Source organism: Cytobacillus gottheilii (assembly GCF_900166665.1).
Lineage (GTDB): Bacteria > Bacillota > Bacilli > Bacillales > Cytobacillaceae > Cytobacillus > Cytobacillus gottheilii_A.
Window position 1 is genome coordinate 2,038,815 of record NZ_LT800494.1, and the last position, 115,343, is coordinate 2,154,157.

Sequence of the window (115,343 nt, forward strand, 5' to 3'; positions counted from 1 at the left end):
AAGAAACATCAGCCGATGTGAACACGGGTCTAAACGTTGGAGCGATGACGAGTGAAGACGAAGAAACAGCTGGAGTATGGGCTGATACAAAAACTGATGCTTCTGTAATGAAGAAAGACGAAGAGGAAGAAACATCAGCCGACCTAAACACGGGTCTAAACGTTGGAGCGATGACAAGTGAAGACGAAGAAACAGCTGGAGTATGGGCTGACACAAAAACTGATGCTTCTGTAATGAAGAAAGAAGAAGAGGAAGAAACATCAGCCGATGTGAACACGGGTCTAAACGTTGGAGCAATGACGAGTGAAGACGAAGAAACAGCTGGAGTATGGGCTGACACAAAAGCAGATGCTTCTGTAATGAAGAAAGACGAAGAGGAAGAAACATCAGCCGATGTGAACACGGGTCTAAACGTTGGAGCAATGACGAGTGAAGACGAAGAAACAGCTGGAGTATGGGCTGACACAAAAGCAGATGCTTCTGTGATGAAGAAAGAAGAAGAGGAAGAAACATCAGCCGATGTGAACACGGGTCTAAACGTTGGAGCGATGACAAGTGAAGACGAAGAAACAGCTGGAGTATGGGCTGACACCAATGTGAATGCAGCAATTGTAGATAGTGAAGAGAAAAACAGTTCTACTTTGGGTGTTAACACAAACTTAGGTCTTGCGTCTTTAAGTGACGAAGAAACAGCTGCTTTATGGATTGGGCTAGGTTTAAACCTTGCCAGCATGTCTGCTGAAAAGCAAGACGAAAATTTTTCTTCATTAGGCTTAGACATTGACCTTGGTCTGCATGGCGAGAGCCTTATTTAATAAATTGAATTCTATAGCTTCTCTTTTTTGCGCAAGCCGAAATTCGCGACTTCAGCAAGTGCACTTCAGAAGCTAGTCTATGTAATAGAAAAGGAGCTCTGCGACGGCAGGGCTCCTTTTCTTGCATTTAAGGAGAAGTATCATTGCAGAGCTACAATAGAAGAAAGCCTTCAGTGCTCCTTAGCCAATCGTTTATCTTTCAAGCTTGGCATTCAGCAAGTTATCTATAAGAAATCACAACAATACTGTTTGTTTTTCCTGCAATAGCAATAAAAGTGATTCAGATTCAATGGCATTTTATATCGAGACGTTACTGTTTCCTTTTTAGACTATAGGGTAAAGAAGAATGGAATAAGGAAATGAATTTGAAAGGGGACTTTTTATGGGACACTATATCAGCACAGAAAACAATGTACAGATATATGCAGAAGATATTGGAGAAGGACAGCCGGTCATTTTCCTGCATGGCTGGCCATTGAATCATGAAATGTTTGAATATCAGATGAATGAGCTCCCAAAACACGGGTTCAGGTTTATTGGAATTGATTTGCGTGGTTATGGAAAATCAGATCGACCATTTAATGGCTATGATTATGATACGATGGCAGACGATATTCATGGTGTTATTCAAAAGCTTGATTTAAATAATGCTGTTCTTGCGGGTTTTTCAATGGGCGGGCCAATTGCTCTCAGATACATGTCGCGCTATAAAAGCGAAAGAATCTCAAAACTGCTGTTACTTAGTCCAGCTGCGCCTGTTTTCACAAAACGGGATGACTACCCTTTTGGAATGGAGAAAGAGGAGGTGGACACACTGATTGATCAGCTGAAAACAGATCGTCCACACGCAATTGCATCTTTTGGGGAAAAATTCTTTGAGAAAAAGCCTTCTGAAGAATTTCAACAATGGTTCTTAAATATGGCTGTTTCTTCATCTTCATATGGTACCATACACTCAGCTATTGCATTAAGAGATGAAGACCTGCGCAATGAGCTATCAGGAATTACAGCACCAACTGCGATCCTTCATGGCAAAAAAGATCAAATTTGCCCATATGATTTTAGCCTGCAGCTGGCCGACCAGCTTCCTAATGCAAAACTTGTTCCGTTTGAGGCTAGCGGTCACGGTGTTTTTCATGATGAACCTGAAAGGTATAATGAACAAATTCTTGAGTTCCTTCAATCTTCCTCCATACAGTAAGTGCAATGAAATAAATTCTATGAGGAGGTCTGGTGTGTGCCAGGTCTCTTTTTAAGTTTAGGTATGAAAATATCTGCATCGCTGAATTTTTTCTTGATTTATTTTGCCTAATCCATCATCATATAACTAATTCATGACGAAACAGAGAGGCGTTTAAAATGGCTAAAACATTTTATCATTTTTTAATGAAGTATAGACATCCGCAACCTAAAGACGAAATTAGTCAATTTGCTAATGACGCTTTCGATGACCATAGTTTTCCGAAGACATCTGAAAACTATGAAGAAATTAGCACATATTTAGAGTTAAACGGAAGTTATTTACGTAGTATGATGGTATTTGACGAGGCATGGGAACTATATCTGCTTTCTGAAGGTTAACATTTCTTTGTTTTTAGACAATCGAATATATAACAGTAGAACACTTCATTTAGGATGGAGTGTTTTTTGCTGTAATAAATCGATCCAGGTTGATTTAATGAAGCGAATTTTAGCGTTACTGCATATACTATCGTATTCAACAGTTGCGGCGATTCACGTGAGAGGATGGAGGAAATGAATAATCGAAAAGAATCTAAATATAAAATCGGCGATACTGTCGTCATTATCATATATGGTACGGTTGGTAAAATTACAGATGTAAAATGGCTCGATGATATGTATGTATATGAAGTAAACAAGAGTGAAGGACTTTTTGTAGAATCAAGCTTGCAATTGTTGGCTGATTATAAAGGGAATATTGTCGAAAAGGAGCATATCGATATCGAATATCAATATTTTTTCGGTGATTTAGTGCAGGTGAGAGGATATGGTGCCGATATTTTCAAAATTGTTGGCTTTCGGACAGAAATATGGAGATATAAAGAGGATGCTTGGGAAGATGTCATTTATGAGCTATCTAGAATCAATGATGGTGAGTGGCTGGAAGCTTCCGAAGAAGAATTAACACTTCTCGCAGATGCAGAAAGTGCCGAGGCTTTTATACAGAAGCTGGGATTGCTCTATTTAATGAACAAGAAAGAGAAATTGCCAGAGTTAAAGGAGACCAAAACCACCTTTCGAAAGGCTGAGAAAGAGCTTTTGGCAGGAAAACAGGATAAGCAGGAATTGATTGATGGACTCCTTGATATATATAATGACTACCAGATTTTATACAGTTTGTTTCAAGATGAAGAATATAAGTATATTATGCGGGTAATCATCAGAAAATTAAAAAACCTAGCAGAGAATGATGGGAAAAGTACCGTTTAATTAGAAAAATAGTTGTACCATACAGTATCCAACAAGCGGCAATCCGATTAAAAGAAAGCTTATGAACATGCTCGGCAGCCATTTTTCAATTGTTGTGATGATTCGGCTTTGCTCATTATTTACATCTTCAATAAACATTTCTGTTAAATAAGACAATTTTTTCATGAATATACCTCCGGTTAATTAAATTGTAAAAGCTGTATATGAATCTATCTTTATGACGCTTAGACAATTAATAGAACGAAAGATTTCGCTGCGTTTTCGGGATTTGTTCAATGATAGAGTAAAAAAAGGAATTTAATAGATATGAATCGAATATGTCTTGCATGAAACAGTTTCATCTGTCATACATTTGGTACAAAGGGGGCGTTGCTATGAGGGAAATCGAGGTATTTATTGATACGGAGGAGATCGCAGAGTTTTTCTTTCATGAGCTGGCTAAAAGGGGATATGTCCCAACTGAAGGTGAATTAGATGATCTTGCTGACATTACATTTGAATACTTGCTGCAAAAATGTATCATTGACGAGCAAATTGATGACGAATAACAATGCAGGATCTAAATGATATGGATTTTAATAGAAATGGCGAATAACCTCGCCATTTTTGCATTTTCATTGAAACTTATTTGTTTTTATCACGTATACATACAGAAGGTAAAACGTTTACTTATCTAATCGGGAGGTTTTGAGATGTCATTCTTTAATAAGATGCTGGCAAGTGTAGGGATTGGCTCTGCTAAAGTAGATACAAAACTTGAAAGTGACAAAGTTATGCCAGGCGGTGAAGTGAAGGGAATTGTTGAAATCAATGGAGGAAATACGGAACAGCAAATTTCAGACATATACTTAACGTTAAATACCACCTATATCAAAGAGTCGGATGACAAGAAATATAATGTGACAGGTCAAATTGAACGATATCATATTACAGAGGCATTCACATTAAATGCAAACGAGAGAAGAGAAATTCCATTTTCTTTTATATTGCCGTTGGATACACCTCTTTCTTATGGAAAAACAAAAGTTTGGCTGGCAACAGGGTTGGATATAAAAAATGCGGTTGATCCAACAGATAAGGATTACATCACAGTAGTTCCTAATGACCTCGTTAATTCTGTTTTACATGAGGTTTCTAACCTGGGGTTTCGGATTCGCGAAGTTGAATGTGAACAGGCACCGCGCCGTGTACGAGGACGACTTCCATTTATCCAAGAATTTGAGTTCGTGCCAACTTCCGGTCCCTTCCGAGGCCGTTTAGATGAACTTGAAATTGTATTTTTCCCTGTCTCCCTAAATCAGACAGAAATCATCATGCAAGTGGACCGAAAAGCAAGAGGGTTAGGCGGCTTTTTATCAGAAGCAATGTCTATGGATGAAACGAATTTGAGGTTAACGATTCACCAAAGCGATCTGCCAAATCTGCAGCAGAAACTGCAATCAGTCATAGCACAATATTCATAAGGCCAAAAAAAAGATGGGGCAGTGTCTCATCTTTTTTTTGTCAAAAATTGTTTCAATTCTATTTTGATCCTCATACATATTGTATAAAAATGAAATAATTGCTCGCATAGGCAAAAAGGATGTCAAATTTCTTTTTTGAATCGACAAAAGTAGAATATTTTTGATGAAGGATATGACAAGCAAAATCTCTAAATGTCTAGATAAGAAAGAACGTGTGATTAGGCAGTTTAGACGTTTGGAGGGATGAAGATGTTGAAGGAATTATCAAAAACAAGAAAAAAACAATTCGATGTCACTATTTTTCAAACACCAATATTCAATCAAAAAAAAGGGTATAAACAGGTTTATCGGATCGTGGTAGAAGGCGCAGACCATGATGATTGCTTAGGGTATGTATTCAAGAAATTTAACGTACTGGATCGACTGCCTGCCGATTTTCAAGGCAGATATATCACAACAGGTGATATCCTTTATATTGATGAAGGGCGTCACGGCCAGATGTATTATCAGCTTCAGCCAGGCGGCTGGCAAGTAATTAACCGAATTCATATCAGGTAATGATGTTTCCTAAGAGAAGGAAAAGTAGTCCCCTTCTCTTAGGAAGGCTTAAACAAATCCTCTAATTACTTATGTGATCCTGGTCCGTTCTTACGGCCACCGCTAGCGGAATATTCTTTACCATGAGCCTCTTGTTCAGCAATAATTGCCTCTTCAGGAATATGATTATTTTTCTTCGGTGAATTAATTCTATTACGATGTTTTTTACCCATCTGGCATCCCCTTCCTTTTATTACAAATGTATTTTTATTAGTGAACTGTGCATATCTCACATGAATGGGAGAAGCTATCATTAGGTTGCCCAGGAAGAGGATTCTCATTCTGCCGCCTGGAGGTTTCGCCTAAGGAATGTATATGGTATATTGTGATTGTACAACCAAGTTTACATAGTTAGAAATTGGGAGGTTTTTTACAATGAGTGTACATATTGGAGCAAAAGAAGGCCAAATTGCTGAGACGGTGTTATTGCCGGGAGATCCGCTCAGAGCAAAATATATTGCTGAAACATTTTTAGAAGGTGCAGAATGCTATAACGAAGTCCGTAATATGTTCGGATATACAGGCACGTACAAAGGAAAACGTATTTCTGTGCAGGGTACGGGCATGGGAGTACCATCCATTTCAATTTATATCAATGAATTGATGAACAGCTACAATGTCCAAAACTTAATCAGAGTAGGCACATGCGGAGCGATTCAAAAGGATGTTAAGGTAAGAGACGTCATCTTGGCGATGACGGCATCCACAGATTCTCAAATGAATAGGCTTACTTTTGGCGGTGTGGACTATGCCCCTACAGCGAACTTCGATCTCTTAAAGAAAGCTTATGATTCCGGTGTAGAAAAGGGTCTGAACTTAAAGGTAGGAAATGTCTTCACGGCTGATATGTTTTATAATGATAACTCTGAGCTGGAAAAATGGGCTAAATACCAAATTCTTGCGATTGAAATGGAGACAGCTGCTCTTTATACGCTTGCAGCAAAACTGGACCGCAAGGCATTGTCTGTGTTAACAGTCAGCGATCATATTTTAACCGGAGAAGAGACAACAGCAGAAGAAAGACAAACGACCTTCAATGAAATGATTGAAGTAGCTTTAGAAGCAGCAATTAAAGAATAAGCAAAAAAGAACTGGCCGCTTGGCCGGTTTTTTCTTTTGCATTCAGATAGGTTGGATTGACTGTAGGATTAATTAATGGCTCTTTGATTTATACATTTCTTACCATTAACGACATTTTTCGCATTCAGATCATGATCGTGCTAAAATAGAGTGGAATGATTTAGACGGAAATAGGTGAGAAAATGAAAAAACAACTAATGCTCCTTGGATTGCTATGCATTCTTCTTTCGGGATGCAGTCAATTAAACGGTTACTTAGAGAACATTCCATTCATCGGAAATGGGAATAACAACGGTTCACATGACAATGTAGATCCTGTGCAAAATGACGATAAACAACAATCAGAAGAAGAAGAAAATACAGAAACGCCTCAACAGGAAGCTATTGAAGACGACGCTGCGAATGACGAATCAGCAAACCAAGAGAACAATCTTGTTTTAGAAGCCTCATTCTTTAATCATATTAAGGTTGTCGATGGAAAAAATTATATACAGAATCCAGAAAACGTTATGGCATTAGTAAATAAGGATTATTATTATGTAGAAAAATATACACCTGCTGACCTGGTTCGGCCGAATGTTGAATTCTCTTTTGGAGATCAGGATATAGAGAAAAGTTATATGCGCGAGGAAGCTGCTGGTGCTCTTGAGAAAATGTTTGCACAAGCAAAGAATGAGGGCGTTAATTTATTCGCTGTTTCTGGTTATCGTTCATATTCCAGGCAAAACGATCTTTTTAAAGCAGAGGTAGCTAAGGTTGGGGAAGAACTGGCCGCACAAACAGTTGCATATCCAGGAAGCAGTGAACATCAATCAGGTCTGGCGATGGATATTTCAAGCCATAGTGCAGATTTTCTGCTAACAGAACAATTTGCAGAGACTGCTGAAGGGAAATGGCTTGCAGATCATGCACACTTGTTTGGCTTTATTCTGCGTTATCCAAAAGGAAAAGAAGATATCACAGGATATAGCTTTGAACCTTGGCATTATCGGTATGTAGGCATAGAAGGTGCCAAAGTAATATTTGAAAAAAATCTTACTTTGGAGGAATACTTTAATCTGGTAAAAAAAATATAAACAATTAGCTTAGCCTCATCAATCAGCTCCTGATAGTGATTGAACAGGAAGCTTTTGGAATTATTAACATCACTTCATTCATGCAATAATAACGCTACAAGGATCATTCTGCCTGTAATGATTTTATTATCAAAATGTTAGATGATGGTGTATAATTTGTACAAGTTTTTATTACGTATTCTTTAGTGAATAAGTATGATTTTTTTGTTAATCACAGTGAAAAAATGGTATTCTATTCAAAAGAAGTTCGTTACCTAATGGTTATATGAAAGTGGTGAATGATTTGCAGGATGAGAATTTAAATCAAGATTCAACAGAAAAGCAATCAAGCTTTATCAAGATGAAAAAATTCCAATTTGTTATGCTTTTATTTTTAGTTGTATTTCTTTCTGCGGGGATAACAACTTTTGCTTTAGCATTTGGGGATGAAAAAGCAGTAAGTGTTGGAAATGAAACAAGCAGAAGTGAATTTGATAAATTATATACGGCTTTTGATACATTGAAAGATGGCTACTTTCAAGACGTAGAAGATCAAACGCTAATAAACGGTGCAATTAATGGAATGTTAGAGTCTTTGGATGATCCATATTCAGATTATATGGATGTGGAGGAAGCGAAAAACTTCCATGAGAGCATATCTTCCTCTTTTGAAGGAATTGGAGCAGAAATTACGGAACAGGAAGGTTCTATTGTCATTGTTTCACCTTTAAAGGGTTCTCCAGCAGAGAAGGCTGGATTAAAACCTAACGATATCGTATTATCAGTCGATGGAGAAAGTATTCAAGGAATGAGTTCAACCGAGGCAGTGCTGCTTATACGCGGTGAAAAAGGGTCGACAGTTGAGCTTTCGATCCAGCGGGCTGGCACAAACGAACCAATTACAATTCCAATTGTCCGCGATACGATTCCAATTGAAACGGTTTATGGAGAAATGATTGATGATGAAATCGCAAAAGTGCAGATTACATCGTTCTCAGAACAAACCGGTCAGGAATTAGTTGAAACATTAAACAACCTTCAAAATGAAGGAATGAAGGGACTAGTTCTGGATCTAAGACAGAATCCTGGCGGCTTATTGGATCAAGCGATCTTAATTTCAAGTTTATTTGTTCCTGAAGGGGAAATTTTATTCCAGATTGAAGATCGTGAAGGTAACCGAGAAGCAGTACAGTCGACTGCACAAGAAAATACTGATATGCCTTTAGTCGTTGTCATTGACCAAGGAAGTGCAAGTGCTTCAGAAATTTTAGCAGGTGCCGTTCAGGAATCTGCAGATATTCCGCTAGTTGGTCAAAAATCATTCGGAAAAGGCACAGTGCAGCGTGCACAAGATTTTACTGACGGATCGAATATGAAGTTTACGACTGAAAAATGGCTGACACCTGATGGCAACTGGATCCATACAAAAGGTATCCAGCCAGACTATGAAGTTGCTTTGCCGGATTATGCTTCATTGCCATATGTTAGTCCAGATCTTGAATTGAAGATATCCTCTTCTTCAACACAAGTTCAGTCTGCACAACAGATGCTGGCAGCACTAGACTTTGATCCAGGCAGAACGGACGGCTTTTTCGATGAAAAAACAGAAGCAGCCGTAAAACAATTTCAACAATCTGTTCAACTTGAAGAGACAGGCGTTCTAACTGGTCAAACGACACTGCTGCTGATGGAAGAGTTAAGAGCATTAATTGACAAAAACGATACGCAAATCTTAAAGGCAACTGAAATATTAAAAGAAAAACTAAATTCTTAATTTACTGCTCCTCACCATCAGGTGGGGAGTTTTTTTATCCAAACAGCCTTTTGAAAGTACAACATCATAAGTTGATTCTTCTTTAAATATTTTGTTTTTATCACTGGGGTTCTTATAGGTAAAAGGTTCGTTTTTAATAGATAGCGTATAGAAATCACTGTCCTGTATAACAATGGTAAAAGAAGGGTTTTATAAACGAACTTCAGAGGTGAGCTGTTATGAAAAAAAGAGTATGTCTCTTAATGATATTCACCATGGTGATTTTGTCAGGCTGCTTAAATGGCGATCATTTATCAGAAAAAGAATCAGAGCCTTTTCATTTTTCTTCAAATCATAAAAACTTTCTATTAATAGGAGTTGACAGCAGGGGAGAAGAAGAATCCCGTTCGGATGCAATCCTTGTTGCCCGCTATGAGCCGAAGGATAATACAATGAAGATTGTATCGCTCATGCGTGACAGCTATGTCAAAATTCCTGATTACCCTTTTGAATATAGTAAATTAAATCATGCTTATTATTTAGGGGGCAAAGAGTTATTAAAGGAAACCATTCAAGATAACTTTGGAATTGTTATTGATCATACTGCGGTCATTGATTTTAATGGATTTGCCAGTATGATGGATATTCTTGCTCCTGATGGTATAGAGGTTGAAGTGTCACAGCAGCTGATTGATGATATGGGGCTGGATGTGGCTCCCGGGAAACAAAAGCTTAATGGTGAACAGTTACTCTCTTATGTTCGCTTTCGCCATGATGCCAAAAGCGACTTTGGCAGGGTTGACCGTCAGAGAGAGGTGCTAGTTTCAATTAAAGACCAAGTGATGGAGCAATTTACAACTCCAGAAGGGCTTGTGAAATTTCCGGAAGTGCTCAATGAAGTCTTAAACTATGTGGATACAGATTTAAACTTTGAAGAAGCATTTTCAATTGGTGCTTCCTTTTTACTTAATCCAATTACAGAAGTTGAAACCTTAAGAGTTCCTGTAGCTGACAGTTACGAGAACAAAAGCTACAAGCATGCAGGGGCTGTACTGGAAATGAATCTGGAAGAAAACACAGAAGCTTTAAAACAATTTTTCAATGAGATTAAACAAGAAGAAATTATGAGACAAGAGCATAATGAAAAAGAAAATTGAACAATGGTGCAGGGAAGAAAACAAAAAAATGTAGGGATATCTGAATTTCGGATAGTAGAGTTCAAAAATATATGATACATCGAGTCTGGGACATAAGTATTTAACAGACCCAGAGAACCGAATGGTTAGGGAGTCACCTTTCTAATCATTCGGTTATTTATTTATGATTATAAAATACATTTTATTAACATGAGTGAAATGGAGCGGAGGACACTCGACTCCTGTGGGCAATAGAGGAAAAGGTGAGACCCCGCAGGAGCTTCCTCCCCACGGAAAGCGAGGGTCTGCAGTGCAATGGAACGGACTAGTTTAAATATCCAAAACCAAGATATATTGAATATTCTTATTTTAGAAAGAATAATTTCATTTTGTCCCAGCTTCTTTTTTATTGCTGCTAAAATTTTTTCTTCATTATAATGTCAGCTGGAATTTTCGATTTGTTATGTGCTTTTTTTATGAGATAAATTATTTGTAGGTCGCCGGCAAAACCTTTAAAATGATTATTTAGAGTCTCATAATAAAAAATGGATGTTTAGAATAATGAGGTGATTTCTTGAGGCAGATTGTTCAGCTTGATGGACACATTAGACAGGAAGTTGCTGAAATAGAATGCAAATGGGAAAAGGTTGCAAGAGAGTTTTCTGCTTACTATGATCAAAAGTTTTGCATGTTCAATGAAGAATTGATTATAGAAGTCATAAGAAACCAAAAAGGCAAACTAGCTGCACAAACAGATATTATTACGCCATATTATGAATCTTATTTAGAAATTGGTATAGAAAGTGAAGATGAATACTATCCGAACGCTTATATCCCTATTTGGAAATGCAAACAAGAGACATTTCAAAGAGTTGGTTATCTTACAAATCGTACAATAACAGAACTGGGCGAGATTCTACATGAAATGATAAAAGAAATGCTGGAAGATAGAGAGGGAAATGGAGATTACAATGAATAAAACAGAAATTTATATTCTATCAGGTTTCTTAGGGAGCGGGAAAACAACGCTGCTTAAGCAGCTGCTTCTAGAGGAAAAAGAGAAGGGAAGAAAAACAGCTGTCTTAATGAATGAGCTAGGAAAAGTATCGATTGATTCTGATGCTGTCGATACAGATGTCCCTTTAAAAGAGCTTCTTGATGGGTGTATTTGCTGCACCATCCAAGACAAGCTCGAGGCACAGCTTCAAGAACTTTTAGTTATGGAAAAACCAGAGGTCATCTATATTGAATCAACGGGTGCAGCTCATCCAATTGAAGTGCTGGATGGCATCCTGTCTCCTATTTTTGCCGATCAATTATGGGTAAAGGGCATTATCTCAGTCTTAGATGGTCAGCTTTGGTTAGAGAGAAGCAGTCTTAGCCCTCAAATCAGACAGCTGCTTGTTGAACAAGTTAAACATTCAGATTTGCTGCTTTTGAATAAAGCAGATCAGCTGACAGAAGCGCAGCAAGGTCAGCTGGTTTATGACGTGCAAGCAATAAATCCAAATGTGCTTGCCTTGTTGACCACATATTCAAAAGTACCAATGGAAAAGGTTCGAAACTTATCTGCCAGCAAAAGAGCAGAAAGTGAAACAGCTCATGTTAAGCAAGATTTAAATTTGGGCACGTTTGTTTATACGTTTAAAAGGTCTGTACACCGTGAAGGATTTATAAATTTTCTACAGAGTTTGCCTGATACAATATATAGAATAAAAGGATACATTCAATTCACCAATTCTCCGTATCCCGAGCTTTTCCAATATTCGTATGGGATGCCAATTTTTCTGCCTGAAAACATGAAGATGCCATTAAATATGGTGTTTATTGGTGAACAGATTGATTGGCAGGACATACAGTCTCAACTGGAGACTCTCTCTGCTGATTAATCTATATGAGGTTTTAATTCATATCAAAAGGGAATGACTTCAATAAAAGGAGTGGATCTCAGTATGCCGTGGAGCAAAAATGATTATCCTGATGCCATGAAAAACCTAGACCCTAAAGTAAGAAATAAAGCGATTGAAATTGCAAATGCATTGTTGGATGAAGATTATGAAGAAGGACGAGCTATTCCCATTGCCATCGATAAAGCCAAGGAATGGAAAGAAAACAGAGAATAACTAAATATATAACGAATAGTCTCTCTTATGTTTAGGGAGACTTTTAATATGAAAACAATATATAGGTTAACGTTCATACTGACAGTCATGTTGTTCTTTTTCCTGAATATCAAAATGCTGGAAGGAGTGGCATCTACTCACGGATTGGGCTATCATATTGAAATGCTTGAGTGGGACCAAGTTAATAAACAGCTCCCCAAATTCAGTAAATTTCATGTGTTGGATACAGAGTCGGGAAGAATGTTTGAAGTGCAAAGAAGAGCGGGTTCTCAACATGCAGATGTTCAACCGCTGACAGCAAAAGATACAAAAATAATGAAAGAAATTTATGATGGTCAATGGAGCTGGCGAAGAAGGTCCATTATTGTCATAACAAAAGACAGATGGATTGCAGCATCCATGCATGGCATGCCGCATGGAGCTGGTGCGTTGCCTAATAATTTTCCGGGGCATTTTTGTATTCATTTTTATGGAAGTACAACTCATCGTACGAATGAGATGGATTTATCACACAAATTAATGATCTTCAAAGCATCGGGCAGATTATATCCCTATTTAACATTTGCAGATGCCAAAGAAGTGATAAACTCTTATATAACAGGGTTAAAAGAACATGATGAACAGATTGCAGAGTTTATCTCTTTACAGAAAACAAATTGGAATAAGCTTTTTCCAAAGATTGAAAACGCTAAGGTATCCAGCGTTCAGCTTCCGGATGAAATCCACGATCAGTCAGAATTAGTACTTGAGGTACCAACGAAAATCGAATGGTATGTAAAGAATCATGGAAGGCAAGTATTTACCGGAAAGATCGTTCTTGTTCGATTTTCACCCGCTGGACCATGGAAAGTAAATTCTGTACAGTTTTTAGAAGATCATAACCATTTTAATGGAAACATAAACTAAAGAAATAAGCTTGAGAGACGATCTCTCAAGCTTATTTCTTCTCTCCAAATGCTATAAATGTTTTTTCATCTTCCACTAACCCACATGCCGCACACTGCACTTTATAATCTGGGCCTTTATACGGAATATGAAATGGTGATAGATTATTGGCTGAATATTCTTCTATTGTTTCACCAGACGCAGGATCCATTTTAACTGATTTGGAAACTTGTTCAATAATATTGAATCTGCTGCGATTTGTTTTACAGTTCGGACAACAATACGGTGCATTCATCTGATAAACCTCCTTTCTTACCCTATCTTTTTATAGAGCTCTTTTAGGATAATTTTTCTTTTTGAAAAAAAGTCTAGTTGATTGGAGCAGAAGATGCGAGACTCCTGCGAGAGGAGTGGAACAGGTGAGTCCCTACAGGAGCGTAAGCTAAGAGAATGCTCACTCCGCCCCGCGGAAAGCGGGCATCCTGGAGCGGAAATCAACTTCTACCTTTAAATCGAAATCAGCCTTTAAAAAAGATGTTGTGAGACAGCTCTCCTTATATTTTGCATTCCTTCTTTTATTTATGTGAAAATACTAAGAGGAAAGAAAAGAACGTAAAAGGGAGAATAGCGATGAATTACGAAAATTTATTGATTCAATACAGAAGTCTTTGGCAAAATCGTCAATTAACTGGAAGTGATCGTACTCCGGAAGAAGTGCTTAAGATGGCAATCCAACGCGAACTTTTAGATGAAAACGCACATCCCCGCGTACGCAAGTCAATATATGAAAAATTCTACTTTGCTATAAAGAGAATAAATGAGTCAAACTTAAAAGCAACAGACAAAGATGTGCTTATTACAATCCATATTACAATTTTGGATCAAATAAAATCTTACAACACAGATCAATAATAGTTCACAATTTACACACAAAAAAGGGTTATAGTAAATGCATATAGTTACAAAGGGGAATTGGGAGATGCCAGTAATCAAAGCCTTGTTTTTAGGTATTTCTTTGCTAGTCTTGCTAACATCGTGCAGCAATAATACATATGAGCCTATTCCAACTGATATTTCACTTGCGGCAACCGTCAATATTAAGGATATGTCTGTCACATTCATTGATGTAGATAAACGTAGCATTATAACAGAATGGCAGCTCGAAAAACCTTATACTGGAGGTCTTATTTTTCCAGATGGAGATTCTTTGTTATTGTATGGAAAAGAAGTGGAAACAGCAGATTTGTTTTCTTTAAAATCGGGTGAAAAAAAGGCGGGCTGGGAAACGGGTAAAGGAATTGTCAATGCCAGAGTTATAAATGATACGAAAGAAGTTGCTCTTGTGAATAAGAATGAAAACGTAGTGCAATTTTATACGTTTGATGGAGATAAACTGGCAGAAGCGGAAACAGATTCTTCTCCACTCTCCATTGTGGTAGGGGATGCAGACGAATTATTTGTAGTAAGTTCTAAAAATGAAACATTAACAAGAGTAAATGTACAAACGAAAAAAACAATTGGCAGTTATGCGATTCATGGTGCTGCGTCCGGTGCGCTTCTTTTAGAGCAGGAAAACCAGTTCTGGTTAGGTGGCCATGGTGAAGGGGCAACGATCGAAAAGAATATTCATGTGTATAATGCCGATGACGGAGAATTGATAAAAAAAATTGCTGCCCCTGTTATGCCGATTAATTTCCTCCAGTATGAGCAGTATGTATTTGTTCTAAGCCACGGATCGAGTCAGCTCTATAAGATGGATCTTGAGGGTAACATAATAGATACGGCTAGAGTTGGAGCAAACCCGTTTGAATTAGCTTTAACTTCAGCCGATGAACTCCTCGTTGCTGGCTATGACAGTAATGATTTGTATTTTATCGATCCTGAGAATTTAGAGGAAGAAGATATATTAGAAGTAGGAAATGGGCCATTTACTATTGTATTAAGGGTGAAGACAGAATGAGCAGCGTTAACGTATTAATCATTGATGATGAAGCCGATATGAGACATTTAACCGAAATGTATCTTGCGAATTCTGGATTTTTATGTGTGTCAGCCGGCAGCGGCAAGGAAGCCTATGAAGTAATGGAGAAACGAAAGATTGACTTAATTATTCTTGATATTATGATGCCTGGTGAGGATGGCTTTAAGGTTTGTGAGAACTTAAGAAAGAAATATGATACGCCCATTATCTTTTTATCCGCTAAAGGAGAAGAATGGGATAAAGTGAAAGCTCTGCAATTGGGCGGTGATGACTATATCGTGAAACCGCTGAGTCCAGGAGAGCTTGTTGCTAGAATGCATGCGGTTTTAAGAAGAACTGGACTTTCAAAGCAGGAATCCTCTCTGCATCAATTAGGAAAAATCAGTTTAGATAAAAAAGCCCGCAAAGTAATGGTTGATCATCGGACGGTCAATCTTACATTAAAGGAATTTGAGTTGCTTCTTTTTTTTATGGATCATCGAAATCAGGCTCTTTCAAGAGAACAGCTTCTGCAGCATGTATGGGGAATAGATTATGAAGGCAGCTTGAGAACAGTAGATACTCATGTAAAAACATTGAGGATGAAGCTGCAGGAGGGTGACTATATTGAAACAGTTTGGGGCGTAGGGTACAAGCTAGAGGTGCCTTCTGCATGAAGCACCTAACCAATACATTAGCAAAAAAACTATGGCTTACAGTTACAGCAGCCATTTTAATAACCATTCTCTATTCCTATTTTCTTTCTTATTTATTCTATGAAAAGCTTTATGTAGAAGATATTGAAAAATCCTTGCTTGATGAGGGTATGGCCCTTGCAAAAGACTATGAGGGAGGGCCATTAACGGAAGAGCTTAAGGAACAGGTTGAGTGGTATAACACGAAATCAGATTCAGAGGTTTTTATCGTCAGCAACCCTCGGGAGTTAAGTGCTTGTTTGCCTTTTGACATTGATTATGAATCCCTGATTGGTGAAGAAGAACGAGAAGAGCTTCTGCAGGGGAATCCGGTTTATAAAGAAGGATTTGAGGAACGCTTTGATCGAAACATTATGGGTGTCGTTATCCCTCTTTTGGACGATGATCGTTTAGAAGGAATTATTTATATTTATTTGCCGTTGGCCAAAATTACAGAAATTACGCAGGATTTTGCTTACCTTTGGATGATCGCTTCCTTTCTATTTTTAATTGTTGCATTAGGTTCAGGTGCATGGCTGGTCAAAAGACTAACAATGCCATTATTAGAAATTACGCAGGCTGCCGATTCAGTTTCAAAAGGGAATTATGGTGTTCATTTGAACATTCAATCGACGGATGAAATTGGTGAGCTTGCTTTTGCTTTTAATCATATGGCAGATTCAATTAGACGAGAAGATGAAAGGAAGAGAGACTTCCTCGCAAATGTATCCCATGAACTTCGGACTCCTATCTCATATGTAAAAGGCTATAGTGATGCATTAATGACAAATATGTTCACAACTGAGGAAGAGAGGATTAGATACTTAAGTCTTATCCACCGGGAATCTGGAAGGATGGAGAGACTAGTTGGTGATCTCTTAGATCTTTCGAAGCTGGAGACAGATGAATATCGATTAGAAATGATGCCTCTGCCTCTTGCTCAGTTAATTGAAGATGCTATTCAAAAATATGGGTCAACACTCAAAGAGAAAAAACTATCATTAATGAAGGATTTAGATCCGGAGGTCATTATTAATGGAGATGAAGGGCGAATCGAACAAGTAATCCAAAATATAATGGATAATGCGATCCGATATACAAATGAAGGCTGTATATCAATTTCACTATATAGTTCAAAGAATGGATGTTGTGTTGAAGTAACTGATACGGGGGCAGGAATCCCGGAAGAGGACCTTAAAAAAGTGAAGCAGCGTTTTTATCGAGTGAATAAGGCGCGAACCCGCACTGATGGTGGGACTGGTTTAGGACTGGCTATTGCAGAGAAGCTTGTGCAGTTACATGGCGGAGAACTGCAAATTACAAGCGAAGTGAATAAAGGTACAACCGTAAAAATAGCGCTTCCTTCCATTTAATAGGAAAAAGGCTTTAAGCTTGTCTTTAATCGGCAAGCTTTGTTACATAGGTGTAATAATCGTAACTCCAGATCTGGTCCTAAAAACCTGTCAATGCTCATTTCTTAGTATATAATTGGTATTCTCATACGTTCATTGCCAATTTAGTATAATAGAACCTTAGGATAATTAACCAGAAGAGTTTGAGAAAAACATAGATGGCTACTATGTTTTTCTCATTGCTTCAAATGAAAATCATCGTTTATGTTCTATCAATATACCTATTTGTTAAATCCTCCCTGAATTATTACGGAAAAACCCGTGGTATGATGATTCTGCAAGCAAGACAGCACAAAAAACTTTACAGATATCAGGGAGGAAACAATAGATGAATAAAAAAATGATTTTTTCAGTCGCAGCAGCAGCAACACTATTAATGTCAGCACCTGGGATCAATAAAGCAGATGCTGCTTCACCAGTACAAGCAAAAGTAGAAACAAAAGTGTATCACTATCAAACTAGTAACGTGAATTTTGAACAGATCAATAGCATTCTTCAAAAATATATGAAAAACTACTATAATTTAGATTTGAATGCATTGCTTCAAAAAACAGCAATTCAGCAGCAAGCTAAACAAGAAACCGTAGTAAAAACACCAGTACAAACTGAAAAGCCAAAAACAGAAGCACCGGCAAAAACACCAGTACAAACTGAAAAGCCAAAAACAGAAGCACCGGCAAAAACGCCAGTACAAACTGAAAAGCCAAAAACAGAAGCACCAGTAAAAGCACCAGTACAAACTGAAAAGCCAAAAGCAGAAACACCAGCAAAAGCACCAGTACAAACTGAAAAGCCAAAAGCAGAAACACCAGCAAAAGCACCAGTACAAACTGAAAAACCGAAAAAAGAAACAACTGCACCAGCAGCAAATACGCAAACAAAAGCTCCAGCTCAATCAAACACAACAACAGCAGCGAAATCTCAAGTATCTGCTTTCGAACAGCAAGTGCTTGATCTGACGAATGCTGAGCGTGCAAAATATGGTGTGCCTGCTCTGAAGCTTGATACTGAACTAAGCAAGGTTGCGCGTGAAAAGTCAAATGATATGAAAACTAGAGGTTACTTTGATCATAATAGCCCAACTTATGGTTCACCATTCGATATGATGAAGCAGTTTGGCATTACTTATAAAACTGCAGGTGAAAACATTGCTATGGGTCAGCGTTCTCCTCAGGAAGTAGTAACTGCATGGATGAACAGTGAGGGTCACCGTAAAAATATCTTAAACGCAAACTTTACACACCTTGGTGTAGGTCATGTTGCAGATGGCAACTACTGGACTCAAATGTTTATCGGTAAATAACAGCTAAATACTAGGCTTGGACAGTCGTATTTACCAAGACCATAGAAGAGGCTGGGACATCATATTTAACACACCAATAGAACCGAATGGTTAGGAAGTCATCTTTCTAATCATTCGGTTTTTTTATTTATGAATATAAAAATATATTTTATTAACATGAGTGAAATGGAGCGGAGGATCCTCGACTCCTGTGGGCAATAGAGGAAAGGGTCAGACCCCGCAGAAGCTTTGCTTCGAGGAAGCTCAGCTTGCTCCCCACGGAAAGCGAGGGTCCGTAGCGCAATGGAACGGACTTGTTTAAATTCCTAAAACAAAATGTTGAATATTCGTGTTTTAGAAATATTAATTTCGTTTGTCCCAGATTCCTTTTTCGTTATTTTAGAATATACCTAATTTTGGTTTTGTCTCAACCTCTATTTTCCCCTGCTTTCTGTACCCATTAAAGCTTTGTAAATTCGATCTCAGAAAACTGAGCATCAATATTTTTAGGTAATTTTATTTCAAGGATGCCATCTTGAAAGTTTGCTTTTGAACCTTTCCGTTTAACTATAGCAGGCAATGTGATGGTTGTTTTATCCTCAAAGGATGGAATGGCCTCAATTATCATTTGATTCGAAGTATGATATAACCTCATTTGATGCAGCCAGTCTTCGTCTTTAATAAAAACTTTTACATACACATCATCATGAGTCTCAAATACTGAAGTGTCCAGCTTTAATGATGCTTGCTCTTTTTTCGAACCGGCATTCTCATTACCGAAACCGCCAAAAAAATCATTAAAGTTTGGCATGCCATTTGATTGCTGGGGAAAAACATTTCCCATTATATTATGAACATATTGATTGATTTCTTCCGGTTTCATATTCTTTAAATCCTGGAAATTATTTTTCATTTCTTTATTAAAAGGAAATAAATTCCATGGAAACATTTAAATCATCCTTTCAAAGAAGCAAAAACTGTAAATCGTCTAGAGTACTTGTTTTTGCAGGCAAGTTTTCATCAAACACAGTAAAGCAATTATGATGAATTTACTTGATCTATACTTGATAATCTATGCATTTGTACCATTTTTTGTACGTCAAAACCCGTGATAATTTTTAAACTTTAACCGTTTTTGTTGCATATATAAGCTGTACTTACTAGTATAATGATAGTAGGTCTGTACAATAAAAAACAAAACGGGGTAATTATTTGTGGGAAAGAGAACAGCTTTAATTACAGGAGGAGCGACTGGAATCGGTAAGATGGCTGCAATTAAGCTCGCACAAGAAGGCATTAATCTCGTTATAAATTATCGTAACAGTCAGTACGAAGCTGAACAGCTTTGTCAGCACCTAACAACTGTATATAACACAGAGAATATTTGTATAAGGGGAGATATTGCCAACAGCAATGACTGTGAAATCCTGACCTCTCAAGCATTAAAAGAATTTAACTCAATTGATATTCTTGTTCACAATGCTGGTCCCTATATTCATGAAAGAAAAAAGATGACAGATTATTCATTAGAGGAGTGGAGATACTTAGTAGACGGCAACTTAAATGCTGTATTCTATCTATCGAAATTACTCATTCCGCAGATGAGAAACAATCAGTGGGGAAGAATAATCACCATTGGATTTGATCGTGCGGAAGCATCCTCTGGCTGGATCTATAGATCTGCTTTTGCTGCGAGTAAATCGGCTGTTGCGTCATTAACTAAAACAATAGCAATGGAAGAAGCAAAATACGGCATCACGGCAAATATGGTTTGTCCTGGAGATATAGTTGGCGATTGGAAAGAGAAAGAGATCGAAGACGCTATTTCTATAAAGGATGTGAACACGCCTGTTGGGAGACCTGGAACGGGCGAAGATATAGCAAGATGTATATGTTTTTTAGTTGAAGATAAGTCCAGCTTTATTACAGGAAGCATCATTCCAGTTACAGGCGGAAAAGATGTATTAGGGAAGATACATAGGTTATAATCGTCTATCAGCTTAATTGTTTGAAATATAGGATTTAGTAATAAAAATAAAAGTATTGGTAGTACTGATTCACATAAAAGCATAAGTCATGTTTTTCCCCTTCTTTCATATAGTATACGAATGAGTGAATGAGGGGAGAGATATAGCATGGCTTATCACGGCTCAAAAGGCTGGTATATCATGGAATTAAAAAAAAGAGGAATTCGTAAACACCCGATTGAAGCAAAGAAGCTTGAGCTATATAAAACGTTTGTGGTGCGTAAAATCTATTTAGACATGATTGCTAAATATGAAAAGAAAGATTAAATCAACAGAAAAAGCAGGCGAGTTAGGACTCAGCCTGCTTTTTTATATTTATGCTTCTAACAAATGAGAGCTATCATCAATAGCCGCAGTATTTGTTCTTAATACATGCAATGTATACAAATCTTTTGGAATTTCGTATAAATTATAAGTTGCGTCATTTGCATTTAATTGCTGTAATAATGATTTTCTTGTTTCATTTGCCTTAACAACATACGGCAGTTTTTCAGCAGCCTTCTGAGAGCGGATATTTTCCACCCGTATTCTCATATAGATCGTTTCAATGCCCAGCTCGTAAAATAATTCTTCAAAAAAGGCATCTTTCGCTAATTTATTATAGCCTTTTCCATGATACTCTTTTCCAAGCCAAGTGCCTAAAAATCCTGCATTTTCCTGAACATCAAAAAGATTGATTGTGCCAATTGGAGAACCCCACTCATCAAGAATGGTGCGTGATATAAGTTCACCGCGTTCTTCAGCTTCAATCGTTTGTTTCGTTAAAAATAAAAATTCATCATCAGAGTATGCTTTTTGGCGCACGAAAGGGAAGACATCTGGGTGCGTCATTAATTCGTACAAATCATGGCAATCTTGAAGATCGCGTTTCTTAAGCATGGGGGATCCCTCCAAACTGAGGACAGTCCTTCTCCACGTCAAATAGAGAATTCGGTCCACCCTCGAAATTTTTTGTAAAGTTGCTAAAAAATTTCGGGGTGGGAATCGAACCCACTAGAACCAGCTTAACTGGTGGCGCACCATTTGCCTTCCCTATATACTACTGCTTTTATTAAAAAACCAAAAAGTAAAATTGCTCCCTTTTAAAGATCATCGTCTCTGTATTTTCATTACTATCGTATAATACTAAAAAAAATTGAAAAAGGGAATAGGTTTTTTTCTTATTTTTTTCATCATTTTTTGGCATTTTTCAACAAATAAAATTTGTGGCTTTTTAGCAAAAAATGTTGCTTTCTAATAGGTGAGAAGGGCAAATAGTTAATGATAAATCATTTCACCGCTGATCATCGTCCAGATTGGTTTTGCAGAAAAATGAAAAGGATGGGAACTCCATAACACAAGATCTGCATCTTTTTTTGGTTCAATGCTGCCAAGCCGATGATCTATTCTTAAATTCCTGGCAGGTAAGATCGTTATTCCTTCTAAGGCTTTTTGTTCAGTTAGTCCTTCTCTGACGGCAACTGCAGCACAAACATTTAAATATTGAATTGGTGTGTAGGGATGGTCGGTTGTGATGGATACTTCAACCTGGCGATCTGCAAGCTCTTGATATGTTTTCCATGTTTTGTTTTTTAACTCAATCTTTGACCTTCTTGTTAGTGTTGGACCGACAGAAACTTTTAAACTCTGATTCTTGAGCTCATCTGCAATGAGATGTCCTTCTGTACAATGTTCAATACGCAAATCAAGATTAAATTCCTCCGCAAAACGCAACGCCGAAATAATATCATCTGCACGATGAGCATGTACCCTAACAGGTATTTCTCTTTTAAGCGCCTGAATGATTGGCCGAAGACGGATGTCTTCAGGATTGTCAGCGTAAAAAGCAGAATAAAAGGCTTCACGGAGCATTCCCATAATGCCCATTCTTGTTATAGACTCTTTATTACCATGGCTATGCATTCTTTTAGGATTTTCGCCTAATGCAACCTTTAGTCCTGCTGTTTCCTGAACAAGCATTTTTTGAATATTTTTGCCATGCGTTTTTATAACTGAGGTTGTACCTCCGATTACATTGGCACTTCCCGGCATAATATGGACGGTTGTTATCCCATATTTTATTGCATCAGAGAAGGCTGGATCTAGTGGGTAGACGCCATCCATAGCACGAATATGCGGAGTTAGAGGCTCAATGGTTTCATTTGCATCATTTCCTGCCCAGCCTGTGCCTTCATCATATAAACCTAAATGTGTGTGAACATCAATAAAACCTGGGAGCAGAGGTCGCTGTCCGCAGTCAATCACCTTACATGCTTCGGTAATAGGAATGTGAGGAGCAAGAATACTGATCGTCCCATCCTTAATATAAATATCCCCTAAAAAAGGCGGTGCTGTTATGGGATAAATAAGAGCACTCTTCAGTAATATATTTGACATTGTTTTTCATCCTTTTATACGATGGTTATGGTTCATTAACTAGTAAGGATAAGTCTAATCATTTTTATAAGAGGCTGGGACATAAGTATTTAACACAACCACAGAACCGAATGATTAAGGAGTGAACCTTTCTGATCATTCGGTTTTTTATTTGTTTAACATTTAATATTTCTAAACATGAGTGAAATGGAGCGCAGGTGGAACGGGCTTTTGTAAACACCTAAACCTTGAAAATGGACATTCGTGTTTTACAAATAGTAGTTTCGTTTTGTCCCAACCTCAAGGATATTAAAACACACCAGTGATCTGTAAGAGGACGACAATTAAACCTAATATCCAAACATATACCGCAAAGATCTTTAATGATTTTTTCTTTAGAAAATTAATCATCCATACAACAGCAAAATAGCCAAACAGAGCTGAGGATAGTGTAGCGACCAATAAACTGCCAAGAGAAACCGCTTCAATATGCCCATTGACCATATCACCAAATTTCATGACAATTCCGCCGGCAATAACAGGAATAGAAAGTAAAAAAGAAAAATAAGCTGCTGTTTCTCGATCAAGCTTTCGAAAAAGACCTGCGGCTATTGTAAGTCCGGAGCGGGATACAGCTGGGAAAATCGCTGCTGCCTGAAAGGAACCGATAAAAATGGCATCTCCATATGAAAGATCATGCATTTGTTTTGACCCTTTTTTAACAGAATCAGCCATCCATAAAATAAATCCGGTAAAGATAAACTCCCAGCCAATCGTAATGCCCGTTTTTGAGATGCTTTCGAATAAGTCATTAAAAGTGAGTCCGACAAGAACAGCAGGAATCGTACCAGTGACCAGAAGCATAGAAAGTTTCCCAAACGGTTTTTTGATAATTTGAAACAGCTCATCTTTATAGACCACAATAACAGCTAATAAAGTTCCAATATGAAGCATCGTATCTAAGAATAGCCCAGCTTCATCTAAGCCAAATAAATGTCTGCCTATATAAAGGTGTCCTGTGCTGGATATAGGGATAAATTCAGTCAGGCCCTGAATAATCCCCAATATAAAAGCTTCAATTTTTGATAGCAAATTCATCACCCTTTGTATGGTATAGGATCGTTTTTTTGAATAAGCATAGGGTATATCATCCTTATAAACATTTTATTCAGGTTGTCCTAATCAAGAACTTTAAAAAAATACAATGAAACTTTTAGAAGGCTGGTACGTAAAATAAGATAAGAGGAAAATAACGATTAAATGAATAGGAGCGTTAAAATGAATTTAGATAAAATGGGAAGTCCTTCTCAAGACGAGCGGTTAATCGCAGCCGCCATTTATGTGACGAGCTTTTTTTCAGCCTTTCTTGGACCGCTAATTATTTGGCTTTTAAAGAAGGATTCTTCTTCGTTCGTAGATCATCATGGTAGAGAGTATTTGAACTTCTTTATTTCTTACAGTGTTTATTCCATCATCAGTGTTGTATTAATGATCGTGTTAATTGGCTTTGTAACTATTTGGGTGATTGGCGTCTTAGCCTTTGTTTTCACTATTATTGCTGCCATCAAAGCCTTTGAAGGAAAAGGATACCGCATCCCACTAGTGTTTCGAATTTTATAATGCATAGCAGCCCCGGAGGGAATTCCTTCCGGGGCTTTTTCGTATTTTTAAAAGTTTTTATAGTTTGTAAAGATTTTTTGAACGATTTCTAAACTTATTCGTCTTATCTGTAAGGAATGGCTTCAGCCAATAGGAGGCACAAGCTGTTTGCCATTTTTACTGCTAAAGCTTGCTAATAAGCAAGAAAGAAAAATATAAAACTGGGAGGAACAGCATGGATGCTTTAAATGAAATCAATTGGGGGTTACTGCTGCCATTTTTTATTTTGCAAGCTATTCTTTTAATCCTTGCCCTTATTGATATTTTCAGGAATAAACAACTAAATGGCCCTAAATGGATGTGGATCCTTATTGTTCTTGTTGGCAATATTTTAGGTTCCGTTCTTTATTTTATATTTGGAAGGAGGCAAAATGGATGATCACATTGAGAGCTGAAAACTTAAAGAAGAAGTATTCAAAAAAGGAAGTCATAAAAGGAATTCAGTTTGATCTTCCGGCGAATACATGTATTGCTTTATTAGGGGCAAATGGTGCTGGAAAAACGACCGTTCTCCAAATGCTGGCTGGAATCATTCACCCAACTGAAGGGCAAATAATTGTAAAAGGATCAGCATCTATTAAAAAACGAAGAACTGCCATAGGGTATTTACCTCAAAATCCAGCCTTTTTTGATTGGATGACAGGTTTGGAATACCTCATATACAGTACTAGACTAACAGGTGCAACCAAAAAGGCTGCTTACGATAGAGCACTAAGTTTACTTGAAACTGTAGGTCTTGGTCATGCAGGCAACAACAGAATAGCTCAATATTCAGGGGGAATGCGCCAAAGGTTAGGGATCGCACAGGCGATTACGCATCAGCCGGATATATTGCTGCTCGATGAGCCGGTTTCCGCACTGGATCCGGTTGGAAGAAGAGAGGTTCTCACCCTATTTCAACAGCTAAAAAAACATACAACTGTGTTTTATTCTACACATATATTACATGATGCCGAGGAAGTCAGTGATGAAATTATCTTCCTTGATAGAGGGCAGATTGTAGAGGGAGGGTCACTGCAGTCTTTAAAGAAGAAATATAAGAAAAATAAACTATCAATTGTGTTTGAGGAAGATATTCAGAATGTTATGGCCCAATTACAATCTGCATTTCCAGACTTTAAAATGGAAAGTGAAGGACAAATGATTCATATTTTTTCAGAGGATTGTTATGCAGTACAGAAATTATTAATGAAGGAAGTATTAGCAAGAAATTGGCGGACGCTTAAATTTGAAATAAGCAGTACTAGTTTGGAAGAAATGTTTTTAAAGGTGGCTGATCAAAAGTGAAACAATGGCTACTATTTGCAGAAAAAGAATGGCTTGAAATGTGGAGGAGCTATAAATGGGTTTGGATGCCGATTGTCTTTATACTGATTGGTGTACAGCAGCCCCTATCACTCTATTTTTTGCCGGATATAATTAATTCTGCTGGAAATCTTCCTGAGGGAACAGTGATTGAAATTCCGACACCCTCTGCTGAAGAAGTGTTTGCAGCTTCTATTGGCCAGTATAATACTCTTGGCATCTTAACAGTTGTTCTGGCTTTTATGGGCATGATTTCAGCTGAACGGAAGAATGGAAGCGCAGGGATGATCCTGGTAAAACCAGTATCGAGATCAGCTTATATTTTAGCAAAATGGTTTAGTTCAGCAATGCTATTATTATGTTCAGTTTTGTGCGGTTATTTTGCCACATGGTATTATACAGGAAATTTATTTGCTTTTATTCCACTTAAGGATTTTATTGAGTCGCTCTCTTTATATAGCTTATGGCTGCTATTTATTTTATCGATCCTGTTGTTCTTTAATAGTATCTTTAAATCTCAGGGAATGATTGCGTTTATTGTCTTTGCTATTGTGATCATCATGAGTATGGTTAGCAGTGTGATGCCTGAAGGGTTATCCTGGAATCCATCCTTATTAAGCTCCTATTCAGGCTTAGTCCTGGAAAATGAACCATTTCCAAGCGGTTTTTACAGCGTTTTAACTATTACTGTTATTAGTACCTTTATTTTTATAAGTTCTTCGATATTTATCTTTTCAAAGAGAGAACTTGTATAAGCATTAGAAAAATGCCATTGTTCAAACCACAGTGAAATTTTATTTTTATATAATTTTCAGCAGATTCTATCATGAAAATAAAATGTTCATAATAGACTTACTAGAGCAGGAGATTGATAAGTCCAAAATAGTAGGTGAGTAAATTGAACATGCATATGTATTATAAACAAAAAGCGGTTATCGCATTAAATGCAGGAATAGCAGCGCTGATTCCGCCGGTATATTTTATAGTTTACGGTCTGATTGATCCGCTTCATAGATATTTCGTATGGCTTTTATGTCCATTTTTAGTGTATAGCTTTATTTGTTATCAGGTTTTTGTCATAAACAAGAAAAGATGTGAAGAAACGAAGAGTGTTATGGAAGAAGCAGCTGTGAGCCTTGAACAGGATGTTACCTCGATCGAAAAGCTCTTAATAACGTTTTTGCCTTCGCCTAATTTGCATATGCAGCTATATGATCACAACGGATATATGGCAGGGGAGCTAAGGGATATAAATCAGAAAGCGGTTCGATGGTTTATGCCATATTTTGCAGAAAGATTATTGACTAAAAAGTATGGGTTATATGATCATAGCGGCAGGTTGAACAGTACGATCCTGATTAAGAAAAATACAATTGAATTAATTGGCATGAAAGAAAATGCCGTTTTGCATTTTAAAAGCAAGCGAGGCAAAGGCTTTATTGAGTTTTTGGATTATAAACGCTCCAAAAGCTACTATCTGGAAAAATCACTGTTTCGTATGGATGCTAAAATCTTTATTAACTCATCAGCAGAATCGGCTGTTTTACAAAAAGGATATTTGCCGCTGTCATATCAATCATTTTTTAAAGACGCAAATACACCGCTATTGACATTTCATAAAGAGCTTGACCATATGGAAAAGCTAAGTGTGCTGGCAATTATCGCAGACTATTTATCTACATTAGATCATTAAGTTTTCAACAATAGCCTGCATGCTTCTTCACTTTTTTAAAATTTTGTGAAAACATATACGAGTGCTATAAACAGTGATATAATTGGCTTTGCATGAGGTGATTAGAGTGAAAAAGTTAGTGATCATTGTTATTGCAGTACTCGCTGTGATGTTCGTCATAGATGTTACGATCTTAAAAGACAAAGGGATAATCCCGATATCTTTTGGCGTAGAAAAATATGAAAAAATCGAAAATGTGAATGATTTAAAAATTGGCTTAGAAGCTGGTGATCTTGCTCCAGAAATAGAGCTGGTTGATATGGAAGGCAATGTTCAGAAACTTAGTGAGCTGCGAGGGCAAAAAGTGCTTTTAAATTTTTGGGCCAGCTGGTGCGGGCCATGTGAAATAGAGATGCCCCATATGGAAAAGCTTTATCAAAAATATAAGGATGAAGGCTTTACCGTTTTTGCGGTTAACATGAGTCAAAGTGAACGTAACGATGATGATGCTGAAAAATTTGTAAAAAAACATAAACTGACTTTCCCGATCCCTATGGATAGAGACGGAGTCGTAAGCAGGGACTATGATGTGGTTGGCTATCCGACATCCTATTTTATTGATTCAGATGGCGTAATCCGCCATATCGTTTTAGGTACCCTTGATGAAGAATATTTGGAGAATCAAATTTTAAAACTTCCTTAAAAATATCAGATGGCTATTAAGCCGGTCATGAAAAGAAGTGCCCGTCAGCAGAAAAAACAGAGGCTAAAGGGAACTAAAAAAGCAGCGGACACAGACTTGTCCGCTGCTTTTTATTTATTCCTCAATTACTTCTGTCACACTCTGCAACCGTTCCATAATCTTTCTTTTGCGGTAAAGCATCATTCCGGCTTCTGCGATATCATTAACAGCTGATCGGTTAATAAAGGCACCGAATAACAGGCCGGCAACAGGGATCATTTGAAAGAGTTTTTTCCAGCCGATTTGATCTCTATATGAAAAAACAACCTCACGCCAGCCTTGAAGCTCGGAAATAACTTCTCTATTAGCTGCAAGACTTGGGTTACTCATGTGTGTGATTTGATTTAAAATTGCTTTTTTGCCAACTATATCAGAAGAGACAAACTGAAGAATTTTTACAATAAACATTCTTTCCTGTTTGTCATTCGGATCATAACCATAGCATAGAGCAATATCCTGCAAGGTTTTTAATTGAATTCCAAGCAGAAGGGGAATATCAATTGATAGCGTGAAAATCCCGCCAAAACCAGTGCTTGCTCCTTGAACAGTGGCTATTCGTTTTCTGTTTCCTGAAAGCTTCGTTACAGGTTCATCCATTTCTGAGATGAATAAATGATCGACCTCTTCAAGTGAGGTTATCCCTTTATCAGGATAATACGATTTCAAGGACTTAATGGAGCTTAAATATTTGCCGCCGGATTGAATATAGCTCCCAAGTTCATCAAGGATCACTCCAACCTTATTTTGCAGAAATTGCGGTGTGAATTTATCAAGCAGCTTGAACGGGAGACGTCCTAATTTCTCCCAGAACCACAAATCAGACTGATCTTGTTCCCATGCTTTAATTTTTTCTAATTCCTCTTGTAAATGCTGTTTATTTTCAGTCAAATTTAGTTATTCCTCTCGTTTTTATTAACCTATATACGATTGAAAATGTAGAAAGTTTCATTTTCGTTTAGTATAAGCGGATTCGGTTATCCTATTGGCAGTTTACTCTTTTTTTGTTACAATATTAATTTGTGGCTCACCTGTTTCTGCAGGGAGAGCGGGTAGGGAGAGGGCTAATTGAATAGTTAGGTATTACAATGAACAAAGTGTTAAATAAGCTATTTGAGCTTAACAGCAATAATACTACTGTAAAAAGAGAGATTATGGCTGGATTCATTGGCTTTTTTACGATTGTGTATATTATTGCAGTCAATTCACTCATTCTTTCTGAAGCGGGAATACCGCTTGAGGCAGCCATTTTAGCAACTATTATCACTTCGGTTGTCGGATGTCTGATCATGGGTTTCTGGGCAAACGTTCCCATCTTGCTAGTTCCGGGAATGGGTATTAATGCATTGTTTTCATACACAATGGTACAGTCGATGGGACTTTCATGGCAAGAAGCACTAGCAGTGGTTTTTGTTTCTGGACTTATTTTTGCAGTGATTGCTTTTTCTCGATTTGCTTCAGCTTTAAGTTCAGCGATTCCTCAATCGCTTAAAGAAGCCATTACGGTAGGGTTAGGCTTGTTCCTCATGCTGATCGGCCTTGAAAAAGGCGGAATTGTTGTAAAAGGAACAAACTCATTGATCTCGCTTGGTCATCTGGGAGAACCCCATGTGCTGGCCACCGTTATAACCTTTTTGCTGGCATTGGTTCTTTTCATTCGCAACGTTCCGGGAAATTTCCTTATTACTGTTGTGGCAGGAACACTGATTGCTTGGTTATTTGGCACAATTGAATCTCAGGGTTCACAAAACGGCCATTTTGCTTTAAATGATTATTTCCAGGTGTTCGGAAGTATGTCCTTTGATAACATTCTTTCTATTACCTTCTGGATTGCCGTTTTTTCATTAACAATGGTTCTTGTTTTCGAAAATATCGGATTAGTGCACGGACATGTATCATTTATTAATCGAAATGATCGTTTTTCTCGTGCTTTTCAGGCGAATTCAGTTTCTGCTCTTTTATCAGGTGTATTTGGAACAAGCCCAACCGTTTCAACGGTCGAAAGTGCTGCAAGTATGGCGGCTGGCGGAAGAACTGGACTGACGACAGTGACAGCAGGCTTGCTCTTTTTAGCATCAGCATTTTTTATACCGGTTATTAAGCTCATTCCAAACAGTGCAATTGCACCAATTCTCATTATTATTGGCGGATTGATGCTGCAGAACATTCGTAATTTAGATATGAAGGATATGAGTGAAAGCTTTCCTGCATTATTCTTAATTGCTATGATTCCGTTTACGTATAGTATTGCAGATGGAATTGCAGTTGGGTTCATCTTGTATCCTATTCTAAAGATCGCGATTGGCAAAGCAAAGGAAGTATCCATTCCTCTCTATGTCATTGCTGCATTATTTCTCTTTAATTTTGTTTTTCATGTTATAGGTTCATAACAAAGATAGATATTGAATAATAAGAGAAAATGCTTGAAGCCATGTGACTTCAAGCATTTTTTTATGCATTTAATTTACTAAATGTGCGAATGTATACGAAGAAATTCCGTTTATTTAGGCAAATACCAGCATTGCAGATTGAAAAACGGAATAGGGGTACCGATACCCAATTCGGCAATATAGCTTAACTGAATACTTATGTCTCGGCTTCTTTGCATCCCCCGCTATGTCAAATATCATATGTAAATATTTCTAATTTCAAAATTCGGCAATTTTCGACAAAATTACACAATTTCTTGTAGTAAAATAATCCTAGTGCATTTGATCTGTGTTTGGTTGAGGGGGTAGTCAGATGGAGTTTTTTGTTGCAAGACAGCCGATATTAACGAGAGATGAAGAGGTTTTCGCTTATGAGCTTTTGTATAGGGGAGATCAGCTGAACGTGGAGGTTGATGGAGATCAAGCAACGGCTGACGTGGTTGTAAATGGTTTCTTGAATATTGGTATCGAAAAATTATCAGCAGGCAAGCCTTGTTTTGTTAATTTTACGGAAAAGCTCCTTGAACAAAGGCTGCCTCTGTTTTTTAACCGTAATGAACTCGTTGTTGAAATACTAGAATCAGTGCAGCCGTCAAAACAACTGATTGACACTTGTTTAGAACTAAAGCAGCTTGGCTATCGGATCGCATTGGATGACTTTGTGCTTGATGAAAGGAATAAATATAGCTTGCAGCTATTAAGAATCGTGGATATTTTAAAAATAGATATCTTGAACACATCGGAGGATGACCGTCTCAAAAGTGAGCTGGTAGCGAAAAAATTAAATATCTCTCTGCTGGCTGAAAAGGTTGAAACACGAGAAGCTTTTGAAGATGCAAAAAGTAGAGGTTATAACTATTTTCAAGGTTATTTCTTTTCTAAACCAGTTACAATTTCAACTCATGACGTACCTTCTTCCCTTCATTCTTATTATGAAATCATTCAAAGTATCTCTAAAGAAGATCCTAGTATAGACGAAGTGGCTGATTTGTTCGAAAGGGATATTTCCTTATCCTATAAGCTTCTGAAATTAATTAATTCACCTGCGTATCGACCAAAAAATCGGATCAATTCTATTAGGCAGGCAATTATGCTGTTAGGGTTAATTGAACTGGAAAAATGGGTCTATATTATGCTTGTCCGTGAAATGTCCTTTAAACCAGAAGAGATATCTAATGAAATCATTCATCTTTCGCTGGTCAGAGCTAAGATGTGTGAGGAGATACGTTTGCAGACAAAAGGATCCTTCTCCTCCTCAAGTTATTTTATTACTGGAATGTTCTCATTAATAGAATCTCTTGTTCATATTCCAATGACCGTTATTTTAAACGATCTTCCTTTAGATGAAGTAATTTGTGACGCGCTCAATGGAAAAGATAATCACTTAAAAAAGGTGCTCGATTTGGCCGAGGCTGTTGAAAGTGCGAATTGGGGTATACTCGATCAATTTTCGGTAGATTTAAACATAAATGAACATAATTTATTTAATATATATTCAGATGCTATTGAATGGTCTGAGTCGCTTTTGACGGTACATGACCCAATTTCCTCATGAAAAATAAGTTTAGTACACCTTTGCCATTGAACAAAGGTAAATTTTATGGCACTCTTTTTATAACTGCTTATTGAGGAGGATAATGTATGGAATTAAATATTATTAAGTGTCATGGCTCGGGAAATGACTTTTTTATCATAGATGAAATGGCGCATTCTTATGAATTAACAGATCAACAGCGAAGCAGCCTGGCAATCTTGCTGTGTAATCGGGAAACCGAGCTTGGTGCTGATGGGATTTTATTTGTGCAAATGAGTGAACATGCAGATGCATGCATGCGTGTGTTTAACTCTGATGGTTCAGAGGCTTCAATGTGCGGCAATGGCCTCCGTTGTGTAGCTCGCTATGTTTGTGAAAAGCTTTCTTTAAAAGAAGCAGTGATTGAAACAATGAAAGCCGATTTGCAGGTGAGTGTTCAGGATGATTTGCACGATGGGGTGCCGACTTATATGGTTGAAATTTCACCGATCTCCTTTAATGTCAAAGACCTTCCTTTACATATTGAAGAAAAAGAACTGATTCAGGGTAAGCTGCCTACCCTGTCTAAAGAACTCGCTTTTACAGCGTTAGCAGTGCCAAATCCGCATATTATTTCGGTTGTAAACAAGGAGCAGCTGCAATCTTCTATTCAAAAGAAATTAAGTGAGACTGTCAATGGTCCTAATGATTTATTCCCGGATGGAGTGAATGTGAGTTTTGTGCTCCCGTTGAGAAAGGGCGAAATTTATGTTCGTACCTTTGAACGCGGCGTTGGTTTTACTAATGCATGCGGTACGGCCATGTCTGCTTCTAGTCTTGTTACCTGCTTATTAGACTTGAACCAAAAGGAAGAAATCATACAAGTTTATAATAATGGAGGAAAGGTTAGATGTGTTGTGCATGAGGATCATATTGATTTAATCGGCAATGCATCATATGTGTTCAGCTGTTATGTAAAAGTTGATTTAGATGGCAGCGCTTTTCGGGTCACAAACAAACAGGAATATAATGAAGAAATAAATCGATATAAAGAACTGGAAAAGATAGCAGCATCTGTATTAGGAGAGTATCTGTAATATAAAATCCCAAAAGCATATTAAGCTTTTGGGATTTTCTTTTCTTCTTGTTTTAAAAAGGATCGTACGGGAGCGAAAGGCTGGGTCTCTTTCGTTTCAAAGTAAGCAGAAAAAGGATCTCCGTTTTCTTTTAGCCGTGGAATCATATTTTTAATAGTGAAATCTTCAATTTTTAATGTGTGGTTAACCTCTTTCCAATATAATGGAGCTGCAACGGTTGCCTTCTCTTTTCCCCGAGGAGAATAGGGGGCAATAATCGTTTTTCCTTCAGCATGCTGGATATAATCTACATAAAGCCGATTACCCCGATTTTTTTTCAGCCTTTCTATTGTAAAAGAATCAGGATCCTTTGTGATTAAATAATGAGCAATAAAAGAGGTGAATAGCCTTGTATCATCAAAGGTGTATTGATTGTCAGGAAGAGGGATGTAAACTTGCAATCCTTTACTGCCGGACGTCTTTATAAAACCTGTTAACGACAAGCCATCCAGCACTTCTTTAATGAGAAGTGCTGCTTTTATGGCTAGAGGAAATCCCTCAACAGAAGGCGGATCCAAATCAAATACAATTTCACTGGGTCCGGTTGAATGGATCGTCTGAAATGGGATATGAAATTCAAATGCAAGCTGATTTCCAAGCCACAGCAGACTTTGCAAATGATTGCACACGATATACTCTATATCTTCATGCTTTTTCGTTTCAATAAAAGAAGGGGCATACTCAGGAACATTTTTCTGATAAAACGGTTCTCCAAGCATCCCATGAGGATATCGAATGACGGTTAAGGTGCGATTTTGCAAAAATGGCAGCAGGTAAGGAGATATCTCTTGCAGGAAATGGATATAATCAACTTTTTTAATCGCAGGGTTTATCCATAATGGTTTATCTGGATGTGTAATGTTTATATCAGCTGTTAGATTTTTCTGCTGCTGAACAAAATCCTGATAGGTACATTGTGCCGGCTGAAGATCAAAGCGAAATCGATGAAAATGTGGTTCTCGCATTTGGTTATCATACATTTCCAAATATTTGATTTCTGTGCAAATCGCAGGTTCAACATAAATGAAATTTTGATCTTCATCTGTTTTATTATTTTTTATCGTTTGCATGAGTGCATTTTTTTCATCTGGCTTAAGTCCGAATAGAAATTGACCAATATCAATAATCTGTCCATGAAGATCATAAACACCACTATAAAAATAACCGTTCGATTTTTCGTATTTAATAATAAAACAGTTGACATACTTCCAGTTTTTATACTTCAGCCAGCCTGAGGATCTTTTGCCTGCATCATATCTTTGGTTGCTCCTTTTACTGACAATTCCCTCTCCGTCAGAAAGAACAACTTGTTCCCAAATTGCCGAGAATTTTTTCTCGAAGGGAATCATTTGGAGCAGTTTTTTACTTCTCTCATCTGGCTGTAAGGGAAGGTGACATAATTGGAAAAAATCAGTTAAAATGGCTTTGCGCTCAAGGTAAGTCTTATTTACTTGTGTTTCTCCTTTCAAGGAAAGAATATCAAAGATGAGCAGTCGGCATGGACGATTTTCTGCCTTTTCCTTAATTTTCCCTTCAGACCTCATTCGGCCTCGAATTTGAATGGCAGAAAAATCAGCTTTAAAAGAGTTTTCCAGTGACACAAGTTCTCCGTCTAGAGTAAATGGAATATATGGAAGAAATGTCTGTTCATTTTCTAATAAAAAATGGCTGATTTCCGGAAACAGGTCTTGGAGCGGCTTGTCATTTCGGCTTTTAATCTTAATTCCATCATGAGTCCATTCAAGAATCGCTCGAAATCCGTCATATTTCACTTCATGGTTCCATTCATCTCCACTAATATTTTCAAAAGTTAGTGTTGGTAGCATGGGTTTCATGTTCAAACCTCCCCTGCAGATTGGTTTTGGTTAGTATACCCTGCTCTTTCTTCTCTAATTTCCTTTATTTTTATAGTGTGAGACAACCTTTTATAACGCAACTTATTACTAAATGATCGCGGAGTCGCTAAAAAAAGGATGAAGGGAGAAAATGTCATGCACACAATGTGGAAAGGAAGCATTAGTTTTGGACTTGTGAATATTCCAATAAAGCTTCATACAGCAACAGAGGATAAAGATATTAAATTAAGAACACTTCATAAAGAATGTCATTCACCAATTAAATATGAAAAAGTTTGCCCTGTTTGTGAAAAGGAAGTAAAAAATGAGGATCTTGTTAAAGCTTACGAGTATACCAAAGGGAAATTTGTTGTTTTGGAAGCAGATGAATTAGAAAAGCTTCGAAAAGAAAATGAGGATAAAGCAGTTGAAATTATCGATTTTGTCAAAATTCAAGAGATCGATCCTATCTATTTTGACCGAACCTATTATATGTCACCAGGAGATGGCGGCAGCAAGGCATATGGACTGCTGCGAAAAGCATTAACGAATTCTGAAAAGGTCGGAATTGCCAAAATCATTATTCGATCCAAGGAACAGCTTGCTGTTGTTCGTGTGTATGAAAATACAATAGTAATGGAAACGATTCATTTTCCAGATGAAGTGAGAAAACCTGGTGATGTACCAAATGTTCCAGCAGAAGACAAAGTGACGGATAAGGAATTAGAAACAGCTATCATGCTCATTGAGCAGCTGACAACAACCTTTGAACCGAATAAGTATCAAGACGATTATCGAACGGCTCTGCTTGAATTGATTGAATCCAAACAAACAGGTAAAGAAGTTGTAGCATCTGCAGAGAAAGCTCCTGCAGCAAATGTGACTGACTTAATGGCAGCTCTCCAAGCCTCTATTGATAAGACAAAACCGGCAACAGCAGCAACGGGGACAGCCAAGAAAAAACGTGTTCGTTCAAAGGTGAAAAAAGAAGCATAAAGAAGAGGCGAGTTATGGTCCCGAACGGCCAGCAGGGATAATTTTATCTCTGCTGGCCGTTCGGGTTTTACTTTTGAATTTTTAATGGATATTTTATTATTTTGCAGACGTTGGCTAATATCGTATACTCAAGAAGCAGTAGTCGTGTTTTTACAATAGAACATTGGGTAATAGAAGAAAAAAGAAACGGAGAAAAGTATAGACGAATGATATTTAATCATATAAGAAAACAAAAGATCTTTTATTGGTTTGCCATAATTGGGTGTATTTCACTTTTCCTTTTCACGTTTATTCAACTAGTTGATGCCTTAGATGAAAGTGAGTTATTAGCGTACGAAATGATCGTGATAAATTTTGTGCAAAGCTTTCTTCGTCCCCAGCTGACAGAAATAATTATCGCATTTACTTTTCTGGGATCTGTTCCTTGGATCACGATAGGTACAATTATAGCCGTTGTGATTCTGTTATATAAGAAAAAAATGGATCTCGCAATTTTAATGGCTGCTGCTAATTTGTTTGGAGGTTTATTTAATTTATTGCTTAAATGGATATTTAAACGAGAAAGACCAGATATACAGCCCTTAATCACGGAGGCGGGATTTTCCTTTCCAAGCGGGCACTCGATGGGGTCTTTTATCTTTTACGGAACGATCGCCTACTTAATTGTTTTATTGGCAGAAAGAAAGTTATTCGTTATTATAGGTTGTTTTATGATGGGATTGATGATTCTAGGCATTGGTCTTTCAAGAATATACCTAGGAGTACACTATCCGAGCGATGTTCTTGCTGGTTTTTCTGCAGGTGCTGTTTGGCTAATTGTATGCGCTCTCTTTCTAAAACTGTATAAGTATCGTTTAAAGCGAAGGTACAGGGGAATGATGTGACCAGTCGTTTGCCTTGCCGGCTTGAGAGTCGGCAGGTTATCCGAAATAATGCCTGGAATGAGCAAAGGAGTTATCGAAATATTGTTATAAAGTAGATTCCCTTGACAGCATCACTAATATCCAGTATAATTCCAATTGTAGTATTTGAGCATTAAGAACGCCATATTCATGTGGCAGAGTAACATTGTATGAAAAGAGCGGCTCTTATATACTGAGCAAGTAATTGGTATGTCAATTAAGAAATAATTTTTGTGGACAACTATATGTTGAATTTCTTCTTATAACATCTTCTTTCATAACCGTATACTTTCTCCAAATCTAAAACAGCCGACCTCAGGCTGATCATTTTATATTTCACAAAAGAGTTGCTTTTATCAAGATACCTTGAAATCCTGATTCCCACTGGAACAGCCAAGGAGCTGTAAGGATGGAAGAGAGGAAGGGCTTTCATTGTTTTAGGTAAAAGGATCGCAGTTCTCAAATATTCAAGATGCTGGAGCACAAGTATTCAGCTTAATGATACAACCGAAAGATTAGAAAAGAACTTTTTCTAACCATTCGGTTTTTTTATTTCTTTAAATTGAATTTTTCCGAACGATTATCCTGAAAATCATTGAAATATATGTGTTTTGTGATAAAATAAAATTGGAAAATTGGATATGTTTAAAAATCGCAGTAACTGACGACAATGCGGAATGAACCGCTGGGGAGCTGCGTCTATGTATAGCCGGTCGTCTGGGCAGAGAGAAGGAATCCCCTTGTCTCTTTTCTTATTAATTGGAGGGATATACATGGAGAATACATTGATTCTTGATGGAAATGCAGTCGCTGCAAGTGTAAAAGAAAGCTTAAAAGAAAGAATTAAATTGTTAGTTCAAAATGGTGTTACACCGTGCTTAGCCACGATTCTTGTAGGGGATGATCCATCTTCTGAAACATATGTAAGAATGAAAGGCAACGCTTGTGAAAAGTTAGGGATTGTTTCTCAAAGAATTCACCTTTCAAAAGATACAACTACAGATGAGCTGCTTGAAGTCATTACTGATTTAAATAATGATCGTAATGTCCATGGGATTTTGCTTCAGCATCCTGTCCCGGAACAAATTGATGAGCGGAAAGCATTCGAGACGATAGCGATTGAGAAGGATGTGGACGGGGTCACAAGTCTAGGGTACGGACAGACTGCTTTTGGATTTGGTGTCTATCCTTCTTGTACACCTGCAGCTATTTTAGAAATAATGGATTTCTATAATATAGAAGCTTCAGGAAAACATGCTGTTGTAGTTGGAAGAAGTCCAATCCTTGGGAAGCCAGTTTCCGCACTGCTATTAAATAGAAATGCAACAGTAACTACATGTCACTCTTATACAACTGATCTTGAACAGTTTGTTAAGCAAGCAGATATCGTCATTGCGGCTGTAGGAAAACCGAATTTTATCCAAGGTGAATGGATTAAAGAGGGTGCAGTTGTTTTAGATGCTGGTTATAATAAAGGAAACATTGGGGATGCACATTATGAAAGCTGTGCCAAAAAGGCATCAGCTATTACCCCAGTTCCTGGTGGAGTAGGACCTGTCACGATTTCTATGCTGCTTAAACATACCGTTATTGCGGCCGAAAAATGCATGTATAAAAAGACAACTGCTCCTAGGCTATAATTAAATGTTAATAAAAAAAATCAAGTATATAATGGTGATGTTAGTCGGTAATTGTATCCTCAAATCGTACAATTGATTTGACATATTCGATTAAATCACTTATTATAAAGTTAACGCTGTAATGTTCGTTATATATTTTATGGATAAGTGGTCGTAACTGCAATGAAATGTAGGCGATTTTATTCCTCATTTCAAGTGGTTGCGATCTTTTTATGTTTAAGCTTATATAATCAAGACTTATAGTGAACATATTTTTGGAGGTATTATCATGAACACAGGTAAAGTAAAATGGTTTAACGCAGAAAAAGGTTTTGGTTTCATCGAAACTTCTGAAGGTCAAGACGTATTCGTTCACTTTTCAGCTATCCAATCTGAAGGTTTCAAAACTTTAGAAGAAGGTCAAGACGTAACTTTCGAAATCGTTGAAGGTAACCGTGGACCTCAAGCTGCTAACGTTACAAAAGCATAATAATTGCTAACATGAGGTGATGCATGAAAGCCATGCATCGCCTTTTTATTGCATTTTAAGAGAGTATAATTGTTTAGCGCTGGAGAGAATTCGACGCAGTTGCTAATTTGGAATAAAGTATAAGTGCAACTAAGCCTAGCTGTTCGCCTTTCAGGCTTGCCAATCGGCAAGACTCTTTATCATAAGACCTTTGACATAATATTTTGTCCTTTCTGACTCCACACAAGCCGACTTCTTTTATTCTTCAAAGGAATTCCATCCACTATTTAGCTGTGGCAGGAAACGGTCTTATCAATCCTGTCGATAAAAGTGACATTTGGTATATTATGTTTCATATTAAGCAATTAAAAGCTTTTATATATACTTACTTTTCCGTCTTAAGGTGATGTTAGCTCCTTACAAGGCAATGTCTAAGGTATACCATGGTAAACCTGGATTTTTGTGCCAATGAGCTTTCCTTCAGATCTATCTTATTAAGGAACGTTTCCTTCCTTTTTTAATGAGGTATAGAAAAAAGGAAGAAATCTTTTAAAAATAATATTTAAAACAATGATAAAAAGAAATAAAAGCTGGGAAAACTAGCATTATTGAAAAAATTAGCATGGAAAGAATTAAGGAGGAAATACATTTTGACAACTTTTTCAGATTTTGGTTTAAGCGCAGAGCTAGTAAAAGCTCTATCTAATATGGGATTCGAAGAGCCGACACCTATTCAGGCACAAGCTATTCCAATTGCAATTACAGGTCAGGACATGATTGGACAGGCGCAAACAGGTACAGGTAAAACGACTGCTTTTGGTGTGCCCTTGTTAGAGAAGATTCAATCGGATGAGGGGGTACAAGGTCTTGTGCTTGCACCAACTCGTGAGCTTGCTGTTCAGGTTGCTGAGGAATTAAACCGTATTGGTCAGGTAAAAGGCATACGTACACTTCCAATTTACGGCGGACAGGATATAAACCGTCAAATTCGCGCTTTGAAAAACAGACCGCAAATTATTGCTGCAACACCTGGGCGCTTAATCGATCATATTGAACGAAAAACAATCAGACTTGCGAATATCAAAACGGTTGTTCTTGATGAAGCAGATGAAATGCTGAACATGGGCTTTATTGAAGATATTGAAAGAATTTTAAGTGAGGTCAAAGGTGAGCGCCAAACACTATTGTTCTCAGCAACTATGCCAAAAAGAATTCAAGCTCTTGCTGAAAAGTTTATGGTTGAACCTCAAATCGTAAAAGTTAAGGCAAAAGAAATGACGGTTAAAAATATTGAACAGAGCTACATTGAAGTACATGAGAAACAAAAATTTGATGTGCTTTGCAGCTTGCTTGATATTCAGTCACCAGAACTTGCTATTGTTTTTGGACGGACAAAAAAACGTGTTGATGAAGTCGTGGAAGGCTTAATTAAGCGCGGCTACTCAGCTGAAGGAATTCACGGTGACATTCCACAAGCAAAACGTGATCAAGTAATCCGCCGTTTTAAAGAACAGACAATTGATATCATGGTTGCGACCGACGTTGCTGCACGTGGACTTGATATTTCTGGTGTTTCTCACGTTTACAACTTTGACATCCCGCAAGATCCTGAATCATATGTTCACAGAATCGGCAGAACTGGACGTGCAGGTAAAAAAGGCTTGGCTGTTACATTTGTAACTCCTAGAGAAATCGACCACTTAAAGATCATTGAAAATGTTACAAAGAGCAAAATGGCGAAACAGCCTGTTCCGTCTTTTAAAGACGTATTGGCGGGCAACCAGCAGGCAACTATTAATAAACTAATGAATGTTATTGAAAAAAATGAACATGGCGATTACAAGCGTATTGCAGAATCTTTACTTGAAGATACAGACTCTGTAACAATGTTAGCTGCAGCTCTAAAACTGCTTACGAAAGATCCTGATGTTACTCCGGTTAAGTTGACTGCAGTGGAACCGTTGCGCTCTAAAAAGCCAAAAAGCGGTACACGTGATCGTAACCGCTATTCAGACAGACCGCGTGGAAACAGAGACCGCGGCCGTGATCGCAGAGAAAGTGGAAGAGACAGAGACCGCAGAAGAAGTAGAAATCGAAATAATGAATTATAAAAACCAGATAAATTAGGCATAATGATTATAGGCAGTTATTTTCTGCTCTGATTTAAAGATATTAGGAGGAAACAAAAATGGCAACAGGAAAAGTAAAATGGTTTAATTCTGAAAAAGGTTTTGGCTTTATCGAAGTAGAGGGTGGAGAAGATGTATTTGTACATTACTCTGCAATTCAAACGGAAGGCTTTAAAACACTTGAAGAAGGCCAAGAAGTTCAATTTGATATAGAAGATGGCCAGCGTGGCCCTCAAGCCGTAAACGTAACAAAAAATTAAGTAAAAAAATAAAAAGCCGTTCTCGGCTTTTTATTTTGTCTTTACATCATTTTGTATATTGATAATAGTCCTGTACCCCATAAACTTTAAAGCCGCAGGACTCATATAGCTTAAGAGCGGTATTATTGGTGGCGACTACATCTAAATGGATGGATTCGGCACCTTTTTTATTTAGAGATACTAGACAAGAAGTCAAAGCAGCTTTGCCAATGCCCTTGCCCTGGAATGAAGGATGAATCGCAAATGCATAAATCCAATTTTCTGTACCGTCATCCTGAACGCGTATTTTTCCGACATCTTTATGAAGGTATGAAATGATGTAATTGGTCTGATCATCATTTGTAAGTGCCTTATTGTTTGTATCTAAAGCATGTTCGAGTGGAATTCCAAAGCATAAATGGTCCAGCTCACTCATTTTTTTTAAATCAGCACTCTTTGCATGTCGTAGTTTGACATTCGTGTTGTTTTGAATTAGTTCTTTTTGACTCCATTTCATCTGATGTTCGGAAAATGAATAATCATAGCCTTTAGCCTTTATAAAGGATTTTGCTGTAATTGAATTTCCCGGAGCATTGAGTAGGATCTTTTGATATGGTTCTAATATTGGCAAGGCATCAGCCAGCAAGGCAGAGAAGATGCCATTTCTCCTATAGTCAGGGTGAACCATCCCGCAGATCTCAGCTTCGTTGCCAAATCCATATACGGCAGCAAAACCTACTAATACACCGTCATGATAATGGAAAAAGTCACTTTTTTCGGCTTCCTTCCTATGATTTAGCATATCCCAATTTAACTTCAAGCTAATATCATCATGATGTTCGCAGATGATCTGCAGCAATTGTATCTGCTGTATTTCGTTCATCGTTAGCATTTTCTCATTCCCCCACTTGAGAATAGTAATAAAGGGATTATGACTGCCCTATGTGTTGATTTTAGATGCATGTAGCTGTATTCATTAATCTTACTTCATAGAGATGAAGTTTGTATAGGTCATTTATGTTTGATGAATGGGGAAATGGTTTATAATACTAAAATCAAACGATTTATGCTATGATCAATTCAGAAAGCGGGGCGAATAAATTGAAAGCATTTTCTGTTAAGTTCCATAAAGAAGATCGAGTAGATGCAATGAATGTATTTAAACTAAACGAAGAAGATTTTCAAAGAGCCACTGAAGGCGGGACAAGGCATCTCTTTGAATTAGATACAAATATAGGATTTTTTGTTTACTTTGATGGGGTAGATGAAAATGGAAAGGAATCCTACATGGTCCTTCATTATGAAGGTGAAGAAGATGAGCCAGATGCATGCTATGCTTTTGAATTGAAAGATTTTTACCAATTTGCAGCTCTTCATTTGAATGATCTGGAATTCAACGAAGAAATGGAAGAAGAAGAGGATGAGGAAGAGGAAGTGTATACTCCGATCCATCATTTAGCTCATTTAATGTACCATATTATTGAAGAAGGTAAAACAATTGAAGTTTAGGCAACTGAGCAGAAAAGCTGAACCGTGTTCACGGTTCAGCTTTTCGTCTTATGCTTATTCGGCAGTATCATTGTGTTCGCTGCAAAAACGAAGTATTTCAGCTTCTTCGTCTTCTTCCAGTGCAAAATCAAGAATTTCTCCGGTTCCTGTCTGGAAATGGTAATTCAATATTTTGCTATCCTGTTCATCTCGATAAAATAAAACACGCAGGCTAATGCCGGCTTCTGAATATAATTCATCATCTTCATCAACTTCTAAACTTAAGAAAAACTCATATCTTAAACCAGAAAGTATTCCAGTGGGATCTTTTATTTGTTCAACAGTGTAACTATCGATATTCATATTATGTTCATCCTTTCCTTCTGAACTGCTGCCTTAGCCATTATACACCTTTTCAGCACCACAATGAAAATCTGCAGGTTTTTTTGTTTCAATTTATCAGTTTTGACGGTAAAGGTAAAATGTGTTATAATAAAAAAGATAAATATTCGAATATTTTTGTTTCGACCACACTTGTTATAAAGAACCTATAACAAACGTTCTTTATATTAACGTGTGATTTTTATTTTTCTCAAGGGTTTTACTCTTTCTAGGAGGTGCCTATTCATGGCAAAGGGATTTGGAAGAAGAAACATAGAAGAAGTAAAAACGGAAGAGGTTAAGATTTGGGAGTGTACTTCCGAAACATGTAATTGCTGGGTGCGAGACAATTTTAAAAGCAGCGAGAAACCTCTTTGCCCTATTTGTAACACTGAAATGAAGGAAAACATAAAAGAATTGCAAGTTGTTAACAACAGCAGTATTTTTTCGACTAAATGAATAACTTGAAATTTGAAAGCTGGCAGAATGATTGCCAGCTTTTTGCTGTTTATGAACTCGAGGCACCATGCCGTTAAGATTGCTGCGGTTATTGGCATTATTTTAAAACGGGTTATCGCCAACAAGTTACAGATCCTATTTAGCGCTTTGGTATGAGATGCTGCAACGGCATATTCAGTCTGCTACTGCTGTCTTTTTTTCATTTTTTCTAGAACTGTGTCCAGTTCGTCTGGCCGAAGCAGCTCTATAGGAGAGTAGCCTTGTTCAAATTGAATCATATCAGCTTCTATTAGGAGCACATATTTTTGATTGATTTTGGCTAAATGGATCTGCTCACCATAATCGCTCAAAAGTCCCTTTATTGATATATGATCAAGCTTCATTTTCAGCTCTGCTTCCGGTGTAAGCTCTGTAATTTGGGCTGTGGCCTCTACTACTTGCTCTGTACTAAACCGTTCCTGCAGTTCTCTTTTGGGGCTGGTTGCCCAAACATCCATTGCGGTTTCGAATTGTTCTCTTTCCTCGCTCTCGCCTTCAAATGATTCCTCTATATGTGATTGAACCATTGTCATTACTTGAGACTTAATAATTTCTGGCATTGATTCTCCGTACTCTACATACTTTAAGAAGTCTTCAAAATATCGGGCATGGGATGCCTGGTGAATTTTAACTTCATTAGGCTCGATTATTCCTTCTTCAGGCATGTAAGGATATTGGATGGATTTCATATTCTTCGTTGTAATGGCCATTTCAACATTTCTGATTAAGGTTGCTTCATCAGATATAGATGCTACTTTCGGCTCGAAATCACACTTCATAATGAAAAGAAATGGCTCATCAAGGTACTTTCGTAGTTTTGCAGAAATAATAAGCAATACACCGCCCCGAATGGCGGCTGTATCAGCGTATGCTCCCACAATCGCTTCGTTAGCTTCTTGAAATTCTTCTTTAGTAGCTGCATTTCTTACCTTTGAAAATACATTAAAGTTTGGATTAGAGGTGAGGTCATGTCCATCTTCCGTAATAAAGCGACCGATTTTAGTAGGGGCATTTTCTGATTTTGGGTGCCTCTCTACTTTTCTTTTGTTAATCTTAGTGAGTTCTCCATCAAGAAAATCTCTTAATGGACTTTCTTCATAAGCAGCCTGATCTAATGTTTGGTAGTGTTTATTCGATTTACTTACATTTTCGCCTTCACCGTGTATATTAATTACATAAAATGATAAGAACTTAATTTCAAAATCCATTTATATGCTCACCTTTTTAAATTGTTATCATAGCATACTTGGACTATTGTCCAAATCAGCACTACAAAAGTATAGGAGAATAATCCGAATACGTCAATCATCAGCTGTTGCATATTGTGGAGTTGTTAGGAAAAAATAATTTGTATTAAAGATTCCTACTGGATGTGATTGAATGGAGAATACAATATGGTATGCCATTTTAGGAATCATCGGCTATATTATGATTAGATGCACATATAAAAAAACAGATTTACGTCAGTACATAGCATTATACATTTTCACAATGGGACTTGCCTTTTTTATGGAGTACTTTGTGCTTATCCTTTTTGATGCATATGCATATCATCCAAAAGTATTTGGGGACAACTGGTTTGATAACACAGTGGGATCGAGTATGTCACAGGCACTATTTATTCCAAGCCTGCTATTGTTAATTATTACTTTTCAATTAAAACTAAGAAGGATTCTGTTCATATTATTCGGTGTTTTTTTAATAGAGGAGTTTTTTACCTGGATTAATATCTATGAACATTACTGGTGGAAATCATGGTATACGTTTATTATTTTATTCATATCCATTTACGTCCTGAAAATGTGGAGAAACCTGCTCAAAAAACCATTTTCATTTACTAGGTTTTTAACAATGTATATGGCCATTACAACATGTATGCAAGGGCTGACCATCATCAGTCAAGCATTCTTTAGAACACATTATTATACCGTCGGCTGGTTTACTGAGTTATCTAGAGATAGTGTTGCATTTAATACTGCCTACTGGATGATTTATAGCTTGCTTTTAGCAGCTATTGTTCTTTACTGTTTTTCTTTCTTAGCATGCTCCATTCTGCTTGTTGGTGATTTATCAATTAATGTTATTTTAGAGGGTGCTGGAGTATTGCATATAAACCAATTTTGGCATCCGGCTATGTTGGGCATCTGTTTGCTGCTTGTCCTATTAATGATGAAAAGATTAGAAGCTTATTTATTTTGCAGGATTCTAAAGTAACGTATAAAACATGCAAAACAGTTTAAAATAATTCTGATCACATACAAGGGAAAAGGGGTGTCCAAGTGGAAATAAATCGCGTTAAACAAATTTTATCATCAAGTGCAGATATTCAGGTTCAATATAATGGTGCATCTGTTTGGATTGATGGAATCAATGAAGAAAAGCAAATGGCAACGGTGCATTTGCGCGGGCCTTTAGAAGAGCGGACAGAAGTAGCGATTGCAGATCTTAGAGAGATGTAGAGAGTTGCCAATAGGCATCTCTTTTTCTTTTTAGGCAGAACAGCCGAAAGCCAAGTTAATAGCGGAGTATATTTAAGCAAAAATTGAACAAGGTAAGTTAAGCACAGTGTCTATGTTGCCTTTAAATACGCTGCCAGAGTATAATACCCTTAAAAAGAGGGGGCTAGCCCATGAACATGGATGCAGCGGATCATGCAGCTTGTGATCATCAAAATGAGCGTAAAAGCCATCATTCAGAAGAGGTCAAGAAAAACCTGACTACCCGGTTAAATCGAATTGAAGGTCAAATACGGGGCATAAAAGGACTCATTGAAAAAGATACATATTGTGATGATGTCATCACTCAAATATCTGCTACACAATCTGCTTTAAACAGTGTTGCGAAACTGCTGCTGGAAGGTCATTTGAAAAGCTGTATAGTAGAGCGGATACAAGAGGGTGATGACAAAGTGTTAGATGAATTTTTAACAACTGTTCAAAAATTGATGAAGAAATGAGGAACACGTATGGAGTGTATAACTATAAAAGTGAGCGGAATGTCCTGTGGTCATTGTGTAAAAGCGGTAGAGGACAGTGTCGGCGAGCTTCCTGGTGTTGAAAAGGTGAAGGTTGAACTTGAAGGCGGGAAGGTTGAGGTTGAATATAATCCGAATTCTGTTACACTTGATAAGATCAAAGTAACAATTGGTGAACAAGGATATGATGTTTTATAGAGAATCGTAGAACGTGTATTTATTACACGTTCTATTATTTTTTTTGTGTGAAGAAAAATTTTTTTTTGCTGGAAAATCGTGCTGGACCAAGTGTTTCTAAGAGAGTAATGGGAAAAATAGAGTGTTCTAGCAAAATAAAAAAATTGAATTATATTTTCGCATATGATAGAATTACATACAATATCTAGTGTTGGTTCTGTTGATGCAAACTATATATAGATAATCTGCACAACCATCCGGACTTAAAAAGAATTCGCTAGAACGCTTACTATTGCACTTATTATCTGAAGTTGCAATATAAATAGTGAACCACTGATACGAAATATAGTTGCTATAGGCAATGTGATATGAAGGGCAACTAGGTGAAAAATGCACAAGCCAGAGAGACTGCTTGCGCGAGCAAAAGTTTCTTTCTTCGGGAAGTGTTTTTTTTTGTGAAAATTATAATCGGCGACGACCAAAAGAGATGATCCGTGTTGTAAAGGACAATAAAATCTTCTTTTGATTTCTGGTTAAATTGATGCATCATACAGCATGAACCTTTAATTTTCGTTTTGCTTGGCTCAAGTTGGTGGGTTTAAGCGTATTCTCAACTGTTTAAAAACACCTGAAATAGGACATTTACATAATGTGCATCAGGTGCATAATGTGTTTCCAAAAGAACAGCATTCCGCTGATTCTTTCATGTTGAAGGAGGAATTATCAATGACGAGTTTAACAGAAGTTGTTAACTTTCAGGAACTGCAGGAAATGTTTCCTGAACTGCAAATGGAATATTTAGAAAAGAAAGCTGCACAATTAGAAAGCTTAAATGAAAATTCTTTTTTTGATCAGCTGATTCTTGAATGTCTATCCTTTATTTCAATGGATGAACCTAATTGGACATATGTGGCAGCACATATGTATCTACAGCAATTATACCGTCATGCAGGTGAGAATCGGGGTTATCATGCAGATCAAAAATATGGCAGCTTTTATGATCTATTACATAAACTCGTCTCATTAGATATATATGAAAGTAAGCTAATAGAGAAATATGATCGAGCTGAAATCGATGAGCTTGGACGTTTTATTAACCCAGATAAAGATCAGTTATTCACTTATCTAGGGATTAAGATGCTGGCTGACCGATATTTAGCAAAAGACCGTAAGAAGAACATTTATGAATTGCCTCAAGAGCGGTTCATGGTGATCAGTATGATTCTGATGCAAAATGAAGAGCCTTCTCAAAGAGTTGAACTAGTCAAAGAAGCTTATTGGGCGTTAAGTAATTTATATATGACTGTAGCAACACCGACTATGTCAAATGCTGGTAAAAAGTGGGGCCAGCTTTCAAGCTGCTTTATAGAAACGGTAGATGACAGCTTAGATTCTATTTATGACAGCAACACAGATATTGCTGCATTATCAAAGAATGGCGGAGGAATTGGTGTCTACCTAGGGAAAATCCGCAGCAGAGGCAGTGACATTAAAGGGTTTAAAGGGGCCTCTTCAGGTGTATTGCCATGGATGAAGCAATTAAATAACACAGCTGTAAGTGTTGATCAGCTTGGTCAAAGACAGGGAGCGATCAGTGTTTATTTAGATGTATGGCACAAAGATATTTTCTCTTTCTTAGATGCAAAATTAAACAATGGGGACGAGCGTTTACGGACACATGACCTTTTCACTGGCATCTGTATTCCGGATTTATTTATGGAAGCTGTTGAGAGTCGTGGAGACTGGCATTTATTTGACCCTCATGAAGTCAGAAGAGTGATGGGCTTCTCGCTAGAGGATTACTTCGATGAAAAAGATGGAGAAGGCTCTTTCAGAGAAAAGTATCAAGAGTGTGTTGATAATGAGCAGCTAAGCCGTGAAACAATACCGGCAATTGAAATTATGAAATCTGTTCTTAGAAGCCAGCTTGAAACAGGAACTCCATTTATGTTCTATCGTGATGAAGTAAATCGTAAAAATGCAAATGGACATAAGGGAATGATCTATTGCACAAATCTTTGTACAGAGATTGTTCAAAACCAAAGTGTTACAAAAAGAATAGAGGAATACACAAAGGACGGCAAAATTGTAATTGAAAAAACGCCTGGTGACTTTGTTGTATGTAATCTTTCTTCTATCAATCTAGCACGTGCTGTCAGTGATTCTGCATTAGAGAGACTCATTAAGATTCAAGTTAGAATGCTTGATAATGTTATTGATATTAATACGATCCCTGTTATACAAGGACAATTAACAAACCAAAAGTACCGTGCAATTGGCTTAGGGACATTTGGCTGGCATCATCTGCTTGCGATCAGCAAGATTTCTTGGGAAAGCGAAAAAGCAGTACAATTTGCCGATGAGCTATATGAAAAAATTGCCTATTTAACCATTCAGAGTTCAATGGAGCTTGCTGCTGAAAAAGATTCTTACCCAGCATTCGAAGGCTCCGACTGGGATACTGGAGCATATTTTGAAAAACGCGGCTATCTGAATTCAGAAAGCAGCTTAGATTGGCAAGGGTTAATGGAATCTGTTCAAAAAAATGGGATGAGAAATGCTTACCTGCTGGCAGTAGCACCTAATGCTTCAACAGCTCTGATCGCTGGAAGCACACCAAGCATCGATCCAATTTTCAACAAGCAATATTCTGAAGAGAAAAAGGATTATCGTATTCCTGTAACAGCTCCAGACCTAAACAGTGAGACTACATGGTACTACAAATCTGCCTACTTATTGGATCAAAAATGGAGTATCCTCCAAAATGCGCAGCGTCAAAAGCATATTGATCAGGCGATTTCATTTAACTTGTATGTACCTAACTCAATCAAAGCAAAAGACCTTCTTGATCTTCATACAACAGCTTGGAAAGAAAAGTTAAAAACAACTTATTATATAAGATCAACATCATCTGAAATTGAAGACTGTGAATCTTGTTCGAGCTGATTTGAAAGGGGAAATACGCATGGCCACTATTAATAAAAGAAAAATTATGGATGAAACTGCACCGAACCGGTCAACAGCTATCATAAATGGCTCAACTTCAAATATATTAAACTGGGATGATGTCCGCTATTCTTGGGCCTATCCTAAATACAAAAAAATGCTGGCTAACTTCTGGACGCCATTCGAGATTAACATGTCTCAGGATATTAAGCAGTTCCCTGAATTAACGAAGGACGAGCAAGATTCTTTCTTGAAAATCATTGGTTTATTAGCGCTGCTTGATAGTATCCAGACAGATTACGCAGGCAAGGTTGCCGATTATCTAACAGATTCAAGTCTGTCAGCATTAATGATTATTCTTGCACAGCAAGAGGTTATTCATAATCACTCTTATTCTTATGTTCTCTCGAGTATTGTTTCAAAACAAAAGCAAGACGAAGTATTTGAATACTGGCGTACCGAGGAAACATTAGTAAAGAGAAATGAATTTGTGACAAATGGATATAAAGATTTTGCAAAGGATCCAACTGCAGAAAATCTATTAAAGTCAATTGTTTATGATGTTGTATTAGAAGGTTTATTCTTCTATTCAGGATTTGCATTTTTCTACTATCTGGCAAGAAATCAAAAAATGGTTTCCACATCCACGATGATTAACTATATTAATCGTGATGAACAAATTCATGTGGATTTATTTGTTAAGATCTTTAAAGAAATACTGGCGGAAAATCCTGAATTGAATACACCAGAACTAAAAGCGTTTGTTAAAGAAACGTTTAAAGAAGCAGCAGAGCTTGAAATTGAATGGGCTCGCACAGTAATCGGAAATAAATTAGAGGGTGTTCTCCTGAGCGATCTTGAAGCATATATTAAATTTTATGCCAATGTACGAAGCAACCAGCTTGGATTTGAACGACCATTTGAAGGCTTTAGAACAAATCCATTGCGATGGATCGTAGCTTATGAAGAAGTTGACCAGGGCAAATCAGACTTTTTTGAGCAAAAATCCCGTCAATATACAAAAGTGAATCAAGTCGACAACGGCTTTGATGAGCTTTAATGAGAAGATGAGGCTGGGACATAAGTATTTAACTTAACCATAGAACCGAATGATTAGGAAGTGAATCTTTCTAACCATTCGGTTTTTTATTTGTTTACCATTTAATATTTCTAAACATGAGTGAAATGGAGCGGAGGACCCTCTACTCCTATGGCAATAGAGGAAAAGGTAAGAGCCCGCAGTAGCTTTGCTCCGAGGAGGCTCAGCTTCCTCCCCATGGAAAGCGAGGGTCTGGAGCGCAGGTAAAACGGGCTTGTGTAAACAAGTAAACCTTGAAAATGAACATTCGTGTTTTATAAATACTAATTTCGTTTTGTCCGAGCCTCTTTTTTGGTTATTTTCTGAAAGATATGCAATTTAATTTAATTGTATATTAATTTGTCAACATTATTTCTGAGAAAAATTTTACGAATTTTTGAACATAATAATTGTATTTCGTATAAAACTAAATTATAATTATTATAAATTAGGTGATGGGGTGAGAAATTATGATTCGTGTTGCATTTTCCAGTTTCGGAGCAATTATTTTGATCGTTATTGAATCATATATTGCTATGTACCTAAAAGGATCCTCAACCATTCAATTTGGAGGCTTAAGTCCTGTGATCTCCATTTGGGCGATGAATTTTTTCTTGCTATTTACAATGTTTACTCACTATAAAATCTGGAAAGAAAATCGGGAAGTCACAAAGGAAAATACCTCTGTCTAAACGGATCATTGTGTTTGGGCCCACAGGGATTTATTTTCATGAGGGTCCTAAGGCACAAACTCATGTGGTTGTCTATATACATGCGAAAAGCCTATCCAGAAGTGGAGAGGCTTTTTTTATACTCCACAAAGGAAAATTTAGGATGTTTTTTTAAAAGACGTCCTCATTTAAAATGAAAAATTTATTTATAAAAAATTAAATATTTTAAATACGATTAAATTCATTTTTAACTATTATAATATAACTTATAGGAAACATTACCTATAAGAATTTTAAGAGAGGCTAGGTACTTTCCATGGAACTTACTAGCTATTACAATATAACACTTGTATTCATTTCTATTTTAATTGCTGTTATTGCTTCATATGCATCTTTAAATATTGTCAGCCGCCTAAGAAGATCTTCAGGCATTGTTCGTTATATTTGGCTTACTGCTGGTGCTTTTTCGTTAGGATTTGGTATTTGGTCTATGCACTTTATTGCCATGTTGGCACACCATCTTAGTATTCCTGTTATGTACGACACCTTTCTTGTGGTTTTGTCAATTGTTTTGGCAGTAATTGCATGTGCTGTTGCTTTTGCAATTGTAAGCATAGGCTTAAATCGAGGATTGTATATTTTTGTTGGTGCTGCTTTTATTTCAGCTGGGATTGCTCTCATGCATTATGTAGGAATGGCAGCCATGGTAATGGATGCTGCCATTATTTATGATCCATTTTTATTCGTTTTATCAATTATTATTGCTTTTGTTGCTTCATTAGCGGCTTTATACTTATTCTTTTATTTTGAAAAGAATGCCAATCAAAAATACACTCATCTTAAAAAGATAGCAAGTTCTTTAGTTATGGGTGCAGCCATTTCCGGCATGCATTTCACTGGAATGGCTGCAGCGTCATATCAGTCTATGGGAATCGGCCACCATCACGCACACGCTCATACTTCAGCTGCCATTAATACAACCGTAATGGGCTTTAGTATCGGAATTGGCATGTTTCTACTCCTCGCAATTAGTTTAGTAAGTACATTTCTAGATAGAAGATTTCAGCAAAAAGCTGATCAGCTTCAATTTTTAGATAATATGTATCAATCGATTATTATGACTGCGAATGATGCAATCGTTTTAGCTGACAGTGAAGGAACAATTATTGCTTGGAACAATGCAGCGGAAGCTATATTCTTCTATAAAGAAGATGAGATTATTGGTAAGAATTTAGAAAAAATCATTCCTGCTAAATATCACAAAGCACATAGTAAAGGATTGAAGGATTATGTTGCTTCTGGAAAAGAACAAATTATAGGGAAGTCGGTTGAGTTAGAAGGAATGCGAAAAAATGGAGAAGTATTCTCTATTGAATTAACTTTATCTACATTGACGAATGAAGAAAATACGTATTTCAGTGGAATCATTCGGGATATATCCGAACGGAAAGAGAATGAGAGGAAAATAACGGAGCTTGTTTATCGTGATCCATTAACAAACTTACCGAATAGAAGGTTCTTGAATAATTACCTATCCTTAAGTATAGAGCAAGCAGCTGTAAATCATCAGTCATTGGCAGTTCTTTTTATTGATTTGGATCGCTTTAAATATATTAATGATACACTCGGCCATAGTGTCGGTGATCAGCTTCTCGTTGAAGTATCTAAGCGGATGTCTAAATATATTGAGAAAAAGGACATGCTTGCCAGGCAGGGTGGAGATGAGTATATATTAATCTTCCCGCAAACAAATCATCAGCATGCAGCGAAAATTTCACAGCAGATTTTAGATGAATTATTAATGCCCTTTCATTTTGAGGATAACGAACTGTTTATCTCAGCTTCAATTGGCATCAGTATGTACCCCGAGGATGGCGGAGAAGCTGATCTGCTTGTGAAAAATGCGGATACCGCGATGTACAGAGCAAAGGAAATTGGAAAAAACAATTTTCAGTTCTTTACATCAGATATGAATGAACTGATGGCTAAAAAAATGAGACTTGAGGTTGGGTTACGTAAAGCCCTCATTAATAATGAGCTTGAACTGTATTATCAGCCGCAAATAAAGGTAAACAATGGTCATATAAAGGGAGTTGAAGCACTCATCCGCTGGAACCATCCCAAGATGGGCATCGTTTCGCCTGCTGAATTTATTCCACTCGCAGAAGAGACGGGATTGATCATTCAGATTGGAAATTGGGTAATTGAAACAGCATGCAGACAAGCGAAGGAATGGGAGATACAGGGATATTCTCCAGTAAGAATGAGTATAAATATCTCAGCACGTCAATTCCAGCAGACTTCTTTCGTGGATACTGTAATGGAAATTATTGAAAATACTAAAATTGATCCACAATATTTGGAACTTGAATTAACAGAAACTATTGTACAAGACCCTGTTTATGCGATTCCTGTTTTGAATCAATTGAAAGATATGGGCATCAAATTATCTTTAGATGATTTCGGTACAGGATATTCTTCATTAAGCTACTTAAAGTCCTTTCCGCTTGATACATTAAAAATTGACCGTTCATTTATTAGTACAGTTAACGAAAGCGGGAAAGACGCAGCGATTGTCAAAACGATTATTAATATGGCTAATAGCCTTGATCTAAATGTAATAGCTGAAGGTGTAGAAACAAATGAACAGCTGTTATCTTTAAAACAGGATGGCTGTGACGAATATCAGGGATACTTGTTCAGTAAGCCTGTCAAAGCACTTGCAGTACAAGAATTACTGCAAAAATGTATGGAAGAAAAGTCAATAGAACAAATAGTTGAAGTTTAGTTCTTTCACCTATGTTCATTAACATTCAAATAAAGCCTAAACAATAAGGAAACAAATAATAGGCTGCACAAAAGTGTTATCCAAAATCACAGAACTGAATGGTTAGGAAGTAAGTCTTTCTAATCATTTGGTTTTTTTTGTGATTTTACTTTAAAAAGGTGTTCACCATTCTCAATATTGAATGGGAGAAGTTGGACTATTATTTTTCTTTGGAATCATTGTTATAATACTTGGTAAGTGTTAATTCTTGCAATGTTAATGGGCCACCTTTCCTTTTATCTATATATTATTTCCAAGGAGGCTAATTCATAATGAAAAGATCCATTCTTATTAATATGGTTATAGTTGCTATGATTAGTATTTTAGGTGTCATCTTCCTGACAGATTTGCCATTCTACAAACTGGCATTAATTCTGATTGCTTCATCCATCCTGCTTCTTTCTTTCTCCAGCATTCAATACTTATTCCCTATCATTATTTCAGTCATTTTAGGATTCGGTGCCTTTTTAACAGGGTACGCTTTTTTAGCAGCTCACCAAGAGAATATTCAGATTGAACTTATGTATATTCATTTGTTATTAACTGCTTTTTTACTGCTTTACTGGGTTCTTGTACATTATTTAAAAAAGACAGTAAATGAAAGCAATCAGTTGTACGAAAAAGTAAAATCCCTTGAGAAATACGATGTGACAACAAAATTATTAACAACCCACGAGTTTCTTGACCAGTCAAAAATCGTCCAAAAAGGTGCAGCTAGAAGAAATGAATCGCTTTGGCTGTTAGTTTTGGAATTGAACCATGAAAAAAAGACCACATTAGCTACATTAAAGCATAAACTCTCTCAAATTGTATTCTCTTCTATTCGTGAAGAATACGATTTTGTTACTGCCACAAACAAAGGAATTCTCATTCTGGTGCAGAATACAAATGAGAATGGGGTTGAAGTAGTGTTACAGAGGATTCATTCGAAATCACATACCGTTTTTAATCAGATCCGACCCCCTTATCAATATAAATGTCTGGAGATCATATCCATTCAGCAAATCATAGAAGAAGTGGAGGAAAAGAAATGACAAGTATCTTAACGATGATTATGATTTTCTTTTGGATTCTGCTTCTTTTTTATTCAGCCGTGACAATAAGCGGTTTATGGTACAGAGTACGGTATAAGCATCCAGCACCGCTCGAGAAATATCCAAGTATAGCCTTATTTATCCCTGCTTATAATGAAGGAGTCGTTATTAGTGATACTTTAAGTGCTATGGGAAAACTTAACTATCCCGGGAAACTTGATGTTTATTTGCTGGATGATGGTTCCAAGGATGATACCGGAGTTATTGCCAAGGAGTTTTCAGAGGCATTTGCAAACATTCATTATATTCCTGTTCCAGATGGTGAGCCTAGAGGAAAGTCACGTGTTTTAAACTATGGATTGAAAATCTCCACTTCAGATTATTTTATTGTTTATGATGCTGACAATCAGCCGGAATCAGATGCTGTCACAAAACTAGTGGAAGCTGCTGAAACAACAAAGGGTGCAGCAGGGGCTGTTGGCTATGTGAAGACACAAAACAAAGAAACCAATATGTTAACCAGAATGATTACACTGGAATTTCGGGTGTTTCAGCTTTTAATGCAATGTGGAAGATGGTCGTTATTTAAGCTGGGATCGTTAGCTGGCACTAATATGCTTTTAAGAAGAGAAGTGATTGAGGAACTTGGCGGATACGATGTTTATGCTTTAGCAGAAGATGCAGAGTTAACGGTCAGATTAACTGCAGCTGGTTATTTGCTGCCGGTAGTTCCGACATCTTGTACATGGGAACAAGAGCCTGAAAGTCTAAAGGTGTTTATTAAGCAAAGAACACGCTGGTTAACTGGCAATATTTATTTGCTGGAAAAGTCATTAAGGGAATTTTCCTTTTGGAAAGGAAGAACATTTATTCTCTCTCTGCAGCATTTATTAACATATGCTGTATTTATTGGACTGCTTCTTTTCTCACATATCTTTTTCCTGCTTAGTATATTGGGTGTTGACATTCCGAATATTGCAGCACCGCTACTTATGTTATGGTTTATGAGCTATATTGTGTACAGTGCTCAGCTGTTAAGTGCTATTGTCATAGATGATGATATTTCTCTTCGAAATGTAATCTACGTGTTTATTATGTATTTTACCTATGCACAATTATTTGTGATCTTGCTGATTAGAAGCTTGTATACTTATATTAAAAGCAGAATGAAAGGGCAAACTGTTTCATGGGATAAAACACAGCGTTTTAAACAGAAGGCGATGTAATGAAAAAATATAGTCTAATGATACTTAGTGTCGTGTTTGTACTATTTGCTTTGTACTTTTGGAATAAAAGCGGGGACGGTGCTACCGTGCAAAAACATGTAAAAAAACATTATATGAATGATTCTCTTATTTCTACCTATCAAACCGGAGAAGATCAGCAATATTTATCAGAAAGTCTTGGATTATATATGAATTATTTACTGCTGGCAAAAGATAATGCAGGGTTTCGTGAGCAAGTAGACGTCCTAAAAACAAGATTTTTGTTATCAAATGAAAAGGGCATATATATACGGTGGTCGCTTGATCAGCAAGCAGCCGCTAATGCCTTAATTGATGATGTAAGGATAATTCAGGCACTTTTCAAAGGTTCATCATTATTTGATGAAGAAGAGTATTACAAATTAGCTGATGATCTAAAGAATTCTTTATTAACCCTTCAGTATAAAAATGGAATTTATCGTGACTTCTCAGATTGGACTACAGGTGAACCAGCAGAAAGGATAACATTAAGCTATTTAACAGATGACTTTTTTTTAACCTTCACAGATACGGATACTACAGAAACACTGCTTTTAAATGCATTAGATGATGAAAATCCTTTTTTCCCAGAGTATTACGATAACGGCGAGCAAGCTTATCAATATAGCAATAAGGTTCATATGGTGGATCAGCTGTTAATTGCAGCCAACAAAGTGAAACGTGGACAGGACCTTCCCTTATTCAATAATTGGCTGCTCTCACAATGGGAGGAAAAAGAAAAAGTTTTTGGCCGTTATGATAGAACCAGCGGAGAGCCCCTCGTTTCATATGAATCATTGGCTGTCTATGCGTTTGCCTATGATTATTTAGTGTTAATTGGTGAACAGCGAGTTGCAGAAAGTATGTGGAAACATGCAGTTGCACTTGAACAATCGATTGCTTCTGAGGATGAGCATTTCTTTGATTATATTTTATTTCATACCATTAATGACTTTAGCACCTCTCCATTATAGGAGGGTGCCTTTATTTTAACTCTTCGATTGTAATTCTTACTTTTTCGCCATGAATGTCTTTTAATAATTGTAGTAGGTCTTCACCGCCAATAGATAAGTTTACTGCTTTTTCCTCATTTGCATGAACGTCTGTGTTTACAATTCCTTCTAAATTAATATCAAGCAATTAGATAACCTCCTAAATGTAATTTATAGATTATATTCACGATTTGGGTTGTTTTCAAACATGTATAACCATGTGATGAATTTCACAAGTTTGTGAAAAAAAGAAGGTAAAGCTAGGTGGAGTGGATGAAGGATTGTTGGAGTGTTAAATTGCTTTTTTATACTCCGCTTCTGTTTCTCGTGCATGTGCACACGCTGCATTGAATGAATCAAAGCTTTCTGACTGGTAAACAAGTTCGTTCCAATTAAAGCTTCCTACTTCACTAGATGGATAAACCGCAACTCGCCAGCTGTATTTTCTCTTTTTCTCTAAGTGACCTTCTATGGCGATTAGCCAGTGACTATAGGAGATAGTGCTATTTTCGATATCTGCAGACGGAAGCGGGATGATCGACTTTTGAAAAAAATCCACATAACTATTTGTAAGGGTGTTCATTGTTATATACCGCCTTTCAAAAAGGATTGTTTATAGTTCTATTATATGTTTTAAAATGCCGTTTTTCTGTTACACCTTTCTGAATTTGTTTGATTAGAGAGTTACTTTTGACACTATAGAAATGCTTAAATTCAAGAATATTACATCTTATGTCTAATCTGCTTGTTAAAAGGTTAATAATAACTATGTATCTGATCTAAATTAAAAATTGGGAGGAATTATCTTGAGTTCAGCTTTCTTAAATGCTATTAAAAAACGCCGCTCCATTTATGGCATCAGTAAGGAACATGTTGCTTCAGATGATGTAGTAAAAGAAATCATAAATGAAGCAGTGCTCCATACTCCATCATCTTTTAACTCGCAAAGCACGCGAATTGTCTTATTGCTGGGAGAGAAGCATGATAAGGTTTGGGAATTAACAAAGGATGCTTTAAGAAAGGTTGTTCCCGCTGAAAACTTTTCGCCGACAGAGGAAAAGATCAATTCGTTTAAATCCGGATATGGCACGGTGTTATTTTATGAAGATCAAGAAGTAGTAAAAGGACTTCAGAAGGATTTTGCATTATATGCAGACAATTTCCCTGTTTGGTCTGAACATACATCCGCTATGCATCAGTTTGTGATTTGGACTGCATTAACAGAAGTTGGTTTTGGTGCGTCGCTGCAGCATTATAATCCATTAATTGATGAGTCGATTCAGCAGGAATGGTCAATTCCGTCATCTTGGAAGCTAATTGCCCAAATGCCATTTGGAAAACCAACTATGGCTCCTGGTGAAAAAGAATTTAAGCCGCTGGAAGAGCGAATCAAGATAGTTGAATAATTATTTGTTATAACCTTAAGAGTTTACTTTTCTTAAGGTTTTTTTTATCCAAGAAATTTCCTTTTATCTCTTGGTGAATAGTTAGTACATTTATGGTATGATTTTTTAAGATCATGACCATTAAATTGGAAACTAACTTAGAGGTGATGGGGTAGCATGTCTGAACAAGACAAAGTAGCAACAGGTATTACGGGGTTAGATGAGGTCCTTTATGGAGGTCTTCCGGCAGGATCTATATCTTTAATACAAGGATCTCCTGGTACAGGTAAAACAACATTGGGTTTACAATTTCTAATTGAAGGTGCCCGTAAGTATAATGAGGCGGGTATTTATATAACATTTGAAGAATTGCCAGAACAATTATATCGTGATTCTGCTTCTTTCGGCTGGGATCTAAAAGACCTGGAAAAAAACAACCTGCTTAGAGTTATATGTATACAGCCAGAAGTGCTTATTGATCATATTACAAAGCCTAATGGACTGTTAGAAAATGTCATTAAGACAATCAACTGTAAGAGAATTGTACTGGATAGTGTCAGTTTATATCGAGTATTAAACACCGAAGCAGAAGCGAGAAATAAAGTGTATTTATTAAGAAATGTTTTTAAAAAGTGGGGTTTAACAACACTCCTCATCAATGAAATAGCAGGATTGCAAAATCCACTGGAACAAAACTCATTTGAAAATTACTTAAGTGACGGTGTTATCCATTTATCACTAAGCAAGTTTATGGATAAATATAGGTCAAGACAATTAGAAATTCTTAAGATGAGAGGCACAAAGATTGTAGAAGGTGAACACCGTTTTAAATTTTTAGATCATGGAATACATGTGATACCAGCTCTCTCAATGGCTGAAGATAAATTAATTATTAAAAATTCATCTGATACGATTTCTACAGGTATTCAAACGTTAGATGATATTTTATCAGGCGGTTTACAAAGAGGAACGACCTTTACTATTGATACAAACAGTAAAGCAAATTACCGTTACATTGTTACAGCTTTGCTGGCCAAACGATTGGAAGCTGGTGATAAGCTCATTTCTATGATGACTAACACCTCTACAATCGATACGATTTCTTTTGCTCTTAGTGAATATGGAATTTGCCTTAACGACTTGATCAAAGAGCAAAAAGCCTATTTTGTAGATTTATTTAAGCGTGATATTCCAGTAAATTCGAAGCAATATCATTCTGGAATTATTCAAATTACGGATTTTTCAGAAGAGGGTTTTCGTAAACAATTGCAAGAGAAGTTTTCAGATATCATTCAGACCAATTTAGCAAGCGGAGGCAACTGGTTTGTTTATTATGACTTAAATGTTCTTATCAGTCTTTTAGGAATTTCCTTTACACAGCGATTTTTCGCTGAAGAAGCTTTACGCTGCAGATTAAATGGGATTACGATGCTTGCTCATATTAATTTTGCTGAAATCAGCCAAGCAGCAGGCTCTGTTTTTGAGCGTGCCAGCAATGGCATCATTCGCACATGGGTGGACGGGAATTATCAGCTGCTTCAAGTGACGAAATCACCAACTGGAAGAATGTCGGCTCCCCATATTATTGAAAATATTGATGAAAAACCATTTTTGCGATTAATTTAAGGGGATAAGAATGTGACCAATGAAAAAAGTAATCTCTTAATTCAAATGGAATGTATGTTATTTTTCGAGGAAAATCAATATGCTATGGAAACAGTCAGCAGTATTAGCATGCGAATTGGGAGAAGACCGGAGGATATTGCTTTGGTCTTAAATCAGCTGACAGTTTTAAATGTTGTAGATGTTTTCGGTGAAGGAGACTCTGCGATTTATTGTTATCGAATCCCTGATGTACAAAGTGATGTGATAATTAAATGATTGATCAGAAAGTACTGCAGAATCTACATGAATTATTGGGTGCATATGCAAAAATCAGCGGTTTATCGATATTAATAATAGATGAAAACGGAAAAAAACTGCTTCCGACTATGCTTGGCAAAAGCTTAAAGCCGCTGTTCGGAGAACTTGACAGTATTGAAACCTTCTATTTAGATATTATAAAAAAAACAGCTACAGAAGAGTTTACATTTATTTATAATATTGCTATAGACAAAGTGAAAATCATCATATCTCCTCTTCATACACAAACTGGAGAAAAGTATTTTATTTTAGCTGGACCTATTGTTGAAGAAGATACAAAAGATGCTTTATTGAATAATATTATGTCAAGTTCTCTGCCTTCAGAGTTGAAGCAGAGTCTGACCTATAATATCAGTTTGTCAAAAGAATTGACGCCAGCAGAAGTGAATGAAAAAATGTCCATCATTTCAAGCTTGAGTCAAAACGTTCGGTATATGTTAAATATCCAGCTCAATATTGGCTGGATTAAGGATAATTTAACAGCTATAATCGATCAGGGGTGTTCACCAGAAATTCCTTCATTAGAACAGCTGATAAAGGATTTTCACGATCATACAGAAGTATTAGATACAATTTGTTACGCAGAAAAAAGCAGCAATGACGATTATATTGTGACATATGCATTTGGTGACTATGCCAGCCATTTAAAAGGCATTACTTTTCGCCACGGGGAAGGTTTTTTAGGACTTGCCAGTGTGTCTGATGGACCAAAAGACTGGAGTTCGATTGAACGTGATCCAAGGAGTGCACTTTTTATAGATTTAGACATGCCAATCCCAGAAAATCTCTGGTGCAATTCTATACAATTATATGGGCATACAACGGGCATTATCTTTACACTTGATTTTAATAAAAGTAAATTAGTGGCTGTACAAAATTATATCCGCAATATGATTGTTTCCATTCTTACTTCGCGCATGAATCTAGTTATTATGAGTGAATCATACTTGAAACAAAAACAGCGCTTGGCAGGCTTAGTGGAGATTGCAGGGTTTATTAAATCATCCGAAAATATGCAAAAGATTATGTATGCTCTAGTTGATAGCTGTATCACTTTATTTCCTAAACCGATTTCTGCTTTAATGTATATAGCACAAGATGTACAGAGAACAAAAGTAAAAATTGTTTCTAGGGGTTATTCAAAAGACAAACAGAAACAATATGTACAGGAATCCTCTAAGATTTTATTTACTACCTCCGTTAAAAAAGCGAATAAACCGATTGTGTCGGTTCGAGAGCAGGGTAAAATCTATCAATATGATTTTCCGCTTGTCATTCATAATGAATTATATGGTGCACTTACACTTTCATGCCATCATTCTGCTGATATGGAGGAATGTCTTGGCTTAATGTCCACACTTGTCACTATTGCCAGTATGCATATAGAAAAGATGTGTGAAAAAGGTGAAAGTGGAAATGTAGCAGATGAACTTTCAAATATGTTATTCAAAAGTTTGAAAGAACAAAACATGAGCACTTATGAACATCTAAAAACACTTGAAATGCATGTTTCATCCGTTTTAACTTCCAATCCTCATCTGGCTGGTGATCATGAACTGATCAAAAGAGCGATACGTTTATCTTCTTTTTCAGCTGAATTTCTAAAGAGCAGTCCGTATTTAGCAAAAGAAGCGTTCTTGCTTGAGCAGTGTAAACAGATGGAGAAGCAGGAGGCAGTGCCTGAGGATTCGGCAATGGAATTACTATTTATGTTCGTAGCCCTTCAGTATGATACACAGAAAATGGCATTAAAAACGAATCTTCTCAATAAGGTCGGCCTTAATGAAGGTAAAATTGAGTCCATTAAAGAGCTGTTAGAGGAACAAGGGGTATTAGAAGCAGAGCTTCAGTTAGGAGCAGAGACCGAAAAGGTTCAGAATCGAACTCTTATTGAAGATATTGTGAAGCAGTATGGGTTAACAGCAAGAGAGAAAGATATTTTCCAAGGGATTCTGCATGCAAGCAGCAATAAAGAAATTGCTAAGAACCTTTATATAAGTGAGCATACAGTAAAGAATCATATTACCAATTTATTTAATAAGCTTGGTGTAACAGAAAGAGCCCAGGCGATTGCTCTTGTATTAAATTCTAGTTTAAACAATGAGAAAAGCTAATGTGTGTTAATTCCCAACATACATTAGCTTTTTTTTCTGAAAAATAATAGGAAAACAGGCTTTTTCCATCAAGGTTCCTATATAGGAACAGAGAAAAGTGAAAGCGCTGCCTCCTGTGCTGTCGCTGGGTCGATGAAGAATAAATTTGAGCAAATATGACTCTAAATCTAGCATTTTATAAAAAGAGTAGGGAAGCAGTTCCTATACCAGACAAGAAAGATTAGGAAATACCGGCTATACTTTTTTTTACAATTTTTCTTCATAATTGAAACAGTAGTAGTGATTATGACAAATGTACTATATAAAACAATTGCTTATCAGGCGACGATCAAATTTGAAGGAGAAATGTATCATGTTCAAAATGAATAAAACAAAAAAACTAAGCTTGCTGATTTTTTCTAGCATGACTGTCATTGCATTTATATTAGTTCAATCTGTTTCTCAATCAACAGCTTATTTCACAGCAAATACAGCTAATGCAGGAGATCAAATTAATACAGGGAATTTAGCTTTAGCGCTAGGAGATGGAGAGAGTGTCACAAGTCCTTTCACTGTAAACAATTTCGTTCCTGGTGATTATATTGAAAGAACTTTTACAGTAAATAACACTGGTAGTGTAGATTTCTCATTGGATGTTTCTTCTGCAGGAACAGATCAGTCTGTATTATGGTCTGATGAGACAAAGGGACTCCAAATTACGATAAATGATGGACCGGCAATGCCAATTAGTAAACTAGAAAAAGAAATGGTCGGAAATGTGCTGGCTTCTGGATTAACAACGGTAAAAGTGAAAATTCAATTGCCGGTAGAAGCAGATAATGAATTTGAAAACAAAGCGCAAAATTTTCAGCTGATATTTACAGCTGCTTCTATTGAAGGAGTGAAACGAAATGATTAAGGTAAAAAGCAAAACATATCTTGCTGCTATTCTTGCCGTTTTCCTTCTCGTTTGTGTAGCTGGGAGTTATTTGCTGGGATATCGTTCAACTATCGTTATTCATGAAAGCATGGAGCCGGCGATCCCAAAATGGTCACTTGTCGTCTTGCAGACGAAAAACATTAAACCAGAGAAATATGATATTGTTCAATTTCGAGTGGAAGGAAAATATACACCTGTTGTGCATCGAATCGTTGAAGAAAGTGAAAATCATTTTGTTACACAAGGTGATGCCAATCCAATTACTGACAGTAATGAGCTTACAGTCAAGGACATTGACGGGGTATATGTCACACACATTCCTATTCTAGGCATTATATTTTTCTGGATTCAGCAATTTAATTATTTAATCATCGGCAGTCTAATCCTAATTAGTGTTGCTTTAGGGCTTTCCCTAATGAAAAAAGAAAAAATGATTCCAAATGAAGCTGAAGTTTAAAATTTTCTTAACGACAGTAGCCATTTTATTTCTTTTCTGTCTGAATGTGTATTCTTATTATGAGGATGCCAAAAGAACAGATATGAAGATAAGTACATCTTCAGGGGGCCTATTCTATTTTAAAGCAACTTTAGGTGCAGCTAAAAATGTGGATGGGCAGTTTGTAGGGAAAGAATTGTCCAACATTGAGGAAACGGTAAATGGAAAAAAGGTGAATCAAACCTTTGCCTTCGATCTTGGCAAGCTGGCGAGACCGGCATTGGTTTCCGTTGTATTATTAAGCGGTGATTTAACTTACGAATATACGGATATATTACAAATTAAAAATAAATCAACTGAAGAACTGAATGTTTCCTTGGAAATGGCAGATCTTTCACTGCCGAATAGTGTAAACAGCATGAAAAATTGGATACTGCCGAGATTTGCAGTAAGCAATACAAAAACGGCGATTCTAAAGCCAGGTGAGAAAACCGCTATACATGTAAGTGCAATTGTAGGGAAGAGAGTGTTATTATCTTATGAGACCGTCGGATTAGGGGTTTATAGCGGTTTATTAAAGATCAATACTCATCAAAAAAACGGGCAGACAAGTTCTGTTCAGTACAATTTAAGCACTGAAATAATAGATGGAATATTTTTGGGTATATATTAATTTATTATTAAAACCTTAGTGAAACTAAAAAAGGAAAAGAAGCCGGGACATAAGGATTAAACGTTAATAGAACCGAATGGTTAGGAAGCTCATCTTTCTAATCATTCGGTTTTTCAATGTTTATTTATAAAGGATACCTTTAATCATGAGTAAAATGGAGCAGAAGACAGTGACTCCTGCGAGAAATTCAGGGGTGCCTAGGAGATTCAGCTTCCTCCACGCGGAAAGTGAGGACCTGCAGCGCAGGTGGACGTGCCTGTTTTAAATACCGAAACGAGGACATGGAGTATTCGTGTGTTTTATAAAAACCTTAATTTGCATTAAGTTTAAAGCAATATTTTCAGCCTAGAAGACAAAGAATAAAGAAACATAAAAAGATCCGTTTCCTTAGGAGACGGACAAAAAAAGAGACTATGGATTCATCAGAAAAAAACAAAGATAAAACAACATATAGTATTTTTTCTCAAAATGAAAACTATATATTGTTATTTTTGATTTTATCATAATTCTCAAAATAGTTCAAACTATTATTTTGAGATAATTCCAAAATAATAGCCAATCATATTTTCATTCAAAAACGGTCAAAATATGAGTATTTTTGATAGAAAATGATTGATTTCTGCAATCGGTTTCAGTAAAATAAGATTATGATAATGCATGAACAAAAAGGAGAACTTTATAATGCTCACGCCAGACAGGCATCAGCTTATATTAAAACTATTAAAACAGCAGTCAACAGTTAAAATACAAGAGATTGTAGAGGCTACAGATAGTTCTGAATCAACAATCAGACGTGATTTAACTCTCTTGGAAAGAGGAAAATACTTAAAACGAGTTCATGGTGGAGCATCAAGACTACAAGGCAAGCTTCAGGAGCCAAGTATGATTGAAAAATCAGCCAAAAACCTTCAAGAAAAAAAATGGATCGCTAAACATGCAGCAGAGTTAGTTGAAGAAGGAGATTCGATTTATTTGGATGCTGGTTCTACGGTGGCTGAAATAATCCCCTTTCTCCCCGTTCATAATATTGTTGTAGTGACAAATGGATTGACGCACGTAAACCTATTATTAGAACGAAATATAACCACTTATATAATTGGTGGTTATGCTAAACCGAAAACAAATGCAGTTATTGGCCGAGGAGCACTTGAAAGCTTGAAGCAATATCGTTTTGATAAATGCTTTATGGGCGTTAATGGGATTCATCCAGAATTTGGCTTTACTACACCCGATCAGGAAGAGGCATTAATTAAACAACATGCTATTGGGTTATCTCGAGAAGCCTATGTGCTGGCCGATGATTCTAAGTTGTTTGAAATAGGGTTCGCTAAAATAGGAGATTTACACGAAGCTGTAATTATTACAAATGAAAACGACGAAGAAAGTTTAAGCGAAATAAAGAGTAAAACCATGGTAAAGGTTGTGACAGCATGATATATACGTTAACGCTAAACCCTTCTGTAGACTATATTACAACTCTTAATCAATTTAATGTAGGTCATCTGAATCGAGTTGAAGAGGGAACGAAGCTGCCAGGCGGCAAAGGGATCAACGTTTCCCGTCTTTTAAAAAGAATGGGAGTTTCAAGTGTTGCTCTTGGCTATGTCGGTGGATTTACTGGCAATTATATCGAGGCATATTTACAGGATGAACAAATAAATACAGAATTTGTACACGTTAACGATGATACAAGGATTAACGTAAAGATTAAGGCTGCTGAAGAAACAGAATTGAACGGAAAGGGTCCAAATATAACAGCAGAAGAAATGGAACAGTTAAAAAGCAGAATTTCTAGTTTAACGGAAAAGGATTTACTTGTAATAGCAGGGAGCATACCAGCTAGCATGCCTGCTTCGATTTATGAAGAAATTGTGAAAATACTAGCAGATAACGGCACTGCTTTTGTGGTTGATGCAGAAGGTGAGTTATTACGAAAGGTGCTTCCATACCGTCCATTCCTTATTAAGCCAAACCATCACGAACTTGGTCAGCTTTTTGAGACGGTCGTTACTTCTGCTGAAGAAGCTATTCATTATGGAAAGCAGCTGCAGGAGATGGGTGCTCAGCATGTGATCGTTTCAATGGCGGGAGACGGTGCCATTTTAATTAGTAAAGATAAAATCTATATCTCCAATGTTCCAAAAGGAGAGGTGCAGAGCTCAGTTGGTGCTGGCGATTCAATGGTAGCTGGCTTTTTGGCTCAATATGAAAAGACACAAGACATGGAAAAAGCCTTCCAGTATAGTGTTGCAAGCGGCAGTGCAACTGCATTTTCTATTGGGCTTGCGACCGAGGATAAAATTCAGCAGCTCTTAGGAGAAGTGAATATAAGAAAAGGAAATGGAGCGAACTAAGATGAAAATTACAGAATTGCTGACAAAGGAGACCATTTTGCTTTCGATTAATGGCAGCGAAAAAGCTGAAGCAATTGAAGCATTAGTCAATAAATTAGATTCAGCAGGCAAATTAAATGACCGAGATGAATTTAAGAAAGCTATTCATAAAAGAGAAGAGCAAAGTACAACAGGAATTGGAGAGGGAATTGCGATTCCGCATGCTAAAACCTCTGCAGTTAAAACTCCTGCCATTGCTTTCGGTAAGTCTGAAAATGGTGTTGATTATCAATCATTGGACGGACAGCCAGCGTTTCTTTTCTTTATGATTGCTGCTCCTGAGGGTGCAAACAATACACATTTAGAAGCATTGTCACGTCTATCTTCCATTCTGATGAATGACGAAGCACGACAAAAACTGCAAAATGTTAAAGTAGAGCAAGATGTCATTGATATTATCAATTCATATGACCAGGAAGATGAAGAAGAACCTGCCCAAGAAGCGATTAATGAAACCGAACAATATATTGTTGCTGTTACTGCTTGTCCAACTGGAATTGCACACACTTATATGGCGGCAGATTCTCTTAAAGCAAAAGCTGCTGAAATGGGTGTACAGATTAAAGTTGAAACAAACGGTTCTGGCGGAGCGAAGAACGTTTTAACGGCTGAAGAAATTGAGAAAGCAACTGCAGTTATTGTTGCAGCTGACACAAAAGTAGAAATGGCTCGTTTTGGAGGCAAGCATGTCCTGCAAACGCCAGTTGCTGATGGAATTCGCAAGCCTAAGGAGTTAATTGAAAAGGCATTAAATCAGGATGTGCCTGTTTATAGTGCGGATAGTCATTCAAAGTCAGGTGAAGGGCAAAAAGAACAAAAAGCGGGGATTTACAAGCATTTAATGAATGGTGTATCAAACATGCTGCCATTTGTTGTCGGTGGAGGTATTTTGATTGCGATTTCCTTTATGTTTGGTTATAATGCTTCAAATCCTGATGACCCATCATATCACCCTATTGCTGAAGCATTAAATACAATCGGCGGTGGCAGTGCATTTGGTCTTATTATTCCCATTTTGGCAGCCTTCATTGCAATGAGCATTGCTGATCGTCCAGGTTTTGCAGCTGGTGCTGTTGGCGGTATGCTTGCTGCAACTGGAGGAGCAGGTTTCCTTGGCGGTATTATTGCCGGGTTCTTGGCTGGATATTTAGTTGTAGGCTTGAAAAAGGTTCTTTCAGGATTGCCTGCAGCATTAGAGGGAATTAAAACAATTTTATTATATCCTTTACTTGGTATTGGATTAACTGGATTCATTATGCTTTATGTGGTTAATAAACCAATAGCTGCTCTAGATGATGCCATTACAGGCTGGTTAACAGGTTTAGGAACAGGAAATGCTGTTTTGCTTGGTGCAGTTTTAGGATTAATGATGGCTTTTGATATGGGAGGGCCAGTCAATAAATCCGCATATGTATTTGGAACAGGTCTTCTTGCAAGTGATGTGTTTGGACCAATGGCAGCTGTAATGGCAGCAGGAATGGTTCCGCCGTTAGCAATTGCTTTAGCAACTACTTTCTTTAAAAACAAATTTACGAAACAAGAGAGAGAAGCAGGAAAAGTCAACTACATTATGGGTGCTTCCTTCATTACTGAAGGTGCCATTCCATATGCAGCAGCCGATCCGCTCCGTGTAATTCCTTCTATGATGGTTGGTTCAGCTATTGCCGGTGCTGTGTCGATGATGGCCAATATTGGTCTAAGAGCACCGCATGGCGGAGTATTTGTTATTCCATTGGTTGAAGGTCCATGGTTTGTTTACCTGATTGGAATTGTAGCTGGAGCAATTGTATCTGCTCTATTAATAGGACTTCTGAAAAAACCAGTAAAATAATGTAAAGTTCATTTTAGATACCGAAAAGGCGCTTCCGGCTTTATAAAAGCTGGAGGCGCCTTTTATATAGATATAGGAATGAGGACTCAATTTCAATATTTAGAACATGCGTTCGATTTTTAGGACGAGTTTATGGTATAATGAAATAGCAGTAGAAAGTTTCTATATAGGGTGGTCGGCTAACCCCGTTCCGAGAGGGGGTGATGCCTTTGACAGTATATGAAGGAATGATGATTATGATTTCCTTTGCAAGCTTGATCATTGCTGTCTTAAGTTTTAAAGATAAAAAATAGACCTCCCTTGAGCTGAAAATGAAGGGTGAGGTCTACGTGATTTGGGCCGATCCCCGATGGAAACGGACTATTGTAAATGGCTGTGAATGCTGCAACATTCACAGCTGTTTTTATTAAGCATTACAGTTTTCTTAGTTAAAGGATATCATATCACTCATACAAAGTCACGGCAATTTATTAGGAATTCAGCAGTTCTTGGATTAGGCAGCTTCCTTCTCTGGTTTGATCGCCATTAATGTTGCCAAAGCTGCCAGAACGGAAAGTGCGCATAGCAAGTAGAATAACCAGTTTTCACCATACTTTAGCAGCAATGCAATGGCAGGAGGTCCCCCTGCAACTCCTATAAAACGCATCGAACTGTACACGGACGAAATCGTACCTCTTTCCTCTTTTTCAATTCCCTCTGTAATTAGAGCATCGAGACACGGAAGAGCAACTCCAATTCCAATTCCACAAAGCAAAAACATGCAAATCATATAGATTAGATTTTCAGAAAAACTAAGCAGAACAACTGATGCTGCAGATAAAGAACAGCCTATGAAAATAATCCACTTCATCAAAATCTTATTCTCTTTGATCTTTTTTCCAGTAATAAAGGATGCTAAACATAATGCGCCAAGAGGAACAGCGAGCAGAAACCCTTTTTTCAGATTTTTAATATCATACGTATTTTCCAGAACATCAGATAAATAAAAGAGAACACCAAACAGAACGAACATTAAAATTGCACCAATTAGAAAAATGGCGTATAACCATTTGCCGTTATCCTTAAAAATTTGCTTGATCTTTTTGAAAAACTTTCTTAAAGGCAAGGGTTTTTCTTTTTTCTTAGGTGTTTTTACTAGAAAAAACATAAGTAGGATTGAAATCCCGCAAAACACTGGAAATGAAAAAAATGGAAGAAACCATATAAATCCAGCTAACAATGCTCCCAGAATGGGGCTTAGTACTTTGCCAAACGTGTTTGCTGTTTCAATAATTCCTAAAGAGCTGCTGATTTCATCATCATTTTTGTACATATCGCCGACAAGCGGCATTACAATAGGCGCAGCTCCTGCTGCACCTACCCCTTGCAGTGCTCTTCCTAAAAGGATAATCATATAAGGATCATTCATTTTCCATGATGCCCAGCCCGATATAATGCCTCCAATTCCAGCTATAAAAAGGCTGGGAATAATAACTCTTTTTCTGCCAATGTGATCAGATAATAAGCCTGCAAGTGGAATTAAAAAAATTGCTACGATTGAATAAACTGTTATAATCATACTAACTTGGAAAGAGGAAATATTTAATTTTTTTTCCATCTCAGGTAAAACGGGTATGAGCATAGAATTCCCAAGTGTCATAACTAACGGAATAGATGAAATGGATAAGATAGCCCATTTTTGATTATTCTTATCTTCTTGCTGGTTGTTCCCTTTTTTCTTCTTTGCAACAATCTGTTCAATATTGTCCATGGTTGGGCTAACCTGCTTTCTGTTTAAGGTCATTAAGCTTAATATGGACGATTTATGACAAAAATAATTGCTGTATTGACATAATTATTTGGTAATCTATAGGAATAAAGAATAGATGGGGTGTTTTATTTTGAAAGGAAAAATTATTACATTAAGTATCGGAAAACCTAAAGTTTATCAATGGAAAAGAAAGCCTGAACCATCAGGAATTGCAAAGGCAAATGTCCATGAAGTCCACTTAAATAAACAAAGCTTTGAAGGTGATGGGGTTGCTAATGAGAAGTTTCACGGCGGACCAGATCGTGCTGTTTGCGCATACCCTTTTGAACATTACGAATATTGGGAAAAAGTCTTTCAAAGGCCGTTTGCTCCACCGTCTTTTGGAGAAAATATTTGTGTGAAGGATATGATGGAAAAAGATGTATACATAGGTGACATTTTTCAAACAGGAAATGTTATCATACAAATCACGCAAGGAAGAATTCCATGTTCGACACTTTCAAAATTCAATGAAACCGATGCATTACTTTCAAAAACATTTGAAACAGGTTATACAGGCTACTTTTTTAAAGTCCTTGAAGAGGGTAAGGTTTATTCAGAGAGTTCTTTAGATTTGATCGAGAGAAGGCAGGAAAGTATTTCAGTTTTAGATGCGAACTTAATTATGTTTCGCCGTAATGATGCTCAAAAAATAAAGGAGCTGCTCGCATTGAAAGATTTGGCCGATGAGTGGAAGAGAAAGCTCGAAAAGTACTTAGCGGCTGTGAAATAATTTATTTTTTTCTTTTTTTAAAAATATTGTTGACATTTTTGCAATTGCCAAATATGATAATAAACAAATATGAAACGGCAATGACGAAGAGTAGTAACTTCTGTAGATACTTTAGAGAGCTGGTGGTTGGTGCAAACCAGTGTAGCTGCAGCTGCGAATGGACTTCAGAGCTTCCAAACCGAACGGGCAATAGTCCTTATTAGGCTTTGGCGAAGCGTCTCATCGTTACAAGAGACAGGTATTTGGAATGCTTTTAGCATTTAGATATCTGTTTAAGTGAGCTGATTTTTTTCAGCTAATGAAGGTGGCACCACGGGTTTCTCGTCCTTTTTTGACGGGGAGCCCTTTTTGTATTTCAATAAAAATGTTAAATCGATGATCAAGAGTAGTACATTGAACAGAAGCACTACAGAGAGCCGGGAATGGTGGAATCCGGTGTGATTCTTCAATGGAATGGACTTGTGAGAGGTCTTCTGAATGGCAGTAGGATGACACGGAATCCCCCGTTATCAGGAAAAGGTACTTCTGTTATATAGTTGTACTGATCAGAGGGAGTTGTTTAAAAAACTCCGAACTGAGGTGGCACCACGATCGAAAGATTCGTCCTCTATGCGCAATGTCATGCATTGTGCATAGAGGACTTTTTTTATATCTGCACATTTTGAAAATTGCCTTAAATAATGGATGGAGGAACTAAAATGATTGATTCAAAAAAGAAACTAGTAGTTCAACAGCTTTCAGGTGACACCCTAACGCCTATTTCCATTTATATGAAGTTAAAGGGCAGTCATAAATTTATTTTTGAAAGCTCATTGAAGCATGAAAACTCAGGACGCTATTCCATTATAGGAGCAAATCCTGTCGTGGAACTTAAAGGCAGGGAAGATCAATGTGAACTAATCATTTCAGGAGACTTAATAAAAAAGAAACAAAAACCTTTAGAAGCTTTGAAAGAATTGCTTCCAATTACCGACGAACGATCAGATCTGCCGTTTTGCGGTGGTGCTGTTGGTTTCGCTGGATATGACGCTGTTCGTCAATATGAGAACTTAGGCCAAAGTGGAATAGATGAGCTTGAACTGCCTGATGTCCACTTCCTGCTATACGAAGAAGTTGTTGTATTTGATCATCTTGAGCAAAAGGTATATCTTGCTGGCTATCCTATCATCAATAATCAAGAAAAAGTAAGTAAGAGCCTGACAGTGTTACAAGATGAGATTCTATCGGAAGGAGCTGTTTCAGCATACAAAGAGACGAAGTTATCTTCATTTTCTCCTTCAATGACAAAGACTGAATACGAAAAAATAGTGAAAAAAGCAAAGAAATACATTGAGGAAGGAGATATCTTTCAAGTCGTCCTTTCACAAAGATTTACAGCTGATTTCAAAGGAGATCCATTCTCTTTTTATAGAGACCTCCGAATCAGTAATCCTTCACCATATTTATATTATCTTGATTACGGACCATACTCTGTTGCCGGCGCATCACCTGAAAGCTTAGTAAAGGTAAGCGGCAATAAAGTGTTAACAAATCCAATAGCCGGCACAAGACCGCGCGGCAAAACTGAAGAAGAAGATATGCATCTTGAAAAAGATTTGCTTACCGATGAAAAAGAGCTTGCTGAACATATGATGCTGCTGGATCTAGGCCGGAATGATATTGGAAGAGTTGCTCAATTTGGCTCAGTAAAAATTGATAAAAATATGCAAATAGAACGTTTCAAACATGTCATGCATATTGTCTCTGAAGTTTCCGGGACATTGAAGGAAGACACTACCGCATTTGACGCTTTAATTGCCTGTTTGCCGGCAGGAACTGTTTCAGGAGCACCAAAAGTAAGAGCAATGGAAATTATTAATGAGCTAGAAACGCTTAAAAGAGGCCTGTATTCAGGGGCGGTCGGTTATTTTTCAATTACAGGGAATATGGATTTTGCTCTGGCAATCAGAACGGTTGTTTTACAAAATGATAAAGCTTATATACAGGCAGGGGCTGGAATTGTACATGACTCTATACCTGAAAATGAATATAAAGAAACGATTCATAAACTAAAAGCATTTATGGAGGACGACCATGATTTTAATAATTGATAATTACGATTCGTTTACGTACAACCTGTATCAATATTTTGGTGAGTTAGGAGAAGAGCTTCTAGTTGTGAGAAATGATGAAATTAGCATTGACGAAATTCGAAAGTTACATCCTGATGGAATTATTTTATCTCCAGGTCCAGGTCATCCAAAACAGGCAGGGATTTGTGTAGAACTTATTCGAGAATTCTTTGCCAGCATTCCGATATTAGGCGTATGCCTAGGACATCAGGCGATCGGAGTAGCCTTTGGTGCAGAGATTGGAAAAGCGGAAAAAATTATGCATGGAAAAATGTCAAAATTGAAGCATCAAAGCTCATCGCTTTTTGAATCTATTACTCAGAATATTGATGTAATGAGATATCATTCACTTATCATTAAAAAAGACGATTTTCCAGATTGTTTAGAGGTATTAGGCTATTCTCTGGATGATCAGGAAATTATGGGAGTCAAACATAGACAGTATCCTGTATTTGGCCTTCAATTTCACCCGGAATCTGTAGGTACTCCAGTTGGAAAACAGCTTCTAGAAAACTTTTTAAACCAGATTGAAAGGAGAAAGAAAAATGAAAATCATTCTGCAGCAACTAGCTGAACAACAGTCATTATCAGAAGAAAGTGTCATTGAAGCGATGGATTCGATCTTTGAGAAAGAAGCAACAGAAAGTGAAATTGCAGCCTTTCTTATGGCATTAAAAATAAAAGGAGAAACCGCAGAAGAACTGAGTGGATTAGTCAAGGCAATGCGGAAAAGGACTTTGCCTTTCACCAAGCAGCTTCCCAATGTTCTTGATAATTGTGGCACTGGAGGAGATGGATCGAAAAGCTTTAACATAAGCACAACCTCTGCATTTGTCATTGCAGGAGCAGGAATTCCAGTTGCGAAGCATGGAAATCGCAGTATTTCCAGTAAAACTGGCAGTGCAGATGTGCTGGAGCAGCTTGGCATTTCTCTCGATTACTCTCCTGAACTGGCAGAAGAATTACTGGAACAAATAGGTATATGTTTTATGTTTGCACCACATGTCCATCCATATATGAAAAAAATTATGAAGGTGCGCAGCGATTTGCGGATTCCAACCATTTTTAACTTAATAGGTCCTTTAACAAACCCAGTTCCGCTCGAAAATCAATTAATTGGCATCTATCGGGAAGATTACCTAATAACTTTTGCTGAAGTATTAAAATCGCTGGGCAGAAAAAGAGCCATCGTTCTTCATGGGGCAGGAAATATGGATGAAGCATCTTTACAGGGAGAAAACAAACTGGTCATTCTTGCGGACAATTCAATTGCTGAAATGACTTTACATCCAGAAGAAGTTGGGCTCCCGGTTTATGCTGCTGATAAAATTATCGGCGGTAATGCAGTTGAAAATGCCGGAATATTGAAAAAAGTGCTGAATGGAGAGCACGATGCCTATCGCGATACTGTTCTGCTTAATGCAGGTTTAGGGATCTTCACTGGTGGAGCAGCTTCATCCATTCAAGAAGGAATTCAGCTGGCCAAAGAATCTATTGATTCTGGAGAAGCTTTTAAGAAGCTTCTGCTTTTAAAAGAAGCAAGCAAAAAGTATAAGCAGGAGGTAATGTAGGATGCCGAATATATTAGACAAAATACTTGTTGAGAAAAAGCGGGAAATTGTCAGGCTGAAAAGCGAAGCACTGCGCCCGATCGGCAGTAAAAAGCGTTCATTGCTTTATCATCTGCAAAACACAGCTGAACTGGCTGTTATCGCTGAGTTTAAAAGGGCTTCTCCATCAAAAGGAGATATCAATAGACACGCAGATCCAGTGACACAGGCTTTATCTTATACGAAATACGGTGCTGCTGCCGTATCTGTCCTAACCGATCAGACTTTTTTTAAAGGGAATTACAATGATCTAACACTTGTAAAAGAAGCAATCGATATCCCTGTACTATGTAAAGATTTTATCATCGATGAAACACAGATCATTAAAGCAGAACACGCAGGAGCAGATATCATTTTACTCATTGCTGCAGCATTAGATAAAACGCGGCTGCAGCAATTGCATCAATTCGCACAGGATCTTGGGTTCGATGTCTTGGTTGAGGTTCATAACACGGTTGAAGCAAAACGAGCGATGGACATTGGTGCACAGTTAATTGGAATAAATAATCGAGACCTAAAGACTTTTCAAGTTGATGTGGCCAAAACAGAAGAGCTGGCACCATTTATTAAAGATGCTGGTGCCTATGTGATAAGTGAAAGCGGCCTGAAAACAACTCAGGATATTATGAGGGTCCGGAATGCAGGTGCAAGCGGGATCTTAGTAGGGGAAGCATTCATGGCAGCAGATGTAGTGAGTGAAATGTTTGACACAATAAAGCATTCAGAAAAGGAGCTGAAGGCAGAATGAAGGTGAAAATATGCGGAATTACCGATTTGAATTCAGCAGAAGCGGCAATAAAAGCCGGAGCGGATGCACTTGGTTTTGTTTTTGCTGAGAGTAAAAGACAAATGACTGCAGAACAGGCAGCAGCCATCATTAAACATCTGCCTGATTCTATCCTCAAGGTCGGTGTCTTTGTTAATGAGGATCGAGAGAAGATAACAGCGGTCATTGAAAAAACAGGAATTAATGTGATACAGCTTCATGGAGATGAATCTCCTGAAGATTGCCTGCACTATGAAGTCCCTGTCATAAAAGCAATTGGCATTAGTTCGAGTAATGATTTAAAAAAGGTTTCTCAATATGATTGCGAATACTATTTGCTGGACAGTCCAAAAGGCAAATACCGGGGCGGCAATGGCACTTCTTTTAATTGGGAAGAGACGAAGACCTTTAATAAAGAAGGGAAAAAGATCATCCTTGCTGGAGGATTGAATGCAGAAAACGTTGCAGAAGGCATTAAAATGGTTGATCCCTATATGGTTGATGTAAGCAGCGGGGTGGAAACGAACGGTGTAAAAGATATTGATAAAATGAATGAATTTTTGCAGAGCGCAAAACGAATGAAGGAGGAAATTAAAAAATGACTTATACAATGCCAGACAAACGCGGCCACTTTGGAACTTATGGCGGCAGATATGTGCCTGAAACACTCATGCAGGCCGTTTTGCAATTAGAAGAAGAATACAGGAATGCGTTAAAAGATGAGAGCTTTTCAGAAGAGCTGAACAAACTTCTAAAAAACTATGTAGGCAGGGAAACCCCTCTTTATTATGCAGAAAATTTAACAAAGTATGCAGAAGGAGCTCAAATTTATTTAAAACGGGAGGATCTTAATCACACAGGTGCTCACAAAATAAATAATTCTCTCGGGCAAGCGTTGCTCACCGTCAGAATGGGCAAAAAGAAAGTTGTGGCTGAAACGGGAGCAGGCCAGCATGGGGTAGCGACGGCTACTGCCTGTGCCCTTCTGAATCTAGAATGCATTATTTTTATGGGAGAAGAAGATATTCGCAGACAGCAGCTGAATGTTTTTCGTATGGAATTGCTGGGAGCTAAAGTGGTAAGTGTAACAGCAGGAAGTGCAACGTTAAAAGATGCTGTAAATGAAGCATTGCGTTACTGGGTAACCAATGTGGAAGATACTCATTATATACTTGGTTCAGTAATGGGACCGCATCCGTTTCCAGAAATGGTTCGGCATTTTCAAAGTGTAATCGGCAAGGAAACAAAGGCGCAATTTCTTGAACTGACTGGAAAATTGCCTGATGCAGCTGTTGCGTGCATTGGCGGCGGCAGTAATGCGATGGGCATGTTTTATCCTTTTATTGAAGACGAAGAAGTGGCATTGATTGGGGTAGAAGCAGCTGGCAGCGGCGTTGAAACTGGAAAACATGCAGCTTCACTAACAAAAGGAAATCCAGGCGTTCTGCATGGTTCATATATGTATCTGCTGCAAGATCAAAACGGACAAATTGAAGAAGCTTTTTCAATTTCTGCTGGCTTGGATTATCCAGGAGTTGGTCCAGAGCACAGCTACTTAAAGGATATAGGAAGAGTAAGGTACACATCCATTACAGATACAGAAGCTTTATCCGCTCTGCAGTTATTATGCAGAACAGAAGGAATTATTCCAGCACTTGAAAGCGCACATGCGATTTCCTATGGTGTTAAACTTGCAAGAGAATTGGGATCAGAAAAAGCTATAGTCATCTGTTTATCAGGCAGAGGAGATAAAGATGTGGCGTCTGTGCAAGAAAGGCTTGGGGGAGATAAAAATGAATAGGATTGAGAAAGTATTTAAAAAACTTGCAGCTAATGGGGAAAAAGGGTTTGTACCGTATATTATGGCAGGAGACGGCGGTCTTGACGTACTAGGAGAAAGAATCACATTTTTAGAGAGAGCTGGTGCAACGGCGATCGAAATTGGCATTCCATTTTCAGATCCTGTAGCTGATGGGCCGCTCATTCAAGAGGCAGGAATCCGAGCTCTAAAAGCTAATATCTCGTTAAGAGATGTTATTACAGCTATTCGCAGCATTCGCCCTGTAATTACTGTTCCTATTATCTTTATGACCTATCTAAATCCTATTTTAGCTTATGGTATAGATCAGTGTCTCGAGGATTGCCGAAAAGCAGGTGTAGATGGATTCATTATCCCGGATCTGCCATTTGAAGAAGAAGAACTTCTCTCCGAAAAGGCAGAAAGAGAAGGAATTGAACTGATTCGTTTAGTGACACTAACAAGTCCATTGGAACGTATACAGGAAATTTCTAAGAGAGGCAAGGGATTCTTATATGCTGTTACCGTTAACGGAATTACGGGAACTCGTTCAGAATTTCATTCACAGCTCGGCAGCTACTTGAAAAGTATAAAGGAAGTATCAACGATCCCGGTATTAGCTGGCTTTGGTATTTCAACCCCTGCACAAGTAGAAGCCATCAGTTCATTATGTGATGGAGTGATTGTTGGCAGTAAAATTGTCCAGTCATTTGAACAAAATGAGCTTCAGGAAATTGAAACATTGATTAGGTCTGTAAAGCAGGTAAATATATCAGGATAAAAAGAATATTTAGACTGCTAAAGGAAAGTTCAGAAGGTCGTAACGGCATTATTCATTATAGATGCAAACAATTGAGGATAAGAAAGGTAATTAGGGTAATTTTATAATAGAAGATACAATCACGGAGGTGTCCTGCTGTGATTTACGGCCCTGAACAATATAAAAATGATGTTGATCGCTATATCGTGAGCATTAAAGCTCAGCTGCAAAAATTATCTGGTACGTGGAATGTACAAAGCTGCTGTATATTGGAAGATTTTGAACTGCTCCAAAAACAAGTAATGGAAGCACACAACCTTGCTTCCACTTACTATTTACAATCATACCTCTTGCCATATACAGATGAAGCTGCGACATTAAGCCTGGCTGCTCAACATTTATCAGAGCGGAGGCACGGCGGCTTGATTGTTATTGAAAGGAAGGAAGATGTGACAGCCTTTATGCATAACGGCATTGAAGTTGGAGCAAAAGTAAGCTACACCATGCTGGAAACCATTTTTTATGATGGCAATCCACTGCATGATGGTGCTGTTCACATTCGAAAAGATGAAATTCTCTCTGCCGGTAACATATTGCCCGTTGCCAAATCAGAGCAGCAGGGAAAGAAGATTGGTACAAGGCATCGAGCAGCTATTGGCATTTCCGAAGTAACCGACGCGATTGCAATTGTCGTATCAGAAGAAACCGGTCGAATATCCTTTGCCTTACAAGGCAAACTTTATACAGTGCGCAACTAGTTATGTTTTGAATTTGGATGAATGTAGTATGTATAAAGGCTGGGGCATAAGTATTTAACACACCCACAGAACCGAATGGTTAGGAAGCCGTCTTTCTAATCATTCGTTTTTTTATTTATGATTATAAAAATATTTTATTAACATGAGTGAAATGGAGCGGAGGACACTCGACTCCAGTGGGCAATAGAGGAAAGGGTGAGACCCCGCAGAAGCTTTGCTTCGAGGAGGCTCAGCTTCCTCCCCACGGAAAGCGAGGGTCCGCAGTGCAATGGAACGGGCTTGTATGAACACGAAAACCTTAAAAATGGAAATTCGTTTTTTAGAAAGAGTATTACCGTTTTGTCCCAGCCTCATTGCTGTTTAGAGGAATTCCTAAACAAAACATAAAAAAGGAAATCTATTACATAAATTTTCATCTTACTGGAAATCCTGTTATTAGTTACTAAAGGAGGTAATAACATGGATCATCAAAACGCTGAGAATCTAAATGAAGAAACAGCCGAAACATTAACGAACAGACAAGGCCATCCGATCACAAACAACCAAAATATCCGTACAGTCGGAAACCGGGGACCAGCCACGCTTGAAAATTACGACTTTATTGAAAAGATCAGCCACTTTGACCGTGAACGTGTGCCTGAACGGGTCGTTCATGCCCGTGGTGCTGGTGCACATGGCTATTTTGAAGCTTATGGCACATGTGGAAACGAGCATGTATCGAAATATACACGCGCCAAGCTCTTTCAGGAAAAAGGCAAGAAAACGCCTGTCTTCGTGCGTTTTTCATCCGTTATACATGGCGGTCATTCGCCCGAGACATTGCGTGATCCACGCGGATTTGCTGTTAAATTTTATACAGAGGATGGAAATTGGGATCTGGTAGGGAATAATTTGAAGATTTTCTTTATCCGAGATGCGGTAAAATTTCCTGATATGATTCATGCCTTTAAACCAGATCCGATTACGAATATCCAAGATAGTGAACGCTTCTTTGACTTTTGCTCTAATTCACCAGAAACCTTTCATATGGTAACCTTTGTCTATTCACCATGGGGAATTCCTGCAAACTATCGCATGATGCAGGGTTCTGGGGTTAATACATATAAATGGGTCAATGCAGAAGGTAAAGCTGTGCTGGTGAAATACCACTGGGAACCTAAGCAGGGCATTAAAAATTTGACTCAAAAAGAAGCAGAGAAAATACAGGCGAAGAATTTCAATCATGCTACACAAGATTTATATGATGCGATTGAAAAGGAAGATTATCCTGAATGGGAGCTGCTTGTTCAAATCATGAGTGATGATGATCATCCTGAACTGGATTTTGATCCGCTTGACGATACAAAGCTTTGGCCGGAGGAGCAATTTCCGTGGATGCCAGTCGGGAAAATGGTTTTAAACAAAAATCCAGAGGATTATTTTACTGAGGTAGAACAAGTTGCATTCGGTACCGGTGTATTAGTTGATGGACTTGATTTTTCCGATGATAAAATGCTTCAGGGCCGAACATTCTCATACTCAGATACACAGCGATACCGTGTTGGGGCCAATTATTTGCAGCTGCCCATCAATGCACCGAAGAAACGAGTGGCAACGAACCAGCGCGGCGGGCAAATGCAGTATAAAGTTGATTTAGCACCAGGTCAGAATCCGCATATTAATTATGAGCCTTCTACACTAGGCGGTTTGAAGGAAGCTGAACAGGCCGGCAAGGAATATACACCGAAAGTGGAAGGAAACCTTGTAAGAGAATCGATCGATAGACAGAGCAATACGAAGCAAGCAGGCCATACGTACAGAAGCTTTGAACAATGGGAAAAAGATGAGCTAATTTCAAACCTTGTCAATGATTTATCTGACTGTGATCCCCGTATACAGGAAAAAATGATACAGCTGGCTGAAGAAGCTGATGAGGAATATGGCCGCCGGCTGCGCGAAGGGATTGCCAGTAAACCGAAGGATGGCACTACACATAAGCCTTTAGGGAATATTGACGGAGATCAAGCACCAAATCAAGCCATTCGTGAAGGTCATGAGGCCGATCCTTATTAGAACATATGATTATTGAAAAGCTGAGGGAAATTCCCTTGGCTTTTTTTGGTTTTCAGGTGTACAATTAGGAAAAGTATGGCATTTATTGGGTGATTTTATAAATATAAATACAGATCAGTTAAAGAGGGGGATTCTATTGGCTGAACCAAAAAGAGAAAAGAAGAGTCAGGTGCCATTCCGAATAAATTTGTTATTCTTTGCTGTATTTTTTCTGTTTTCCATCTTAATCGTCCGTTTGGGAATTGTACAAATCGTGAATGGAGAATCATATAAACGCGAGGTGGAAAGTACGGAGGATGTTACGGTTTCAGATCCTGTACCACGCGGCAGAATGCTCGATCGCCACTTTAATATTATCGTTGATAATGTTCCAAAAAGTGCGATCACCTATACAAATTCGAATGAAAAACAAGAGGATATGCTTGAAGTGGCAGAAAATTTGGCACTTTTGATAGACCAGCCCACCAATAAAATAAGAGAAAGAGAAAAGAAAGATTTCTGGATTATGAGAAATCCGGATCTTGCTAAAGAGAAAATTGCAGAGGAAGAATGGGAGAAATACGAAAACAAAACTTTATCTGATAAAGAATTATATCAGCTGCAAATTAATAGAATCACAGAGGAAGATTTAAATACGCTATCAATGGAAGATTTAGAGGTACTTGCGATTTTTAGAGAGTTTACGAGCGGATATGCTTTTACACAGCAGATTGTCAAAAATGAGGATGTTCAAAATGAGGAGTATGCTGCAGTAAGTGAAAACCTCGCTTATTTGCCTGGTATAGATACGACAACTGATTGGGACCGAACGTATAAGTTTGGCAATACCTTAAAGTCTATATTAGGCGGAATCACGGATTCAACAGAAGGGCTGCCGAAAGAACGGCTAGACTACTATTTAGCGAGAGATTATAGCCTTAATGACCGTGTAGGCAAAAGCTATTTAGAATTGCAATACGAAGAAGTGCTGCATGGACAGAAGGCGAAAGAAAAGGTCATTACAAAAGGCGGAAAGCTTGTTGGCACTGAAACGATTACAGAAGGTGCAAGAGGAAATGATTTAGTGCTTTCTTTTGATATGGAACTGCAGCAAAAAGTCGAAAAAATACTTGAGGAAGAAATGATGAATGCAAAGAAAAGCGGAAGAACCCGGCTGCTTGACCGCGCATTTGTTGTTTTAATGGATCCATATACTGGCGAAGTGCTGACCATGGCAGGCAAGCAGCTGGTGAGAAATAAAGAAACAGGAAAACAGGAGATGCAGGATTACGCGCTAGGAACCATTTCTTCAGCATATGGAGTAGGATCTGCGGTGAAAGGTGCAACAGTCTTAACAGGATTTAAGACAGGTGCCATTAATCCCAATACCGTGTTTTATGATGCGCCAGTAAAGGTCAGAAATACACCTTTGAAAAGTTCTTGGTTTAATGGCAGTTTTCAAGGCAATATGAATGTATTGCGGGCATTAAGGAAATCTTCCAACGTATATATGTTTAAGACTGCGATGGCCATTGGGGAAGGGAACTACGTCTATGACCAGCCACTGATTTTCAAAAATAAACGTGCTTTTGAAGATATGCGTGATGGTTTTAGTGAATTTGGTTTAGGTGTTCGAACAGGAATTGATTTGCCAAATGAAATTCCTGGTTATATCGGACAAGATACATTGCCGGGAAAACTTCTTGACCTTGCAATTGGCCAGTTTGATACCTATACTCCAATGCAGCTGGCTCAATATGTATCTACGATCGCAAATGGCGGCTATCGAATCCAGCCTAGGGTCGTTAGAGAAATAAGAGAATCTTCAATTGATGGTGAATCATTAGGCCCAATTATTCAAGAAATGCAGCCGAATGTATTGAATAAATTAGATATGTCCGACCGCGAATTAGGTATCGTGCATGAAGGATTCAGGCAAGTAATGAATAATCCGGACGGTACAGCCTATAGGGCCTTTGCTGATGCACCCTATCAGCCTGCTGGAAAAACAGGAACGGCTGAGGCTTTTTATGATGGACCAGACCGAAAAAAAGGGGATCCGATGATACCGGTTATGAATTTAAGTCTTGTTGCTTATGCACCATATAATAATCCTGAAATCGCTATGTCGGTTGTCGTGCCATGGGCATACGAAGGCCAAACAGGGCATACAGCCAACTATGATATCGGACGCAGAGTCTTAGATACGTACTTTGCTTTAAAAAATGACCAGAAAGAACCAGCTGAAGATCAAGAAGAGGATTAATAACGAAGCTGGGACATAAGTATATAACACGACCATAGAACCGAATGATTAGGATGTGACTTTTTCAAATCATCCGCTTTTTATTTGTTTTAAAAATTTCAATTTCTAAACATGAGTGAAATGGAGCGAAGGACCCTTGACTCCTTTGGGCAATAGAGGAATGGGCGAGACCCCGCAGGAGCGGCACGCGAGGAGGAGGCTCAGCTTCCTCCCCGCGGAAAGCGAGGGTCTGTAGAGCAATGGAACGGGTTTGTGTAAACACGCAAACCTTGAATATGAACGTTTTGTCACAGCTTCTTTTTATTCCTGATGCTTCTTCTGGAGGATATGCCTTCCTTTCATACTGAATTTACTCCATATCTCTTTCAACTTTATGAGAACGCTCTCTGTTGATCGTTCTGATTTTAATAGCTTACGATAAAAGAAGAAATGGATCGCTTCCTCCAAAAGAATGAGAAACAGAAAGAGACTTCCTATCAGCACTAGCCAAAATGTCATCTCAATACCTCCTTATCCTTCATCCTATTGAAATCTTGGTGATATTATGCAGGATCTTATTTCTATTTTCCCTATCCCAAACTTTCATAAACAGTCCAGGTTTAGGTATTTAATAGAAGGGAATAAAATAAAAAAGATTCTGATGAGGAGGGCCGGTATGACACATTTAATGAAAACCTATTATATCGATATTGAAAATAAAGTCATCCACCAAACACCTGAAGCAGCTGAATGGCATTTTAAAATTTTTGCTCCAGAAGAAGAGGCTGCAAAAATCAGTGATGAATTACGGAAGAACTATAATGCGGATTTAAAGACATATGTAAGATCACATATCCCATTTTTGGAATACCATCATGACCCGCAAAATGATGAATATGATGAAGCAATAGAGAAAGTGTACGAGATGATTTACCGGTACGGTGATGAAGAAGCGAAGGAACATATTGAGCGGATGGGGATACTATCTGAAAAGGAAAAACAGTCCTAACAGGGCTGTTTTTTTTATGAATAAAAAAGAACCATCATGATGATCATCTAATGAATGGTTCTTGTGTTTTATACGGTATAAAGTTTCGTCTTTTGTTTTTGTTCTTCTCGTTCTCATATCTGCGGAAGCAAATGGACTGCGGCTTTCTTCAGGATTTCTTCTTCCTTCACGAATTAGCTTTTCTCGTTTCTTTTTAGCAGATGATTTAGCCATTGCGTATCACTCCTTTAATTGGTTAGTCATATTTTACCATAAAATAGCGCTGTTTGCAGGGATTGATCATAAAAAAGGATTCACTAAATAAAAATAAGGGTTTTTCCCTGCAGAGATAGGGAAGTTCCCCGATATGGCATTCTTCTAATCTCCTATACAATGAAATCATAAAATATGTGAAGGTTGTAACAAGGAGGAGTAAACATGGAAACAGCCAAAACTGAGAAAGCTGTTACTTCAATTAATCAGGCATTTGCTTCAAGATTCGCGAAATCAATGTTTCTATCCGTTATAGGGCTTGCAGTCCTATCATTTATCGGAACGAGAATGTTTACGCATGTCGATTTAAATTTATACGGTTATATGGTTGGAACGATCATATTTTTAGGGGGCTTCTTCTATCGCTTTATTGCTTGGGGAGAACGCCCGCCAACTAAAATTATCATTAAAAAGGGAATAAAGCTGCTTTTCAGAAAATCAACGCCTAAAACATCAGTAGAACAGCTGGCAACATATCGTTTTATTTGGAATAGGGGAATTTACCGATGGACACAGCACGTCATGATGGGCTGGGGAGTAATTTTGTCTTGTCTCGTAACTTTTCCGCTAGTGTTCGGCTGGATGTACTTCACGATGGATGAGAATGGGATGTACAACATCATCCTAATGGGCATTCAAATTTTGACAGTGCCAGCTGATGGATTGATCGCTAACTTTTCTTATAATGCTTTAAACATCTCAGCAACCATGGTAATTATAGGTGTTTGCATGGCGCTTTACCGTCGTCTAAAAAATATGCAGGCACGAGCAGAGCAAAAATTTCTATACGACTTTCTTCCATTATATATGCTGCTCTTTATCAGCATAACGGGATTAGCTCTTACATTCAGCAATGTATTCCTGCATGGATTTGGACATCCGGTTATGTCACTCATTCATCAATGGTCGGTCATTATTACATTAATATATCTGCCTTTTGGTAAGCTTGCACATATTCCATTTAGACCATTAAGTGTTTTTGCGAGGAACTATCGAGAGCATTATATGGAAGCTGCACCAAAGCAATGCAAGGTTTGCGGCAATGAGTTCGTTTCAACAGAACAATCAAATGACGTTATCAATGTTCTTCAGACAAATCAAATTCAATTTCAGACAGAGGATGGGCACCACCTTGCAGAGCTTTGTCTTCCATGCAGAAGGAAATACCGGATGGCACAGTTTTCAGGGTTTCCTACTCATGAGGTAAAGGTTAAGGAGGCAAACCAAAATGCAAAGGGATAAGTTTTTTAAAGAAATCGAAAATGTGAATCACCCGAATGAAAAATTAATTAAAACACATTGCAGTTATTGTGGAATGCAGTGCGGCATGAATCTGCGGGTTAATACATCTACAAACAAAATCATTGGGGTTGAGCCGAGATATGACTGGCCGGTTACAGTAGGAAAAATGTGTCCAAAAGGGGTTACAGCTTACCAGCAGACGAATCATGATGATCGCCTATTAAAACCTCTGATTCGTGACGATGCATCATTAAAAGGTACAACAAAAGGTTTTAGGGAAGCAAGCTGGGATGAGGCATACGACCTGATCGCTAAAAAATTTACAGAGCTTCAAGAGAATTACGGGAAAGACAGTTTATCCGTTTTTAGCGGAGTATCAATGACAAATGAAAAATGTTATCTGACAGGGAAATTTGCACGTGTTGCACTAGGAACAAAATATATCGATTATAATGGCCGTTTCTGTATGTCAAGTGCTGCCGGCGGTTTCCTAAGATCACTGGGGGTTGACCGCGGATCTACCTTGCCTTGGACAGATATTCATGAAACAGATTGCTTATTCATCGCTGGCAGTAATACAGCAGAATGTCATCCGACCTCTATCTTCCGCTTATGGAATGTACAGGAGCGAGGCGGTTATATCATTGTTGTGGACCCAAGGGAAACACCTATTGCCAGAAGAGCAGATGTACACTTAGACATCCGACCTGGTACAGATTTAGCCTTAGCAAATGGAATATTACACTTATTAATTGAAAATGGATATACTGATGAACAATTTGTGAACAATCACACAAATGGTTTTGAAGAAACAAGAGAGCTTGTTAAAGAATTTACTCCGGAATATACAAGTGAAATTACAGGTGTTGATCCGGAAAAAATTATTAGAGCAGCTGAAATCTACGGTAAAGCTCCTAACGCGGTAGTGATGTTTGCAAGAGGAATTGAACAGCAGCATAAAGGTGTTGACAATGTATCCGCATATACAAACATGGCACTTGTAACAGGGAAGATCGGCAGACCTAAATCAGGTGTAGCAACATTTACTGGACAGGGAAATGGACAGGGTGGCCGTGAGCATGGTCAAAAATCAGACCTGCTGCCGGGTTACCGTAAAATCACAAATCCAGAACATGTTAGAGAAGTTTGCCAATTCTGGGGAATCACAGAAGATGAAATGCCAAAGGCTGGTGTTTCTGCATACGAACTCTTTGAATTGATGGCTAAAAAGGAAATCCGCGGCTTATATCTGCTGTGTTCCAATCCAGCTGTATCCGCTCCTAATTTAAACTTTGTCAGAGAAACACTGAAAAATTTAGATTTCATGGTATGTGCAGATTTCTACCTATCCGAATCAGCTGAATTTGCTGATGTAGTCTTGCCATCAGTGACATGGTCAGAAGATGAAGGCACAACAACCAACCTGGAAGGACGAATCATCAAAATTAATAAAGCACAAGAACCTGTTGGAGAATCAAAGCCAGATTGGCAAATGCAGGTTGAGCTGGCAGAACGTCTAGGAAGAGGTAAGTACTTCTCCCATCTGAAAACGGCCAGAGATGTTGCGGATGAATTCAGAGCAGCTTCAAAAGGCGGCTATGCCGACTACTACGGAGCAACCTGGGAAAAAATCGAAAAACAAGATGGAGTCTTCTGGCCATGTAAAGATGAAGACGATGAAGGAACTCCACATATGTTCCTTGATAAGAAATTCTATCATGCAGACGGAAAAGCTAAGATTTGTGCATTGCCATATCGCAAGTCAGCTGAAGAGCCAGATGAAACCTATCCATTGCGAATGACCAATGGCAGGGTAGTCTACCACTATCTATCTGGTAATCAAACGAGAAGAATTCCGTTTCTGCGTGACATGTGCCCGGAACCTTTTATAGAGGTTCATCCGCAAACAGCAGAAAAATATAAGATCTCCCATGAAGAAGAGGTACGTCTTTACACAAGAAGAGGAGAAGCTTTTTACAAGGTTAAGATAACGGAGGCAATTCGTCCTGATACGGTCTTTGTGCCTTACCATTTCGGCCATGAAAAATCTATCAATCTGCTAACGATTGCTGCACTGGATCCTATGAGCAGAATGCCTGAATTTAAAGTTTGTGCAGCCCAAATCGAAAAGCTTGATCGAGAGAAGGTGTAACAGCAATGAAAAAGAGACTTTATATAGAGCTTGAAAATTGTATAGGCTGTAGATCTTGTTTAGCAGCCTGTACACAGTGCGGAGGTCATGAAGAAAGAAACAGAAACTACGTTTATGATGTGAATCCGCTGGTGAGCAGACAGACGATGCCCTTAATGTGTCTGCATTGTGTGAATCCTGCTTGTGCCCGCAGCTGTCCGGCACAAGCCATTCAAATTCACGAAACAGGAGCGGTGCTTTCAGCGCTGGTTGAAAAATGCATCGGCTGTCAAAACTGTACGATTGCCTGTCCATATGGTATTCCAAAATTTGACGAAGAGCAAAACCTGATGTACAAATGTGATCTTTGTATCGACCGTACGAAAGATGGAATACCGCCAATGTGTGCGAGCGTCTGTCCTTCTAACACACTGCAATGGCTAACTGAAGAAGAAATCGAGCAAAAACAAAAGCAATACAACATGTCTAACGGAAAATGGGTAACAAGTCAGCCATATTTAGAAGGCGAAACAAATGTAAAAGTAAATCTTCCTGGTATTCTCCAGGGCATTACAAAGCTTTATTAGGAGGTGGACGGTAATGAAAGAACGTAATAATAAGATTCCTTTTCCAGAAGATAACTATACTCATAACATTCATCGAGAAAATGAGAGAAAGCTGGATCGCCGCGGGTTTATGAAAACCCTAGTAGGTGCAGCAGGAGTATTTGCTGTATCTTCCCTGCCATGGGGAGCAGTTGCAGCAAAAGAGCTGATGGGATTAGGTGAAAAAGAGTATCCTCATAAAAAAATTGCGGACCTTGAAAACCTGCCTATAGGTGATGCTGTAGAGTTTAAATTTCCAGGGGAACATGATGACGCTATTTTAATCAGACTTGGAGAAGAGAAATTTGTTGCTTATCAAAATGCATGTACACATTTACGATGTCCAGTATTTTGGGTGAAAGAGCAGGGAGAAATGGTTTGTCCTTGTCATCATGGCAAATTTGATGTGGAAACAGGTGCACCGACAGCAGGCCCGCCTAGACGTCCGCTTCCTGAAATTCAAGTAGAAGTAAATCAAGGTGCTGTATACGCAGTAAGGGTGAAGAGATATGAAGCGTAGTTATATCGGTGTCCTTCTCCTCAGTGCTGTTTTATTTCTGAACATCATCTTCACACAATATATGGTGCATCAATATTTCTATGAAAATTATGTAAACACATTGATCTTTTGCGGCTTAAATATCGTCATGTTCCCAATAGCTTTCCTTCTCTATAAAAAAACAAAAAAGGCGTGAGTGCTATGAATAGTGAAACATATATCGATTTTTGTTTTATAAGAGAAGGCAGTGGAAGGTTCAAAGAGGAAATTGATCAGCTGCTACGAGAACTGTTCGCTAAAATTCGGCTGAACTGGTACTTAGACGTAAAACAAAAAGATGGCCTTGAGATCGTCGTTGCGGAAATTAAAGGGATGAGCAAATGGCAGTCCGAAGATGAGCTGGTACAGTTCATAGAGACAAATGCAAAAGAAGACTTCTGGACGTATCTGCAAGGATATAAAGCTTTTATCTATCCTCAAAGTAAGGGAGGGAAAAGCTGTGGAGTCCGATAAAAAGAATAGCTTAAGCATGTTCATACATGAAGATGTAGAAATAGCCATTATCGATACAGATGGAGAGGATCAGGCACCCCTCTTAACAAAAAGAATTGAACGGATAGAAAATTGTCCTGATCACACTCATTTTAGAATGTATGTAAACCACCTTCAGTTTTTGGCCATTCCCATGGAAGCACGATTTGAATGGAAGAATGATCGACTGATCGCTACTGATGAAAACAGTCAGCTGCAATACTGCATTCGAAAAATAACGAATAACTGAGTGATCGGAAATCTCGCTGCTGGCAACTGATTAAAGTAAGTAAAGCCAATAAGCGTAAAAGGGTATCTGTACATGCTTTAATGATGACTTTTTAATAGAAGGCAATTTTAAAACTGTGACAGATCGTTTTTAAAGAATTGAATCCGTAATCTTTAACACACAGCAATGCCGAGTCTAATGAAAAGTATTGTAACAGGAAGGTGAAAAGAAATGAAAACGAAAAGAATAAACGACTGGATGCCTGAAAATGAACAGTTTTGGCAAACACAAGGAAAAAAACATGCTAAGCGAAACTTATGGATTTCAGTTCCTTCTTTAATGATGGCTTTTATTGTATGGCAAATTTGGTCTGTTGTCGCTGTACAATTAAATGAAATAGGCTTCTCATTTACAGATGAGCAATTATTTACTTTAGCAGCAGTACCAGGACTTGTAGGAGCAACATTACGATTCTTTTACACATTTGCTGTGGGAACATTTGGCGGAAGAAACTGGACCATTATCTCTACAGCAGTCTTAGCTATTCCAGCGATCGGTATTGGTATGGCGGTTCAAAATCCTGAAACTCCATATTCAGTGATGCTATTACTGGCTGCATTATGCGGGCTTGGCGGAGGAAATTTCTCCTCTTCATCAGCAAATATAAGCTTTTTCTATCCTAAAAAGGAAAAAGGTACTGCCTTAGGAATCAATGGCGGTTTAGGAAACATGGGTGTATCAGTTGTTCAATTTGCTACACCGCTTGTGATCGCCAGTGGAGCATTTGCATTCTTCGGAGATAGCCAAACCTTAGCAAGCGGTGAAAAGGTATGGCTGCAAAATGCAGCATTTATCTGGGTCATTCCGATTGCAATTTTAACCATTGCTGCTTATTTTGGAATGGATAATCTACCGAATACGAAACAATCTGTTGGAGATCAATTTGTTGTATTAAAACGGAAGCATACTTGGATTATGACCATTCTTTATGTTGCAACTTTCGGTTCATTTATTGGGTATTCTGCTGCATTCCCATTATTATTAAAATCACAATTCCCCGAACACATGGGCTTGGCATTCCTTGGTGCATTTTTAGCTGCAGCTGCACGTCCGGTTGGGGGCTGGCTGTCAGATAAATTTGGAGGAGCATCCGTTACAGCATGGGTATTCGTTGTCATGAGTGCTGGTGCAGGCGGAGTGATCTACTTTACTAAACAAGCTTCGTTTGCTGGGTTTTTAACAGCTTTTCTAATATTGTTTATCGCTGCTGGAATTGGTTCTGGTTCAACCTTCCAGATGATACCTGGCATCTTCCCTGTGAAAGAAGCTGCTCCGGTATTAGGTATAACAGCTGCTTTTGCGGCATACGGCTCTTATTTTATCCCGCAATTATTCGGCTGGTCCACTAAGTCAACTGGAACACCTGTCAATGCATTATATATTTTCATAGTGATATATGTCATATCATTTTTACTGAATTTCTTCTATTATCAGCGTAAAGCTAAGTTGAATACAACCTATCCTTTAAAGAAAGCTAACTAGATTTATAACCTGAATTGGCCTGCCTCGCACTTTCTGCGGGCAGGCCTTATGTCCATTTTAGCTGGACTTTAAGGACTGACTTGGTGACGCTGCTTGATCTTTGTATTATTGAGTTTGCCAGCCGGCAAATTTTATTTTCTATGATAACCCTATAAACATACTGGTTAAATATTTTATACTTATTGAAGGGAGTGTATTAATTGGAAAAGGAGCATGTTATCAGTCATTATATTATTGCTTCACAAGAAGACGAAATTAAAAGGATATCAATTGAATTACACGAAGGTGTGGGGCAGACACTATATAGTGTGTTGACAGGGCTGGACTACTTAGAAGGCAATATGCAGGAACCTGGAATGAAAAGTTATTCTGCAGAAATACGTGAGCAGTTAAGCAAAACGATACAGGAAATTCGGCTGTTATCTCTGGAATTACATCCCCCTGCACTGACCTCTTCAGGTATTACAGCAGCTCTTAAAAGTTATCTGAAACTATATACTTCAACCTATGGAGTTATTACAAAATTATCATCTGCGGGCGATGAACGAATATTACTTGAAAAACAAAACATTATGTTATACCGTGTTTGTCAAGAAGCATTAGGAAACATTGCCAAATATGCCGACTCAAGTCTAGTTCATATAGAATTAAATTGGGAAGCTGAAAATTTAATGATCGAAATAAAAGATTTCGGCAGGGGCTTTGATATTCATACAGGTTTAGCCAAAAGGTCAGGATTAGCAGCCATGTGTGAAAGAATGGAGTTAATTGGAGGAACGTGTTTAATATCATCAGCTGATGGAGATGGAACCTGTGTAAAGCTTTCATTACCATACTAGATAGAGATAGCATGTAAAACGGGGAAATGGACAAAGGGGGAAAAGTAATGATTAAAATCTTGCTGTGCGATGATCATGCGGTAGTGAGAATGGGATTAAAGATGCTATTGAATAATCACCCTGAACTCGAGGTTATAGGGGAAGCATCTGAAGGAGATGAAGCGATTGAAAAATCACTGGAGCTTGAACCGGACGTAGTGGTTATGGATTTAAGTATGCCACATGGAAAAGATGGATTAAGCGCCACAATTGAGTTGAAAAAGAAAAAGCCCGAAATTGCGATATTAATCTTAACGATGCATGATGATGAAGAGTATTTATTTAAAGCCATTCAGGCAGGTGCGTCTGGCTGTTTATTGAAAAGTTCTCCACATGATGAACTGATTTCAGCCATCTACAGTGTTGCTTCAGGTGAAGCGTACCTGCATCCTTCTGCAACGAAACGATTGATGGAGGAATATTTAAATACAGTAAAAAGCGGAGATACTGATCATTTTGAACTGCTCTCCGATCGGGAAAAGGAAGTTTTAACGTTAATAGCCAAAGGTTTCTCTAATAAAGAGATTGCAGAACAGCTTTTTATCAGTGTTAAAACAGTTGAAACACACAAGAGCAATGTAATGGAAAAACTAAAAATGAAAACGAGGCCAGAGCTTGTACAATTCGCATTAAAAAAAGGGCTGCTGGGCTATGGAATATAGGGTGGTGACCAAGATATGGATGACCAGAGGATTCTTCATGTGTTAGAGGAACTGCTAAGTAATGTACCGTGTGAATTTGCGGCAATCGCTATTCAGATTCCAAAGGGAACAGATGTTAAATGGAAGCATGCCGCCGGTAACTTGAACGACAAATATAAAAGAATTACCCTGAGATATGGAAAAGGGATCGCTGGAAGAGTCATTTCTACTGGGACCCCCATTCACCTTGATCGTTTTCCAGAAAATATTATCGGCAGAGACTTAGAGTATCCGATTATGCTTGCTGAGAAGCTAATCAGCGCCTATGCAGTTCCAATTCCACTAAACGGAAGTGCAAAAGGCGTGCTGCTAATCGGACGCCGTGTTAGACAGCCATTTCAGCTTAAGGAACAAAAGGCTGTAAGAGATTACACTAGTAAGCTGGAAAAGATGGTATTCATTCATGATTAGGAGAGTTTCAGATGAAGAATACAAATAACCCTCAACATAAAAAAGAAGATTTGCAAGATAGCAGGCATACTGCTGGTGATACATTAAGAGATGAGGCGTCCTATCATAAAGAGCTGAGTGACATGAAATTTGCTTTAGATGCGTCTTCTATCGTAGCGATAACCGATCGAAAAGGTAAAATTACATATGTTAATGATGAATTTTGCAGAATTTCTAAATATAACAGAACTGAACTGATAGGTGCCGATCATCGGATTATTAATTCTGGTTATCATCCCAAATCATTTTTTAAGCAATTATGGGATACGATTAATCAAGGTGAGGTTTGGAAAGGAGAAATAAAGAATAGATCAAAAGATGGGAGCAGTTACTGGGTTGATACAACGATTGTGCCGTTCCTTGATGGGAATAGAAAACCATATCAGTTCTTAGCAATCAGACATGAAATCACAAATCGTAAAAAAGCAGAGCAAGAGATTCAAAAGATGATGACAAGAATGATTAATCTGCAGGAAAATGAACGGAAAATCATTTCACGGGATCTCCATGATGGGGTCGGGCAAAATTTATATAGCCATATGATTACAATCAATCGCCTTCAATCTGAAGTGAACCACCCTCTACTTGAACAGCTTTACACGGAAACAGCAGAAATTATTGAAGAGCTTAGAGATATTTCAAGAGAGCTGCGGCCATCTGTGTTGGATGATTTAGGTTTATTGCCTGCCATTCGTTCTTATCTGCATCGATTTTCGCAATACCATCAAATCGACGTGCAATTTACCAGTAATTTAAATGAACGGCTTAGCACCGAAAAGGAATTAACTATATATAGAATCATCCAGGAAGCATTAACGAATATTCGCAAATATGCTCAAACGAATGAAGCTTTTTTGACCATCCGTGAATTAGATCATGAACTTAGAGTGGTTATTGAGGATTTTGGCACTGGGTTTGAATACGATGAAATTCAGAAAGGGATCGGCCTTTTTAGTATGGAAGAGAGAGCAAGAGTAGAAGGAGGCTCTTTGGATATCCATTCTGAAAAAGGCCGTGGAACAAGGGTAGTTTTGGTTATGCCTATATAAATAAAAAACAGCAAAAACTCTGCCATACAGCTGGCAAGAGTTTTTGCATCTAAAGTTAACTGTAGATGTCTGTTGATTTAGGGCGTGACATGAAAGTTCTAAAGCATATGCAGGAGTGCACCGCCTAGAGCACCTGTGACAACGACAATCCAAGGTGGAAGTTTCCAATAATTCAGCATAAAAAATAAAATGGCTGCTAATGAAAAATCGGCTGCAGAATGAATGGTGCTTGTCCAAATTGGATCATATAAAGCAGCGATTAAAATTCCTACAACTGCTGCATTTATCCCATACAATGCAGCTCTCATATTCTTGTTTTTGCTGATCTGCTGCCAAAAAGGCAATGTTCCAGCAATGAGTAAAAATGCAGGTAAAAAGATAGCTGCAGTAGCAAGTAATCCCCCCTGCCAGCCATTAATGATCGTTCCAAGGTAAGCTGCGAAGGTAAAAAGCGGACCAGGAACAGCTTGAGCTGCACCATAACCAGCAAGGAATGCTTCTTCTGAGAGAAACCCGCTAGGAACAAATTCCATCTCTAAGAGTGGAAGCACGACATGTCCCCCTCCAAAAACAAGGGCACCTGAACGATAAAATCGATCAAATACGGTGATCCATTCTGCCGAGAAGATTTGTTCAATAATTGGCAATAAAAACAATATAGCAAAGAACATGACGAGCGAGAACAAAGCGAATTTTTTAGAAACAGGTACATGGAGATTTGTTTCTTTATGGTCGGCCACATTTTTATAAACGAGGAAGCCGATGATTCCCGCTAAAATGATAATCAAAATTTGTGTTATTGTTGTTTGCCATAAAACAGCTATGACAACAGCGAGCAGGGTAATCGTTTTTCTTGGGAAATCTGGTGCAAGATTTTTTGCCATCCCCAATACAGCTTGAGCAACAACTGCAACTGCAACAATTTTCAATCCTTGAATCCATCCTAAATCAAACTGATTGAAGCTTTGCAGTGTCAGTGCGAATAAAATAAGGGCCAAAACAGAGGGAAAGGTAAACCCGATAAACGAGACAATTCCTCCAAGCCATCCGGCTCGTACCATCCCGATTCCTATGCCAACTTGGCTGCTTGCAGGACCAGGTATAAACTGACATAATGCTACAAGCTGTGCATAACTGTCTTCATCCATCCATTTTCGTTTCATTACATATTCATCTCTAAAATAACCTAGGTGTGCAATTGGCCCTCCGAATGAAGTTAGCCCTAATCGGGTAGAAACAAGTAAAATCTCCCATAAGCTTGCCAGTTTGTTTTTCAATCATCTCCACTCCTTAAGAATCTTTTATTTCTTTGAATAGTTCAAAAGCTTTCTTCCTGGCTTCCAGTAAGATCTCTTTTCCTTTTTCCGTTGTGCGATAATACTTTCTAATCTTTCCCTCCACTTTTTGCTTTTCCTGCTGAAGCAAACCATCATTTGTCATGGAGTGCAAGATGGGATAAAGTGTTCCCGCGCTCATTGAATATCCGTGTTCCTTCAATTCATCTAACATCCATAAACCATATATGGGCTCCTCGTCAGCATGGTGCAAAATGTGAATATGAATAAAGCCCAGAAATAACTTTCTGAGTACACGATCTTCCAATAGAACCACTTCCTTTCTGTTATCGAAAAGCAATATTGGAAACCGATAATAGTAGTGTATCTAGATTTTTTACTGAAATCAAGTAAAAACAGGTTAGGTAATAATATAAAAGAAAGCAAAAGAATTAAATCATTTGCTTGGAGATGTTCCTAATTAATAAAAATAACTTTTAAAAAACAGCAAAAAAAACACCGATATCCAGTGTTTTATATATGGTATATTGAAACACACCTGAAAAATAATGCTTCCTCGTAATGTAATTAAACGATCAGCTTAGCTGTTTTGTACTCTTCGGATTAACTCATATGCTTTGTCTCCAGTCATTTCAGCTAAGTTTTCCCATATTTTATCCCGCAAAATATCTAGTTCAATGATTTTTCTGGCCAGTTCGACTGCTTTATGGCTTTCCATTCTTCTAGTCCTCCTCGTTATTTTTATTATTTAACGCCCATATGTTTCTTTGATAAAAGTTCAAGTTCAGTGAGTGTTAAATTTTGCAGTTGCTCTAATTCCTTGGATACGCCTGCTTTTACGAGCAGCTGGATTAAATAGTTGCGTTTTTTTTCAACCGCTTTTCGTAAGTATTGCATAAATATTCTCCTCCAGTTCGGCTTATTTCTGTCAGTTTAAATGATTCCTATATAACTTTCATCGATTATGTAAGATAAACTGACATGATTTTTAATAATGTTATATTTTGTAACATATATAGTGAAAAAATCTAACAAACATGTATAATAGAATTAAAACCTTTTCATTTGGGGTGGTCTCTGTATGGAAAATGAAGCATCTTATAAAAATAGAAAGGTCATTTCAATCGGAACAGTAAGTGAGCTAACGGGATTAAGCGAAAGGCAAATACGTTATTACGAAGAACGCAAACTGATTTTTCCTGAAAGATCAGATCGAGGAAATCGTAAATATTCCTTTATGGATGTTGAAAGATTAATTGAAATTGCAAACAAAAGAGAAGAAGGCGTAAGAACAGATGAGATACTTCAGGAATTAAAGAAAAAGAAAAAAGAAGATCCAGTGACGAGAAATAAAATGATTCAAGGTCAGATCAATGCCCGTTTCAACCGTTCCAGCCCTTATCCAAAGAAATGAAAGGAAGTGTTATTCAATATTTAAAAATAAAAGCTCGCGTGTATGCGAGTTTTTTTATGCTTCCAATTTCAAATGTTTTCATTTGTAAACGTTCTCAATAATGGAAATATTGTATGATGTAATAAGGACTTTATAAAAGGGCATATTTGGATTAAGATGAATGAGCAAGAATGTGTGACATGGAAGGAGGCGAAGAGAATGGAGCATAAGTTTCCTACCAGCTTGGAGGTAATTGATATATGCTTACTGGCAGGGAAAATCATGCTTCAATGTGGAGCAGAAACATATAGGGTTGAAGATACGATGTCAAGAATGGCGGCAACCTTTGGTATTCCTCATTCTCATAGTTATGTGACGCCAACAGGTATTATTTTTTCAGTTGACGGCACAGAACCAGCTAAGCTGATCCGTATTTCTGAACGAACAACGGATTTATATAAGGTTACATTAGTAAATGGAGTTTCACGGAAGGCGGCCAGCGGGGAATTAACGAGCCAGCAGGCATACATACGGCTGAAAGAAATTGAAGAGGCTGATTTTACCTTTCCTATTTACCAGCAAATTATTGCGGCTGCCATTGCGAGCGGTTGTTTTATGTTGATGTTTTTAGGGCAGTGGAGTGACTTCATTCCCGCTGTAATATGCGGTGGAATCGGTTTTACTTCATTTGTCTATCTGCATCGGGTTGTCCAAATAAAGTTTTTTTCTGAATTTCTTGCTTCATTAATTATTGGTCTTACTGCCTTTTTGTTTATAGAAAGCGGTATTGGTGCACAGCTGGATAAAATAATTATTGGTTCCGTTATGCCGCTCGTGCCAGGGCTGCTCATAACCAACGCAGTCCGTGACTTGATGGCGGGGCATCTTGTATCAGGATTATCTAAAGGAGCAGAAGCTTTTTTAACGGCTTTTGCCATTGGAACGGGAATTGCTGTCATTTTTGCATTTTATTCATAAAGGAGGCGGGGACAGATGTTTACACATTTAATTACTAGTTTTATTGCCTCCGCAGCATTTGGTATCTTGTTTAATGCACCAAAGAAATCTTTGCTTCAGTGTGGGTTTGTTGGGATGGTTGGCTGGATGATTTACATAATTCTTGTTGATCGCTATTTTGATGCCGTTGTTTCCTCTTTAATTGCTGCTTTTTCCATTGCAGTGCTGAGTCAAATGTTTGCGAGGTATTACCGAACCCCCATTATCATTTTTAGTGTGTCAGGAATCATACCGCTCGTCCCGGGAGGACTTGCTTATGATGCAATGAGAAACTTTGTGGAAAATGATTATAATACGGCTATTCAGCTTGCAGCTAAAGCATTTATGATTTCTGGATCGATCGCTGTTGGGCTTGTTGTATCAGAGGTTCTTAATCAGCTGATTCGGAAAATACCATTAAGAAAGGTAAAAAGTTAGTTAAAGGCTTGTAACAGCCTGTTGTTGAGCATATAATCCAAGTAGCGTAAAAATCTGAAAGAATAGGAGAACAGGATGATCCGTCGTTTTTTTACTTATTATAAACCTCATAAGAAATTATTTATCATTGATTTTTCGAGTGCGGTAATCGTAGCGCTCCTGGAACTGGGCTTTCCTCTCGCGGTGCAATGGTTTATCGATGACCTGCTGCCAGATGAGAATTGGGCCATGATTGTATCTGTTAGTGCGGGATTGCTTGCCTTTTATGTAACAAGCACATTTCTCCAATATATTGTCAACTATTGGGGGCATATGCTTGGCATTAATATAGAAACGGATATGCGCCAGCAGCTGTTTAATCACGTTCAGCGCCAATCGTTTCGATTTTTTGATAATACAAAGACAGGTCATATTATGAGCAGGGTTACAAATGATTTAATGGATATTGGCGAACTTGCCCATCATGGACCTGAAGATTTGTTTATTGCCGTCATGACTTTCTTTGGTGCCTTCGGGATCATGCTGACGATAAATGTTAAGCTTGCCATTGTTTCTATTATTATAATGCCATTCCTAATTTGGCTGATTGCTTATTGTAATGTCCGCATGAATAAGGCCTGGAAAAAGATGTACGGTGAGATCGCCAATGTAAATGCGCGAGTTGAAGATAGTGTATCCGGCGTACGGGTTGTTCAATCTTTTACAAACGAAAAATTTGAGATTGCTAGATTTATGAAGGATAACCAGACGTTTCGTAAAGCAAAACTAGGAGCTTATAAAATTATGAGCTACAGCTCCTCCGGCATTTATATGATGACCCGTTTAATCACTTTGCTCGTTTTAGTTTATGGTGCGTGGTTAAGCTTTACAGGAGAGCTGACACATGGGCAGCTTGTCAGCTTTATCTTATATGTAAATGTATTATTAAAGCCGATTGATAAGATTAGTGCGCTTATGGAACTTTATCCAAAAGGCATGGCTGGATTTAAACGATTTACAGAATTAATTGATACGGAACCTGAGGTGGAAGATCGGAAGGACGCGATTGAAGTATCAACCTTAAGGGGAGATATCCGGTTTGAGGATGTCAGCTTTAGCTATGATGAACATAAATCCGTTCTTAAGGATATCGACCTAACGATAAGAGCAGGAGAAACTGTAGCGTTTGTTGGACCATCGGGTGCTGGGAAGACAACAATCTGTTCCTTAATTCCACGTTTTTATGATGTGTCGAACGGCAGTATTAAAATCGATGGTATGGATCTGCGAGACATGACAAAGCAGTCACTTCGCGCGCAGATCGGGATTGTGCAGCAGGATGTTTTCTTATTTACTGGAACAATAAAGGAAAATATCGGATATGGGAATCTCGACGCTTCTGATGAAGAAATATATGAAGCTGCAAGAAAGGCACATTTAGAGGATTTTATTGCTGCACTTCCATTTGGATATGAAACACAAATTGGCGAGCGTGGCTTGAAGCTTTCCGGAGGACAAAAGCAGCGGTTAGCCATTGCCCGCATGTTCTTAAAAAATCCGCCTATTTTAATTTTAGATGAAGCAACATCTGCGCTTGATACAGAAACAGAGCGAATCATTCAAGCGGCATTAACTGAGCTTGCTAAAAATCGTACTACATTGGTTATTGCACACAGACTGGCAACCATTCGCAATGCGGATCGGATAGTTGTTGTCACAGAAGAAGGGATTGCAGAAGAAGGCAGTCACGATGAGCTAATTGAAAAAGGCGGCATTTTTGCTAATCTGCACAAAGTTCAATTCCAAAAAGCGTAGGATAAAGCAGTGAATCACATCGATTCACTGCTTTTTATGTTAGTAGAGTTCATGACTTAGGGATAACTTGCACTTTCAGGGAAATTAGGACTGCTTCTAATTGTTTTTTTTACGAAAAAGGGTACACATAGTGTTTATTATCCTGTAAAATCATTGATAATTCATGAGTTCCATTGTGATGGAGAAGGAGGACGATAAATGAAAATGAGAGTATCAGCTGTGCAATATCATTTGCATAGTATCAAGTCTTTTGAGGAATTTGCTGCCCAGTGTACACATTATGTGAAAACAGCTCAGGAGTTTGGTGCAGAGTTTGTTCTCTTCCCTGAATTCTTTACTACACAGCTGCTTTCCATAGGAAGTGAAGCGGGAGGAAGCTTAACAATAAATGAACTTCCAGGCTTTACAGAACAATATAAAAATCTGTTTATAAGCCTTGCGATCAACAATAACCTTCATATTATAGGAGGTACACATGTTATTTCCCGAAACGGAAAGCTTTACAATGTTGCCCACTTATTCTATCCCGATGGAAGAGTAGAAGAACAAGCAAAACTTCATATTACTCCAACCGAGGTAGATGAATGGAATATGTCTGCAGGCGATCATTTTCAAGTGTTTGATACGGATAAAGGCAGAATTGCAATTTTAACTTGCTATGATATAGAGTTTCCAGAGATTGTCCGGATCGCAAAAGCAAAAGGTGCTGATGTCATTTTCTGTCCTTCATGCACTGATGACCGGCATGGATTCCATCGCGTCCGTTATACTTCACATGCCAGAGCTATTGAGAATCAAGTTTATGTAGTGGTTACTGGAACGATTGGTTCACTGCCAACTGTAGACTTTATGAGAGCAAACTTTGGTCAGGCGGCCATTATTACTCCAAACGATATACCATTCCCTCCTAAAGGGATTATGGCAGAGGGCGAGTTAAATGATGATATGATTATTACAGCCGACCTAGATCTAAACCTACTTTATGAAGTTAGAGAAAGAGGCTCGGTAACAACTTGGCGAGACCGCCGAACTGATTTATATATAGACTGGGAAAAAGAGAATATTGATGGATAAACAGATCCAATATTATAGCGACTTTTATATAAACGCCAACGGGAAAAATGCTCCTGCAGTCATAAGGAATTATGATAAAAACGATTTTGAACAGTTAATTCAAATCCAAGCCGAATGCTTTCCCCCTCCATTTCCATCAGATTTATGGTGGAATGAAGAGCAGCTTATGAGCCACATACAACACTTTCCTGCGGGGGCATTATGCATTGAAGTAGACGGTGAGCTCGCTGGATCTTTAACTGGATTAATGATTAAGTTTGATCCGAATCATCCTGAACACACGTGGGAAGAGGTAACGGATAATGGATATATTCGCACACATGATTCTCAAGGTGATACGCTGTATATTGTTGACATTAGCGTTAAACCTAAATTTCGGAAGCTTGGCTTAGGAAAGTTGCTGATGGAGGCGATGTATCATGTTGTCATCCAATTAAATCTGAAGCGTCTTCTTGGCGGAGGAAGAATGCCAGGTTATCATCGTTTAGCAGATACCTTATCTCCTGAAGAATATATAGAAGAGGTAGTGAGCGGAAACGTAAAAGATCCTGTGATTTCTTTTCTGCTCCGCTGTGGCAGAAAACCTATAACTATATGCAAAAACTATTTAGAAGATAACGAATCATTGAATTATGGTGTATTGATGGAATGGAAAAACCCATTTATTTAGGGGATTATGTTGCTGCCAACCTAAACTGGCAGCTTTTTTTATGTTACCTATAAATTTATTTTTCTTACTTGGAAAATTCTATTACAATAAAAAAAATATGTGGAAATTTGACATTTAATATAATAAAATGACAATATGTCTAAATTACCATGACAATCTCGTAACATTTTAGTCCATTCAATTTAAGCAAAGCGGAAACAGAGAAAGAAGGTTTTAAAGTGGGCAAAATAAATGAGGATAGCTTCATTGAAACCGTCCACATGAAGGGTCTGCAAATATCTCTAATTGCTTCTGGAGATGGGACAGAGGTTATCTATCATAAAATGCAACCAGGAACTCGCTGGGGACTTGAACCAGCTGAAGGATGGAGTGCACTCGAATATATTCATTTATTATCAGGTAAGCTCTCTTATAAAAAGGCAAATTCAGTTTTAATACTTCAAACTGGTGATGTCTTTTATCGTTCGCCCGTAGATCAACATTATGTTTTTGAATCTGAAGGAATCACAGAATTTATATATATCACTTCTCAACCAGTTTTTCATCACTATAGTTTAATTTCAAAAGAGTTAGAAGAACTTGCCATATCTATAGAAGAAAAAGATGGCTACACTGTTGATCATTGTACTAGGATAAGTAGGTTTTCTATGAAACTGGGTGAGTTGCTTGAGCTTAATACAAAAGAGATGTTTAGGCTTAGTTTAGCTTCTTTTTTTCATGATATTGGAAAGGTAAAGGTTCCTTTAAATATTCTGCAAAAACCCGGAAAGTTAACTAGTGAAGAATGGGAATTAATGAAGAAACATACTACATTTGGAAGAGAAATATTAGAGGAAACGGGACTCCCAACTCTAGTTGATGTAGGCAAAATTGTTGAGCAGCATCATGAAAGATATGATGGACAGGGTTATCCTTTTGGTTTAAAAGATAATGATATTTCCATACAGGCTGCCATAATTTCTGTAGTAGATTCTTTTGATGCCATGACTACAGATCGAGTCTATAGAGGCCGTATGACTAAAGAGGAAGCAATTGAAGAATTAATTCGCTGTAGGGGAACTATGTACAATCCGTACATTGTTGATATTTTTATCAAAAATAAAGAACTATTCATCTAGGGAGGAAGAAAATGAAAAAAATCAGTTTAGTTTTATGTGCACTTTTGGTCAGTTTAGTATTTACTATTAAACCAGCTGAAGCTGCGTATTTACCAGAGTATGATCAGTATGTAGAAGTATCTTATGAGCAAGCTAGATTTCTAGCAGACCTTGTTGGAATGAAGGATATTCCTCTTGGAAAAGAAACAGCTGATTTATCTTTTGAGGTACAAGAAAAATTGATTGCAAAAATCGAAAAGTTAATTGGCGCAGAAATTGATCATTACTATATTTGGCTAACGGTAGACGGTGTACCAGTTTTTGGTATTGATCCACCTCATCCATTATTTTAATTAAGAAAAAGCAGGAACATTTTGTTTCAGCAAAAGAAAAACCCGGACGATAAGCAATTATTTACATCTGCTTATTATCCGGGTTTTTTATGGCTTTTAAATGCCTAATATCCTTAACTTCCCTCAACTAAATCCTTCACATAACCATCCGCATATTCTCGGTATTCATGAAACTTACCGTCTTGATCAATATAATAAATGGCAATGTCATTTACGCTTTGTTCATCATGCTGGAAACCGATATAGACTATATATTTAAGATCATCCGCCTTTAAAGCATCGACATCTACTGCATCAAAATCATGTGTGAACTCATAGTCTTCATTATTCTTAAAATCGTAGCGCCATAATAGGTTATTATCCATTGCTCCTCTTAATACTTCAGTTGGTTCACCAAATATACTTGCTAATTCATCCTTTGTTCTTTTAGGATCGGCCATTTCTTTCAATGTATCAATATCTGGATGTGAAACCTTTCCGGCAGCTGAAGAAGTTGCTGACAATACTTTTGTATTTATGGCAGATACATTTGTACGATCAGTTAAACTTTCTAAATGATTTTTAACATTTTCATCATGTGTAAAGGATAAGACATGTGCTTCTGATAATTGTATGGGGGAGAAAAATAAACTGCCTGTAAGTATGCAAATAGATAATACCCTTTTCTTCATTTTAAATAGCCCCTCCAATAATTCTTTTACATAATAGACGGTTGGAGATGGAAAAAAGTTTCACTTTTATTACAAAAAGATTACAAATGTTTCGTTTTGATATATTTCGACATGTAAGAAAGATGCCGGAGTTTAGGTGGTTTTAGCTGCTATTCATTATTCGACTAGTTTTGTATAGATTGCTAATGGATGAATAAGACCAATTATTTAAAAAGGTAGCAGAAGGTCTGTAATCCAAACTCGTATTCTGTCGTAATTAGTAATATATTTGTAATATTATTATTACACGTCTGTCAAATAGTGATGATATAATGCCCATTGTATAGAAAATCGTCATGGTTAAATTGTCATAAAAAATAAAATTTTGTCTTTATATACATAGAAAAGAAAACCGTCATTTACATAGGGAAAGCAGGGGAATATGTTGAAGAAAAAGCTAGTTGTCTTAAATACTACTATTATGCTCGGATTAGGTTCATTAGCACTGCCGTCAGTGCAGGCAGAAACAGTTGATAGCATTCAGAAACAGCGTTCTACACTACAGTCCAATCTTTCAGCAGCTGAAAAGGAACTCGCTTCTGTTCTGACAGAACTTGCTAAGTTAAATGAGCAAGTAACAAGAGTAGATCAAGCTGTAGCTGATAACAATGAGATGATGCTAAAGACAGAAGCGGACATAAAAGCTGCACAAGAGCAAGTCACAATACTTGAAGCTGAAATTGCAGTTATTCAAGAGCGTATTGACAAACGAAGTGAAATTCTTAAAGAAAGAGCTCTTGCTTTCCAGGAAAGCGGCGGAAGTAATATCGGATACATAGAAGTATTACTAGGGTCTACTAGTTTCGGTGATTTCATTGACCGAGTTGGTGCAGTAAGCAAAATTGTTGAAGCTGATCAAAGCATTATTGCAGAACATGATGCAGATAAACAGGAAATTGCTGATAAAAAAGTAATTGTGGATGAAAAGTTAGCAGATCTTAATGGGATGAAAGCTGAACTAGAAGGAATGCGTGCACAATTAGAAGAACAGAGTAAGCAGAATGAAGAGTTGAAAAATCAGCTTGAAGAGAAAAAGAAATCTGCAGAAGCTAAGAAAGCAGAATTAAATACAGAAGATCAAAAACTTGCAGAAATGCAAAGACAGATTGAAGAAAGTATGGCGCCTTCTTCTTCTTCTAACTCTTCTAACACTGCTGTTAGCAAAAATGTATCTTATTCCAGCGGATCTTCGTCTGTAAAACCAAGCGGAGACATTAGTACGGTTATTAATGCTGGATATAAATATATTGGGAATTCAGTATATGTATTTGGTGGCGGAAGAAACGCATATGATGTAGCAAACGGCCGTTTTGACTGCTCTGGATTTGTTTCATGGGCTTTTGCACAAGCAGGAATTAGCGTAGGAGCAAGTACTGATTCACTTAAGAACACAGGTACTCGTGTACCCACAAGCCAAATGCAGCCTGGTGATCTAGTATTCTTTAATACTTACAAAACGGACGGACATGTAGGGATTTATCTGGGTGGCGGCAAATTCATTGGTTCTCAAAGCAGCACAGGTGTTGCGATTGCAAACATGAATAGTGGCTATTGGGCAAACACATTCAACGGTCGTGTTATGCGAGTACGATAAGTGAAATGAAAACCTGATTACATATAAGTAGTCGGGTTTTTCTATTACTAAAATACCCGTTTCATAGATATCTAATCCTATTTTCGGTGAAAAAGTGGATAACAGTATTTTGACCTATAGGAAACCTGATTCATAGCAGATATTTTCATTTATATCTGACGAATGGATCAGGTCTTTTTTGTGCTTAGAAAACAGTCATGCTGAATGGATCAGTGTAACTAATCCTAGTTCATCGCCTTGCAGGCTTGCTAATGTGCGAATTTTTTAAATAGTAGCTGTACAGACAACACACAGAAAAATTTTGAAAAATTCTCTTTCCATTAGCAGGATATTATAATATAATCAATCTGTATTAACTGTATTATGTTTCGTAGTACACTACATACAGTTGGGAGGGTACATATGTTTGAGCTTGATGTGAGAAGCCGTAAACCAATATATGAACAATTAGTTGAGCGGCTGAAGGAGCTGATTATATCTGAGATATTAAAAACTGACGAGCAGCTTCCTTCCGTACGCACACTCGCTCAGCAGTTAACCATCAATCCTAACACCATTCAAAAAGCTTATCGAGAGCTGGAGACACAAGGTTATATTTACTCTATAAAAGGAAGAGGCAGCTTTGTCAGCCCTCCAAGCTTACATATACAATCTGAAAAGCTGGAAAAAGTAAAGAATGACTTAAATAAACTTATGTCTGAGGCACTTTATTTAGGAATGAGTGCTGTTGATTTAATAAACATGATTCACAATATCGAAATCGCGTCCAAAGGGGGGCTCGAAGATGATTAAAATAAGTAATGTCCGGAAAGAATTTCAAGAAATTGAAGCAATTGAAAATGTAAGCATTCATGTCAATAAAGGATCAATCTACGGGCTTCTCGGTTCGAACGGTGCAGGTAAAACAACTCTATTAAAAATGATCGCAGGCATATATGAACAAAACGAAGGTACCATATTAATAGATGGAAGAGCCGTGTTTGAAAATCCTTCTTTAAAACAGGAAATGATTATCATACAGGACACACCATTTTTTATACCGCAATATACATTAAAACAAATGGGGAAGGTTTATCGCTCTTTTTATCCAAACTGGTCTCAAGAAAAATTCATGCAGCTTGCGGCAGACTTTCAGTTGGACATTACAAAAAAGATCCATAAGTTTTCAAAGGGAATTCAGCGCCAAGCTGCATTTGTATTGGCTTTATCTGCTCAGCCGAGTGTCTTGATCTTAGATGAGCCAATGGATGGGCTTGATCCAGTGATGAGGAAAAAAGTAAAAAGTCTTATTTTTGAAGATGTTGCGGACAGAGAATTAAGTGTATTGATCTCATCTCACAATCTAAAGGAAGTTGAAGATATATGTGATCATGTTGGGATTCTGCACAAAGGAAAAATGATTTTGGAAAGAGATTTGGATGATCTAAAATCAGATACTCATAAAATTCAATTGGCTTTCAAAGAAAATATACCAAATCAATTAATCTCGTCTCTAAATATCGTTCATCAGGAAAAGCGCGGAAGCATTCTCATTTGTATTGTAAAAGGGATAGAAAATGAGCTTGTACATGCAGTTCAAGCGTACCATCCAGTTATTTTTGATATTTTGCCATTGACACTGGAAGAAATATTTCTTTATGAAATGGAGGATGCTGGTTATGCAGTACAAAACATCCTTGATTAATAAAGAACTTCAAAAACTGATATTTAGAAGTGTTGGTTGGATTTCCATTCTGCAGTTTGCGGGATTGTTTTTTGCTCTTCCGCTGCAATTATTGGCGCTAACAGAAGAGGAACGCCAATATCTTTTTATAGACAATTTATTTTCTTTGCAATTAGGTGTACAAATTGTTTTTACAATGGGAATTCCTGTGCTTATGGCCATCTTTTTATTCCGATTTCTGCATGTCCGGCAGTATAGTGATTATATACACAGTTTGCCAATTACGAGGAAATCACTTTTTCATCAATATACGTTAACTGGTATTTTGTACTTAACATTGCCGTTAGTGCTAATAACATTGATCATTTTAGTGATATATCAACCATTTAGACTGGATGAGCTATTCTCCTTTACGGATGTTATGACTTGGTTTTTGATTATGCTTTTATTTCATATTTTGTTTTTTTTAATGGGTGTCTTTATTGGAACCATTTCTGGTATATCGGCTGTACAGGGAGCATTAACATATATTGGGCTATTATTGCCTTTGGGCATGCTTATGTTAATAACGATAAATCTATCTTATTTCCTTACTGGTTTTTCGGCAGATTATATATTAGATACCAAGCTGGAAAGCTTTTCACCTCTTGTTCTTTTTTCGCAGATAAGCTATATAGAAGTTAATCCATTTGAGTTAATTCTATATTGTTTAGCAGCAGTTTGTTTATATGTTTTAGCATTATATTCTTATAAACATAGACCTATTGAAGCTGTTTCTCATGCATTGGTTTTTCCTTTTTTAAAACCAGTTTTCAAATACGGCGTAACCTTTTGCATGATGCTGCTAAGCGGCTTATATTTTGGTGAAATACAGGAAATGACCTCATGGTTGGTAGCTGGATATATACTAGGAGCTATTGTCGGATATTTAATTGCAGAGATGGTGCTTCAGAAATCCTGGCGAATTACTTTTCATGTCAAAGGTCTTGCAATCTTTACGATCATCATGGTGGCTGCAGCTATTTTATTTAAGCTGGACCTTACTCAATTTGAGAAAAAGATCCCTCAAATAGAAGAAATACAAGGTGTCCACTTAAGTGAGAGCTACTTTTTTTATCAAGATTCCATTGCAAATGAAATCCCAGTTTTCTTAAAGCAAGCAGATAATATATCAGCTGTTCGGGAGCTCCATGAAAGCATTTTAGAGAAAAATGAATATACCGGTATTGGGAATGAACCTACAGTATTTATGACCTATTTATTGAAAAGTGGAGAAAAGGTTGTTCGGAGCTATCAAGTTGATTTAGAGCAATATGAAGCCTATTTTAAGAAAATAGAAGAATCGCAGGAGTATAAAACGACGACAAATACGATTTTTCATGTAGATCCTGAACATATAAGTGAGCTTATAATAACTGCAAATGGAACACTGTCAAAAAGAACAATTATTGATGATAAAAAAGAAATGCAAGAAGCGATCGCAGCACTTAAAAGGGATATTGAATCGGCAAGTTATGAAAATATGACTTCAAATAAAGAACCTCTTGCTTATCTTGAAGTGCAGATGAAAAATAGTGACAATGCCATTTATATGTCATGGCAGAGTTATGATCAGCATTTTCATGACTGGCTGCAAAAGCAAGGCTTGCTCGAACAGTCCAGAATTATGGTCAGTGATATTCAATATGTTTATGTTCTGAAAAAAGAAATGATTTCAGATGAATTGAGATACAGCTATAGTTATCAAGAGATTTTTGAAGAAATGAGTCAGCATGACCATGTACTAAAGTTGAAAAATAAAGAGGATATTGAAACACTTTTAGACAATGCTTCTTATTCCCCTCAAAATGACTATATCATTTGTTATGTATATTCTGAAGGTGAGTATGATGTCAAAGAATTATCAGGCAAGGATGCACCAGCAAGCGTTGTTCATTACTTCGAAAACAAATGAAAGTGAAAGATAGAGGGGAGGCAGCAGAATGTCAAAGCAGCTTGAAATGAGGGAAATTTGTGAAATGCATCAAAAGAGAATGTTTCAAATTGCCTACGGTGTCACTAGAGACTATTATCTTGCTCAGGATGTTGTTCAGGAGGCGCTAATTAAAGCTTATCATCATTTGGAGTCTGTTGCCGACCGCAGCAAGCTTGGTGCATGGCTCGCTTCTATAACGACGAGAACGGCCATTGACTTTTTGCGGAAAGAAAAGAAGACACGAGAAAAAGTTGACGGGTATACAGAATTAGATAAAGTATATGCAGTCATGACGCAGAATGTTGAAAAAGAAGCTGAAGCCAACGAATTACAAGCAAAAATTTATCAGTATCTTAATACACTCTCACCTGAGCAAAAGCAATTGTTTCTTCTGAAAATTAAAGATGGACTAAAAGAAAGAGAAATAGCAGAGATATTAGAAATGAACCCGAATACAGTTAAAACAAAGCTTTATCGGATGCGTAAACAATTAAAGGAATTGATCGCTGAACAGGATACAGCTTCATAAACATTCATAAGAAAATCAATAGTGATTTTGACTACTAACGCAGGAAATCCCACAAGAGGATATTCCTGCGTTTTTGCTATGAATAAGATTAAAAGATAACGATAAATTTTACCAGAAAAACGGAAGGAATGCGATTGCAGCAATTGCTCCAAGAGCCAGTCCAGATCCGAAACCACCCCAGCCCCAGCCGTAGCCGAAGCCGCCATAATTACGGCCGCCTAAAGGTCTAAGGAATACTCGATTGGGAGAAACTCGGTCAATTATGCCGCGATGAACGGCACCATCACTCATTCTGATTTGCACAGGTCTTCCAATTCCTCTTCTGCATGTGTCATAATGACCCATAAATACACCTCCACGCTCATTTTTCCATTACAAGATTAGGTTATGTCCAAACTGAAAAAATGGTTAGGTTGTTGACAGGGTGCAAGAGCGGAAGTTTTTTTAGGCTTTAAACTTATAGTCAAAAACCTTCTGTATTCATACAATACAGCAGATTACTAACTAAGAAGGGAAGTGGACAGGTGACCTACTCGTATCATGATATGCTAGCCGCTTTTAAGGTTGGTCATGCCCATCCAGGAGGCAGGAGGCTTACTGAAAAACTATTAAATAGCTTGCCGATTTCAACATCTGCAAAAGTGCTTGACGCTGGCTGTGGGATTGGAGAAACCACAGTGTATTTGGCTAGCAAATATCATTGCCAAGTATTTGCATTAGAACATAATAAACAAATGGCGGAACTAGCACAGCAAAGCTTTCATCTTCATTCGGTTTCAATTGAGCTTGAACGGGGAAATGTGGAGAATATGCCATATGATTGTGAAGTCTTTGACTTTATCTTGGCAGAATCTGTTACGGCCTTTACAAATGTGAAGCAAACCTTATCAGAATATGCACGCGTATTAAAATCTGATGGTGTGTTATTGCTAAACGAAATGACAGTCGAAGACGAACTATTAGATATAGAAACAGAAGAACTAACACAGTTTTACGGGATGAACAGCTTATTAACCGAAAGTGATTGGAAAGAAGCTTTTATAGAGGCCGGTTTCAATACAGTAGAAATGATAGAGGGGAAGACCATTTTGCAGGAGCTCGAAACGTACATTCCCGCAGAGGAAGACATGAGTCCTCCTAATATCACTTTAAATGAAGAATTGGAGAGGATAATGGCGATCCATCAAGAGCTTACCCTGCAGTTTGCCGATGTGTTAGGTTATCGCGTTTTTAAGGTGACTAAATAAATGAATTGCTTTAAGAGGTAATAGTGCATGAAAAGAAACTTGGATCATATATATAGAATTGATATGTAAGGCATAGGGAAATGGAGAAAAATTAAATACTCCAAATTTTTCTCCATAATATTCCGAACCAATCATGTTCATCTTCCTGTTCAACACGGTAATGATGTTCAGAAAGGTTTATAAAATCTGACATTTTCCCTTGGAAAACGAGCTGAAACGGGTTACTATTTTGTAAATCATGGGGGGTTACAAAACATGCTGGTTTTTGAAGATCGACCACATTCCCCTCTGAGAGAACGGTTGACACAAACTGTGAACAGAAAAAAGCATGAGTTCTGTTAATTTTTTTATGGAAGGGCAAGGCGAAAACTCCTAACAAATTATAACGATATCGATGCTTTTCCAACTCGATAGTAGTGATAAATTCCTGCATTTTTTGGTATTGATCCTCAGTAACATGGCATGAATAAATCGCACATGATGCGTTTTGCAATAATCCTTTATAGACACTTTCCTTAACGAATCCCCCGATAAAAGGGTTTCTTTGTCTTTTTCTCCCAAAACTGTAGACTTGCAAAAATTGTGGGTCAAAGGAAAGAGAAGCATGATTATACGGTTTTCGTGTATACATTTTTATTAATCTAGTAAATAAAGTTCCAGTATCTGTTAAAATCAAATAGATTTTACGTTCCATGAGAATATCTCCTTTATAGGCAGTTAATCTTCTGTCTTTTTTCCAGCTTGCTACTAATATAGATAAAATGATTATGTAAAAAGATGATTAATCGTATAAAAACGAATATAATATTCTTACCTGATACGAACAGTCTAACAGTCATACAATTTGTATAAAAGGAACCGGAGATTTAAACTCAACTAAGACTAGAGACTTATTTGATATAGAAGTACTATTGTATGTAAGACGATTGAAGTACATGATTTGTTTCATTTTTTTTAAAATTTTACAAAAAATTAATTTAGATAACTGCTGCCTGGCAAGGCAGTAAGACGAATAATCAGGTATGGTTGCATGTATATATTCTGAATAGGTATATATAAACATTTAATCTATCCTTTATGAGAATAAGAAGGGTAAATGTACCTGGATCTGTTTTACCTATTTGTATTCAATGAACATTTTCAAAGAAAGAACGATGTCAGTAAAATTATTACGATAAAAATGGTATAATAATTGCAGGAAAAAGTTGCTGAGTGAAAAAGAAATTTTTTGTAAATAATATAGGGTATTGCATTTATATGTACTTGAAGGGAGTTCGTTGATACAGAGTGAGATTTATTAAAATGATCCCGAATATGATGACACTCGGGAATTTATATTGCGGATTTTTATCGATCGGATTTGCAGCATATGGACAATACAACAATGCCGCGATTTTAATTATTATTGGAATGATGCTTGATAGTATGGATGGTCGTGCTGCCCGTATGTTAAAAGCAGATAGTACTTTAGGCAAAGAGCTGGACTCTCTTGCAGATATCGTGACATTTGGGGTAGCACCTTCATTTTTAGTTTATTATACATATTTCTCTCAATTTGGAATGCTTGGCATGGCGATTTCAGGGTTATTCCCTTTATTTGGTGCATTCAGGCTTGCCCGATTCAATATTAGTACGAGTAAAGCAAGTATGCACTACTTTATTGGTGTGCCAATCACAGCAGCTGGCGGGATTCTTGCCATCCTTACCTTGTTTGGCCATCACCTTCCTAATATTGTAACAACAGTTGTTTTCACAGCACTTTGCTTTTTGATGGTTAGCCGTATCCGTATTCCAAGCTTTAAAGAAATTCCGCTACCGAAGTATGGAACAATTGTTACGATTTTTCTTGGATGCTTGCTGTTTGTTTTATATAAAGGGACCTATAATACGTATCCATATTTAATTTACATAGCAACTCCACTTTATATTGCTTATATAGCATATATGTTTAAAAAAGGAAAAGAGAAAAAAGAAGAGTAATGAAAGTGCCTTGCATGACGTGTATGCAAGGCACTTTTATAAGTGGTTATTTACTTATAAAATACTTTTTCAATGTTGTACTTAGCCTCTAAAGAATTGATAATATAGGTTTCGTAAATTTCACGCTCCATTGCATCATCAACAATGATAATGGCAATCTTATAGACATCATCACGATACTTTTTAATAGGAGAAACATTATCCTCAAAATGCTTTTTTACACGCTGTCTTAATTTGCGTGCCTTTCCTACAAACATTAACTTTTCATGAGCATCCAAAAATAAAATAAGGCCGCCTTTATCTCTTGGAATTTTATGATAATCAACAAATCCGTAGTCGTTGCTGATAACAGACGATGATTGATCAGGCTGCTTTTTTGTAATTACTAGATTCGGTTCTGGAATTTCAATTTTTATCATATTTATCACTTCCTATTCTGCTGTAAATAGTACCATAAAACGAAAAGAAATAAAAATCTCAGAAAAAATAATCTACTTGCATATTAGAGTACAATGCAAGTAGATATGAATTTTAATCAACTAATTTTACTTACATTTACACGTCCAGAGAAAAAGGTTGCTCCGTCTCCTATATCGGAGAGACGGTCAGGCGTTAATGCATTGACGAGCTGAATTTTGCCATCTTGATCTGACCATAATCCTTGTGTAACAGCAACACCTGGAAGAACATTATCTCCAACTGCGGCTCTAAGTTCACATATTCCCCTGTCATTCCAAACTTTGACCATTTCTCCATCATCAATAAAAAGTCTGCTGGCATCGGCACTATTTAAGTGAACTTTTGGCTCTTTTTCAAGCTTTTGATGTTTATCATTGTTTGAGAATGTACTGTTCAAAAAATTATGATTTGGTCCTGGAATAAACATGAACTCATAATCACCATCAGGCTGAATAGGAACAAAAATCGGCAATGGGTCATACCCGTCTTGAATCATCGTTTCTGAATAAAGCTCAATTTTGCCGCTGGCTGTCGGCAGGTTCTCTAATAACGAATGGCTCATGTCAGCCTTCATATATTGATTTTCTTTTAAAACGCCTAATGTTATATGGCTGGTGTAAGGGTTTTGTTCATTATCTAGAG

General features: G+C 37.6%; 125 protein-coding genes, 1 riboswitch and 2 other annotated features (2 of these 128 cut by a window edge). Of the genes, 99 read left to right on the forward strand and 26 right to left on the reverse strand.

What is annotated here, in order from left to right; genetic code table 11:
* The 4 genes from B7E07_RS10130 to B7E07_RS10145 form a co-directional block, all read left to right on the forward strand.
* Positions 1-815: the 3' end of a hypothetical protein gene (locus tag B7E07_RS10130; RefSeq protein WP_080845751.1), read on the forward strand. It extends 3,841 nt beyond the left edge of the window; the window shows 815 of its 4,656 coding nt (coding positions 3,842-4,656); its start codon lies off the left edge, out of view; it ends in the stop codon at positions 813-815.
* 382 nt (positions 816-1,197) lie between these two features.
* Positions 1,198-2,016 carry an alpha/beta fold hydrolase gene (locus B7E07_RS10135; RefSeq protein ID WP_080845752.1) on the forward strand — a complete coding sequence of 273 codons (819 nt, stop codon included), beginning with the start codon at positions 1,198-1,200 and terminating at the stop codon, positions 2,014-2,016.
* 158 nt (positions 2,017-2,174) lie between these two features.
* A complete protein-coding gene (locus B7E07_RS10140; RefSeq protein ID WP_080845753.1) occupies positions 2,175-2,396 on the forward strand; it encodes a YozE family protein in 222 nt (73 codons plus the stop codon).
* A gap of 165 nt (positions 2,397-2,561) precedes the next feature.
* Positions 2,562-3,266 (forward strand): hypothetical protein, encoded by a 705-nt coding sequence (locus tag B7E07_RS10145; RefSeq protein ID WP_373886050.1) that lies wholly within the window; start codon positions 2,562-2,564, stop codon positions 3,264-3,266.
* Here B7E07_RS10145 and B7E07_RS23695 read toward each other — a convergent pair whose 3' ends face one another.
* On the reverse strand, positions 3,267-3,431 hold the full coding sequence (locus B7E07_RS23695; protein ID WP_176215168.1) for a hypothetical protein: 165 nt from the start codon (positions 3,429-3,431) through the stop codon (positions 3,267-3,269).
* A 209-nt stretch (positions 3,432-3,640) separates the two neighbouring features.
* Here B7E07_RS23695 and B7E07_RS10150 point away from each other — a divergent pair, with 209 nt between their 5' ends.
* The 3 genes from B7E07_RS10150 to B7E07_RS10160 all read left to right on the forward strand — a co-directional run bounded on the left by B7E07_RS10150 (position 3,641) and on the right by B7E07_RS10160 (position 5,287).
* Positions 3,641-3,814, forward strand: coding sequence for a YozD family protein (locus tag B7E07_RS10150; protein WP_066444583.1), 174 nt, complete (start codon positions 3,641-3,643; stop codon positions 3,812-3,814).
* Positions 3,815-3,958: 144 nt separating this feature from the next.
* Positions 3,959-4,729, forward strand: coding sequence for a sporulation protein (locus B7E07_RS10155; protein WP_080845755.1), 771 nt, complete (start codon positions 3,959-3,961; stop codon positions 4,727-4,729).
* Between the two features lie 249 nt (positions 4,730-4,978).
* On the forward strand, positions 4,979-5,287 hold the full coding sequence (locus tag B7E07_RS10160) for a YodL domain-containing protein (RefSeq protein ID WP_080845756.1): 309 nt from the start codon (positions 4,979-4,981) through the stop codon (positions 5,285-5,287).
* Positions 5,288-5,352: 65 nt separating this feature from the next.
* Here B7E07_RS10160 and B7E07_RS23700 read toward each other — a convergent pair whose 3' ends face one another.
* Positions 5,353-5,499, reverse strand: a complete 147-nt coding sequence (locus tag B7E07_RS23700) for a hypothetical protein (RefSeq protein ID WP_176215169.1) — start codon at positions 5,497-5,499, stop codon at positions 5,353-5,355.
* Positions 5,500-5,701: 202 nt separating this feature from the next.
* On the opposite strand from B7E07_RS23700, the gene deoD reads away from it, so the two are divergent.
* The 8 genes from deoD to B7E07_RS10195 all read left to right on the forward strand — a co-directional run bounded on the left by deoD (position 5,702) and on the right by B7E07_RS10195 (position 13,379).
* The gene (gene deoD, locus B7E07_RS10165) at positions 5,702-6,406 is read left to right on the forward strand and encodes a purine-nucleoside phosphorylase (RefSeq protein WP_080845757.1); all 705 of its coding nucleotides are present in this window, start codon (positions 5,702-5,704) and stop codon (positions 6,404-6,406) included.
* 182 nt (positions 6,407-6,588) lie between these two features.
* Positions 6,589-7,482 (forward strand): M15 family metallopeptidase, encoded by an 894-nt coding sequence (locus B7E07_RS10170; protein ID WP_080845758.1) that lies wholly within the window; start codon positions 6,589-6,591, stop codon positions 7,480-7,482.
* A 265-nt stretch (positions 7,483-7,747) separates the two neighbouring features.
* Positions 7,748-9,235 carry a lmo1851 family serine protease gene (locus B7E07_RS10175; protein ID WP_080845759.1) on the forward strand — a complete coding sequence of 496 codons (1,488 nt, stop codon included), beginning with the start codon at positions 7,748-7,750 and terminating at the stop codon, positions 9,233-9,235.
* 218 nt (positions 9,236-9,453) lie between these two features.
* Entirely contained in the window at positions 9,454-10,371 is a 918-nt protein-coding gene (locus tag B7E07_RS10180) for an LCP family protein (RefSeq protein ID WP_080845760.1), read from the forward strand.
* 553 nt (positions 10,372-10,924) lie between these two features.
* Positions 10,925-11,329: a hypothetical protein gene (locus B7E07_RS10185; RefSeq protein WP_080845761.1), complete on the forward strand. Its 405-nt coding sequence runs from the start codon at positions 10,925-10,927 to the stop codon at positions 11,327-11,329.
* Positions 11,322-12,239, forward strand: coding sequence for a CobW family GTP-binding protein (locus tag B7E07_RS10190; RefSeq protein ID WP_080845762.1), 918 nt, complete (start codon positions 11,322-11,324; stop codon positions 12,237-12,239). Before B7E07_RS10185 ends, B7E07_RS10190 begins: the two co-directional genes overlap by 8 nt.
* A gap of 33 nt (positions 12,240-12,272) precedes the next feature.
* The gene (locus B7E07_RS23705; RefSeq protein WP_218970459.1) at positions 12,273-12,473 is read left to right on the forward strand and encodes a DUF2188 domain-containing protein; all 201 of its coding nucleotides are present in this window, start codon (positions 12,273-12,275) and stop codon (positions 12,471-12,473) included.
* A 48-nt stretch (positions 12,474-12,521) separates the two neighbouring features.
* Positions 12,522-13,379 (forward strand): hypothetical protein, encoded by an 858-nt coding sequence (locus B7E07_RS10195; RefSeq protein WP_080845763.1) that lies wholly within the window; start codon positions 12,522-12,524, stop codon positions 13,377-13,379.
* 31 nt (positions 13,380-13,410) lie between these two features.
* Here B7E07_RS10195 and B7E07_RS10200 read toward each other — a convergent pair whose 3' ends face one another.
* Entirely contained in the window at positions 13,411-13,653 is a 243-nt protein-coding gene (locus B7E07_RS10200) for a DNA alkylation repair protein (RefSeq protein WP_080845764.1), read from the reverse strand.
* A 335-nt stretch (positions 13,654-13,988) separates the two neighbouring features.
* On the opposite strand from B7E07_RS10200, the gene B7E07_RS10205 reads away from it, so the two are divergent.
* The 5 genes from B7E07_RS10205 (at position 13,989) to B7E07_RS10225 (ending at position 18,728) form a co-directional block, all read left to right on the forward strand.
* Complete coding sequence (locus B7E07_RS10205; protein WP_176215171.1) at positions 13,989-14,270, forward strand: hypothetical protein; 282 nt, start codon at positions 13,989-13,991, stop codon at positions 14,268-14,270.
* A 67-nt stretch (positions 14,271-14,337) separates the two neighbouring features.
* Positions 14,338-15,318, forward strand: a complete 981-nt coding sequence (locus B7E07_RS10210) for a YncE family protein (protein ID WP_080845765.1) — start codon at positions 14,338-14,340, stop codon at positions 15,316-15,318.
* Positions 15,315-15,995: a response regulator transcription factor gene (locus B7E07_RS10215; protein WP_080845766.1), complete on the forward strand. Its 681-nt coding sequence runs from the start codon at positions 15,315-15,317 to the stop codon at positions 15,993-15,995. Before B7E07_RS10210 ends, B7E07_RS10215 begins: the two co-directional genes overlap by 4 nt.
* On the forward strand, positions 15,992-17,386 hold the full coding sequence (locus B7E07_RS10220; RefSeq protein ID WP_080845767.1) for a sensor histidine kinase: 1,395 nt from the start codon (positions 15,992-15,994) through the stop codon (positions 17,384-17,386). The genes B7E07_RS10215 and B7E07_RS10220 overlap by 4 nt, the downstream gene beginning before the upstream one ends.
* 367 nt (positions 17,387-17,753) lie before the next feature.
* On the forward strand, positions 17,754-18,728 hold the full coding sequence (locus B7E07_RS10225) for a CAP domain-containing protein (RefSeq protein WP_080845768.1): 975 nt from the start codon (positions 17,754-17,756) through the stop codon (positions 18,726-18,728).
* 439 nt (positions 18,729-19,167) lie between these two features.
* Here B7E07_RS10225 and B7E07_RS10230 read toward each other — a convergent pair whose 3' ends face one another.
* Positions 19,168-19,656 (reverse strand): Hsp20/alpha crystallin family protein, encoded by a 489-nt coding sequence (locus tag B7E07_RS10230; RefSeq protein ID WP_080845769.1) that lies wholly within the window; start codon positions 19,654-19,656, stop codon positions 19,168-19,170.
* A gap of 265 nt (positions 19,657-19,921) precedes the next feature.
* Between B7E07_RS10230 and B7E07_RS10235 the strand changes: the two genes are divergently transcribed.
* Positions 19,922-20,695 carry an SDR family oxidoreductase gene (locus B7E07_RS10235; protein WP_080845770.1) on the forward strand — a complete coding sequence of 258 codons (774 nt, stop codon included), beginning with the start codon at positions 19,922-19,924 and terminating at the stop codon, positions 20,693-20,695.
* Between the two features lie 147 nt (positions 20,696-20,842).
* The gene (locus B7E07_RS10240; protein WP_080845771.1) at positions 20,843-21,001 is read left to right on the forward strand and encodes a DUF2639 domain-containing protein; all 159 of its coding nucleotides are present in this window, start codon (positions 20,843-20,845) and stop codon (positions 20,999-21,001) included.
* A gap of 48 nt (positions 21,002-21,049) precedes the next feature.
* Here the strand turns inward: B7E07_RS10240 and B7E07_RS10245 are convergent, their stop codons facing one another.
* The 3 genes from B7E07_RS10245 to B7E07_RS10255 form a co-directional block, all read right to left on the reverse strand.
* The gene (locus B7E07_RS10245) at positions 21,050-21,613 is read right to left on the reverse strand and encodes a GNAT family N-acetyltransferase (protein WP_080845772.1); all 564 of its coding nucleotides are present in this window, start codon (positions 21,611-21,613) and stop codon (positions 21,050-21,052) included.
* Between the two features lie 378 nt (positions 21,614-21,991).
* Positions 21,992-23,110, reverse strand: a complete 1,119-nt coding sequence (locus B7E07_RS10250; protein WP_080845773.1) for an amidohydrolase — start codon at positions 23,108-23,110, stop codon at positions 21,992-21,994.
* A gap of 288 nt (positions 23,111-23,398) precedes the next feature.
* Entirely contained in the window at positions 23,399-24,181 is a 783-nt protein-coding gene (locus tag B7E07_RS10255; RefSeq protein ID WP_257391430.1) for an undecaprenyl-diphosphate phosphatase, read from the reverse strand.
* A gap of 186 nt (positions 24,182-24,367) precedes the next feature.
* Here B7E07_RS10255 and B7E07_RS10260 point away from each other — a divergent pair, with 186 nt between their 5' ends.
* From B7E07_RS10260 to B7E07_RS10285, 6 genes are all read left to right on the forward strand, one after another.
* Positions 24,368-24,709 carry a DUF4870 domain-containing protein gene (locus tag B7E07_RS10260; RefSeq protein WP_080845775.1) on the forward strand — a complete coding sequence of 114 codons (342 nt, stop codon included), beginning with the start codon at positions 24,368-24,370 and terminating at the stop codon, positions 24,707-24,709.
* Between the two features lie 214 nt (positions 24,710-24,923).
* Positions 24,924-25,127: a PLD nuclease N-terminal domain-containing protein gene (locus B7E07_RS10265; RefSeq protein ID WP_080845776.1), complete on the forward strand. Its 204-nt coding sequence runs from the start codon at positions 24,924-24,926 to the stop codon at positions 25,125-25,127.
* The gene (locus B7E07_RS10270) at positions 25,124-26,035 is read left to right on the forward strand and encodes an ABC transporter ATP-binding protein (RefSeq protein WP_176215172.1); all 912 of its coding nucleotides are present in this window, start codon (positions 25,124-25,126) and stop codon (positions 26,033-26,035) included. Before B7E07_RS10265 ends, B7E07_RS10270 begins: the two co-directional genes overlap by 4 nt.
* Positions 26,032-26,808, forward strand: coding sequence for an ABC transporter permease (locus tag B7E07_RS10275; protein WP_080845778.1), 777 nt, complete (start codon positions 26,032-26,034; stop codon positions 26,806-26,808). The genes B7E07_RS10270 and B7E07_RS10275 overlap by 4 nt, the downstream gene beginning before the upstream one ends.
* 143 nt (positions 26,809-26,951) lie before the next feature.
* Entirely contained in the window at positions 26,952-27,746 is a 795-nt protein-coding gene (locus B7E07_RS10280; RefSeq protein WP_139785614.1) for a hypothetical protein, read from the forward strand.
* Positions 27,747-27,852: 106 nt separating this feature from the next.
* Positions 27,853-28,428, forward strand: a complete 576-nt coding sequence (locus B7E07_RS10285) for a TlpA disulfide reductase family protein (RefSeq protein WP_080845780.1) — start codon at positions 27,853-27,855, stop codon at positions 28,426-28,428.
* 114 nt (positions 28,429-28,542) lie between these two features.
* On the opposite strand, the gene B7E07_RS10290 is transcribed toward B7E07_RS10285, so the two are convergent.
* Complete coding sequence (locus B7E07_RS10290; RefSeq protein ID WP_080845781.1) at positions 28,543-29,355, reverse strand: EcsC family protein; 813 nt, start codon at positions 29,353-29,355, stop codon at positions 28,543-28,545.
* A gap of 197 nt (positions 29,356-29,552) precedes the next feature.
* On the opposite strand from B7E07_RS10290, the gene B7E07_RS10295 reads away from it, so the two are divergent.
* The 3 genes from B7E07_RS10295 (at position 29,553) to dapF (ending at position 33,503) form a co-directional block, all read left to right on the forward strand.
* Entirely contained in the window at positions 29,553-30,854 is a 1,302-nt protein-coding gene (locus B7E07_RS10295) for an NCS2 family permease (protein WP_080845782.1), read from the forward strand.
* Between the two features lie 352 nt (positions 30,855-31,206).
* Entirely contained in the window at positions 31,207-32,448 is a 1,242-nt protein-coding gene (locus B7E07_RS10300; protein ID WP_080845783.1) for an EAL and HDOD domain-containing protein, read from the forward strand.
* Positions 32,449-32,534: 86 nt separating this feature from the next.
* Positions 32,535-33,503 (forward strand): diaminopimelate epimerase, encoded by a 969-nt coding sequence (gene dapF, locus B7E07_RS10305; protein ID WP_080845784.1) that lies wholly within the window; start codon positions 32,535-32,537, stop codon positions 33,501-33,503.
* A gap of 20 nt (positions 33,504-33,523) precedes the next feature.
* Here dapF and B7E07_RS10310 read toward each other — a convergent pair whose 3' ends face one another.
* Positions 33,524-35,377 carry a DNA ligase D gene (locus tag B7E07_RS10310; RefSeq protein ID WP_080845785.1) on the reverse strand — a complete coding sequence of 618 codons (1,854 nt, stop codon included), beginning with the start codon at positions 35,375-35,377 and terminating at the stop codon, positions 33,524-33,526.
* Between the two features lie 156 nt (positions 35,378-35,533).
* Here B7E07_RS10310 and ku point away from each other — a divergent pair, with 156 nt between their 5' ends.
* The 6 genes from ku (at position 35,534) to B7E07_RS10340 (ending at position 41,752) form a co-directional block, all read left to right on the forward strand.
* Positions 35,534-36,373 (forward strand): non-homologous end joining protein Ku, encoded by an 840-nt coding sequence (ku, locus tag B7E07_RS10315; RefSeq protein WP_080845786.1) that lies wholly within the window; start codon positions 35,534-35,536, stop codon positions 36,371-36,373.
* Between the two features lie 110 nt (positions 36,374-36,483).
* On the forward strand, positions 36,484-37,257 hold the full coding sequence (locus B7E07_RS10320) for a phosphatase PAP2 family protein (protein ID WP_257391431.1): 774 nt from the start codon (positions 36,484-36,486) through the stop codon (positions 37,255-37,257).
* 665 nt (positions 37,258-37,922) lie between these two features.
* A riboswitch (ZMP/ZTP riboswitch) is annotated at positions 37,923-38,005 on the forward strand.
* A 43-nt stretch (positions 38,006-38,048) separates the two neighbouring features.
* Entirely contained in the window at positions 38,049-38,915 is an 867-nt protein-coding gene (locus B7E07_RS10325; protein ID WP_080845788.1) for a bifunctional 5,10-methylenetetrahydrofolate dehydrogenase/5,10-methenyltetrahydrofolate cyclohydrolase, read from the forward strand.
* Positions 38,916-39,183: 268 nt separating this feature from the next.
* Entirely contained in the window at positions 39,184-39,384 is a 201-nt protein-coding gene (locus B7E07_RS10330; RefSeq protein ID WP_066444687.1) for a cold-shock protein, read from the forward strand.
* Positions 39,385-40,013: 629 nt separating this feature from the next.
* A complete protein-coding gene (locus B7E07_RS10335; RefSeq protein ID WP_080845789.1) occupies positions 40,014-41,474 on the forward strand; it encodes a DEAD/DEAH box helicase in 1,461 nt (486 codons plus the stop codon).
* A gap of 77 nt (positions 41,475-41,551) precedes the next feature.
* Positions 41,552-41,752, forward strand: coding sequence for a cold-shock protein (locus B7E07_RS10340; protein ID WP_066444694.1), 201 nt, complete (start codon positions 41,552-41,554; stop codon positions 41,750-41,752).
* 46 nt (positions 41,753-41,798) lie between these two features.
* Here the strand turns inward: B7E07_RS10340 and B7E07_RS10345 are convergent, their stop codons facing one another.
* A complete protein-coding gene (locus B7E07_RS10345; protein ID WP_080845790.1) occupies positions 41,799-42,623 on the reverse strand; it encodes a GNAT family N-acetyltransferase in 825 nt (274 codons plus the stop codon).
* A 209-nt stretch (positions 42,624-42,832) separates the two neighbouring features.
* On the opposite strand from B7E07_RS10345, the gene B7E07_RS10350 reads away from it, so the two are divergent.
* A complete protein-coding gene (locus tag B7E07_RS10350; protein WP_080845791.1) occupies positions 42,833-43,240 on the forward strand; it encodes a cytosolic protein in 408 nt (135 codons plus the stop codon).
* A 54-nt stretch (positions 43,241-43,294) separates the two neighbouring features.
* Here B7E07_RS10350 and B7E07_RS10355 read toward each other — a convergent pair whose 3' ends face one another.
* Complete coding sequence (locus B7E07_RS10355) at positions 43,295-43,582, reverse strand: DUF6509 family protein (protein ID WP_080845792.1); 288 nt, start codon at positions 43,580-43,582, stop codon at positions 43,295-43,297.
* Between the two features lie 264 nt (positions 43,583-43,846).
* Here B7E07_RS10355 and B7E07_RS10360 point away from each other — a divergent pair, with 264 nt between their 5' ends.
* Positions 43,847-44,059 carry a cold-shock protein gene (locus B7E07_RS10360; protein ID WP_080845793.1) on the forward strand — a complete coding sequence of 71 codons (213 nt, stop codon included), beginning with the start codon at positions 43,847-43,849 and terminating at the stop codon, positions 44,057-44,059.
* A gap of 182 nt (positions 44,060-44,241) precedes the next feature.
* Here the strand turns inward: B7E07_RS10360 and B7E07_RS10365 are convergent, their stop codons facing one another.
* On the reverse strand, positions 44,242-45,306 hold the full coding sequence (locus B7E07_RS10365) for a DUF3900 domain-containing protein (protein ID WP_080845794.1): 1,065 nt from the start codon (positions 45,304-45,306) through the stop codon (positions 44,242-44,244).
* A gap of 172 nt (positions 45,307-45,478) precedes the next feature.
* On the opposite strand from B7E07_RS10365, the gene B7E07_RS10370 reads away from it, so the two are divergent.
* The 11 genes from B7E07_RS10370 (at position 45,479) to B7E07_RS10420 (ending at position 58,023) form a co-directional block, all read left to right on the forward strand.
* On the forward strand, positions 45,479-46,312 hold the full coding sequence (locus B7E07_RS10370; RefSeq protein ID WP_080845795.1) for a hypothetical protein: 834 nt from the start codon (positions 45,479-45,481) through the stop codon (positions 46,310-46,312).
* Positions 46,313-46,377: 65 nt separating this feature from the next.
* Positions 46,378-46,557, forward strand: coding sequence for an H-type small acid-soluble spore protein (locus B7E07_RS10375; protein WP_080845796.1), 180 nt, complete (start codon positions 46,378-46,380; stop codon positions 46,555-46,557).
* Between the two features lie 170 nt (positions 46,558-46,727).
* Positions 46,728-47,054: a metal-sensitive transcriptional regulator gene (locus B7E07_RS10380; protein ID WP_080845797.1), complete on the forward strand. Its 327-nt coding sequence runs from the start codon at positions 46,728-46,730 to the stop codon at positions 47,052-47,054.
* A 9-nt stretch (positions 47,055-47,063) separates the two neighbouring features.
* Positions 47,064-47,270 (forward strand): copper chaperone CopZ, encoded by a 207-nt coding sequence (copZ, locus tag B7E07_RS10385; RefSeq protein ID WP_080845798.1) that lies wholly within the window; start codon positions 47,064-47,066, stop codon positions 47,268-47,270.
* A gap of 705 nt (positions 47,271-47,975) precedes the next feature.
* A complete protein-coding gene (locus tag B7E07_RS10390) occupies positions 47,976-50,195 on the forward strand; it encodes a ribonucleoside-diphosphate reductase subunit alpha (protein ID WP_139785615.1) in 2,220 nt (739 codons plus the stop codon).
* Between the two features lie 19 nt (positions 50,196-50,214).
* Positions 50,215-51,255: a ribonucleotide-diphosphate reductase subunit beta gene (locus B7E07_RS10395; protein WP_080845799.1), complete on the forward strand. Its 1,041-nt coding sequence runs from the start codon at positions 50,215-50,217 to the stop codon at positions 51,253-51,255.
* Positions 51,256-51,743: 488 nt separating this feature from the next.
* Entirely contained in the window at positions 51,744-51,965 is a 222-nt protein-coding gene (locus tag B7E07_RS10400) for a hypothetical protein (RefSeq protein WP_080845800.1), read from the forward strand.
* Positions 51,966-52,260: 295 nt separating this feature from the next.
* Positions 52,261-54,732 (forward strand): bifunctional diguanylate cyclase/phosphodiesterase, encoded by a 2,472-nt coding sequence (locus tag B7E07_RS10405; protein ID WP_080845801.1) that lies wholly within the window; start codon positions 52,261-52,263, stop codon positions 54,730-54,732.
* A 311-nt stretch (positions 54,733-55,043) separates the two neighbouring features.
* Positions 55,044-55,805, forward strand: coding sequence for a hypothetical protein (locus B7E07_RS10410; RefSeq protein ID WP_080845802.1), 762 nt, complete (start codon positions 55,044-55,046; stop codon positions 55,803-55,805).
* The gene (locus B7E07_RS10415; RefSeq protein WP_080845803.1) at positions 55,802-57,031 is read left to right on the forward strand and encodes a glycosyltransferase family 2 protein; all 1,230 of its coding nucleotides are present in this window, start codon (positions 55,802-55,804) and stop codon (positions 57,029-57,031) included. The genes B7E07_RS10410 and B7E07_RS10415 overlap by 4 nt, the downstream gene beginning before the upstream one ends.
* Positions 57,031-58,023 (forward strand): hypothetical protein, encoded by a 993-nt coding sequence (locus B7E07_RS10420; protein ID WP_080845804.1) that lies wholly within the window; start codon positions 57,031-57,033, stop codon positions 58,021-58,023. Before B7E07_RS10415 ends, B7E07_RS10420 begins: the two co-directional genes overlap by 1 nt.
* A gap of 10 nt (positions 58,024-58,033) precedes the next feature.
* On the opposite strand, the gene B7E07_RS23710 is transcribed toward B7E07_RS10420, so the two are convergent.
* Positions 58,034-58,189, reverse strand: a complete 156-nt coding sequence (locus B7E07_RS23710) for a hypothetical protein (RefSeq protein ID WP_176215173.1) — start codon at positions 58,187-58,189, stop codon at positions 58,034-58,036.
* A gap of 144 nt (positions 58,190-58,333) precedes the next feature.
* Positions 58,334-58,624, reverse strand: a complete 291-nt coding sequence (locus B7E07_RS10425) for a hypothetical protein (RefSeq protein ID WP_080845805.1) — start codon at positions 58,622-58,624, stop codon at positions 58,334-58,336.
* Between the two features lie 223 nt (positions 58,625-58,847).
* Here B7E07_RS10425 and B7E07_RS10430 point away from each other — a divergent pair, with 223 nt between their 5' ends.
* The 11 genes from B7E07_RS10430 to B7E07_RS25255 all read left to right on the forward strand — a co-directional run bounded on the left by B7E07_RS10430 (position 58,848) and on the right by B7E07_RS25255 (position 70,008).
* A complete protein-coding gene (locus B7E07_RS10430) occupies positions 58,848-59,447 on the forward strand; it encodes a nitroreductase family protein (protein WP_080845806.1) in 600 nt (199 codons plus the stop codon).
* 156 nt (positions 59,448-59,603) lie between these two features.
* Entirely contained in the window at positions 59,604-61,052 is a 1,449-nt protein-coding gene (locus B7E07_RS10435) for an ATPase domain-containing protein (RefSeq protein WP_080845807.1), read from the forward strand.
* Between the two features lie 12 nt (positions 61,053-61,064).
* Positions 61,065-61,307 carry a hypothetical protein gene (locus B7E07_RS10440; RefSeq protein WP_080845808.1) on the forward strand — a complete coding sequence of 81 codons (243 nt, stop codon included), beginning with the start codon at positions 61,065-61,067 and terminating at the stop codon, positions 61,305-61,307.
* Positions 61,304-63,463, forward strand: a complete 2,160-nt coding sequence (locus B7E07_RS23915) for a response regulator transcription factor (RefSeq protein ID WP_080845809.1) — start codon at positions 61,304-61,306, stop codon at positions 63,461-63,463. Before B7E07_RS10440 ends, B7E07_RS23915 begins: the two co-directional genes overlap by 4 nt.
* Positions 63,464-63,815: 352 nt before the next feature.
* Complete coding sequence (locus B7E07_RS10450) at positions 63,816-64,361, forward strand: TasA family protein (protein WP_080845810.1); 546 nt, start codon at positions 63,816-63,818, stop codon at positions 64,359-64,361.
* Positions 64,354-64,839, forward strand: a complete 486-nt coding sequence (locus B7E07_RS10455; protein ID WP_080845811.1) for a signal peptidase I — start codon at positions 64,354-64,356, stop codon at positions 64,837-64,839. The genes B7E07_RS10450 and B7E07_RS10455 overlap by 8 nt, the downstream gene beginning before the upstream one ends.
* Entirely contained in the window at positions 64,823-65,491 is a 669-nt protein-coding gene (locus B7E07_RS10460; RefSeq protein WP_080845812.1) for a hypothetical protein, read from the forward strand. The genes B7E07_RS10455 and B7E07_RS10460 overlap by 17 nt, the downstream gene beginning before the upstream one ends.
* A gap of 681 nt (positions 65,492-66,172) precedes the next feature.
* A complete protein-coding gene (locus B7E07_RS10465) occupies positions 66,173-66,925 on the forward strand; it encodes a DeoR/GlpR family DNA-binding transcription regulator (RefSeq protein WP_080845813.1) in 753 nt (250 codons plus the stop codon).
* Positions 66,922-67,845 (forward strand): 1-phosphofructokinase, encoded by a 924-nt coding sequence (pfkB, locus tag B7E07_RS10470; RefSeq protein WP_080845814.1) that lies wholly within the window; start codon positions 66,922-66,924, stop codon positions 67,843-67,845. Before B7E07_RS10465 ends, pfkB begins: the two co-directional genes overlap by 4 nt.
* Before the next feature lies 1 nt (position 67,846).
* The gene (locus B7E07_RS10475; protein WP_080845815.1) at positions 67,847-69,715 is read left to right on the forward strand and encodes a PTS fructose transporter subunit IIABC; all 1,869 of its coding nucleotides are present in this window, start codon (positions 67,847-67,849) and stop codon (positions 69,713-69,715) included.
* 203 nt (positions 69,716-69,918) lie between these two features.
* Positions 69,919-70,008 carry a putative holin-like toxin gene (locus B7E07_RS25255; RefSeq protein ID WP_367659892.1) on the forward strand — a complete coding sequence of 30 codons (90 nt, stop codon included), beginning with the start codon at positions 69,919-69,921 and terminating at the stop codon, positions 70,006-70,008.
* Positions 70,009-70,208: 200 nt separating this feature from the next.
* On the opposite strand, the gene B7E07_RS10480 is transcribed toward B7E07_RS25255, so the two are convergent.
* Complete coding sequence (locus tag B7E07_RS10480; RefSeq protein ID WP_080845816.1) at positions 70,209-71,465, reverse strand: MFS transporter; 1,257 nt, start codon at positions 71,463-71,465, stop codon at positions 70,209-70,211.
* A 130-nt stretch (positions 71,466-71,595) separates the two neighbouring features.
* Between B7E07_RS10480 and B7E07_RS10485 the strand changes: the two genes are divergently transcribed.
* From B7E07_RS10485 to B7E07_RS10535, 11 genes are all read left to right on the forward strand, one after another.
* Entirely contained in the window at positions 71,596-72,237 is a 642-nt protein-coding gene (locus B7E07_RS10485) for an MOSC domain-containing protein (RefSeq protein ID WP_257391432.1), read from the forward strand.
* Positions 72,238-72,308: 71 nt separating this feature from the next.
* Positions 72,309-72,569: a binding site (T-box leader), on the forward strand.
* A gap of 34 nt (positions 72,570-72,603) precedes the next feature.
* Positions 72,604-72,848, forward strand: a binding site (T-box leader).
* An 87-nt stretch (positions 72,849-72,935) separates the two neighbouring features.
* Positions 72,936-74,327, forward strand: coding sequence for an anthranilate synthase component I (gene trpE, locus B7E07_RS10490; RefSeq protein WP_080845818.1), 1,392 nt, complete (start codon positions 72,936-72,938; stop codon positions 74,325-74,327).
* On the forward strand, positions 74,311-74,922 hold the full coding sequence (locus B7E07_RS10495) for an anthranilate synthase component II (RefSeq protein ID WP_080845819.1): 612 nt from the start codon (positions 74,311-74,313) through the stop codon (positions 74,920-74,922). The genes trpE and B7E07_RS10495 overlap by 17 nt, the downstream gene beginning before the upstream one ends.
* A complete protein-coding gene (gene trpD, locus B7E07_RS10500; RefSeq protein WP_080845820.1) occupies positions 74,894-75,919 on the forward strand; it encodes an anthranilate phosphoribosyltransferase in 1,026 nt (341 codons plus the stop codon). The genes B7E07_RS10495 and trpD overlap by 29 nt, the downstream gene beginning before the upstream one ends.
* A gap of 1 nt (position 75,920) precedes the next feature.
* Positions 75,921-76,706 (forward strand): indole-3-glycerol phosphate synthase TrpC, encoded by a 786-nt coding sequence (gene trpC, locus B7E07_RS10505; protein WP_080845821.1) that lies wholly within the window; start codon positions 75,921-75,923, stop codon positions 76,704-76,706.
* Positions 76,703-77,326 carry a phosphoribosylanthranilate isomerase gene (locus tag B7E07_RS10510; protein WP_080845822.1) on the forward strand — a complete coding sequence of 208 codons (624 nt, stop codon included), beginning with the start codon at positions 76,703-76,705 and terminating at the stop codon, positions 77,324-77,326. Before trpC ends, B7E07_RS10510 begins: the two co-directional genes overlap by 4 nt.
* Positions 77,323-78,525 carry a tryptophan synthase subunit beta gene (gene trpB / locus B7E07_RS10515; protein ID WP_080845823.1) on the forward strand — a complete coding sequence of 401 codons (1,203 nt, stop codon included), beginning with the start codon at positions 77,323-77,325 and terminating at the stop codon, positions 78,523-78,525. The genes B7E07_RS10510 and trpB overlap by 4 nt, the downstream gene beginning before the upstream one ends.
* A complete protein-coding gene (gene trpA, locus B7E07_RS10520) occupies positions 78,518-79,303 on the forward strand; it encodes a tryptophan synthase subunit alpha (protein WP_080845824.1) in 786 nt (261 codons plus the stop codon). The genes trpB and trpA overlap by 8 nt, the downstream gene beginning before the upstream one ends.
* A gap of 137 nt (positions 79,304-79,440) precedes the next feature.
* Positions 79,441-80,040 carry a sporulation-specific diadenylate cyclase CdaS gene (cdaS, locus tag B7E07_RS10525; protein ID WP_080845825.1) on the forward strand — a complete coding sequence of 200 codons (600 nt, stop codon included), beginning with the start codon at positions 79,441-79,443 and terminating at the stop codon, positions 80,038-80,040.
* A 459-nt stretch (positions 80,041-80,499) separates the two neighbouring features.
* The gene (locus tag B7E07_RS10530) at positions 80,500-82,092 is read left to right on the forward strand and encodes a catalase (RefSeq protein ID WP_080845826.1); all 1,593 of its coding nucleotides are present in this window, start codon (positions 80,500-80,502) and stop codon (positions 82,090-82,092) included.
* A gap of 136 nt (positions 82,093-82,228) precedes the next feature.
* Positions 82,229-84,337 carry a penicillin-binding transpeptidase domain-containing protein gene (locus B7E07_RS10535; protein WP_080845827.1) on the forward strand — a complete coding sequence of 703 codons (2,109 nt, stop codon included), beginning with the start codon at positions 82,229-82,231 and terminating at the stop codon, positions 84,335-84,337.
* A gap of 300 nt (positions 84,338-84,637) precedes the next feature.
* Here the strand turns inward: B7E07_RS10535 and B7E07_RS10540 are convergent, their stop codons facing one another.
* Entirely contained in the window at positions 84,638-84,835 is a 198-nt protein-coding gene (locus B7E07_RS10540) for a hypothetical protein (RefSeq protein WP_080845828.1), read from the reverse strand.
* A 157-nt stretch (positions 84,836-84,992) separates the two neighbouring features.
* On the opposite strand from B7E07_RS10540, the gene B7E07_RS10545 reads away from it, so the two are divergent.
* Positions 84,993-85,325 (forward strand): hydrolase, encoded by a 333-nt coding sequence (locus B7E07_RS10545; RefSeq protein WP_080845829.1) that lies wholly within the window; start codon positions 84,993-84,995, stop codon positions 85,323-85,325.
* Here B7E07_RS10545 and B7E07_RS10550 read toward each other — a convergent pair.
* Complete coding sequence (locus B7E07_RS10550; RefSeq protein WP_080845830.1) at positions 85,299-85,538, reverse strand: hypothetical protein; 240 nt, start codon at positions 85,536-85,538, stop codon at positions 85,299-85,301. The two genes, B7E07_RS10545 and B7E07_RS10550, sit on opposite strands and share 27 nt — an antisense overlap.
* 204 nt (positions 85,539-85,742) lie before the next feature.
* Between B7E07_RS10550 and B7E07_RS10555 the strand changes: the two genes are divergently transcribed.
* The 11 genes from B7E07_RS10555 (at position 85,743) to B7E07_RS10610 (ending at position 95,434) form a co-directional block, all read left to right on the forward strand.
* The gene (locus tag B7E07_RS10555; protein WP_080845831.1) at positions 85,743-86,819 is read left to right on the forward strand and encodes a hypothetical protein; all 1,077 of its coding nucleotides are present in this window, start codon (positions 85,743-85,745) and stop codon (positions 86,817-86,819) included.
* Positions 86,806-88,971 (forward strand): molybdopterin oxidoreductase family protein, encoded by a 2,166-nt coding sequence (locus tag B7E07_RS10560; protein WP_080845832.1) that lies wholly within the window; start codon positions 86,806-86,808, stop codon positions 88,969-88,971. Before B7E07_RS10555 ends, B7E07_RS10560 begins: the two co-directional genes overlap by 14 nt.
* Positions 88,972-88,976: 5 nt before the next feature.
* Positions 88,977-89,537 carry a 4Fe-4S dicluster domain-containing protein gene (locus tag B7E07_RS10565; protein WP_066444816.1) on the forward strand — a complete coding sequence of 187 codons (561 nt, stop codon included), beginning with the start codon at positions 88,977-88,979 and terminating at the stop codon, positions 89,535-89,537.
* 13 nt (positions 89,538-89,550) lie between these two features.
* Complete coding sequence (locus B7E07_RS10570; protein WP_080845833.1) at positions 89,551-90,075, forward strand: Rieske (2Fe-2S) protein; 525 nt, start codon at positions 89,551-89,553, stop codon at positions 90,073-90,075.
* 180 nt (positions 90,076-90,255) lie between these two features.
* A complete protein-coding gene (locus B7E07_RS10580) occupies positions 90,256-90,567 on the forward strand; it encodes a hypothetical protein (protein ID WP_080845835.1) in 312 nt (103 codons plus the stop codon).
* The gene (locus tag B7E07_RS10585; RefSeq protein ID WP_080845836.1) at positions 90,554-90,835 is read left to right on the forward strand and encodes a hypothetical protein; all 282 of its coding nucleotides are present in this window, start codon (positions 90,554-90,556) and stop codon (positions 90,833-90,835) included. The genes B7E07_RS10580 and B7E07_RS10585 overlap by 14 nt, the downstream gene beginning before the upstream one ends.
* Positions 90,836-91,045: 210 nt before the next feature.
* Complete coding sequence (locus B7E07_RS10590) at positions 91,046-92,356, forward strand: NarK family nitrate/nitrite MFS transporter (protein WP_080845837.1); 1,311 nt, start codon at positions 91,046-91,048, stop codon at positions 92,354-92,356.
* Positions 92,357-92,556: 200 nt separating this feature from the next.
* Positions 92,557-93,195, forward strand: a complete 639-nt coding sequence (locus B7E07_RS10595) for a sensor histidine kinase (protein WP_080845838.1) — start codon at positions 92,557-92,559, stop codon at positions 93,193-93,195.
* Between the two features lie 47 nt (positions 93,196-93,242).
* Positions 93,243-93,896, forward strand: coding sequence for a response regulator (locus B7E07_RS10600; RefSeq protein WP_080845839.1), 654 nt, complete (start codon positions 93,243-93,245; stop codon positions 93,894-93,896).
* 15 nt (positions 93,897-93,911) lie between these two features.
* Positions 93,912-94,346 carry a GAF domain-containing protein gene (locus B7E07_RS10605; RefSeq protein ID WP_080845840.1) on the forward strand — a complete coding sequence of 145 codons (435 nt, stop codon included), beginning with the start codon at positions 93,912-93,914 and terminating at the stop codon, positions 94,344-94,346.
* A gap of 11 nt (positions 94,347-94,357) precedes the next feature.
* A complete protein-coding gene (locus tag B7E07_RS10610; RefSeq protein WP_080845841.1) occupies positions 94,358-95,434 on the forward strand; it encodes a PAS domain-containing sensor histidine kinase in 1,077 nt (358 codons plus the stop codon).
* 98 nt (positions 95,435-95,532) lie between these two features.
* On the opposite strand, the gene chrA is transcribed toward B7E07_RS10610, so the two are convergent.
* The 4 genes from chrA to fbpA all read right to left on the reverse strand — a co-directional run bounded on the left by chrA (position 95,533) and on the right by fbpA (position 97,626).
* The gene (chrA, locus tag B7E07_RS10615) at positions 95,533-96,711 is read right to left on the reverse strand and encodes a chromate efflux transporter (RefSeq protein ID WP_080845842.1); all 1,179 of its coding nucleotides are present in this window, start codon (positions 96,709-96,711) and stop codon (positions 95,533-95,535) included.
* A 13-nt stretch (positions 96,712-96,724) separates the two neighbouring features.
* Positions 96,725-97,036, reverse strand: coding sequence for a PadR family transcriptional regulator (locus B7E07_RS10620; RefSeq protein WP_080845843.1), 312 nt, complete (start codon positions 97,034-97,036; stop codon positions 96,725-96,727).
* 273 nt (positions 97,037-97,309) lie between these two features.
* Positions 97,310-97,447: a hypothetical protein gene (locus B7E07_RS23715; RefSeq protein WP_176215174.1), complete on the reverse strand. Its 138-nt coding sequence runs from the start codon at positions 97,445-97,447 to the stop codon at positions 97,310-97,312.
* A gap of 26 nt (positions 97,448-97,473) precedes the next feature.
* Positions 97,474-97,626 carry a Fur-regulated basic protein FbpA gene (gene fbpA, locus B7E07_RS10625; protein ID WP_080845844.1) on the reverse strand — a complete coding sequence of 51 codons (153 nt, stop codon included), beginning with the start codon at positions 97,624-97,626 and terminating at the stop codon, positions 97,474-97,476.
* A 184-nt stretch (positions 97,627-97,810) separates the two neighbouring features.
* Here fbpA and B7E07_RS10630 point away from each other — a divergent pair, with 184 nt between their 5' ends.
* The 8 genes from B7E07_RS10630 to B7E07_RS10665 all read left to right on the forward strand — a co-directional run bounded on the left by B7E07_RS10630 (position 97,811) and on the right by B7E07_RS10665 (position 104,544).
* Positions 97,811-98,143: a MerR family transcriptional regulator gene (locus tag B7E07_RS10630; protein WP_080845845.1), complete on the forward strand. Its 333-nt coding sequence runs from the start codon at positions 97,811-97,813 to the stop codon at positions 98,141-98,143.
* A 198-nt stretch (positions 98,144-98,341) separates the two neighbouring features.
* Positions 98,342-99,100, forward strand: a complete 759-nt coding sequence (locus B7E07_RS10635; protein ID WP_080845846.1) for a threonine/serine exporter family protein — start codon at positions 98,342-98,344, stop codon at positions 99,098-99,100.
* Between the two features lie 15 nt (positions 99,101-99,115).
* Positions 99,116-99,556 (forward strand): threonine/serine exporter family protein, encoded by a 441-nt coding sequence (locus tag B7E07_RS10640; protein WP_080845847.1) that lies wholly within the window; start codon positions 99,116-99,118, stop codon positions 99,554-99,556.
* A 75-nt stretch (positions 99,557-99,631) separates the two neighbouring features.
* Positions 99,632-101,350, forward strand: a complete 1,719-nt coding sequence (locus B7E07_RS10645; protein ID WP_080845848.1) for an ABC transporter ATP-binding protein — start codon at positions 99,632-99,634, stop codon at positions 101,348-101,350.
* A gap of 198 nt (positions 101,351-101,548) precedes the next feature.
* A complete protein-coding gene (locus tag B7E07_RS10650; protein ID WP_080845849.1) occupies positions 101,549-102,424 on the forward strand; it encodes a carbon-nitrogen hydrolase family protein in 876 nt (291 codons plus the stop codon).
* Complete coding sequence (locus B7E07_RS10655) at positions 102,417-103,094, forward strand: GNAT family N-acetyltransferase (RefSeq protein WP_080845850.1); 678 nt, start codon at positions 102,417-102,419, stop codon at positions 103,092-103,094. Before B7E07_RS10650 ends, B7E07_RS10655 begins: the two co-directional genes overlap by 8 nt.
* A gap of 218 nt (positions 103,095-103,312) precedes the next feature.
* On the forward strand, positions 103,313-104,212 hold the full coding sequence (locus B7E07_RS10660; RefSeq protein ID WP_080845851.1) for an HD-GYP domain-containing protein: 900 nt from the start codon (positions 103,313-103,315) through the stop codon (positions 104,210-104,212).
* 11 nt (positions 104,213-104,223) lie between these two features.
* Positions 104,224-104,544, forward strand: coding sequence for an 8-amino-7-oxononanoate synthase (locus B7E07_RS10665; protein ID WP_080845852.1), 321 nt, complete (start codon positions 104,224-104,226; stop codon positions 104,542-104,544).
* 113 nt (positions 104,545-104,657) lie between these two features.
* Here B7E07_RS10665 and B7E07_RS10670 read toward each other — a convergent pair whose 3' ends face one another.
* Positions 104,658-105,215, reverse strand: coding sequence for a hypothetical protein (locus B7E07_RS10670; protein ID WP_080845853.1), 558 nt, complete (start codon positions 105,213-105,215; stop codon positions 104,658-104,660).
* Positions 105,216-105,636: 421 nt separating this feature from the next.
* Between B7E07_RS10670 and B7E07_RS10675 the strand changes: the two genes are divergently transcribed.
* The 5 genes from B7E07_RS10675 to B7E07_RS10695 all read left to right on the forward strand — a co-directional run bounded on the left by B7E07_RS10675 (position 105,637) and on the right by B7E07_RS10695 (position 111,015).
* A complete protein-coding gene (locus tag B7E07_RS10675) occupies positions 105,637-106,848 on the forward strand; it encodes a C40 family peptidase (protein WP_080845854.1) in 1,212 nt (403 codons plus the stop codon).
* A 402-nt stretch (positions 106,849-107,250) separates the two neighbouring features.
* On the forward strand, positions 107,251-107,640 hold the full coding sequence (locus tag B7E07_RS10680) for a GntR family transcriptional regulator (protein ID WP_080845855.1): 390 nt from the start codon (positions 107,251-107,253) through the stop codon (positions 107,638-107,640).
* Positions 107,633-108,532 (forward strand): ABC transporter ATP-binding protein, encoded by a 900-nt coding sequence (locus tag B7E07_RS10685; protein WP_080845856.1) that lies wholly within the window; start codon positions 107,633-107,635, stop codon positions 108,530-108,532. Before B7E07_RS10680 ends, B7E07_RS10685 begins: the two co-directional genes overlap by 8 nt.
* Positions 108,507-110,465, forward strand: coding sequence for a DUF6449 domain-containing protein (locus B7E07_RS10690; protein WP_080845857.1), 1,959 nt, complete (start codon positions 108,507-108,509; stop codon positions 110,463-110,465). The genes B7E07_RS10685 and B7E07_RS10690 overlap by 26 nt, the downstream gene beginning before the upstream one ends.
* Before the next feature lie 28 nt (positions 110,466-110,493).
* Positions 110,494-111,015, forward strand: coding sequence for an RNA polymerase sigma factor (locus B7E07_RS10695; protein ID WP_080845858.1), 522 nt, complete (start codon positions 110,494-110,496; stop codon positions 111,013-111,015).
* A 108-nt stretch (positions 111,016-111,123) separates the two neighbouring features.
* Here B7E07_RS10695 and B7E07_RS10700 read toward each other — a convergent pair whose 3' ends face one another.
* Positions 111,124-111,360, reverse strand: a complete 237-nt coding sequence (locus B7E07_RS10700; protein WP_080845859.1) for a hypothetical protein — start codon at positions 111,358-111,360, stop codon at positions 111,124-111,126.
* Positions 111,361-111,539: 179 nt separating this feature from the next.
* Here B7E07_RS10700 and B7E07_RS10705 point away from each other — a divergent pair, with 179 nt between their 5' ends.
* Positions 111,540-112,262 carry a class I SAM-dependent methyltransferase gene (locus B7E07_RS10705; RefSeq protein WP_080845860.1) on the forward strand — a complete coding sequence of 241 codons (723 nt, stop codon included), beginning with the start codon at positions 111,540-111,542 and terminating at the stop codon, positions 112,260-112,262.
* A gap of 91 nt (positions 112,263-112,353) precedes the next feature.
* Here B7E07_RS10705 and B7E07_RS10710 read toward each other — a convergent pair whose 3' ends face one another.
* The gene (locus B7E07_RS10710) at positions 112,354-112,956 is read right to left on the reverse strand and encodes a hypothetical protein (RefSeq protein ID WP_080845861.1); all 603 of its coding nucleotides are present in this window, start codon (positions 112,954-112,956) and stop codon (positions 112,354-112,356) included.
* A gap of 593 nt (positions 112,957-113,549) precedes the next feature.
* Between B7E07_RS10710 and pssA the strand changes: the two genes are divergently transcribed.
* A complete protein-coding gene (pssA, locus tag B7E07_RS10715; RefSeq protein WP_080845862.1) occupies positions 113,550-114,242 on the forward strand; it encodes a CDP-diacylglycerol--serine O-phosphatidyltransferase in 693 nt (230 codons plus the stop codon).
* Between the two features lie 50 nt (positions 114,243-114,292).
* On the opposite strand, the gene B7E07_RS10720 is transcribed toward pssA, so the two are convergent.
* Positions 114,293-114,661 carry a nucleotide excision repair endonuclease gene (locus B7E07_RS10720; protein ID WP_080845863.1) on the reverse strand — a complete coding sequence of 123 codons (369 nt, stop codon included), beginning with the start codon at positions 114,659-114,661 and terminating at the stop codon, positions 114,293-114,295.
* 116 nt (positions 114,662-114,777) lie between these two features.
* Positions 114,778-115,343, reverse strand: the 3' end of a protein-coding gene (locus B7E07_RS10725; protein WP_080845864.1) for a molybdopterin oxidoreductase family protein. Its footprint extends 1,477 nt past the window's final position; 566 of the gene's 2,043 nt are visible here — the last part of the coding sequence; the start codon falls outside the window, past its right edge — the gene reads right to left on this strand; it ends in the stop codon at positions 114,778-114,780.

What these genes read in the sequence shown, in the direction of transcription:
- B7E07_RS10135 (WP_080845752.1), top strand. Translation starts at nt 1,198, where the DNA reads ATGGGACACTATATCAGCACAGAAAACAATGTACAGATATATGCAGAA.
- B7E07_RS10140 (WP_080845753.1), top strand. Translation starts at nt 2,175, where the DNA reads ATGGCTAAAACATTTTATCATTTTTTAATGAAGTATAGACATCCGCAA.
- B7E07_RS10145 (WP_373886050.1), top strand. Translation starts at nt 2,562, where the DNA reads ATGGAGGAAATGAATAATCGAAAAGAATCTAAATATAAAATCGGCGAT.
- B7E07_RS23695 (WP_176215168.1), bottom strand. Translation starts at nt 3,431, where the DNA reads ATGAAAAAATTGTCTTATTTAACAGAAATGTTTATTGAAGATGTAAAT.
- B7E07_RS10150 (WP_066444583.1), top strand. Translation starts at nt 3,641, where the DNA reads ATGAGGGAAATCGAGGTATTTATTGATACGGAGGAGATCGCAGAGTTT.
- B7E07_RS10155 (WP_080845755.1), top strand. Translation starts at nt 3,959, where the DNA reads ATGTCATTCTTTAATAAGATGCTGGCAAGTGTAGGGATTGGCTCTGCT.
- B7E07_RS10160 (WP_080845756.1), top strand. Translation starts at nt 4,979, where the DNA reads ATGTTGAAGGAATTATCAAAAACAAGAAAAAAACAATTCGATGTCACT.
- B7E07_RS23700 (WP_176215169.1), bottom strand. Translation starts at nt 5,499, where the DNA reads ATGGGTAAAAAACATCGTAATAGAATTAATTCACCGAAGAAAAATAAT.
- deoD (WP_080845757.1), top strand. Translation starts at nt 5,702, where the DNA reads ATGAGTGTACATATTGGAGCAAAAGAAGGCCAAATTGCTGAGACGGTG.
- B7E07_RS10170 (WP_080845758.1), top strand. Translation starts at nt 6,589, where the DNA reads ATGAAAAAACAACTAATGCTCCTTGGATTGCTATGCATTCTTCTTTCG.
- B7E07_RS10175 (WP_080845759.1), top strand. Translation starts at nt 7,748, where the DNA reads ATGAAAGTGGTGAATGATTTGCAGGATGAGAATTTAAATCAAGATTCA.
- B7E07_RS10180 (WP_080845760.1), top strand. Translation starts at nt 9,454, where the DNA reads ATGAAAAAAAGAGTATGTCTCTTAATGATATTCACCATGGTGATTTTG.
- B7E07_RS10190 (WP_080845762.1), top strand. Translation starts at nt 11,322, where the DNA reads ATGAATAAAACAGAAATTTATATTCTATCAGGTTTCTTAGGGAGCGGG.
- B7E07_RS23705 (WP_218970459.1), top strand. Translation starts at nt 12,273, where the DNA reads ATGACTTCAATAAAAGGAGTGGATCTCAGTATGCCGTGGAGCAAAAAT.
- B7E07_RS10195 (WP_080845763.1), top strand. Translation starts at nt 12,522, where the DNA reads ATGAAAACAATATATAGGTTAACGTTCATACTGACAGTCATGTTGTTC.
- B7E07_RS10200 (WP_080845764.1), bottom strand. Translation starts at nt 13,653, where the DNA reads ATGAATGCACCGTATTGTTGTCCGAACTGTAAAACAAATCGCAGCAGA.
- B7E07_RS10205 (WP_176215171.1), top strand. Translation starts at nt 13,989, where the DNA reads ATGAATTACGAAAATTTATTGATTCAATACAGAAGTCTTTGGCAAAAT.
- B7E07_RS10210 (WP_080845765.1), top strand. Translation starts at nt 14,338, where the DNA reads ATGCCAGTAATCAAAGCCTTGTTTTTAGGTATTTCTTTGCTAGTCTTG.
- B7E07_RS10215 (WP_080845766.1), top strand. Translation starts at nt 15,315, where the DNA reads ATGAGCAGCGTTAACGTATTAATCATTGATGATGAAGCCGATATGAGA.
- B7E07_RS10220 (WP_080845767.1), top strand. Translation starts at nt 15,992, where the DNA reads ATGAAGCACCTAACCAATACATTAGCAAAAAAACTATGGCTTACAGTT.
- B7E07_RS10225 (WP_080845768.1), top strand. Translation starts at nt 17,754, where the DNA reads ATGAATAAAAAAATGATTTTTTCAGTCGCAGCAGCAGCAACACTATTA.
- B7E07_RS10230 (WP_080845769.1), bottom strand. Translation starts at nt 19,656, where the DNA reads ATGTTTCCATGGAATTTATTTCCTTTTAATAAAGAAATGAAAAATAAT.
- B7E07_RS10240 (WP_080845771.1), top strand. Translation starts at nt 20,843, where the DNA reads ATGGCTTATCACGGCTCAAAAGGCTGGTATATCATGGAATTAAAAAAA.
- B7E07_RS10245 (WP_080845772.1), bottom strand. Translation starts at nt 21,613, where the DNA reads ATGCTTAAGAAACGCGATCTTCAAGATTGCCATGATTTGTACGAATTA.
- B7E07_RS10250 (WP_080845773.1), bottom strand. Translation starts at nt 23,110, where the DNA reads ATGTCAAATATATTACTGAAGAGTGCTCTTATTTATCCCATAACAGCA.
- B7E07_RS10260 (WP_080845775.1), top strand. Translation starts at nt 24,368, where the DNA reads ATGAATTTAGATAAAATGGGAAGTCCTTCTCAAGACGAGCGGTTAATC.
- B7E07_RS10265 (WP_080845776.1), top strand. Translation starts at nt 24,924, where the DNA reads ATGGATGCTTTAAATGAAATCAATTGGGGGTTACTGCTGCCATTTTTT.
- B7E07_RS10270 (WP_176215172.1), top strand. Translation starts at nt 25,124, where the DNA reads ATGATCACATTGAGAGCTGAAAACTTAAAGAAGAAGTATTCAAAAAAG.
- B7E07_RS10295 (WP_080845782.1), top strand. Translation starts at nt 29,553, where the DNA reads ATGAACAAAGTGTTAAATAAGCTATTTGAGCTTAACAGCAATAATACT.
- B7E07_RS10300 (WP_080845783.1), top strand. Translation starts at nt 31,207, where the DNA reads ATGGAGTTTTTTGTTGCAAGACAGCCGATATTAACGAGAGATGAAGAG.
- dapF (WP_080845784.1), top strand. Translation starts at nt 32,535, where the DNA reads ATGGAATTAAATATTATTAAGTGTCATGGCTCGGGAAATGACTTTTTT.
- B7E07_RS10310 (WP_080845785.1), bottom strand. Translation starts at nt 35,377, where the DNA reads ATGAAACCCATGCTACCAACACTAACTTTTGAAAATATTAGTGGAGAT.
- ku (WP_080845786.1), top strand. Translation starts at nt 35,534, where the DNA reads ATGCACACAATGTGGAAAGGAAGCATTAGTTTTGGACTTGTGAATATT.
- B7E07_RS10325 (WP_080845788.1), top strand. Translation starts at nt 38,049, where the DNA reads ATGGAGAATACATTGATTCTTGATGGAAATGCAGTCGCTGCAAGTGTA.
- B7E07_RS10330 (WP_066444687.1), top strand. Translation starts at nt 39,184, where the DNA reads ATGAACACAGGTAAAGTAAAATGGTTTAACGCAGAAAAAGGTTTTGGT.
- B7E07_RS10340 (WP_066444694.1), top strand. Translation starts at nt 41,552, where the DNA reads ATGGCAACAGGAAAAGTAAAATGGTTTAATTCTGAAAAAGGTTTTGGC.
- B7E07_RS10345 (WP_080845790.1), bottom strand. Translation starts at nt 42,623, where the DNA reads ATGCTAACGATGAACGAAATACAGCAGATACAATTGCTGCAGATCATC.
- B7E07_RS10355 (WP_080845792.1), bottom strand. Translation starts at nt 43,582, where the DNA reads ATGAATATCGATAGTTACACTGTTGAACAAATAAAAGATCCCACTGGA.
- B7E07_RS10360 (WP_080845793.1), top strand. Translation starts at nt 43,847, where the DNA reads ATGGCAAAGGGATTTGGAAGAAGAAACATAGAAGAAGTAAAAACGGAA.
- B7E07_RS10365 (WP_080845794.1), bottom strand. Translation starts at nt 45,306, where the DNA reads ATGGATTTTGAAATTAAGTTCTTATCATTTTATGTAATTAATATACAC.
- B7E07_RS10370 (WP_080845795.1), top strand. Translation starts at nt 45,479, where the DNA reads ATGGAGAATACAATATGGTATGCCATTTTAGGAATCATCGGCTATATT.
- B7E07_RS10380 (WP_080845797.1), top strand. Translation starts at nt 46,728, where the DNA reads ATGAACATGGATGCAGCGGATCATGCAGCTTGTGATCATCAAAATGAG.
- copZ (WP_080845798.1), top strand. Translation starts at nt 47,064, where the DNA reads ATGGAGTGTATAACTATAAAAGTGAGCGGAATGTCCTGTGGTCATTGT.
- B7E07_RS10390 (WP_139785615.1), top strand. Translation starts at nt 47,976, where the DNA reads ATGACGAGTTTAACAGAAGTTGTTAACTTTCAGGAACTGCAGGAAATG.
- B7E07_RS10395 (WP_080845799.1), top strand. Translation starts at nt 50,215, where the DNA reads ATGGCCACTATTAATAAAAGAAAAATTATGGATGAAACTGCACCGAAC.
- B7E07_RS10400 (WP_080845800.1), top strand. Translation starts at nt 51,744, where the DNA reads ATGATTCGTGTTGCATTTTCCAGTTTCGGAGCAATTATTTTGATCGTT.
- B7E07_RS10405 (WP_080845801.1), top strand. Translation starts at nt 52,261, where the DNA reads ATGGAACTTACTAGCTATTACAATATAACACTTGTATTCATTTCTATT.
- B7E07_RS10410 (WP_080845802.1), top strand. Translation starts at nt 55,044, where the DNA reads ATGAAAAGATCCATTCTTATTAATATGGTTATAGTTGCTATGATTAGT.
- B7E07_RS10415 (WP_080845803.1), top strand. Translation starts at nt 55,802, where the DNA reads ATGACAAGTATCTTAACGATGATTATGATTTTCTTTTGGATTCTGCTT.
- B7E07_RS10420 (WP_080845804.1), top strand. Translation starts at nt 57,031, where the DNA reads ATGAAAAAATATAGTCTAATGATACTTAGTGTCGTGTTTGTACTATTT.
- B7E07_RS10425 (WP_080845805.1), bottom strand. Translation starts at nt 58,624, where the DNA reads ATGAACACCCTTACAAATAGTTATGTGGATTTTTTTCAAAAGTCGATC.
- B7E07_RS10435 (WP_080845807.1), top strand. Translation starts at nt 59,604, where the DNA reads ATGTCTGAACAAGACAAAGTAGCAACAGGTATTACGGGGTTAGATGAG.
- B7E07_RS23915 (WP_080845809.1), top strand. Translation starts at nt 61,304, where the DNA reads ATGATTGATCAGAAAGTACTGCAGAATCTACATGAATTATTGGGTGCA.
- B7E07_RS10450 (WP_080845810.1), top strand. Translation starts at nt 63,816, where the DNA reads ATGTTCAAAATGAATAAAACAAAAAAACTAAGCTTGCTGATTTTTTCT.
- B7E07_RS10455 (WP_080845811.1), top strand. Translation starts at nt 64,354, where the DNA reads ATGATTAAGGTAAAAAGCAAAACATATCTTGCTGCTATTCTTGCCGTT.
- B7E07_RS10460 (WP_080845812.1), top strand. Translation starts at nt 64,823, where the DNA reads ATGAAGCTGAAGTTTAAAATTTTCTTAACGACAGTAGCCATTTTATTT.
- B7E07_RS10465 (WP_080845813.1), top strand. Translation starts at nt 66,173, where the DNA reads ATGCTCACGCCAGACAGGCATCAGCTTATATTAAAACTATTAAAACAG.
- pfkB (WP_080845814.1), top strand. Translation starts at nt 66,922, where the DNA reads ATGATATATACGTTAACGCTAAACCCTTCTGTAGACTATATTACAACT.
- B7E07_RS10475 (WP_080845815.1), top strand. Translation starts at nt 67,847, where the DNA reads ATGAAAATTACAGAATTGCTGACAAAGGAGACCATTTTGCTTTCGATT.
- B7E07_RS25255 (WP_367659892.1), top strand. Translation starts at nt 69,919, where the DNA reads ATGCCTTTGACAGTATATGAAGGAATGATGATTATGATTTCCTTTGCA.
- B7E07_RS10480 (WP_080845816.1), bottom strand. Translation starts at nt 71,465, where the DNA reads ATGGACAATATTGAACAGATTGTTGCAAAGAAGAAAAAAGGGAACAAC.
- trpE (WP_080845818.1), top strand. Translation starts at nt 72,936, where the DNA reads ATGATTGATTCAAAAAAGAAACTAGTAGTTCAACAGCTTTCAGGTGAC.
- B7E07_RS10495 (WP_080845819.1), top strand. Translation starts at nt 74,311, where the DNA reads ATGATTTTAATAATTGATAATTACGATTCGTTTACGTACAACCTGTAT.
- trpD (WP_080845820.1), top strand. Translation starts at nt 74,894, where the DNA reads ATGAAAATCATTCTGCAGCAACTAGCTGAACAACAGTCATTATCAGAA.
- trpC (WP_080845821.1), top strand. Translation starts at nt 75,921, where the DNA reads ATGCCGAATATATTAGACAAAATACTTGTTGAGAAAAAGCGGGAAATT.
- B7E07_RS10510 (WP_080845822.1), top strand. Translation starts at nt 76,703, where the DNA reads ATGAAGGTGAAAATATGCGGAATTACCGATTTGAATTCAGCAGAAGCG.
- trpB (WP_080845823.1), top strand. Translation starts at nt 77,323, where the DNA reads ATGACTTATACAATGCCAGACAAACGCGGCCACTTTGGAACTTATGGC.
- trpA (WP_080845824.1), top strand. Translation starts at nt 78,518, where the DNA reads ATGAATAGGATTGAGAAAGTATTTAAAAAACTTGCAGCTAATGGGGAA.
- B7E07_RS10530 (WP_080845826.1), top strand. Translation starts at nt 80,500, where the DNA reads ATGGATCATCAAAACGCTGAGAATCTAAATGAAGAAACAGCCGAAACA.
- B7E07_RS10540 (WP_080845828.1), bottom strand. Translation starts at nt 84,835, where the DNA reads ATGACATTTTGGCTAGTGCTGATAGGAAGTCTCTTTCTGTTTCTCATT.
- B7E07_RS10545 (WP_080845829.1), top strand. Translation starts at nt 84,993, where the DNA reads ATGACACATTTAATGAAAACCTATTATATCGATATTGAAAATAAAGTC.
- B7E07_RS10550 (WP_080845830.1), bottom strand. Translation starts at nt 85,538, where the DNA reads ATGGCTAAATCATCTGCTAAAAAGAAACGAGAAAAGCTAATTCGTGAA.
- B7E07_RS10555 (WP_080845831.1), top strand. Translation starts at nt 85,743, where the DNA reads ATGGAAACAGCCAAAACTGAGAAAGCTGTTACTTCAATTAATCAGGCA.
- B7E07_RS10560 (WP_080845832.1), top strand. Translation starts at nt 86,806, where the DNA reads ATGCAAAGGGATAAGTTTTTTAAAGAAATCGAAAATGTGAATCACCCG.
- B7E07_RS10565 (WP_066444816.1), top strand. Translation starts at nt 88,977, where the DNA reads ATGAAAAAGAGACTTTATATAGAGCTTGAAAATTGTATAGGCTGTAGA.
- B7E07_RS10570 (WP_080845833.1), top strand. Translation starts at nt 89,551, where the DNA reads ATGAAAGAACGTAATAATAAGATTCCTTTTCCAGAAGATAACTATACT.
- B7E07_RS10580 (WP_080845835.1), top strand. Translation starts at nt 90,256, where the DNA reads ATGAATAGTGAAACATATATCGATTTTTGTTTTATAAGAGAAGGCAGT.
- B7E07_RS10590 (WP_080845837.1), top strand. Translation starts at nt 91,046, where the DNA reads ATGAAAACGAAAAGAATAAACGACTGGATGCCTGAAAATGAACAGTTT.
- B7E07_RS10600 (WP_080845839.1), top strand. Translation starts at nt 93,243, where the DNA reads ATGATTAAAATCTTGCTGTGCGATGATCATGCGGTAGTGAGAATGGGA.
- B7E07_RS10605 (WP_080845840.1), top strand. Translation starts at nt 93,912, where the DNA reads ATGGATGACCAGAGGATTCTTCATGTGTTAGAGGAACTGCTAAGTAAT.
- B7E07_RS10610 (WP_080845841.1), top strand. Translation starts at nt 94,358, where the DNA reads ATGAAGAATACAAATAACCCTCAACATAAAAAAGAAGATTTGCAAGAT.
- B7E07_RS23715 (WP_176215174.1), bottom strand. Translation starts at nt 97,447, where the DNA reads ATGGAAAGCCATAAAGCAGTCGAACTGGCCAGAAAAATCATTGAACTA.
- fbpA (WP_080845844.1), bottom strand. Translation starts at nt 97,626, where the DNA reads ATGCAATACTTACGAAAAGCGGTTGAAAAAAAACGCAACTATTTAATC.
- B7E07_RS10630 (WP_080845845.1), top strand. Translation starts at nt 97,811, where the DNA reads ATGGAAAATGAAGCATCTTATAAAAATAGAAAGGTCATTTCAATCGGA.
- B7E07_RS10635 (WP_080845846.1), top strand. Translation starts at nt 98,342, where the DNA reads ATGGAGCATAAGTTTCCTACCAGCTTGGAGGTAATTGATATATGCTTA.
- B7E07_RS10640 (WP_080845847.1), top strand. Translation starts at nt 99,116, where the DNA reads ATGTTTACACATTTAATTACTAGTTTTATTGCCTCCGCAGCATTTGGT.
- B7E07_RS10645 (WP_080845848.1), top strand. Translation starts at nt 99,632, where the DNA reads ATGATCCGTCGTTTTTTTACTTATTATAAACCTCATAAGAAATTATTT.
- B7E07_RS10650 (WP_080845849.1), top strand. Translation starts at nt 101,549, where the DNA reads ATGAAAATGAGAGTATCAGCTGTGCAATATCATTTGCATAGTATCAAG.
- B7E07_RS10655 (WP_080845850.1), top strand. Translation starts at nt 102,417, where the DNA reads ATGGATAAACAGATCCAATATTATAGCGACTTTTATATAAACGCCAAC.
- B7E07_RS10665 (WP_080845852.1), top strand. Translation starts at nt 104,224, where the DNA reads ATGAAAAAAATCAGTTTAGTTTTATGTGCACTTTTGGTCAGTTTAGTA.
- B7E07_RS10670 (WP_080845853.1), bottom strand. Translation starts at nt 105,215, where the DNA reads ATGAAGAAAAGGGTATTATCTATTTGCATACTTACAGGCAGTTTATTT.
- B7E07_RS10675 (WP_080845854.1), top strand. Translation starts at nt 105,637, where the DNA reads ATGTTGAAGAAAAAGCTAGTTGTCTTAAATACTACTATTATGCTCGGA.
- B7E07_RS10680 (WP_080845855.1), top strand. Translation starts at nt 107,251, where the DNA reads ATGTTTGAGCTTGATGTGAGAAGCCGTAAACCAATATATGAACAATTA.
- B7E07_RS10685 (WP_080845856.1), top strand. Translation starts at nt 107,633, where the DNA reads ATGATTAAAATAAGTAATGTCCGGAAAGAATTTCAAGAAATTGAAGCA.
- B7E07_RS10690 (WP_080845857.1), top strand. Translation starts at nt 108,507, where the DNA reads ATGCAGTACAAAACATCCTTGATTAATAAAGAACTTCAAAAACTGATA.
- B7E07_RS10695 (WP_080845858.1), top strand. Translation starts at nt 110,494, where the DNA reads ATGTCAAAGCAGCTTGAAATGAGGGAAATTTGTGAAATGCATCAAAAG.
- B7E07_RS10700 (WP_080845859.1), bottom strand. Translation starts at nt 111,360, where the DNA reads ATGGGTCATTATGACACATGCAGAAGAGGAATTGGAAGACCTGTGCAA.
- B7E07_RS10710 (WP_080845861.1), bottom strand. Translation starts at nt 112,956, where the DNA reads ATGGAACGTAAAATCTATTTGATTTTAACAGATACTGGAACTTTATTT.
- B7E07_RS10720 (WP_080845863.1), bottom strand. Translation starts at nt 114,661, where the DNA reads ATGATAAAAATTGAAATTCCAGAACCGAATCTAGTAATTACAAAAAAG.